Annotated in this window: 93 protein-coding genes (2 of these 93 running past the window's edge); 49 read left to right on the top strand and 44 right to left on the bottom strand. The window is 45.8% G+C overall.

What is annotated here, in order from left to right; all coding sequences use genetic code 11:
• From GVN20_RS11145 to GVN20_RS11045, 21 genes are all read left to right on the top strand, one after another.
• A protein-coding gene (locus GVN20_RS11145) for an ABC transporter permease (protein WP_166558398.1) crosses the window boundary here: on the top strand, positions 1-480 show its 3' end. 1,950 nt of this gene lie to the left of the window's left edge; only the last 480 of its 2,430 coding nucleotides appear in the window; the start codon falls outside the window, past its left edge; its stop codon occupies positions 478-480.
• Between the two features lie 101 nt (positions 481-581).
• Positions 582-2,999 carry an ABC transporter permease gene (locus tag GVN20_RS11140; RefSeq protein WP_166558397.1) on the top strand — a complete coding sequence of 806 codons (2,418 nt, stop codon included), beginning with the start codon at positions 582-584 and terminating at the stop codon, positions 2,997-2,999.
• Positions 3,000-3,042: 43 nt separating this feature from the next.
• A complete protein-coding gene (locus GVN20_RS11135; RefSeq protein ID WP_166558396.1) occupies positions 3,043-5,433 on the top strand; it encodes an ABC transporter permease in 2,391 nt (796 codons plus the stop codon).
• Between the two features lie 54 nt (positions 5,434-5,487).
• On the top strand, positions 5,488-7,923 hold the full coding sequence (locus tag GVN20_RS11130; protein WP_166558395.1) for an ABC transporter permease: 2,436 nt from the start codon (positions 5,488-5,490) through the stop codon (positions 7,921-7,923).
• A 49-nt stretch (positions 7,924-7,972) separates the two neighbouring features.
• A complete protein-coding gene (locus GVN20_RS11125; protein WP_166558394.1) occupies positions 7,973-10,414 on the top strand; it encodes an ABC transporter permease in 2,442 nt (813 codons plus the stop codon).
• A gap of 129 nt (positions 10,415-10,543) precedes the next feature.
• Positions 10,544-11,044: a hypothetical protein gene (locus GVN20_RS11120; protein WP_206023250.1), complete on the top strand. Its 501-nt coding sequence runs from the start codon at positions 10,544-10,546 to the stop codon at positions 11,042-11,044.
• A gap of 9 nt (positions 11,045-11,053) precedes the next feature.
• A complete protein-coding gene (locus GVN20_RS11115) occupies positions 11,054-12,256 on the top strand; it encodes a PQQ-binding-like beta-propeller repeat protein (protein WP_166558393.1) in 1,203 nt (400 codons plus the stop codon).
• A gap of 117 nt (positions 12,257-12,373) precedes the next feature.
• The gene (locus GVN20_RS11110; RefSeq protein ID WP_166558392.1) at positions 12,374-13,399 is read left to right on the top strand and encodes a PA14 domain-containing protein; all 1,026 of its coding nucleotides are present in this window, start codon (positions 12,374-12,376) and stop codon (positions 13,397-13,399) included.
• A gap of 173 nt (positions 13,400-13,572) precedes the next feature.
• Positions 13,573-15,924, top strand: a complete 2,352-nt coding sequence (locus GVN20_RS11105) for an ABC transporter permease (protein WP_166558391.1) — start codon at positions 13,573-13,575, stop codon at positions 15,922-15,924.
• 202 nt (positions 15,925-16,126) lie between these two features.
• Positions 16,127-16,429, top strand: coding sequence for a hypothetical protein (locus tag GVN20_RS11100; RefSeq protein WP_166558390.1), 303 nt, complete (start codon positions 16,127-16,129; stop codon positions 16,427-16,429).
• Between the two features lie 4 nt (positions 16,430-16,433).
• A complete protein-coding gene (locus GVN20_RS11095) occupies positions 16,434-16,730 on the top strand; it encodes a hypothetical protein (protein WP_114068368.1) in 297 nt (98 codons plus the stop codon).
• A 102-nt stretch (positions 16,731-16,832) separates the two neighbouring features.
• Positions 16,833-19,247: an ABC transporter permease gene (locus tag GVN20_RS11090; protein ID WP_166558389.1), complete on the top strand. Its 2,415-nt coding sequence runs from the start codon at positions 16,833-16,835 to the stop codon at positions 19,245-19,247.
• Positions 19,248-19,397: 150 nt separating this feature from the next.
• Complete coding sequence (locus tag GVN20_RS11085; RefSeq protein ID WP_166558388.1) at positions 19,398-19,763, top strand: hypothetical protein; 366 nt, start codon at positions 19,398-19,400, stop codon at positions 19,761-19,763.
• A gap of 30 nt (positions 19,764-19,793) precedes the next feature.
• The gene (locus GVN20_RS11080; RefSeq protein WP_166558387.1) at positions 19,794-20,009 is read left to right on the top strand and encodes a protease inhibitor Kazal-type; all 216 of its coding nucleotides are present in this window, start codon (positions 19,794-19,796) and stop codon (positions 20,007-20,009) included.
• 201 nt (positions 20,010-20,210) lie between these two features.
• A complete protein-coding gene (locus GVN20_RS11075) occupies positions 20,211-22,622 on the top strand; it encodes an ABC transporter permease (RefSeq protein ID WP_166558386.1) in 2,412 nt (803 codons plus the stop codon).
• A gap of 108 nt (positions 22,623-22,730) precedes the next feature.
• A complete protein-coding gene (locus GVN20_RS11070) occupies positions 22,731-23,132 on the top strand; it encodes a hypothetical protein (protein WP_166558385.1) in 402 nt (133 codons plus the stop codon).
• A gap of 20 nt (positions 23,133-23,152) precedes the next feature.
• Positions 23,153-23,617: a hypothetical protein gene (locus tag GVN20_RS11065; RefSeq protein WP_166558384.1), complete on the top strand. Its 465-nt coding sequence runs from the start codon at positions 23,153-23,155 to the stop codon at positions 23,615-23,617.
• Between the two features lie 35 nt (positions 23,618-23,652).
• A complete protein-coding gene (locus GVN20_RS11060; protein WP_206023249.1) occupies positions 23,653-24,246 on the top strand; it encodes a hypothetical protein in 594 nt (197 codons plus the stop codon).
• 11 nt (positions 24,247-24,257) lie between these two features.
• Entirely contained in the window at positions 24,258-25,274 is a 1,017-nt protein-coding gene (locus GVN20_RS11055; protein WP_166558383.1) for a two-component regulator propeller domain-containing protein, read from the top strand.
• 42 nt (positions 25,275-25,316) lie between these two features.
• Positions 25,317-26,423, top strand: coding sequence for a two-component regulator propeller domain-containing protein (locus GVN20_RS11050; RefSeq protein ID WP_166558382.1), 1,107 nt, complete (start codon positions 25,317-25,319; stop codon positions 26,421-26,423).
• A 47-nt stretch (positions 26,424-26,470) separates the two neighbouring features.
• A complete protein-coding gene (locus GVN20_RS11045; protein ID WP_229599038.1) occupies positions 26,471-27,403 on the top strand; it encodes a winged helix-turn-helix domain-containing protein in 933 nt (310 codons plus the stop codon).
• A gap of 78 nt (positions 27,404-27,481) precedes the next feature.
• Here GVN20_RS11045 and GVN20_RS11040 read toward each other — a convergent pair whose 3' ends face one another.
• The gene (locus GVN20_RS11040; protein ID WP_114461747.1) at positions 27,482-28,579 is read right to left on the bottom strand and encodes a chorismate mutase; all 1,098 of its coding nucleotides are present in this window, start codon (positions 28,577-28,579) and stop codon (positions 27,482-27,484) included.
• Between the two features lie 125 nt (positions 28,580-28,704).
• Between GVN20_RS11040 and GVN20_RS11035 the strand changes: the two genes are divergently transcribed.
• Complete coding sequence (locus GVN20_RS11035) at positions 28,705-29,913, top strand: proline dehydrogenase family protein (RefSeq protein ID WP_166558381.1); 1,209 nt, start codon at positions 28,705-28,707, stop codon at positions 29,911-29,913.
• 10 nt (positions 29,914-29,923) lie between these two features.
• Complete coding sequence (locus tag GVN20_RS11030) at positions 29,924-30,745, top strand: lipoprotein signal peptidase (protein WP_166558380.1); 822 nt, start codon at positions 29,924-29,926, stop codon at positions 30,743-30,745.
• A gap of 79 nt (positions 30,746-30,824) precedes the next feature.
• On the opposite strand, the gene GVN20_RS11025 is transcribed toward GVN20_RS11030, so the two are convergent.
• From GVN20_RS11025 to GVN20_RS11015, 3 genes are all read right to left on the bottom strand, one after another.
• Entirely contained in the window at positions 30,825-31,502 is a 678-nt protein-coding gene (locus tag GVN20_RS11025; protein ID WP_114461750.1) for a superoxide dismutase, read from the bottom strand.
• Between the two features lie 241 nt (positions 31,503-31,743).
• Positions 31,744-33,123, bottom strand: coding sequence for a glutamine synthetase family protein (locus GVN20_RS11020; RefSeq protein WP_206023248.1), 1,380 nt, complete (start codon positions 33,121-33,123; stop codon positions 31,744-31,746).
• Positions 33,124-33,335: 212 nt separating this feature from the next.
• Positions 33,336-35,015, bottom strand: coding sequence for an AMP-binding protein (locus tag GVN20_RS11015; protein WP_166558379.1), 1,680 nt, complete (start codon positions 35,013-35,015; stop codon positions 33,336-33,338).
• 235 nt (positions 35,016-35,250) lie between these two features.
• Between GVN20_RS11015 and GVN20_RS11010 the strand changes: the two genes are divergently transcribed.
• The 6 genes from GVN20_RS11010 (at position 35,251) to GVN20_RS10985 (ending at position 46,821) form a co-directional block, all read left to right on the top strand.
• Positions 35,251-36,234, top strand: a complete 984-nt coding sequence (locus tag GVN20_RS11010; RefSeq protein ID WP_166558378.1) for a bile acid:sodium symporter family protein — start codon at positions 35,251-35,253, stop codon at positions 36,232-36,234.
• A 161-nt stretch (positions 36,235-36,395) separates the two neighbouring features.
• Positions 36,396-39,614: an amidohydrolase family protein gene (locus tag GVN20_RS11005; RefSeq protein WP_229599061.1), complete on the top strand. Its 3,219-nt coding sequence runs from the start codon at positions 36,396-36,398 to the stop codon at positions 39,612-39,614.
• A gap of 141 nt (positions 39,615-39,755) precedes the next feature.
• The gene (locus GVN20_RS11000) at positions 39,756-40,484 is read left to right on the top strand and encodes a hypothetical protein (protein ID WP_166558376.1); all 729 of its coding nucleotides are present in this window, start codon (positions 39,756-39,758) and stop codon (positions 40,482-40,484) included.
• Complete coding sequence (locus tag GVN20_RS10995) at positions 40,481-43,252, top strand: TonB-dependent receptor (protein ID WP_166558375.1); 2,772 nt, start codon at positions 40,481-40,483, stop codon at positions 43,250-43,252. The genes GVN20_RS11000 and GVN20_RS10995 overlap by 4 nt, the downstream gene beginning before the upstream one ends.
• Positions 43,253-43,280: 28 nt before the next feature.
• On the top strand, positions 43,281-44,399 hold the full coding sequence (locus GVN20_RS10990; protein WP_166558374.1) for a DUF4249 domain-containing protein: 1,119 nt from the start codon (positions 43,281-43,283) through the stop codon (positions 44,397-44,399).
• A 28-nt stretch (positions 44,400-44,427) separates the two neighbouring features.
• On the top strand, positions 44,428-46,821 hold the full coding sequence (locus GVN20_RS10985; RefSeq protein WP_229599037.1) for a hypothetical protein: 2,394 nt from the start codon (positions 44,428-44,430) through the stop codon (positions 46,819-46,821).
• A 184-nt stretch (positions 46,822-47,005) separates the two neighbouring features.
• On the opposite strand, the gene GVN20_RS10980 is transcribed toward GVN20_RS10985, so the two are convergent.
• The 18 genes from GVN20_RS10980 to GVN20_RS10900 all read right to left on the bottom strand — a co-directional run bounded on the left by GVN20_RS10980 (position 47,006) and on the right by GVN20_RS10900 (position 71,553).
• Entirely contained in the window at positions 47,006-48,265 is a 1,260-nt protein-coding gene (locus GVN20_RS10980; RefSeq protein ID WP_166558372.1) for a dipeptidase, read from the bottom strand.
• Positions 48,266-48,370: 105 nt separating this feature from the next.
• Entirely contained in the window at positions 48,371-49,831 is a 1,461-nt protein-coding gene (locus tag GVN20_RS10975) for a SusD/RagB family nutrient-binding outer membrane lipoprotein (RefSeq protein ID WP_166558371.1), read from the bottom strand.
• A gap of 83 nt (positions 49,832-49,914) precedes the next feature.
• Positions 49,915-53,016, bottom strand: a complete 3,102-nt coding sequence (locus GVN20_RS10970) for a SusC/RagA family TonB-linked outer membrane protein (protein WP_166558370.1) — start codon at positions 53,014-53,016, stop codon at positions 49,915-49,917.
• Between the two features lie 488 nt (positions 53,017-53,504).
• On the bottom strand, positions 53,505-54,239 hold the full coding sequence (locus GVN20_RS10965) for a Bax inhibitor-1/YccA family protein (protein WP_166558369.1): 735 nt from the start codon (positions 54,237-54,239) through the stop codon (positions 53,505-53,507).
• A 107-nt stretch (positions 54,240-54,346) separates the two neighbouring features.
• A complete protein-coding gene (locus GVN20_RS10960) occupies positions 54,347-55,768 on the bottom strand; it encodes a Gfo/Idh/MocA family protein (RefSeq protein WP_166558368.1) in 1,422 nt (473 codons plus the stop codon).
• 12 nt (positions 55,769-55,780) lie between these two features.
• Positions 55,781-56,014 (bottom strand): hypothetical protein, encoded by a 234-nt coding sequence (locus GVN20_RS29565; protein ID WP_206023247.1) that lies wholly within the window; start codon positions 56,012-56,014, stop codon positions 55,781-55,783.
• 2 nt (positions 56,015-56,016) lie between these two features.
• Positions 56,017-57,090 carry a hypothetical protein gene (locus GVN20_RS10955; protein ID WP_166558367.1) on the bottom strand — a complete coding sequence of 358 codons (1,074 nt, stop codon included), beginning with the start codon at positions 57,088-57,090 and terminating at the stop codon, positions 56,017-56,019.
• 65 nt (positions 57,091-57,155) lie between these two features.
• Entirely contained in the window at positions 57,156-59,225 is a 2,070-nt protein-coding gene (locus GVN20_RS10950; protein WP_166558366.1) for a beta-N-acetylhexosaminidase, read from the bottom strand.
• A gap of 105 nt (positions 59,226-59,330) precedes the next feature.
• Positions 59,331-60,074, bottom strand: a complete 744-nt coding sequence (locus GVN20_RS10945; protein ID WP_166558365.1) for an SDR family NAD(P)-dependent oxidoreductase — start codon at positions 60,072-60,074, stop codon at positions 59,331-59,333.
• 99 nt (positions 60,075-60,173) lie between these two features.
• Positions 60,174-61,127 (bottom strand): dihydrodipicolinate synthase family protein, encoded by a 954-nt coding sequence (locus tag GVN20_RS10940; protein ID WP_166558364.1) that lies wholly within the window; start codon positions 61,125-61,127, stop codon positions 60,174-60,176.
• A gap of 11 nt (positions 61,128-61,138) precedes the next feature.
• A complete protein-coding gene (locus tag GVN20_RS10935) occupies positions 61,139-62,065 on the bottom strand; it encodes a DMT family transporter (RefSeq protein ID WP_166558363.1) in 927 nt (308 codons plus the stop codon).
• A gap of 11 nt (positions 62,066-62,076) precedes the next feature.
• On the bottom strand, positions 62,077-63,204 hold the full coding sequence (locus GVN20_RS10930; protein WP_166558362.1) for a mandelate racemase/muconate lactonizing enzyme family protein: 1,128 nt from the start codon (positions 63,202-63,204) through the stop codon (positions 62,077-62,079).
• Positions 63,201-64,202 carry a 3-hydroxyacyl-CoA dehydrogenase family protein gene (locus tag GVN20_RS10925; RefSeq protein WP_166558361.1) on the bottom strand — a complete coding sequence of 334 codons (1,002 nt, stop codon included), beginning with the start codon at positions 64,200-64,202 and terminating at the stop codon, positions 63,201-63,203. Before GVN20_RS10925 ends, GVN20_RS10930 begins: the two co-directional genes overlap by 4 nt.
• Before the next feature lies 1 nt (position 64,203).
• Positions 64,204-64,590 carry a RidA family protein gene (locus GVN20_RS10920; protein WP_166558360.1) on the bottom strand — a complete coding sequence of 129 codons (387 nt, stop codon included), beginning with the start codon at positions 64,588-64,590 and terminating at the stop codon, positions 64,204-64,206.
• Positions 64,591-64,679: 89 nt separating this feature from the next.
• On the bottom strand, positions 64,680-65,471 hold the full coding sequence (locus tag GVN20_RS10915) for a creatininase family protein (RefSeq protein WP_166558359.1): 792 nt from the start codon (positions 65,469-65,471) through the stop codon (positions 64,680-64,682).
• 141 nt (positions 65,472-65,612) lie between these two features.
• Positions 65,613-67,400, bottom strand: coding sequence for a RagB/SusD family nutrient uptake outer membrane protein (locus GVN20_RS10910; RefSeq protein ID WP_166558358.1), 1,788 nt, complete (start codon positions 67,398-67,400; stop codon positions 65,613-65,615).
• Positions 67,401-67,414: 14 nt separating this feature from the next.
• On the bottom strand, positions 67,415-70,579 hold the full coding sequence (locus GVN20_RS10905; RefSeq protein ID WP_166558357.1) for a TonB-dependent receptor: 3,165 nt from the start codon (positions 70,577-70,579) through the stop codon (positions 67,415-67,417).
• A 335-nt stretch (positions 70,580-70,914) separates the two neighbouring features.
• Positions 70,915-71,553 (bottom strand): GntR family transcriptional regulator, encoded by a 639-nt coding sequence (locus GVN20_RS10900; protein WP_166558356.1) that lies wholly within the window; start codon positions 71,551-71,553, stop codon positions 70,915-70,917.
• Positions 71,554-71,710: 157 nt separating this feature from the next.
• On the opposite strand from GVN20_RS10900, the gene GVN20_RS10895 reads away from it, so the two are divergent.
• The 9 genes from GVN20_RS10895 to GVN20_RS10855 all read left to right on the top strand — a co-directional run bounded on the left by GVN20_RS10895 (position 71,711) and on the right by GVN20_RS10855 (position 83,555).
• Positions 71,711-72,721, top strand: coding sequence for a Gfo/Idh/MocA family protein (locus tag GVN20_RS10895; protein WP_166558355.1), 1,011 nt, complete (start codon positions 71,711-71,713; stop codon positions 72,719-72,721).
• A gap of 63 nt (positions 72,722-72,784) precedes the next feature.
• Entirely contained in the window at positions 72,785-74,188 is a 1,404-nt protein-coding gene (locus tag GVN20_RS10890) for a DegT/DnrJ/EryC1/StrS aminotransferase family protein (protein WP_166558803.1), read from the top strand.
• Positions 74,185-75,537, top strand: coding sequence for a neutral/alkaline non-lysosomal ceramidase N-terminal domain-containing protein (locus GVN20_RS10885; protein ID WP_166558354.1), 1,353 nt, complete (start codon positions 74,185-74,187; stop codon positions 75,535-75,537). Before GVN20_RS10890 ends, GVN20_RS10885 begins: the two co-directional genes overlap by 4 nt.
• Positions 75,538-75,657: 120 nt before the next feature.
• The gene (locus GVN20_RS10880; protein WP_166558353.1) at positions 75,658-76,926 is read left to right on the top strand and encodes a hypothetical protein; all 1,269 of its coding nucleotides are present in this window, start codon (positions 75,658-75,660) and stop codon (positions 76,924-76,926) included.
• Positions 76,927-77,165: 239 nt separating this feature from the next.
• On the top strand, positions 77,166-78,533 hold the full coding sequence (locus GVN20_RS10875) for a Gfo/Idh/MocA family protein (protein WP_166558352.1): 1,368 nt from the start codon (positions 77,166-77,168) through the stop codon (positions 78,531-78,533).
• 131 nt (positions 78,534-78,664) lie between these two features.
• The gene (locus GVN20_RS10870; RefSeq protein WP_166558351.1) at positions 78,665-79,987 is read left to right on the top strand and encodes a sugar MFS transporter; all 1,323 of its coding nucleotides are present in this window, start codon (positions 78,665-78,667) and stop codon (positions 79,985-79,987) included.
• Positions 79,987-81,162, top strand: coding sequence for an N-acetylglucosamine-6-phosphate deacetylase (gene nagA / locus GVN20_RS10865; RefSeq protein WP_166558350.1), 1,176 nt, complete (start codon positions 79,987-79,989; stop codon positions 81,160-81,162). Before GVN20_RS10870 ends, nagA begins: the two co-directional genes overlap by 1 nt.
• Positions 81,163-81,345: 183 nt before the next feature.
• A complete protein-coding gene (locus tag GVN20_RS10860; protein ID WP_166558349.1) occupies positions 81,346-82,140 on the top strand; it encodes a glucosamine-6-phosphate deaminase in 795 nt (264 codons plus the stop codon).
• A 50-nt stretch (positions 82,141-82,190) separates the two neighbouring features.
• Positions 82,191-83,555: a putative oxidoreductase C-terminal domain-containing protein gene (locus GVN20_RS10855; protein ID WP_166558348.1), complete on the top strand. Its 1,365-nt coding sequence runs from the start codon at positions 82,191-82,193 to the stop codon at positions 83,553-83,555.
• Between the two features lie 113 nt (positions 83,556-83,668).
• On the opposite strand, the gene rimO is transcribed toward GVN20_RS10855, so the two are convergent.
• From rimO to GVN20_RS10815, 8 genes are all read right to left on the bottom strand, one after another.
• Entirely contained in the window at positions 83,669-84,976 is a 1,308-nt protein-coding gene (gene rimO / locus GVN20_RS10850) for a 30S ribosomal protein S12 methylthiotransferase RimO (RefSeq protein WP_166558347.1), read from the bottom strand.
• A gap of 149 nt (positions 84,977-85,125) precedes the next feature.
• On the bottom strand, positions 85,126-86,100 hold the full coding sequence (locus GVN20_RS10845; protein ID WP_166558346.1) for a VCBS repeat-containing protein: 975 nt from the start codon (positions 86,098-86,100) through the stop codon (positions 85,126-85,128).
• A 155-nt stretch (positions 86,101-86,255) separates the two neighbouring features.
• Positions 86,256-87,725, bottom strand: coding sequence for an alpha-amylase family glycosyl hydrolase (locus tag GVN20_RS10840; RefSeq protein ID WP_166558345.1), 1,470 nt, complete (start codon positions 87,723-87,725; stop codon positions 86,256-86,258).
• A gap of 24 nt (positions 87,726-87,749) precedes the next feature.
• The gene (locus GVN20_RS10835; RefSeq protein ID WP_166558344.1) at positions 87,750-88,340 is read right to left on the bottom strand and encodes a riboflavin synthase; all 591 of its coding nucleotides are present in this window, start codon (positions 88,338-88,340) and stop codon (positions 87,750-87,752) included.
• A gap of 76 nt (positions 88,341-88,416) precedes the next feature.
• Positions 88,417-89,277, bottom strand: coding sequence for a glucose-1-phosphate thymidylyltransferase RfbA (gene rfbA / locus GVN20_RS10830; protein WP_166558343.1), 861 nt, complete (start codon positions 89,275-89,277; stop codon positions 88,417-88,419).
• A 222-nt stretch (positions 89,278-89,499) separates the two neighbouring features.
• Positions 89,500-90,540 carry a DUF4097 domain-containing protein gene (locus GVN20_RS10825; RefSeq protein WP_166558342.1) on the bottom strand — a complete coding sequence of 347 codons (1,041 nt, stop codon included), beginning with the start codon at positions 90,538-90,540 and terminating at the stop codon, positions 89,500-89,502.
• Between the two features lie 108 nt (positions 90,541-90,648).
• A complete protein-coding gene (nhaD, locus tag GVN20_RS10820) occupies positions 90,649-91,962 on the bottom strand; it encodes a sodium:proton antiporter NhaD (RefSeq protein WP_166558341.1) in 1,314 nt (437 codons plus the stop codon).
• A gap of 46 nt (positions 91,963-92,008) precedes the next feature.
• Positions 92,009-92,443: a CBS domain-containing protein gene (locus GVN20_RS10815; protein WP_114462827.1), complete on the bottom strand. Its 435-nt coding sequence runs from the start codon at positions 92,441-92,443 to the stop codon at positions 92,009-92,011.
• Between the two features lie 146 nt (positions 92,444-92,589).
• On the opposite strand from GVN20_RS10815, the gene GVN20_RS10810 reads away from it, so the two are divergent.
• Entirely contained in the window at positions 92,590-92,784 is a 195-nt protein-coding gene (locus GVN20_RS10810; RefSeq protein ID WP_166558340.1) for a membrane or secreted protein, read from the top strand.
• Here GVN20_RS10810 and GVN20_RS10805 read toward each other — a convergent pair.
• From GVN20_RS10805 to GVN20_RS10775, 7 genes are all read right to left on the bottom strand, one after another.
• Positions 92,781-93,776, bottom strand: a complete 996-nt coding sequence (locus GVN20_RS10805; protein ID WP_166558339.1) for an FAD:protein FMN transferase — start codon at positions 93,774-93,776, stop codon at positions 92,781-92,783. The genes GVN20_RS10810 and GVN20_RS10805 overlap by 4 nt on opposite strands.
• A 3-nt stretch (positions 93,777-93,779) precedes the next feature.
• A complete protein-coding gene (nqrF, locus tag GVN20_RS10800; protein ID WP_166558338.1) occupies positions 93,780-95,030 on the bottom strand; it encodes an NADH:ubiquinone reductase (Na(+)-transporting) subunit F in 1,251 nt (416 codons plus the stop codon).
• A 6-nt stretch (positions 95,031-95,036) separates the two neighbouring features.
• Positions 95,037-95,651 (bottom strand): NADH:ubiquinone reductase (Na(+)-transporting) subunit E, encoded by a 615-nt coding sequence (nqrE, locus tag GVN20_RS10795; protein WP_166558337.1) that lies wholly within the window; start codon positions 95,649-95,651, stop codon positions 95,037-95,039.
• Positions 95,652-95,712: 61 nt separating this feature from the next.
• Positions 95,713-96,393 (bottom strand): NADH:ubiquinone reductase (Na(+)-transporting) subunit D, encoded by a 681-nt coding sequence (locus GVN20_RS10790; protein WP_166558336.1) that lies wholly within the window; start codon positions 96,391-96,393, stop codon positions 95,713-95,715.
• Positions 96,394-96,422: 29 nt separating this feature from the next.
• Positions 96,423-97,127, bottom strand: coding sequence for an NADH:ubiquinone reductase (Na(+)-transporting) subunit C (gene nqrC / locus GVN20_RS10785; protein ID WP_166558335.1), 705 nt, complete (start codon positions 97,125-97,127; stop codon positions 96,423-96,425).
• Positions 97,120-98,277, bottom strand: coding sequence for an NADH:ubiquinone reductase (Na(+)-transporting) subunit B (locus GVN20_RS10780; protein WP_166558334.1), 1,158 nt, complete (start codon positions 98,275-98,277; stop codon positions 97,120-97,122). Before GVN20_RS10780 ends, nqrC begins: the two co-directional genes overlap by 8 nt.
• 43 nt (positions 98,278-98,320) lie before the next feature.
• Positions 98,321-99,679, bottom strand: a complete 1,359-nt coding sequence (locus GVN20_RS10775; RefSeq protein ID WP_166558333.1) for a Na(+)-translocating NADH-quinone reductase subunit A — start codon at positions 99,677-99,679, stop codon at positions 98,321-98,323.
• Between the two features lie 262 nt (positions 99,680-99,941).
• On the opposite strand from GVN20_RS10775, the gene GVN20_RS10770 reads away from it, so the two are divergent.
• Entirely contained in the window at positions 99,942-102,344 is a 2,403-nt protein-coding gene (locus GVN20_RS10770; RefSeq protein ID WP_166558332.1) for a M1 family metallopeptidase, read from the top strand.
• Between the two features lie 250 nt (positions 102,345-102,594).
• Here the strand turns inward: GVN20_RS10770 and GVN20_RS10765 are convergent, their stop codons facing one another.
• Positions 102,595-103,113: a hypothetical protein gene (locus GVN20_RS10765; protein WP_166558331.1), complete on the bottom strand. Its 519-nt coding sequence runs from the start codon at positions 103,111-103,113 to the stop codon at positions 102,595-102,597.
• A gap of 242 nt (positions 103,114-103,355) precedes the next feature.
• On the opposite strand from GVN20_RS10765, the gene GVN20_RS10760 reads away from it, so the two are divergent.
• Both GVN20_RS10760 and argH read left to right on the top strand, forming a co-directional pair.
• Complete coding sequence (locus GVN20_RS10760) at positions 103,356-103,940, top strand: hypothetical protein (protein ID WP_166558330.1); 585 nt, start codon at positions 103,356-103,358, stop codon at positions 103,938-103,940.
• A gap of 145 nt (positions 103,941-104,085) precedes the next feature.
• Positions 104,086-105,420 (top strand): argininosuccinate lyase, encoded by a 1,335-nt coding sequence (gene argH, locus GVN20_RS10755; RefSeq protein ID WP_166558802.1) that lies wholly within the window; start codon positions 104,086-104,088, stop codon positions 105,418-105,420.
• Positions 105,421-105,489: 69 nt separating this feature from the next.
• Here argH and GVN20_RS10750 read toward each other — a convergent pair whose 3' ends face one another.
• Both GVN20_RS10750 and GVN20_RS10745 read right to left on the bottom strand, forming a co-directional pair.
• Positions 105,490-106,404, bottom strand: a complete 915-nt coding sequence (locus tag GVN20_RS10750) for a hypothetical protein (protein ID WP_166558329.1) — start codon at positions 106,402-106,404, stop codon at positions 105,490-105,492.
• A gap of 11 nt (positions 106,405-106,415) precedes the next feature.
• A complete protein-coding gene (locus tag GVN20_RS10745) occupies positions 106,416-106,892 on the bottom strand; it encodes a regulatory protein RecX (RefSeq protein ID WP_166558328.1) in 477 nt (158 codons plus the stop codon).
• A 118-nt stretch (positions 106,893-107,010) separates the two neighbouring features.
• On the opposite strand from GVN20_RS10745, the gene GVN20_RS10740 reads away from it, so the two are divergent.
• From GVN20_RS10740 to GVN20_RS10720, 5 genes are all read left to right on the top strand, one after another.
• Entirely contained in the window at positions 107,011-108,318 is a 1,308-nt protein-coding gene (locus GVN20_RS10740) for an MFS transporter (RefSeq protein WP_166558327.1), read from the top strand.
• Between the two features lie 103 nt (positions 108,319-108,421).
• Entirely contained in the window at positions 108,422-108,763 is a 342-nt protein-coding gene (locus tag GVN20_RS10735; RefSeq protein WP_166558326.1) for a c-type cytochrome, read from the top strand.
• A gap of 142 nt (positions 108,764-108,905) precedes the next feature.
• A complete protein-coding gene (locus GVN20_RS10730) occupies positions 108,906-109,637 on the top strand; it encodes a DUF4129 domain-containing protein (RefSeq protein WP_166558325.1) in 732 nt (243 codons plus the stop codon).
• Positions 109,638-109,667: 30 nt separating this feature from the next.
• Positions 109,668-110,858 (top strand): DUF4350 domain-containing protein, encoded by a 1,191-nt coding sequence (locus GVN20_RS10725; RefSeq protein ID WP_166558324.1) that lies wholly within the window; start codon positions 109,668-109,670, stop codon positions 110,856-110,858.
• A 17-nt stretch (positions 110,859-110,875) separates the two neighbouring features.
• The gene (locus GVN20_RS10720; protein ID WP_114462845.1) at positions 110,876-111,847 is read left to right on the top strand and encodes a MoxR family ATPase; all 972 of its coding nucleotides are present in this window, start codon (positions 110,876-110,878) and stop codon (positions 111,845-111,847) included.
• Between the two features lie 87 nt (positions 111,848-111,934).
• On the opposite strand, the gene GVN20_RS10715 is transcribed toward GVN20_RS10720, so the two are convergent.
• Together GVN20_RS10715 and GVN20_RS10710 are read right to left on the bottom strand one after the other, a co-directional pair.
• On the bottom strand, positions 111,935-112,411 hold the full coding sequence (locus GVN20_RS10715) for a hypothetical protein (protein ID WP_166558323.1): 477 nt from the start codon (positions 112,409-112,411) through the stop codon (positions 111,935-111,937).
• Between the two features lie 18 nt (positions 112,412-112,429).
• Positions 112,430-112,975, bottom strand: a complete 546-nt coding sequence (locus GVN20_RS10710) for a heavy-metal-associated domain-containing protein (protein WP_166558322.1) — start codon at positions 112,973-112,975, stop codon at positions 112,430-112,432.
• 109 nt (positions 112,976-113,084) lie between these two features.
• On the opposite strand from GVN20_RS10710, the gene GVN20_RS10705 reads away from it, so the two are divergent.
• Positions 113,085-114,275 (top strand): Gfo/Idh/MocA family protein, encoded by a 1,191-nt coding sequence (locus GVN20_RS10705; RefSeq protein WP_166558321.1) that lies wholly within the window; start codon positions 113,085-113,087, stop codon positions 114,273-114,275.
• Between the two features lie 59 nt (positions 114,276-114,334).
• Here GVN20_RS10705 and GVN20_RS10700 read toward each other — a convergent pair whose 3' ends face one another.
• A complete protein-coding gene (locus tag GVN20_RS10700) occupies positions 114,335-114,529 on the bottom strand; it encodes a cold-shock protein (protein ID WP_013927601.1) in 195 nt (64 codons plus the stop codon).
• A 300-nt stretch (positions 114,530-114,829) separates the two neighbouring features.
• On the opposite strand from GVN20_RS10700, the gene GVN20_RS10695 reads away from it, so the two are divergent.
• Positions 114,830-115,051: a PspC domain-containing protein gene (locus tag GVN20_RS10695; protein WP_166558320.1), complete on the top strand. Its 222-nt coding sequence runs from the start codon at positions 114,830-114,832 to the stop codon at positions 115,049-115,051.
• A gap of 27 nt (positions 115,052-115,078) precedes the next feature.
• Here the strand turns inward: GVN20_RS10695 and udk are convergent, their stop codons facing one another.
• A protein-coding gene (gene udk, locus GVN20_RS10690) for a uridine kinase (RefSeq protein WP_166558319.1) crosses the window boundary here: on the bottom strand, positions 115,079-115,343 show its end. Its footprint extends 356 nt past the window's final position; the window shows 265 of its 621 coding nt (coding positions 357-621); its start codon lies off the right edge, out of view — the gene reads right to left on this strand; it ends in the stop codon at positions 115,079-115,081.

Raw genomic sequence — 115,343 nt, 5'->3', positions numbered from 1 at the left:
TTGAATAAACTCTATAAAACGTACTTTACAGGCAACCCGTTTGACTACTTTTTTGTCGATGAGAATTTCAACAAACTCTACGTTTCGGAGCAGCAATACAGCCATATTTTCACCACAGCTTCTTTGTGGGCCATATTCATTGCCTGCTTGGGCCTCTTTGGCTTGGCTACGTTTACGGTAGAGTCGCGCACCAAAGAAATTGGTATCCGCAAAGTACTGGGCGCTTCGGTGGCAAGCATTACGGCGTTACTATCCAAAGACTTTCTGTTGTTGGTACTGTTGGCCATTTTCATTGCCTCGCCCATCGCGTATTATTTCATGGACAAATGGTTGCAAGATTTTGCGTACCGCATTTCCATTTCGTGGTGGGTATTTGCTGCTGCGGGCGGCCTGGCCGTACTGATTGCATTTTTAACGGTTGGTTTTCAAAGCATTAAAGCGGCTTTGATGAATCCAGTGAAGGCATTGAAATCGGAGTAAAATTGGAACAAGGAGAAATGGGAACACGGAGAACGTACGTTTTCCGTGTTCCGCTACTCCAGATTCTTTTTCTGTATTTCCTCTTTTCCTACATAAAAATTATGCTACGAAATTACCTTAAAATCGCCTATCGTAACCTTGTCAAAAATAAGGTCTATTCGTTTATTAACATCTTCGGCCTAGCCATCGGGATAGCTACGTGCTTGGTCATCAGCCTATTTGTGCAAGACGAGCTGAGTTACGACCGTTTCAACGAAAATGCTGACCGAATTGTACGGGTTGTTTTTAAGGCCAACATCAACGGCGGAAAAATCAACGAATCGTGTGTGATGCCTCCCACGGCGCAAGCGTTAAAAAATGATTATTCGGAGGTACAAGAGTCCACTCGACTGCGTAATTTCGGCACACCGAGGGTAATAATAGGCGAAAAACTATACAACGACGCCCCCATGGCCTACGTTGACGCCAATTTTTTTGACATATTTACCATCCCTTTCTTGCAAGGAGACCCCAAAACGGCCTTGATTCAACCCAATTGCGTAGTGCTTTCCAAGGCTGCGGCTCAAAGGTATTTTGGCAACGAAAACCCCATTGGCAAAGTCATTCATTTTAGAAAAGGCGCCGATGCGCCAGCATTTAGAGTAACGGGGCTGTTTGATAAAATTCCATCTAACTCTCATTTTCATTTCGATTTATTGGGTTCAATGGCCTCCGATGATGAGGCAAAATCAACCTCTTGGCTGACTTCCAATTACTTTACCTATCTGCTGTTGGCCGAAGGGACCGACTACAAAAAACTGGAAGCTAAACTACCCTCTACCGTCGAAAAATACATGGGACCGCAAATTTTTCAGGCCATGGGCATGAGCCTGTCGCAGTTTCGCACGAAAGGCAATGAACTTGGTTTGCACTTGCAGAAATTGACCGATATTCATTTCTATTCAGAGGGCACCAATGAGTTGGAGGCAAGTGGGGATATAAAATACGTCTATATTTTTGGGGCCATTGCCCTGTTTATGCTCCTTATTGCCTGCATCAACTTCATGAATTTGGCCACGGCGGGGGCTTCCAAACGCGCTCGCGAAGTGGGGGTTCGGAAGGTACTAGGCTCCGTTAAACTTGAATTAGTACGCCAATTCTTGCTCGAATCTATTCTGCTTACGTCGTTTGCGGTGGTACTCTCAATGCTTTTGGTTCAAGTGGCGTTGCCTGTTTTCAACGATTTGTCTGGTAAAAACCTGCACCTTGACTTCATGGCTAATCCGCTCACGTTGGCAGGACTGCTGGCCTTTGGTCTGGTGGTCGGCGTTTTGGCGGGGAGCTATCCAGCCTTTTTTCTTTCTTCTTTTAAGCCCGTTGCGGTGTTAAAAGGCCAGTTTACAGGTAGCAAAAAAACCATTGGCCTACGGAGCAGCTTGGTGGTGTTTCAGTTCTGCATTTCGATTTGCCTTATTGTGGGCACAACGGTGGTTTATCAACAGCTTTCGTACATTCAAAACAAAAAACTCGGTTATGACAAAGACCAATTGTTGGTGTTGCAAAACTCGTGGGCGTTGGGTAAAAACGAAGCCATTTTCCGAGAAGAACTCTTAAAAGATTCGCGGGTGGTAAACGTAACAGCTTCGCCATATCGGCCCGCTGGCCCCACTAACTCCAACAATTCGCTGGCGTATCCCGAAAACAACGAAGCGCAAATCATGCGTACGTTGCAATACGGCATCGACGACCAGTACATTCCCACATTGGGCATGAAAATCGTTGAAGGTCGTAACTTCTCGAAAGCGTTTGCTTCCGACTCAGCGGGAATCATCATCAATGAAGCCGCCGCAAAAGCCTTTGGTTGGGGCAACAACGCCGTAGGGCACCATATCACACGTAACAACAGCTTCAAGAAAGTATATAAAGTGATTGGTGTCGTGCAAGACTTTCACTTTAAATCGCTCCACGAGTCCATTTCACCACTGTTGATGGTCTATGAAAACAACTGGGGGCTTATCGTAAAAGTGAAAACCCGCGACGTGTCTGGATTGCTGACCTCTATGAAAACCCGTTGGGCAGCGTTTGGGGTGGATGAGCCGTTTGAGTACGCGTTTATGGATGAGCTTTTCTCGAAAACCTACGTCGCCGAACAAAAAACAGGTACTATCCTGAGTCTTTTTTCGGGGCTAACCATTTTCATTGCTTGTTTGGGATTGTTTGGCTTAGCCACTTTTACCGCCGAACAACGCACGAAAGAAATCGGCGTGCGCAAGGTATTGGGGGCCAACGTGGGACAAATCATCGGTTTATTGTCCAAAGATTTTCTGAGACTAATTTTCATTGCTTGCGTCGTGGCATTTCCATTGGGCTACTGGGGCATGAATCAATGGTTGCAGGATTTTGCCTACCGCATCGAAATCAGCGCATGGGTATTTGTATGGGCTGGAATCGCGGCAATTGCCATTGCCTTGTTGACAGTAAGTTTTCAAAGTATCAAAGCCGCATTGATGAATCCCGTGAAATCATTAAAATCGGAATAACCCTAGGGGCGGGGCCGCCCCTATCAATTAATAACCCAAAGCCATGTTAAAGAATTACTTTAAAATTGCCGTACGAAGCCTATTGAAGGACAAAGGCTACACCGCGCTCAACATCTTGGGCCTCACCATTGGGCTGACCTTCAGCCTATTTTTGGTTTTTTACATTACCGACGAGCTCAGCTACGACCGTTATCACGAAAAAGCCGACCGTATTTATCGCGTGGGAGCTGCCATCAAAGAACCAGAGCGGGCAGATAAAGTCGCCGTTACACAATTTCCGTTAGGGCCGACCCTCAAAAAAGAATTTCCTGAGGTAGAGCATGCGGTCCGTTTTGTGAGAAATGGCGATAAAACGTTATTTAAAAAAGGCGATACGCAATTTTTTGAAGAGAAGGTTTTCTATGCCGACAGCAATGTTTTCGATGTATTCACATACAAATTCATTGCGGGCGATGCCAAAAGAGCGCTTATTGCTCCCAATTCGCTCGTACTCACAAGATCAGCGGCTGAAAAGTACTTCCAAACAACCGACAATGTGGTAGGGAAATCATTACAAGGGAAAAAGGACACATACAACATCACCGCCATTATCGAAGATGTACCAAAAAATTCGCATCTACGATTTAACGCGCTGATTTCGGCATCAAGTTTAGGAAAAGATTTTGGAAATAACTGGGGCAATTTTGGGTTTTACACTTACGCTTTACTTACCAAAAACAGTGATTATAAGTCATTTGAGAAAAAATTAATCCCGATGTACCAAAAATACATGGCCTCTATTTTCTCTCCTTATAATGTCAAAATAAACTACGTTGTTCAGCCCATTGTTGATATTCACCTGCGCTCAGACCTCAACAATGAGCCAGAAGAGCTGGGCAGTATGTCGTATATTTATACCTTTTCGGCGGTGGCGCTGTTCATGATTTTGATTGCCTGTATCAATTACATGAACCTCACCACGGCTCGCTCCGCACGAAGGGCCAAGGAAATCGGCATTCGAAAAGTATCGGGGTCATTGCAGCGGCACTTGATTGCGCAGTTTTTGACCGAATCGACCGTGATTACGCTGGCCTCACTTGTTTTGAGCCTTCTTTTGATTGCGATATTACTGCCTGTTTTCAATGATATTTCGGGCAAAACGTTCACGTTTGGTACCATTTTTCAGCCCATTACGCTCATCAGTATCTTGACGATTGTGGTGGTGGTTGGCTTAGTGGGAGGCAGTTATCCAGCGTTTTATTTGGCCAAATTCAATCCGTTGGTGGTGTTGAAAGGAAATCTAGCCAAAGCGTCCAGCAATGCGCCTTTGCGGCAGACCTTGGTGGTACTCCAGTTTACGATCTCAATGGTAATGCTCATCAGCACGTGGGTGGTATATGACCAACTCAACTTTATGAAAAATAAAGACTTGGGCTACAGTAAAGACCAAGTATTGGTGATAAACATGCCGCCCATCAACCGCGATGGTCGCAACGAAATCAAGTTGATGAAATCAGAGTTTCTAAAAAATCCGAAGGTACTTTCGGCGAGCTCGTCGTGGTATACCCCCAACAGCAACGGCCAGAGTTTCAATTTGATGGAAATCGAAGGAAAAACAGGCTTTGTCAACTTAGGCGTTGAAGTATATGGTGTTGACCCTCATTATTTGCAAACATTAGGTATTCAACTCTCCAAAGGACGCAATTTCACTGAATTGGACCGGGCCGATTCGCTGCGTCGTATGATTGTCAACGAAGCTCTCATCAAAAAAATGGGTTGGACCGATGCGTTGGGCAAGAAAATTCGCTTCGCTGGTGATACTGCCAACTTAGCAGAAGTGGTGGGCGTATTCAAAGATTTTCACCAAAAATCACTTTATAATCCCATTGAACCGCTGATTTTGGTGTACCGTGAAAATAATGGCTCTGTACAGGCAAAAATCAGTCCCAACGATATTCCCAGCACTTTGGCTCATTTGGAAAAGTCTTACAAAAAGGTATTCCCGCAGCATTCGTTTCAGTATAATTTTCTGGACCAAGATTTTCAATCGCAATTTGCAGCCGACCAAAAACGCGGCACCATTTTCACCGCCTTTTCATCGCTGACGGTGCTGATTGCTTGCCTAGGGCTACTGGGCTTGGTAGCTTTCACAACTGAGCAGCGCCGCAAAGAAATCAGCGTTCGTAAAGTGATGGGTGCCGAAACGGGCCACATCGTTACGCTGATTTCCAAAGGCTTCCTTTATTTGGTGGGGGTTTCGTGCCTGATTGCATTTCCGATTGCGTGGTATTTTATGAATCAATGGCTCGAACCATTCCCGTACAAAACCAACATCAGTCCCATTACCTTCCTACTTTCGGCGGGCTTGGTATTACTGATTACTTTATTGACGGTCAGTTTTCATACCGTCAAAGCCGCGCTAATGAATCCAGTAAAATCATTGAAAGCAGAATAATGTAAGTGTAACCCTTAAGGCAGGTAGTTCATCATATATTGAAAACCTAAAATCATGCTGACAAACTATTTCAAGATCGCTTGGCGAAATCTGTTAAAAAACAAGATTTTCTCCTTCATTAACGTGGCAGGTTTGGCCATTGGGCTATGCTGCTTTATCATGATCGCTCTGTACGTGACCGATGAATTGAGCTATGACCGTTTTCACGAAAAGGCTGATCGCATTTACCGTGTTCATGCCGATATTCGCTTTGGCGGCACCGATTTGAAACTTGCCGTGAGTTCTGACCCAATGGGCGCTACACTCAAAAAAGACTACCCTCAAGTGGAGCAGTTCGTACGTTTATATACATCCGACGGTTCCAAATCCATCAAAAAGGGTAAAGAATACATTGTTGAAAATCGGGTAGGATATGCCGATTCAACGTTGTTTGACGTGTTTACCCTGCCGGCCATTGCGGGAGATACTAAGACAGCTTTGGATGACCCCAATACGGTGGTAATCAGTGAAAGCGCCGCCCGTAAGTATTTTGGTACGACCGACGCGGTGGGCAAAACGCTGGAGGTGGGCGTAAGCGACAAAACCCTGTATAAGGTAACGGCTGTCATAAAAGACATTCCGACCAATTCGCACTTCAACTTTGATTTTATCTTTTCGATGGATAACGTTCGGTATGACTTTGGAAATTACCTCAGCAACAATTTCTACACGTACATCCTTCTCCGTGAAGGAACTGATTACAAAGTGTTTGAGAAAAAAATGGACGAGGTTTTGGTACGCTATGTTCTCCCACAGGCCAAACAGTACATGCAGATCAACTCCATGGATGAGTTCAAAAAAGCGGGTAATAAACTCGAATACAGCCTGATGCCGCTGACCGATATTCACCTGCGATCGGATCGTTATCCTGAAATAGGCGTCAATGGCAGTATCCAGTATGTCTATATTTTTTCGGCGGTGGCGTTGTTTTTGTTGCTGATTGCCTGCATTAATTTCATGAATCTAAGTACGGCGCGGTCGTCCAATCGCGCCAAAGAAGTGGGAATTAGGAAGGTAATGGGTACCGAGCGCCAAACATTGATTGCGCAGTTCATTGCCGAATCGACCCTGACGAGCTACATGGCTTTCCTGTTTGCGCTGTTATTGACCATCATTTTGATTCCTTATTTCAATGATATTTCGGCGAAGACCTTCTCGATCTCGTCGCTTTTTCAACCTCAGCTTTTGATTTTCCTGTTGATTTTACCCTTTGTCGTAGGGATTTTGGCTGGTTATTATCCCGCCTTTTTCCTTTCTTCGTTTCGGCCCATTGAGGTCTTGAAAGGGAAATTTAACGCCGGGTTTAAGCGCAGCAATCTCCGCAACATGCTGGTTACGTTTCAGTTTGTTACTTCGTTGGTATTGGTTATAGGGACGATTATAGTATACCAACAACTCAACTATATCCAAACCAAAAAACTGGGTTTCGACAAAGACCAAGTACTGATCATCAATGGTACCGGTGCTCTGACTGCCAACAGAGACGCCTTCAAGAATGAGGTGGGTCAAATGGCGGGTGTAAAAAGTGCGTCATATGCGGGATATTTGCCCGTTGCCAATTCTTCCCGCAGTGACAATACTTTTTCCAAGGAAGCTGTCATGGACATGAAAAACGGCTTCAATATGCAGGTTTGGAATGTTGATTATGACTACGTTCCGACGCTAGGCATGGAAGTCATTAAAGGGCGAAACTTCTCAAAATCGTACGGTTCGGATTCTTCGGCGGTACTTATCAACGAAACCACTGCCAAAGTGTTGGGCTACGATAATCCGATCGGCAAAAAAATCTATACGTCTACCGGTTCTACGGCGGGCATTAACACCGCCTATGAAATCGTGGGAGTCGTTAAAAACTTCCACTACGAATCACTACGCCAGCAGGTAGGACCTTTGTGTATGCGGTTGGGAAACAACAGTTGGACCGCCGCCTTCAAGATCAACACCAAGGATGTGCCAGGGTTGGTGAGTCAAATAGAAGCGAAATGGAAATCAATGGCTCCCGAAATGCCCTTTAGCTACCAATTTTTGGATGAATCGTTTGACCAAATGTACCGCGCCGAGCAGCGTGTCGGAAAAGTGGCATTGACCTTTGCCATTCTCACCATTTTGATCGCCTGTTTGGGGCTATTCGGTTTGGTGACCTACATGGCGGAACAACGCACCAAAGAAATCGGTATTCGAAAAGTATTGGGAGCGAGTGTTCCTAATATCGTGAGTTTACTCTCCGGTGAATTTCTTGTTCTGGTAGTTATTTCGGTATTAATCGCCTCTCCTATTGCCTATTACGCTATGAGTCAATGGCTCACGGAATTTGCGTACCGCATCGAAATCTCGTGGTGGATGTTTTTGACAGCGGGCATTTTAGCGATATGCATCGCCTTACTGACCGTCAGTTTTCAGGCCATCCGAGCGGCGTTGATGAATCCGGTCAATTCGCTGAAATCTGAATAACCGTAGGGGCGGGGCTTGCCTCCGCCTCTACCTTTTAAAACCAAAACCCATGCTGCAAAACTATTTCAAGATCGCCCTTCGTAATTTGTTAAAAAACAAGACGAATACGTTCATTAACGTTACGGGCCTTTCCATCGGCATGACCTGCTGTATGCTGATTGTGCTGTACGTGGCCGACGAACTGAATTTTGACCGTTTTTGGCCGCAGGGCGAGCGCATTTATCGCATGGCGTTGGAACGCAAATACCCCGACCGCAGTACCAAATACGCCATCATACCCGCGTCTTATGCGCAGTCGGTTCGCAAGGAAATCCCCGAAATAGAGCAATCGATTCGAGTCTTCAATTTTAACGGAGAAGGCGCCACGCTCCTACGTCATAACAACAAAACCCTCGAAGAGCGCGCTTTTCTTTTTGCTGATTCGGCCTTTTTTCAAGTATTTCAGATTCCCCTCCTCGAAGGCGCACCGACCAAAGTTCTATCTCGGCCCAATACGGTCGTGTTAACCCAACGCACCGCACGGCGTTTATTCGGTACAGTGAGTCCCATCGGAAAATTCGTCGAACTCGTTCAGGGACCGAAACTGGAAATATCTGGGGTTTGCCAAGATGTACCCACCAATGCGCATTTTACCTTTGATTTTCTGGCTTCTACAGTCAACTTACGACCGGCCGACCAAATTAACCACATTGGTTTTTCAGCCTATACGTATCTGTTATTGAAACCGCATACCCAGGCCGCCGCCGTGGAAGCGAAGTTTCCGAAGGTGGTCGAAAAATACGCTGCCGGGGAAGTTGAGCGCAATTTCGGGGTTTCTTACAAAGATTACGTAAAAGCAGGAAACGGCTATTTCTATTTCTTACAACCCATCCGCAACATTCATCTTGACTCCAACATAGAAGCAGAACTACAACCCAACGGTAGCCGCACGCTGGTTTATTTATTTTCGGTCATAGCGCTGTTTATTTTGCTGATAGCGTGCATCAATTTTATGAATTTGGCCACGGCGCGGTCGTCTGAGCGCGCCCGCGAAGTAGGCATTCGCAAAGCCCTGGGCTCGACAAAAGGGCAATTGGCGGCGCAGTTTTTGACCGAATCGGTTTTGCTAAGCCTGTTCAGTTTTTTGGTTTCCGTTGGTTTGGTAGCGTTGTTTCTTCCTTCTTTCAACAATCTGGCAGGTAAGCAATTGGCTCTCGGCTATTTTCTCAATTGGTCTTTACTGCCGTTCTTACCAGCATTGGCCGTTTTTGTGGGGTTGCTGGCGGGAAGTTATCCAGCGGGGGTGCTGTCGGCGTTTGAGCCGATTAAGGTTCTAAAGGGCAAATTTTTATCCACTCGTCAAGGCTATTGGCTGCGCAATGGTCTGGTGGTTTTTCAATTTTCCATCTCCATCATTCTCATTATCGGCACCATCATCGTGTACAGTCAGTTGAACTATTTGCAGGAAAAAGAACTCGGTTTTACCAAAGAATCCATCATCAAACTACAAGGCGTTGGTTTTCTAGGGAACAAAACCGAGACCTTTAAGCGGGAAGTGGAGCAAATTTCGGGGGTGGAAAGCGTAGGAGGAACCTCGTCAACGCCTGGCGAAAAACAAGGCTTTTTTGGAATCACCTTCCGCAAAAATGGCGATAACGAAAGTGTGACAGGACGAGGTACGCTCGTGGATGAACAATATCTACAAACCATGCGCATGACCATGCTGGCTGGCAGAGCGTTTGAGCGTACATTCAACGACTCCGTATCGGTCATTCTCAACGAAGAAGCCGTCACCAAACTAGGCCTAACCGACCCCATAGGCAAGCAAATCATCAGCCCCGACAATTTTGAGCAACAGGACGGCCCACCCGTTTTTTATACGATAGTGGGAGTGGTTAAAAACTTCCATTTCAGTTCATTGCACGAAAAAATCGTCCCTTTGTTTATCCTTAACGACCGCTTAATCAGGCGATTTAACAATGAAATTGTGGTGCGGGTCAAGTCGCAAGACCCCAAGCCGTTGGTCAGTCAAATGGAAAGCATTTGGAAACGCTACCAACCCGAGCAGCCGTTTCATTATTCCTTTTTAGATTCCGATTGGAATGCCCTGTACCAATCGGAGCAGGTATCGCAACGTATTTTTGGAGTATTTTCTTTATTGGCCATTTTCATTGCCTGCATGGGTTTGCTGGGCTTGGCTATCTACGTGATTCAGCAGCGCACCAAAGAAATCGGTATTCGAAAAGTGCTGGGGGCTTCGGTGTTGAGTATCACAACGCTGCTCTCCAAAGATTTCATCAAGTTGGTACTGATTGCGATAGTCATCGCATCTCCCATTGCGTGGTATGCCGTGGATAGATGGCTCCAAAACTTTGCCTACCGCATCGACATCGAATGGTGGGTATTTCTGACGGCGGGTGTGTTGTCGATGGGAATCGCTGTTTTGACCGTGAGTTTTCAGAGTATCAAAGCCGCGTTGATGAATCCCGTGAAGTCATTAAAATCAGAATAGCCGCCTAAAACCTCCCCCAAATCGTGGGATTTTAGCGCAACATAAACACGCTGATTCGCTAGGTGTGAGGGTTTATGATTAAATTGCCTTTAGCAGATACCCTTTAATCGTATAACCTTTTTGCACTTCATGAAAAGAATTGATTTTTTACAGAAAATAGCCTTCGGAACGGGCCTTGCCGCCGCTCCACAACTGATTTTTGCCCAACAAGAAAAGCCTGCTGCCTACGCCCCAGACTTGGTGCGCGATTTTGTGGGAGCCGGACACAAAGATTTGGCAAAAATTCAGACCATGCACAAGGAGCACCCCAATTTACTCTTTGCGGCATGGGATTGGGGCGGCGGTGATTTTGAAACAGCACTCGAAGCGGCTGGGCACGTGGGCAACAAAGAAATTGCGAATTATCTGCTCGCCCAAGGCGCACGTCCCAATATTTTCGTCTTGACCATGCTGGGCAAAACTGCTTTGGTCAAGCCGCAACTGGAAGCTATGCCTCAACTTATTACCTCCAAAGGAGCGCACGGATTTTCGTTGCTTCATCACGCCCAACGCGGCGGCGAAGATGCGAAAGAATTACTCGATTATCTGCAATCAAAAGGATTAAAAGAGGTCAGATTTAAACTTTGGTAAGTGAGTCCAATGCATAAAATCTTCTTTTTTCTTCTTCTGGCGTGTGGCGGGAATACCTTTTCGCAATCCCCTGATTTTGACAAGCTTCCTACTCTGGCTTGGCAATTCAAAGCTGGCCCCATTGTTTCTTCGCCCGTCATGGATGGAGATTTGGTCTACTTTGGCAGCCTCGACCGCAGCCTGTACGCTCTTGAAACAAAGACGGGTATCCTAAAATGGAAATACCCAACCTCGGGCGTGATTCGCTCCACCGTTTGCCTCGAAAATGACAATCTATTTTTATACAGCGGCAACGGCGTTTTGTATTGTTTAAACAAAAAGTCGGGCAAGCAAAACTGGAAGTTTCAAACGGCAACGGGCTACTTGGGTGACCGCCACAACGACTTTGCCGATTATTACCATTCCTCGCCCATCGTTCAAAATGGAATCGTCTATTTTGGTTCGGGCGATGGCTATGTCTACGCCGTCAAAAGCAGCAATGGTGAATTGGTTTGGAATTACAAAACCGATGACGTTGTGCATACCAAACCATTCCTGCACCATAACCGACTTTTTATTGGCTCTTTTGATGGCTATTTATACGCTCTAAATGCTCAAACTGGGGCACTGCACTGGAAGTTTAAATCAACAGGGCAACGTTATTTTCCTAAGGGGGAAATCATGGGAAATCCTGTGGTGGCGAAGGGCTTGGTATTGGTCGGCGCGCGCGATTTTAACTTTTATGCCATTGACGAAAACAGCGGGTATTGTCATTGGATAAAAACCTTCCCGCGTGGCTGGGCACTGCCAGTTACGCCCAATGATTCAGTGATATACCTCGGCACTTCCGATGACCGACAACTGTTTTCCGTTGACATTGCTTCGGGTAAAGTTCATTGGAAAGCCGATGCAAGTTTTAATATTTTCGGGGGAACGGCTTTAGGGAAAGCAATGGGTTATTTCGGCACACTGAAAGGCCAATTGGTTGGGATAGAGCTAAAAACGGGGGCGGTTAAATGGCAATTTACCAACGACGCCTCGCGCACCCACCAAGCCAAGTATTTCAAAGAAAACGGCGATTACCGCGACGATATCGGGCAACTGTTGCCCTTTCCCGAAGACCAATTAACAATGTACCAACAACTAGGCGCGATTTTTTCCACTCCTGCACTGTCCAACGATTTATTGGTCATTACCTGCTTTGACGGGACCGTTTATGCGCTAAAAAAATAGCGCTACCCTCATTTCCCAAAACTCACAGCCACCGCTCATCATTTCTCGTTTCGTCATTTCTGAAAGTTGTGTTATTTTCGTTTAGTCAGAACGACACGCAGCCTTTAAGAAAACAGCATGAAAACGATATTATTTTTAAGCATTGCCTTGCTGGCAATGCAAATACGAGCGCAGCATGGCTTGCAAGGAGAGTACTTCAATGGCCAAAATTTTGAACGCAAGGTATTTACCCGCGTCGATCCTCAAATCAATTTTTCGTGGCGTGGCCGCAATCCAGGCCCCAACATGGACAACAGTTATTATTCCGTACGGTGGACGGGCAAATTACATCCTCCCACTACGGGCGTGTACCAGTTTTCAGCCAAAGTAGACGATGGCGTTCGAATATGGGTCGGCGGGAAGCTAATCATGGACGCGTGGGGCTTGCACGATTCGGGCAATTTTCGGGGAAATGTAAAACTTGAAGGAGGGAAATTCTATGATTTAAAAATCGAGTACTTCAATGCAATGCTTGAAGGCGAAGTGCAAGTTTATTGGCAAATGCCCAATGCGTCGGAACCTCAACCTATCCAAACCAATTTTCTGTACAAAGCCGGAGCATCCATTCCAAAACCCGTTGTCGTCCCCGATAAACCAGAAACAGATTTGCCCCCTATTGTGGTTAAATCAACCCTGAAACCAGGCCCCAAAACCTCTAAATCACCCACTTCTTTGCCCATAAAAAGAGAGGTCAATACGCCCCCCATCAAAACCCCTGAGCTACCCAAAGCCGCTGTTGAGAAAGTTGGTTTCCCACCCGAAAAAGGGCAGCCGATGGTTCTGAACCACGTTACGTTTGAGCAAAGTAGCTATAACTTACTTCCAAGTTCTTATCCAGAATTGGATAAATTGGCTGATTATTTGAGAAAGAATCCTAGCCTGACGGTAGAAATTGTCGGCCACACCGACAACGTCGGCGACCCACGCCTCAACCTAGCGCTGTCTGAAAATCGCGCCAAAGTAGTTCGTCATTATATTATTGAAAAAGGAATTGCAGAAGGCCGAATTATGGCTCAAGGTTACGGTGGCACGCGGCCGCTCACGTCCAATGCCAACGAAACGGAACGTGCCCAAAACCGCCGCGTCGAATTGATTCTTCGATAGCTTTACAACTTCAAGTTACCACTGTCCGTAACCGCACAAGCATGTCCAAAATCGGACAAACAAACGTTTTTTCTATTCAATAAACCACTAATAATCAACACATTAATTTCTTGGTATGGGGTTTGAGCAAATAAAAGATGTAATCAGAAAAATTCATTTAGCAGTTACCCGATATGCTCTACAACTACTTCAAAATCGCCTTTCGTAATCTTCGAAAATACAAGCTGTTTTCTTTTATCAACATCTTTGGGCTGGCGTCGGGAATGATGATTTGCCTATTGGCGCTGATTGACATCAAAGGCTCCTTTGATTACGACAATTTCCATCCTCATCCCGAGCGCACGTATCGGCTATTGACAGATGTAATCAGCAAAAACAACGACCGCATGGCTTTTGCCACAGCACCGCTGCCGCTAGCCGATGTACTAAAAAAAGACTATGACTTCGTGGAAGGTGCCACGCATTTTATTCGGGCTTATGGCGAGTTTGACGACGGCCGCAAACGCCTCCAACCCATGACCTTTTGGGTAGATGCAGATTTTTTTAGGGTATTTGGTTACCCGATTATTTCAGGAACCGCGGCGACTGCGCCTCAAACGGCGGTTCTTACCAAGAGTATGGCCGAGAAGTTTTTCGGAAAAGCCAACCCAATCGGAAAAGTGATTCAATATGATGGAGCTGGGGCATTTACCGTGACTGGCATCATTGACAATACCACGCTGGGAAGGTCACACCAAAAGTTTGACATGCTGCTATCGGCCCAAAGCCTGAAAAGCGAAGCCCTAATCGACTGGAAAAATCATCAGGAAGGCTACACTTACATTCTGCTCAAGCCAGGTATAACGCAGGAGACATTCGAGAAAAGTCTAGCATCAGTGGCGGCCCGTACAACCAAAATTATTCAAAATACTAAAATTAATTCCTACCACTTCCGCGCTCAGGCGCTATCGGCCATTGCGCCCGCGCATGAAGAGTTGATACGCGGCACCTACGAACCGACCTACGGCAAATTGGCCACGGAAATGGGCGTCGGTTTACTGACCCTTTTACTGGCTGTTTTCAATTACATCAACCTTACACTGGCCCGTTCGCTGAGCCGAGCGCGGGAGGTGGGCATTCGCAAAGTAGTCGGCGGGCTGCGCTGGCAAGTGATGGCACAGTTTATGGCTGAGTCGGTGATTTTGTCTTTACTAGGATTAGCGTTGGCTTTTGTAGGGCTGAAAATGGTAGAACCCATGGTATTTGTGCAGCGTTGGCTCATCGGCGGCGTGAAATGGGGCTGGGAAACGGGTCTGTTGTTTGTGGTTTTCAGCATTGTAGCGGGCCTGTTGGCAGGATGGGTTCCTGCCCGTATTCTTTCCAATTTTGAACCCGCTCAAGTACTCCGCAGCCACACTGGCCTGAAGGTTATTCGGGGGATTTCGTTGCGAAAATCGCTGATTGTGGTGCAATTTGCGGTGTCTTTGTTAGCCATGATTACGCTGTATGTACTAGATCGTCAGCAAACCTACATGGCAGAAGGAGATTATGGTTTTGTGCGCCAACAAGTTTTGACGATTCCGCTCCTGCCCGACCAACCCTACGAAAAACTCGCCAGCGCCATCGACCAACAGGCAGGCGTAGCACACGTGGCGGCCACTTCTGCTCTTTTTGGCTCCCATCCCGATAACCAATGGGCGTATCGCCAACGCGACAAAAACGATTCAACCCTGATTGATTATTTCTCTATCAACCATGAGTTGATACCTGCTTTGGGGTTAAAGCTGTTGGCAGGAGAGAATTTAAAGCCTACCGACGCCTCTAAAAACCAGGTCATTATCAACGAAGAAGCGCTCAAAGGCTTCGGTTTGGGAACGGCCAAAGAGGCCATTGGAAAAACAATTTTACTGACCGATAACCGCGAAGTCAGTGTTGCGGGGGTGGTGAAAAATTTCAATTATGCCAGTTTTGTGTGGGCCCTAAAACCATTGATGCTTCAGTATCAACCCGCGCAATTTCGATTTTTGAATGTAACCATAACGGCAGGCTCTACTACTACCATTGCCGCCATTGAGAAAGTCTGGAAACAACTGTATCCTTACGAACCGTTTGCTGGGCAGTGGTACAACGACTACCTTCTGGATCGTCATTCTCACGACGATGATAATAATTTTCTGGGTGTTTTGACGGCCATTGCTTTTTCCATTGCCTGCATGGGTTTACTGGGGATGGTGACCTATAACACCGAAACCCGCACCAAAGAAGTGGGTATCCGGAAAGTAATGGGGGCCGCTGTTCACCAAATTATTTGGAGCCTATCCTGGGATTTTGTGCGTTTGCTGCTCATTGCGTCGGCCATTGCGATTCCGTTGGGATACCTCGCGGGCATGGCTATTTTACTCAATTTTTCGTACCATGTTTCTATCGGCATTGAAACCTTTGGCCCTTGCCTTGCGCTATTGTTTTTTATCGGTGGCCTGACCATCGGCCTTCAAACGTACCGCTCGGCCATTGCCAATCCCGTCAAAGCACTCCGTTCAGAATAATAAAACGATTATATTCTCCGCTCTATTGAATTTACACCCTTTGTCCGCTGTCCATCAACGAACAAAGGGTGTCCATATTCGGACAATTATTCATTTTTTGTCCACACACAAAACACTGTTAATCAGCCACATTTAGGGTTTGGTACAAGGTTTGAGCTATTGTAAAAACAGCCATTTTAAAATCATTATTATATTCAAACGTATGGCACACATTGCGATTCCAATTCCTTCTCAACTCGGAAAACAGGACATTGAAGTGGAGGTTTCCATCAATGGTCAACGGCAGGCGCTGCACTACCGCGTTGAGTTATTTTATTGGAATGAGTGCGGTATGCCAACCGTCGACCGCGCGGAATGCTTGCGACATATCCTTTCTAAGTATGACAAAGACTGGACGCTTTATTATATGGGTTCGCCCACAGAGCAGTTCATTCCGATTACGTTTGTTCGAAAAAAAGAGACTTTGCTGTTATCTCCTTTTTTATACTCCTTATTAAACCTTTAAACACATGGCACATATTGCAATTCCAATTCCGACCCAATTGGGGAAGCAGGACATCGAAATCGAAGTCACCATCAATGGCCAAAAACAGGCTCTGCACTATCGTGTAGAGCTTTTCTACTGGGAGGATTGCGGTATTCCGACCGTTGACAGAGCCGACTGCCTTCGTCATATTCTTTCCAAGTACGACCAAGACTGGACGCTCTATTACATCGGCGCACCGACGGATGAATTCGTACCTATTACATTCGTAAAAAAAGAAGATTTAATCAAACAACGACAAATTTTGACGGGCGCAAATTAACCCCCGTAGGGGTATATACGTCTGCCCCAAACGCCAACACACATATCAAATGGGCAGGTTTTACTTCTGCCCCCTACATTTTTTTTGTTTTAACTAACAACCATGATACGCAATTACCTCAAAATCGCTTTCCGCAACTTGTGGAAAAACAAGACCTACCTTTTTATCAATTTGATAGGCCTTTCGGTCGCTTTCGGCATCAGCACCTTATTGCTTTTGACGGCATTTGGATTATTGACTTTTGACCAATTTCACGAAGAACAAGGCGCTGTATACCGCGTTTACCAAAAAGTAATTGAGCCGCAGGGTGAACAATACGGCAACAACATGCCTCTACCCATGCGCGCCGCCCTGAAAGCAGAATACCCAGAAGTGAAACTAGCGGCACGTATTCTGACCGGAAATGCGCAATTGTTGAAAAGCGACAAGCTCATCAACGAAGTGATTATCTTCACCGACCCCGAATACTTTCAGGTTTTTGGGTATAAACTGCTGAAAGGCGACCCCAATAACGCACTGAAGGATTTAAGCAATGTAGTGTTGCGCGAAGACATTGCCAAGAATATTTTTGGAGACCAAGACCCAATGGGCAAAACCCTCACTATCAATCATGACAACAAAGAGCAATCTTTTTTGGTGACGGGCATTCTAGAAAAAGGCCCAGAAAACACCAGCATTGACAATGAAATTCTGGTTCGTATCGAAAACGTCAGTGATTATAACCTAAATAAAGACCGGTGGGACAATGTTCAACACGCGCTTTATCTTAAACTTGACGAAAAGACATCGTTGGCCGCTTTTGAAAATCGTCTGAAACCTTTCACGGCCAAATATTATAAAGGCAACATCGAGCAACTGAAAAAAGAAGGAGCCAAACCCGATGCCCGAGGCGAAATCATTAGCACCAGAATTATGGGATTGGCCGACAGCCATTTTGACACCAAAGTAGGCGGGCGCGGGCAGGCCATCAACAAAATATACCCCTATACGTTGCTCATTGTCGGTATCGTGATATTGCTGATTGCGGCCATCAACTTCATCAATTTGTCAATCGCTAAATCGTTTACCCGCGCCAAAGAAGTAGGAATGCGCAAAGCACTCGGGGCCTTTAAGTCTCAGATTGTAGGTCAGTTTTGGGGAGAAGCTTTTCTGATTTGCGTGGCCGCTTTTGGAGCAGGAATCGTCTTGGCCTATCTGTTTATCCCCCAATATAATGCCATTTTCCGCACAACCCTCTCGCTTGAAATGCTCAAAACTCCCGCCTTGATTGGCATTATTTTGTTGTGCTTTGTCCTCATTACGCTGATTGCGGGTGGTTATCCCGCTTGGGCCGTAACACGGTTTAATACGGTGGAGGTATTGAAAGGAAAAATTAAAGTAAGCGGCAGCTCAGGGGGGATTCGTAACATGCTCATTATCTTCCAGTTTACGATGTCAGTCTTGTTGATTGCGTGTACTATGATTGTCTGGACTCAAATCAAGTACCTGCGTTCCAAACCGTTAGGATTTAACACTACCCAAGTATACAGCATTCCGATTGGCCACGAAATCTCGGGCAAGCGTCTTTTGCAACATTTCCGCACTCGATTAGCTAATCAGCCGCGCATCTTGAGCATGACGGGCTCCGATGTCAATCTGGGACGCGGACAAGACGGCTCTTTTTCTAAGTCGGTCTTGAGTTTTGAACAAAATGGCAAAAGCATTAAAACCAACATGCGGACGGCAGATTATGAATACGTAAAAACCCTCGATCTGAAGCTGATTGATGGACGGGATTTTTCGGAAGCATTCGCTACCGATACCGCAGGCGCCGCCGTCATCAATGAAACAATGGCCAAACAATTGGGCGTAAAAAATCCGATTGGGGTGACGCTCAATACCGAAGAAAAACACAAAGTCATCGGCGTGGTCAAAGACTTTCATTTTGAATCGCTACACCGAGAAATTGAAGCCGTTTCCTTCTTTATGAATGGTTTTCCCATCAATTATATTTTCGTCAAAATTGCCCCCGACCACGTCGATGAGACGATTGGCTTATTGCGAAAAACCTACAACGAAGTAGCCCCCAAATCTGAATTTTTAGGTTCATTCTTGGATGAAAACACCAATAAACAATACCAAAAGGAAGAGCGCATTTCCCAGATATTTTTTAGCGCCGCTACCTTGGCCATTATTTTATCCTGCTTGGGGCTGTTTGCTATTGCCATCATGGTCATATCGCAACGCACCAAAGAAATCGGCGTGCGCAAAGTGTTGGGGGCGTCGGTCATAAGCATTATGACGCTGTTGTCGTTCGATTTTCTCAAAATGGTGGGCGTCGCCATTCTCATTGCATCGCCGGCGGCCTGGTGGCTTATGAATCAGTGGTTGTCCGATTTTGCTTACCGCACCCCAATTCAGTGGTGGGTATTTGCCCTCACGGCGCTTATCGCCATTGCGATTGCCTTTTTAACCGTTAGCTTTCAAGCCATTCGCGCGGCGCTGACCAATCCGACCACTTCTTTGCGCTCCGAATAAGGCTCAAAGAGAAATTCTACCATTCCAAGTCTTGATTTCTCAGAAGTCAGGCTTGGATTTTTTTTTATAGAAATTACCCATCGATTGGCTTTCTTTTTTCGGATTACAACTTTTTATTCACCAATTTCGTCTTAGCTAAAAACGACTAAGATGAAACCGATTACATTTCTCAACCTATTGCTGTTGGCGGTTACTTTTGGCTGTTCCTCCAAAGTTCAGCCTCAGGAAACGACGATTGCCAAGGCTAAACTGGTCAATGCACTAGCCGTTGATGGCTGCGATTGGCACTTTACCGTTGACTTGAAGGATGAAATGGTCTCTTACTTACCGAGCGACTCGTCGAAGGAAAAAGTAAATTCTATCATTCAGGCCGCCACTGCCCAGTACGGAGTGTATTCGGTAGAGGTAGAAATGAAATACACGCTTACGGGCAAAAAACAAACCGTCAAATGCGGCTGGGGAAAAACCAATGAAATGGACGAAATTGAGATTTCAGAAATACGCATAACACGCTGATGACATAGATTCAAATAATTCCAAAATCCCATGAAAAAAGTATTTGCTACCGTTTTGATTGCGGCCTTGGCAGGTTGTCAGAAAGAAGAAGTAGCCAACGAATGTGTGGAAAAACCAGACAACGGAATGGCATGTTATACCCTGTATGACCCAGTTTGTGGGTGCAACGGCAAAACTTACGGAAACTCCTGCGAAGCAGGCCGGGTAGGTATTGCCATTGTTTCAAAGGGCGAGTGTAAAAAATAATTACCACCCCCGTCAATGTAGGGGCGGCGGACCGCTTACGGCTGCCCAATTTTAAATCTGCCCCGCTTACGTCTACATGATTTTACGCAGGAAGCGGGCAGAGGCAAGCACCCCCGCCCCTATATCCTCTTTAAGGTTTTTTAACAAACCCCAAAAACGTTTTGTACGTACCTTGCAAGGCCATTTTAAACGTACAAAACCATGCTTCAAAACTACTTCAAGATCGGTTGGCGCAATCTGCGTAAAAACGGGATATTTACATTTATCAATATTTTCGGCCTTTCGGTCGGGCTGACCTTTACGCTACTGATTGGCAGTTACGTATGGAACGAATGGCAGGTCAATGCCGACTTACGGAATATTGAGAACCAGTATATTATTCAAAGCAAGTGGAAGCAGCCCAACATGGGCATAGAGATTACGTCTTTGGCGCCGTTGGCCAAAACGCTGAAAGAGCAATATCCCAATCTGATTGAAAATTATTACCGCTTTGACGGGGTTTCCACCACGGTTTCCAAAGGCGACAAACATTTCAGGGAAGATATTCAAATCGGGGATTCTACACTGCTGACCATGTACGGGATTCCGCTCATGCACGGAGATGCCCGCACGGCGCTAAATCAGCCCAACTCAGTCGTTCTGTCAGAAAAAATGGCCCTCAAATACTTTGGAAAAACAGATATTGTTGGACAAACCATTCAAATAGAGTCGTTTACAAGAGAGCGAAAAAATTTTATGGTTACGGCGGTACTTGCCCCGATTTCCTTCAACTCCATCACCCATTATGTTAGTACAGAAATTCCAGTGTTGCTGCCGATGAGCAGTCTGGCATTTTTTGGCCGCGATGCCGCCATGACGGTTTGGGACAACGCCTACGTCGTCAATTATATCGAACTAAAAAAAGGCATACGCCCCGTTGATTTACAAAAGCCCATTAGGCAACTCATCTCAACCCATGCTTCGGCCCAAATCAGAGACAACCTTGAAGTGATGCTCAAACCTTTGAGTACGCTGCACCGTGAAAACAATAATGGCTTAATCAACAAAACACTTCTTACACTCAGCTTAGTGGCTCTATTCATTGTGTTTATGGCAGTGGTTAACTTTGTCAACATTTCCATCGGCAGTTCTTCAGGACGTTTAAAAGAAATCGGCATCCGGAAAGTATTGGGCAGCAAAAAGGGGCAAATGATTGGGCAATTTTTGACCGAATCAATCCTGATTGCGTCTTTTAGCACGCTTTTTTCATTGGTTTTATACGAAGTTTCGCGAACTTATTTTGCCGAAATTCTTGGCAAAGAACTACGCTCTATCTTTAGCGCTCTTCCGTTTTTTGTGGTCAGCGCGGCATTTTTGGGCGTTTTGGTTGGGCTGGTGGCTGGAGCCTATCCAGCATTTGTGCTGTCGGCGTTGCCTTCCATTGATTCCATGAAGGGGAAATTAAAAACCGTCAACCAAAAAAGCAGTTTGCGCTATTCGTTAATGACGGGGCAGTTTGCCATCGCGCTGTTTGTGTTTGGGGCGGCTGTGGTCATTGCCCGCCAAGTCAACTATTTCTTCGAAAAAGACTTAGGTTATTCCAAAGAATCCATCGTTTGGGCACCCGTTCCGCGCGACTGGTCGGTGAAGGGCGTTGAAAAAATGGAAACCATTCGCAAAGAAATGACGCGCCTGCCCGACGTGCGCGAAGTCAGCCTTTCGTTTGAAATTCCAAACGGAAAAACGGGATTTCAAACGGGCCTTTTCCGTGCGGGGCAGGACTCCACACAAGCGATCTTTGTCCCGGTTTTACAAACGGATGAACATTACGCACGTACTTACCAAATCCCCGTACGCAATGGCGTATTTTTTCAGAAAGCCCCACAGGCTGTAGCCCCCAACCTCATTGTGCTAAACGCTAAAGCGGCCAAGATGCTCAACTTTGCCACAGCGGCGGCGGCAATCGGACAGCAAGTGAGGTTGCAGAGTTTCCCACAAACTTTTACCGTAGCGGGAGTAACCGATGATTTCCATTTTGACTCCATGCGTCAAAGCATTGGTCCTCTGGCGTTTATCCACCTAAACACGCTCAACAACTACCGTTTTCTTTCCTTTAAAATTCAATCAACATCCTTAAATAAATCGGTTGCAGCACTCGAAAAAAAGTGGAATGAGCTCCTACCAGGAGCGCCGTTTGAGTTTACTTTTTTGGATGAAATGCTTCAGAATTTGTACCAATCAGAAGTACGACTCAAAAAAGCGGCACAATTGGCCACCGTTTTGGCAATGATCATTGTCTTATTGGGGGTTATCGGGATGGTGTCGTTGAGCGTAGCGCGGCGTACCAAAGAATTGGGTATTCGCAAGGTATTGGGAGCTTCGGGCGCGGGGTTGGTGCTGCTGTTTTTGAAGGAATTTTTGATTGTCATCGGCATTGCTGCTTTCATTTCTTTTCCATTGCTACAAATGGCCATGAACCAATGGCTTCAAAACTACGCTTACCGCATTGAGGTGAGTTGGCTTTCGTTTGCCGCTGTTGTTCTAAGTTTTGGAATTATGATCGTTTGTTTGGTTGGTTTTCAGACGTTTAAAGCCGCTTTAATGAACCCAACCCAGTCGTTACGCTCCGAATAACAAACTTTTACATTTCGTTTACATTCTTTTACGGGCGTTTTTCTTTTTGTTGGTTTTGGTCTCCTACTTTTGCTTACATCATAGTAGAGCCAAAAACAACCAAAAACAATGAAAACAGTTAAAACACTAATGGGAGGTCTCTTGTTTTGTGGCCTCGCACTCGTAAGCCACGGTCAGCAAGTTTGTTCCGCCGCTTTTTTAGACAATAAAATGGTCGTGGATGAATACACCCCTAAGGGCAAATGCAGTTTACCCTTAACTGCCAGAGGCGAGCTGACGGTAGCAACAGCCGAGCTATCTTCTAATGAAAGTAAAGCCGTTGATAGCGTCCCCTTCAAAATTGCCATCCGTGACGAAAACACGCGAACGCTGACGATGTATTCTGGCGACGATTTCCGAAAAATTGAAATTCAAAAGGTATTGGCAAAATGCAAAAAGGGGGATTCTATCGTGCTGCTTACTTTAGAAAAACAATATGCGTTGCCGCACAATGAGATTCTAATCAAGTAATTATTTAAACTACCAAAACCATGAGATACACTAACACCTACCGACTAACCATTGTCCTGATTTTATTCATGGTTGGCACTACTACCTTCTCCAAAGGCGGAGAAAACTACTTTTATGGTAACCCTTTGGTACTGAACGGCAAACCATTAGATTATCAAACTTTTTGGAAAGGAAGTAAAGGCCTATTGGCATTGGTCAAAGGAAATCCCAATTCGGCAGACGCTACCAGAGTTCCATTTAAAATTTATCTCAAACACGAAGGCCAGGTGGTCAACAAGGGTTTATCTTCTGATTCACGAGAATTGTACGAAGTAGAGGTCGCCCACGTTTTGGCATTGGCGCGTTTTGGCGATGAGCTGGTCATCGAGCCCGCTCTAAAAAGTGATATAAAGGCCAAACGGGTTATTAAACTGGCAAAAATCGACCTAATGTACATGATTTTGGGCCCGTTGTTGGCAAAACAAAAAGGCGGAGACGGGTGCTAAATTCTCTTTTATCATTTTGGAAGAAATGAACAGCCATGAAATTTAAACCTGTAAAAAACATAAAAAAAATCATTTATGCGCTGCTATTACCGCTGGTTGTGGTAAGCGGAGCGGTATTTGCTAATCGCGAAATCAAAAATGAAACTTCTAAAAAATCAATCCCAAAGCCGTCGGGCGGCGTTCCGTCGGGCGGCGTTCCTCTCTCTACTGCTGAAAGGAACGCCGCATTGAAAAAATGGGAGGCTACCCCTGATGGTGTAATGTTCAAAAAATGGGAAGCGTCTCCCGCAGGTAAAAAAGTGTATGCAGGTGAAGCTAAAATAAGAAAGCATATAAGTGCTTTTACCAATATGGAGGCTGTTGTAACCTCTCTTTCTCTCCCACTGGGCTCAAGATTAGGTTTCGGAGTGATGGTAAGGATTAATGGTGACGATTATATTGTAAAATTTGAGCCAGAAAAGTCTCAACTTGAGCAATTGCAGAGCCTGAAAGTTAACGACAAAATAATTATAAGAAGCCATAGCGTATCGCACGCGCCCAAGTATGCCTATCCAATAGTATCGGGCGAATATGTAGAGCGAGATGGTAAAATAATTTTTAAACGTGCACCTCGCAAAGGCGGTTGCTAAGTAACTAAATTATGAAATACGCACACGTGTATGCTTTGTTCTTGATGTTTGTCTTTCACACATCCTATGGACAAGACCAAACAAACACATCAAAAGATAATATCAAGTCTGAAATCACAGACACACTCACTTCTAACATTTGGGATATCGAGCAAGATAGAAATGGGAATATTTGGTTTGCAGCGAGCGATGGTGTTTTTCGATACGATCCCAGACGGGCAGATGGAAAATCGTTTACCAAAATCACAGGCCAACTGGTCTCAGAGCCTTTTTTTTCTGTTTTTGAAGATAGTAAGGGAAATTTTTGGTTCGGCACGTATGGCTCAGGTGTTTTTTATTACGATCCCAGACGGACAGATGGAAAATCCTTTCAACATTTTACAACAACAGACGGACTTGCCGATAACTCTGTTATGCCTATTTATGAAGATAAAGCCGGCATTATTTGGCTTGGCACTGCAGGTGGTGTAAGCCGCTATGATCCCAGACGGGCAGATGGTAAATCGTTTCGAAATTTTACAACTGCGGATGGACTGTCAAATAATGATGTTCACGCTATTGTTGAAGACAAAACAGGCAAAATTTGGTTTGGATCACGGGGTGATATTTCCATTTATGATGGAAAATCATTTACCACTCTCACCGATAAAAACGGCAAAACTTTCAGTAACGTATGGTCTATGATTAAAGACAAAAAAGACAATATCTGGTTCGGCGCCGATGGTCTTTGGCGCTATGACGGCAGCTCCTTTAGCCAAATCGATGAGGTTGGTGCGGGTGTTATAATCGAAGATAAAAAGGGAAACGTTTTGACTAGTATAGGTGGGCCTATTTTCCGTTATGATGAACAGTCATTGTCTGATAAAAAGCCACATGTAACAGTAATAAAGACAAAATATGAAGGGCCTAGGAATCTACCTTTTGGGATGTTATGGGCTAATGATGGAAGTATTTGGATTGGAGCTGACCGTTATCGTTATGATGGAAAGACCCTAACGGACTTTAAAAGTGCAGCCGGTCAGAAATAAGTACTTTTTACGAACATTTTTACAGCCGAAAAACAGAGAAAAATGACAAAATATAAGTTTCACCATCCAATTTACCTCTGGCTTTTAGTGGGGTTGATTATAAATTCCTGCAATGGTCAGCCAAAGGAGACGACTAAGGAATCAAAACCAAGCCCAACAGTTATCAAAAACTTTAAGGCAGTTGGCTTGGCTCCCGATTTTGACACTACCTTAGTCAGTCAATACTTCCGAAGTATTTTTCAGGATTCGAAAGGAAATTTATGGTTTGGTACCATCGCAGAAGGCGTTGTGAGGTATGACGAAAAAACGTTGACCTACTTTTCCAACCCTGATGGTTTTATCAACAACACTGTTTATGCTATCAATGAAGATAAAGATGGTAATATGTGGTTTGGTACCGACCAAGGCGTGTACAGGTATAACGGAAAAACCTTTAAAAATTATAGTCAAAAGGATGGGCTAAACCATCTGGATATAAGTCGTAAAAGCATCCTTGTTGACAAATCGGGCAATATTTGGGTAGGCACACATGGCGGCGTTTACCGATATGACCCAGCGGCTGATAGCAAGGGCGATAAATGTTTTTCTCTGGTTAAGCAACTGCCCATAATGAACGTGGCAGGCATCATGGAAGACAAAAGTGGAAACATTTGGTTTGCGTCTTCGGACAAAGGCGTCTTTCGTTATGACCCCACACAGGCAGAAGGTAAAGCCGTTACTAATTTGGCTGAAAAGGAAGGATTGGGCGAAAACTACGCAGGAGGCATAGCGCAGGATAAAGCCGGCAATATGTGGTTTACCATGAAAAACGGCATTTGCAAGTATGATCCCAGACGGGCAGTTGGAAAAACGTTCACTGACTACACCGCCAAAGACGGCTTAGGCGGAACGGAGTTTTGGGGACTCATTATAGAACAATCAGGCATTATTTGGATTACCGCCCGAGGTGCCACTACGAGATTTGACCCTTCCGTTCCTTTACCCAATCCAAAAGCATTTACAGTATTTACACCTGCCGACGGCTTAAACTGTTGTGTTCAAAGTATGTATCAGGACAAGTCAGGAAATATATGGTGGGGTACGGGGCAAGGACTCTATCGATTTGATGGCAAGCGCTTTTATCAGGTTAAAAAGAAAGGGCCTTGGTAGTATAGACGGAATTATAAGCTATTTCTGCTAAATTTGATAAAGAACTTATGGAAATCATGGTAGGGAAATTGGCAATCGTGGCTTCGTTTTTAGCAATCAGCTTACTGTTTGGGCAGTTTGCCTGGATATCTCCTGACACTGATGCCACAAACTCGCAACGATTTGAAGAAAAGACGAACCTCGCGCTTCGCCGCACAGGCCACCGCCTGTTGTTGGCAAGCGGCGATTCCACTTCCCGCATCCCAGCGGTTAGGAAATTAGATGATGACACGTATGTACTTCAATTGAGCAAATCGTTCGATTACAATCAGTTACCTTCTTTATTGCAGGAATCATTCGACCTTCATGGCATCAAAAACAATTACGATGTAGCAGTCATGGACTGCAAAACCAACGAATTGCAATTGGGCTACAATTTTCTGGATTATTCCAAAAGTAAGGAAGTTGCCTGCATCGGGCGCGACCAAGTCATAGATTGTTATAATGTGAAAATAACTTTCTTGGCTACCGCAAACAACCCTAAATCCAACCCTGTTTGGTGGACGTTGGGGTTGGGAATTGCCTTTATTGGCGTTTCGTATGTTGTACTTTCTCGAAGAAAAACGCCCCTCGCTCCGCTTATTGAGACACCTGATGAAAAGCCCATTGAAAATTCTAACCGAATTCGTTTCGGTGAATCAAGCATGGACTTGGACAATCAAATGTTGTATACTTCCCATACAAAACACAATCTTACTTTCCGAGAAGCCAAATTGCTGCACTTGTTCATCAAGCACCAGAATCAAGTCTTAGAACGAGATTTCATTCTTAAATCCGTTTGGGAAGATGAAGGCGTTACGGTAGGACGCAGCATTGATGTCTTTGTTTCCCGTCTGCGCAAGTTGCTTCAGGAAGATACTTCGCTAAAAATCGCGGCGGTGCATGGAGTTGGGTACCGACTGGAAGTCAACAACGGCAACCCCGCCCTCAAAAAAACGTAATTCTAATTTTTCTATAAAATAAAAAAGGCCGCCCAATTGGAGCGGCCTCGTGGTATGGCAATCATGCCTAAGCTGAAGTTAAGCAGCTGGCGTAGTGTTCATTACTTCTGTTTGCTTACGGATGGAAGCCATGTGAATCAGTTCAAACAGCTCTTCCACAAAATCGGGGTACAAATTCATTTGTTTACCCAAATCGGCGCGGTTTTTACGAAGTTGTCTCCAACGATCCATTTGTAAAACGGCCACGTTGTTATCACGTTTGTATTCACCCAATTGCTCCACCAACGACATACGCGTGCCCAAAATCTCTAACAATTCACGGTCAAGATTATCGAGTTTACTGCGCAGTTGTTCCAACTGATTGATATAATCTGTGCCGTACTCAGGCTTACGCACGTGCAGTTCATGCAGCATTTCGCCCAAGGCAGCTGGCGTCAATTGCTGAGCCGCATCCGACCACGCTTTGTCTGGGTTGCAGTGTGACTCAATGATGAGACCATCGTAGTTTAAATCTAACGCCCGTTGAGCGATTTCGAACAAATACGCACGTTTTCCAGCCATGTGGCTAGGGTCGCCAATCATCGGCAACTCTGGAAACATCGTTTTGAGTTCGATGGCAATATTCCACATGGGAGAGTTGCGGTATTTTGTTTCCTGTGCATTGGAGAAACCACGGTGAATGGCCCCGAGTTTTTTGATGCCCGCACGGTTAATACGCTCAAATGCTCCAATCCACAATGCCAAATCTGGATTGACCGGGTTTTTGATCAACACTGGCACATCTACCCCTTGCAACGCATCCGCCAAATCTTGCACATTGAACGGGTTAACGGTGGTACGGGCTCCAATCCATAAAATATCGATTCCGTATTTAAGGGCCAGTTCAACGTGCTGAGGAGTAGCTACTTCAACGGCAATCGGCAAACCAGTTTCTTTTTTTACGGCAGCAAGCCAAGGCAATGCAGCCTCGCCCATTCCTTCAAAGCTTCCTGGACGGGTACGCGGTTTCCACACGCCCGCGCGCAGTACGTTAGCATATCCTAACGCTTTAATCTGGGTCGCGGTTTCCCAAACCTGCTCTTCTGTTTCGGCACTGCATGGGCCTGCAATGACGAGTGGTTTCCCTCCCGTATCAACCCACGAACTCATCGGTAAAATTTCTAAGGTGGCACTCATAATCGAGAAAAATTAAAAAAATTAATTAAGTACAACAATCTGATATTAACAATTTGATAGCTAAGGACAACTTTTGTAATTTTGCATTTGTTTTATTGTTATAACAACAAACGCACGTTAAAATTATGTCTATAAGTGTTGCTTCCCCCCAAGTAGGGGTTTCGTTTGATGACACTTCGGTTGCATTCTCATCAAAGTCAAATTTCCAGTTAAAGAAAACTTACTGGCTATTTGCATTAATGAATCAACCTTGGCTTGTAAAATTAGGAACTTTTTTTATAAAACTCGCGCTTTTGTTACGACTTCCTGTCAAAAACCTCATAAAAGCAACTTTGTTTGGCCAATTTTGTGGAGGTGAAGACATCAAAGAGTGCAACAAAACCATAAATAATTTGGCAAAATCTAAAATTGGGACAATTTTAGATTATTCTGTTGAGGGAGAAGACAATGAGCAGAGTTTTGATAAAACTGCTAGCGAAATTCTGCTAACTATCGAAAAAGCGAGCCATACCGAAGGGATTCCGTTTTCAGTTTTTAAGGTAACGGGGATTGGTTCAACCCCTCTGATGGAGAAAATTCAGGCGGGAGAGCCCCTCACTTCCAACGAGCAGGCTGCTTTTGAACGCCTCAAAGAACGCGTGGACCAATTATGCCAAAAAGCCCATGACCTAGATGTTAAAATTTTTGTCGATGCAGAAGAAAGCTGGATTCAGGACGTAATCGACCAACTGGCTTACAAGGCAATGCAAAAATACAACACCAAAAAGCCCATCGTCTACAATACATTCCAGATGTACCGCCGCGATATGCTGGAAAATCTAAAAAAAGCCACTCACGAAGCAAAAGTAGAAGGGTATTTTTTAGGAGCTAAATTGGTAAGAGGTGCCTACTTCGAAAAAGAACGCCAACGCGCTTACGAAAGCGAATACCAAGACCCCATCCACGCTACCAAAGAAGAGACCGACTGCGACTACAACAAATCTATTTTGTTTGCCCTCGAAAACCGTGACGTGATTTCTATTTGTTTGGGAACCCATAACGAAAGCAGTTGTTTTTACTGTATCGAATTAATGCAAAAACTCAACATTCCGCACAACGACCCGCACGTATGGTTTGCGCAGTTGCTCGGAATGAGTGACAATATTTCCTACAACTTGGCCAATGCAGGCTATAATGTAGCCAAATACGTACCTTATGGCCCCGTTGAGACGGTTATGCCGTATTTGTTCCGTCGTGCCGAAGAAAATAAATCCATTGCGGGACAAAGTAGCCGCGAGTTTTTGCTTATCAAACGTGAAGTGGGTCGTCGCCACACCATGAAAGTTGTTCATTAATTCCCATTCCATGACTCAATCCCCCAAAGGCCCTCTCAAATTCTTTTTGTTCGCCCTGTTGCTTATCGGTGTAGATCAAGCTTCAAAATTGCTCGTACACCAGTATATGTCTCCGGGATTTGCTGGGCAAATCAGACTCATCGGAGATTGGTTCAAGCTGTATTATGTAACCAACCCGGGCATGGCGTTTGGGATGCAAATTGACCACGAATACGGCAAGTTGTTTCTGACGGTATTCAGGCTAGGAGCCATGATTTTTATTGCTGGCTATATGTTGCGCCTTGCCCAAAAAGGAGCCTCCAACGGACTCCTCTGGGCTATGGCCATGATTTTGGCGGGAGCCATCGGCAACTTGATTGACAGTATTTTTTACGGAGTACTCATTGATAATGCCCCTTACGGCTCTCCTACTCCGTGGTTTCACGGACAGGTCATTGACATGGTGTTCATTGATTTTTGGGAAGGGTTTGTACCAGATTGGGTTCCTGTTTGGGGTGGTCAATACTACACAACGCCTATTTTCAACTTTGCCGACGCCTGTATTTTCATCGGTGTTTGTATCATTTTGATGTTTCAGGGCACTTTTTTCCCGCGTTTGGATGAACACGAAGAGATTGAAGAGGCTCCGAAAACGGATGAAATAGCCGACGTTCCATCAATCGTTTCATCTGAAGAGGAAACCGAAATACCCGCTTCAGAAATGGAAGTAATCTCCGCACAAGAGGTCAGCGAGCCTACGTCAGCGTTGGAAGAAGAAACACCCGAATCTGCCTTGGAGGCCCTGCCCCCAACAAATGACAACACTAGCACTCAAGTGCCTACTAAAGAATAGATTACTTAACCAACTCTATAAAAAAAGAGAGGGCCGCAGGGCCTTCTCTTTTTTTTATATTAAGGACAAAATCAAGTCTTTACTTCATTGCTGCCGCATACAATTCAGCTACTTTATCCCAATTTACTACATTCCAAAAAGCGTCTAGATAATCAGGACGTTTGTTTTGGTACTTTAGGTAATATGCGTGCTCCCATACATCAACGCCCAAAATCGGCGCACCTTGTACATCCGCTACGGGCATCAATGGATTGTCTTGGTTTGGCGTAGAGGTGACCACCAATTTTTTATCTTTCACAATCAACCACGCCCATCCCGAACCAAAACGGGTAGTACCTGCTTCTTTAAACTTCTTTTTGAACTCGTCCAATGAACCAAAATCTTTGGTAATGGCATCTGCCAATGCTCCTTTGGGCGCACCGCCTTTGCCGGGCCCCATGATGCTCCAAAAGAAGGTGTGATTCCAATGTCCCCCACCGTTGTTACGCACTGCGGGAGCAGTTTCTTTCGTAATTCCCTTAACGAGGGCATCAGGAGTCAATTTTTCTTCTGGTTTACCCGCCACGGCCTTGTTCAAATTGTCGATATAGGCTTTATGGTGACGTCCATAATGGATTTCCATGGTAGTCTTATCAATATTGGGCTCAAGAGCATCCGATGCGTATGGAAGCGGAGCCTGCGTAAATTGTGCCATAGCCTGCAACGAACCTGCGGCCAATGCTATTGCAAATGCATTGCGGAGAAATTTAGTTGTCATTTTGCTAAAAAGAGTTGATTAATGAATGATGTGCAATATTACGTAGAATACAACGCAAGAAAAGCAGCGAAAGTTATTTTCTGCGTAAAAATAAAAAAACCTTCTGCGCGAAACAGAAGGCTTTTTAAGTATTTGTAGTAGAGGTTTAGAAATAATCGTTGCAAAAGTAGTAGATAAATTGATTAAATGAATTATTTCAAGAAAAAATTTAAAAATTCACTTAGCAACTATTTCTAACCCCTTAAATCTGTTCAAAATACCGTTTCCGCTCCCAGTCCGTCACGGATGCATTGTAGGCCGCCTGCTCTGTTTTATAAAAATGCGTGTAATGCTCCACTACTTCAGGCCCAAAACTCCGCTTGGCAAACTCACTATTGGAGAAAATCGCAATGGACTCGGCCAAGGTGTACGGAACTCTCGGCAAATGCGCCGCGGCATAGATATCACCCTCAAAAATGGCTGGTGGTTCAATCTGCTTTTCAATTCCTTCCAATCCACACGCCAGCAATCCCGCAAAAGCGAGATAAGGATTACAGTCTGCCCCCGGAATCCGGCACTCAATTCGTAGGCTTTTACCTTGACCTACTACCCGAAAACCAGCGGTGCGATTGTCATAACTCCACGCCAAACGCGTAGGGGCCCACGAACCATCTACATAACGCTTGTAGGAGTTGATAGTTGGGGCATAAAATACCATAACATCAGGAGCGTGGGCAATACAACCACCTAAAAACCAACGGAATGTATCTGAGCATTGCACGGGTCCCAGCGTATTGTTGCCTGCAAAGGCGGTTTCGCCATCTTTCCACAAACTGATGTGAATGTGGCAACTAGAACCTGCACGGTCGGCGGCAAATTTAGCCATAAACGTAATGCTCCAACCCATGGCATCGGCTACTTCTTTTAGGCATTGTTTGTACACTACGTGGCGATCGGCCATGTCCAGTATTTCAGCATAGCGTACATTGAGCTCATGTTGGCCCAAGCCCCACTCTCCTTTGGAGTTTTCAACGGGCACGCCCGATTGCTTCAAATAACGCCGCGCCGCCGCGTTGAACGGCTCAGTACGGGTACCTTGCAAAATATGATAATCTTCAATGTACCAGCCTACGGGGCGCAGCTGAGCAAAACCCGTTTCGTGCGCTTCGCGAAAACTGTTTTCAAACAAATAATATTCCAACTCAGAAGCAGCCAGCACGTCAAACCCGTGTTGAGCGGCTTTATCAAGCTGTTTTCTCAGGATAGAACGGGGCGCTATATCAACGTATTGGTGCGATTTTTCGTTTTTAACATCGCAGATAATCATCGCGGTGCGGTCAAGCCACGCCGCTACCCGCAGCGTAGAAAGATCGGGCACAAGATGAAAATCACCGTAGCCGAGTTCCCAATTGGCAAACGAAAACCCTGGTACGGGGTCCATGGCCATATCGGTGGTGAGGAGGTAATTGCAGCCGTGGGTGCCATGTTTATAAATATCATCGACAAAAAAATCAGCGTCGAAACGTTTTCCGACGAGCCGCCCGTAATGGTCAGTAAAGGCTACAATAATGGTTTCAATGGTTTGTTGGTCTACAGCTTCGCGTAGTTGATCAATAGTAAGGAGTCCTTGGGGTTTAGACATGGTGTCGTTTTTTTGCCTTAAAAATAGCAAAAAGGCAACATCCTTGCTTGAGATAATTCGACATACTACAAAAAAGTCCTTTTCTCCTCACCCTTTCTGGTTTCTTTCTACCTGCAACTCAATACATTTGAGAACGATAACCAATTATAAAAAATAGGTTCAGGACTACGCCTTTAAAGGGCAAAATCACGCCATTCACACCCGTACACCAATTATTCCCAAATAACATTCTCTTTTCCTTCGTACCAAGGCTCCATCATTTGCCCATAGGTTTTTTCAATCACATTGCGTTTGGTTTTCATGGTGGGCGTCAGCATATTGTTATCGACCGTCCAAGCTTCTTTCATTACGACAATTTTTTGTACGCGCTCGTAAGACTTAAGTTTGGGATTCACATCTGAAAGCGTAGCAGCTAGACTTTGGGCGACGGCGTCGCGTTCAACGGACCGGGCTATTTCCGACAAAACCACCAGCGCAATTGGCTGCGGTAAACTTTGGCCCACTACGCAAATTTGTTCAATCAGCTTATTGTCTGCAAATCCAAATTCTATCTGCGACGGTGCCACGTATTCACCTTTGGAAGTTTTGTACATTTCTTTTACCCGGCCCGTAATTTTGATATAACCTTCACTGTCAATTTCACCCACATCACCCGTATGAATCCACCCTTCTTCGTCGATGGTTTCCGAAGTCATTTGGGGTTCCTTATAATAGCCTAACATGTTCCATTCAGCGCGCGTCAGGATTTCACCCGTATCGGGCATTATTTTTACTTCTACCCCTGGATACAGCTTTCCTACCGTTCCATCCTTGGGCGCATCTGCGGGGGCCATACATACCGCTCCCATGTTTTCGGTCATTCCGTAGGCTTCCTGAATTTTTATTCCTAGGCGACGAAACCACGTAATCAATGACACTGGCATCGGAGCCGCCGCCGTCAAAATAAATTTCGCGTCATTGAGGCCCAACCCCTTACGGATTTTTTTCTTGACAATACCACTCAGAATAGGGATTTTGAGCAACATATCGAGCTTTTTCTGGGGCATTTTTGCCAAAATTCCCAATTGGAATTTAGTCCAGATGCGTGGAACCGCAAAAAAGTGTGTGGGCTGTGCTGCGGCCAGATTGGCGGCAAAAGTATCCAATGATTCTGCAAAGTACACGGTTCCGCCCGTGCCTACGGCCGTTACTGCCACCACATTCCGCTCGGCAATATGACATAGCGGTAAATACGAAAAAAAACGGGTCTCGGGCAAATGATAGAGCATCATATCTTGGGTGACGTGCATGACCTTGGCCATCGCTTTATACGTAAGCATTACTCCTTTGGGGTTACCTGTGGTTCCAGAGGTATATACAATGGAAAATAAATCATCTAGCTTCGGTCGGGGCGACTCAGTCATCGGTTTGCTGTAAGCAAGAATATCATCCCACTGTATATGTACAGGGTCAGGATTGTACGTAGGGAAAGAAATACAGCTGACGCCTGCGGGAACACCCTTTTTCATTCCCTGCCAATTATCGAGTTTTCCAACAAAAAGTACCTGACAGCCGCTATGGGTTAATACTTGGTTTAACTGATCGCTCGTGAGGGTGGGATAAAACGGCACCGAAACATGTCCAGCCATCATGATGGCGAGGTCGGCAATAATCCATTCTGCACAGTTTTTTGAAACCAGCCCGATGTTGCTTTGTGGCTCTAACCCCAACGAAACAAGGTATCCAGCCAATCGCCTCACCTGCTCTCCCGTTTCAGCCCACGTAAAGTCTTTGAATTTTTTACCAAAAGGCTGGCGCAAAAAAACCTTATTGGGTTGTGTCTTTTCCCATTGATAAAAATAATCTATGACCGTTTTCAGCTCCGAACCGTTAGAAGTTGCCGTTGTTTTCATCGTTTATAAAGATTTAGGGTTTACAACAAAAATATAATTTTTTCGCTAAAAAATTGTTTTTGTTCGATATATTTATTGGGACAAAAAAGTTGGTTTTTGAGCACTAATCCGCTAAAAGTGACCTATTCTTACGTAATCTCCGATTGTTTTCACTGATTCTTCCCATTCTAAAGGATCATTCTTACTTATTTGCGTTATCGGATTAACTTTGTACCGATTGATAAATAGAATACGAATGATTCAGTTATTGGCAAAAGTCGGCATCAACGGATTTTTCTTCGCTTTGCTTGGAATGATAGTATTAGCCTATTTTTTTCCCTCTTTCGGCACCGAACAAAGCCCTTTACACTTACCCGACATCGCCGAATATGGCGTCTCTATTATCTTCTTTTTTTACGGTCTGAAACTCAATCCCGAAAAACTGAAAAGTGGCTTGAGCAATTGGAAACTTCATTTGGTGATTCAATTGACCACTTTTGTGTTGTTTCCATTCATTATTCTTGGCATTGGAAAAGCCTTCAACCTTGATACTTCTTCGTTGAAGTGGTTGGGTATCTTTTATTTAGCTACGCTCCCATCCACGGTTTCTTCTTCGGTGGTGATGGTGGCGATTGCAGGCGGCAACATCCCCGCTGCTATTTTTAACGCCAGTATTTCCAGCATCATTGGCATTTTTATTACACCACTGTGGATGAGTCGATTACTAGAAAAACAGGACGCCGATTTTGACATCTCGTCCATCATCCTTCGCCTATGTTTAGAAGTTTTATTACCCGTTATCCTCGGTTTTTTCCTGCACAAAAAATGGGGCAAATGGACCGAGCGCTACAACGGTACACTAAGGATATTTGACCAAGTCATTATTTTGTTGATTGTCTACACTTCTTTTTGCGAATCGTTTGCCAACAATATGTTCAGCGACCAATCCTTGGGTGAAATCGTGGCGCTGGGCTTTTGGATGCTGCTGTTCTTTGCGGTCATGTTCGGAATCATGTTTTTGGTCAGTCGTTGGTTTGGTTTCAACCGTCCAGATACCATCACGGTGTTGTTTTGTGGTTCCAAGAAATCGCTAGTTCAGGGTGCTGTAATGGGCAAAGTGCTGTTTCCTAATGCTGTAACACTGGGGGTGGTGTTGCTGCCACTGATGATTTATCATGCGCTACAATTACTGGTGGGCAGTATGATTGCGCAACAAATGGGTAAAAAAGAGGTAGTTTAAGCCATTACGTCGTCTCACTTGCCATTACGATACATTAACGTTATTTTTGGGAAACTTTGGTTAGCCCATCTTTAGCATACATTTCATCATTCCAAGCCCCTTTTCCCTTGAAAAAAAACGCTACCCTCGCCCTTGCGGCAGCTTTGGCCGTTTGCCAGGCCATGGCCCAAAAACCCAAAGAAACCTGGGACGTATCCAAACCCCAAGGCCCTTCTAAAGAAGTAAAATTCACCACCAATGAAGGCACATGGATGAACCTCGACGTCAGTCCCGACGGCAAGGAAATCGTCTTTGACCTACTCGGTGATCTCTATACGCTGCCCATCGGCGGCGGCGAGGCTAAACTACTCTCGGGCGGATTGCCGCTAGAAATCCAGCCACGCTACAGCCCAGATGGCAAACGCATCTCTTTTACGAGCGACCGGGGCGGCGGCGATAATATCTGGACCATGAAACGCGATGGCTCAGACCTGAAACAAATTTCCAACGAAGATTTTCGATTGCTCAACAATGCGGTCTGGACACCCGACGGGCAATACCTAATTGCGCGTAAGCACTTTACGGCGTCGCGCTCATTAGGTGCGGGCGAAATGTGGATGTATCACGCCAGCGGCGGTACGGCGGGATTGCAGTTGACCAAACGCAAAAATGACCAACAAGACGCGGGCGAACCCTGTGTTTCACCCGATGGTCGCTACGTGTATTTCAGCGAAGATATGAGCCCGGGTCCTTTCTTTCAGTACAACAAAGACCCCAACGGACAGATTTACGTCGTTCGTCGTTTTGACCGCCAAACGGGCGCGCTAAAAAATATCGTGACGGGCCCCGGCGGTGCGGTGCGGCCGCAGATTTCGCCCGACGGCAAGCAATTGGCGTTTGTGCGCCGTGTGCGCACCAAGTCGGTGCTGTATATACATGACTTAAAAACGGGCGAAGAATTTCCCGTTTTTGACCAACTGAACAAAGACCAACAGGAAGCCTGGGCCATCATGGGTCTTTATCCCAACTACGACTGGACACCCGATAGCAAAGACATTGTCATTTGGGCCAAAGGTAAATTATTTCGGGTAAACGTTGCCAGCGCCAAAGCCACCGAAATTCCGTTTACGGTCAATGCCAGCCTGACGGTACAAGAAGCGGTTCGTTTTCCGCAAACCGTTTTTACACCGACGTTCCAATCTAAAATGATTCGCCACGCCCGAACCTCCCCCGACCAAAAAACCTTGATGTTTCATGCGGCGGGCTATCTCTACAAAAAAACATTACCCAACGGCACGCCCGAGCGCCTCACTGCCGCCACCGATGTATTTGAATATGAGCCGACATTCAGCCCCGACGGGAAGTTTTTACTTTACACCACTTGGAATGACTCGTTGACGGGCAGCATCCGAAAGTTGAATCTGACCAACAATTCCGTTGAAACCCTGACGACCGAAAAAGGCTTTTACCAAACACCTGCGTTCTCGCCCGACGGCACCAAAATCGTTTATCGAAAAGGAACGGGCAACGGCTACATGGGCTACGCCTTCGGCAAAGAACCCGGATTATACCTCATGCCCGCCACTGGCGGCGAAGGAACCTTGCTCCGCGACAGCGGCGAAGAGCCACTCTTCAACGCCACTAGCGACCGCATTTTCTTTCTGGAAGACGGACAAACCAAATCCTTTAAAAGCGTAAACCTCAGCAATACCGACGAGCAAACCCATTTTAGCTCCCAATACGCTACCAAGTTTGTTCCCAGCCCCGATAACAAGTGGATTGCCTTTCAGGAATTATTTCATTTGTACATCGCCGCCTTCCCCGCCACGGGCAAAGCCGTTGATTTGTCAGGAAACACCAAAGCCTTTCCCGTTTATAAAGTCACGCGCGACGCTGGCGATTATTTGCATTGGTCCAACGATAGCCAAAAACTGCACTGGACCATCGGTCCCGATTATTTCACACGCTCTGTACAACAAAGCTTTTTGTTTGTAGAGGGTGCGCCCGAAAAACTGCCCGCTATTGATTCCACGGGCATTCCGATTGGGCTCATGCTGCCGACCGATGTACCCAAAGGCATCGTCGCATTTAGGGGCGGTACCATTCTAACCATGAAAGAAAACGCCCAAGGGCAGTTGGAAGTAATTAAAAACGGAACACTGGTTGTTGAAGGCAACAAAATTGTGGCCGTTGGCGCAGTGGGAAAGGTTAAAATTCCCGCAGAAGCAAAAGTCATTGATGCCACTGGAAAAACACTGATGCCTGGAATCATTGATGCCCACGCGCACATCGGCACGGGCAGCGAAAAATCGGCGCAACAGCAGTGGTCGTACTTCGCCAATTTGGCCTACGGTGTCACTACCGTTCACGACCCATCATCCAACACCGAAATGGTGTTCAGTCAAGCGGAGATGGTGAAATCGGGGCGGATGATTGGGCCACGTATATACTCCACAGGAACTATTTTGTACGGAGCAGACGGCGATTTTAAAGCCGTGGTGAATAGCCTCGACGACGCCCGTTCGCATTTACGTCGGATGAAAGCGGTGGGGGCTTTTTCGGTCAAAAGCTATAACCAACCGCGTCGCAATCAGCGCCAGCAAATCATTCAAGCCGCCCGCGAACTGGGCATGTTGGTCGTTCCAGAAGGTGGGTCATTCTTCAACCACAACATGACCATGATTATGGACGGTCACACCACCATTGAGCACAATATCCCCGTTGACCCCCTTTATAAAGATGTGGTATCTTTGTGGAGTAACAGCAAAACGGGCTACACGCCCACGCTGATTGTGAGTTTCGGCAGTGTTTCGGGGGAATATTATTGGTACCAAAAAACCAACGTATGGGAGCAATCACGTTTGTTGCGCTTCACTCCTCGCTCAATTATCGACAGCCGTTCGCGCCGCCGCGAAATGCTACCCGACGACGATTTTGGTCACTTTGGCAATTCACAAACGGCCAAAAAACTAACCGATGCGGGTGTCAGCGTTCATTTGGGGGCACACGGTCAGCTGCAAGGCTTAGGTGCGCACTGGGAACTCTGGATGCTGGGTCAGGGCGGCATATCTAATCTGCAAGCGCTCAAACAAGCCACCATGGGCCCTGCTAAAACCTTGGGCTTGGACAAGGAGATTGGCTCGCTAGAAGTTGGTAAATTAGCTGATTTGCTGGTGCTTGATAAAAATCCGTTGGAAAATCTTCGCAACAGTGAAAGCATAAAATACGTAATGGTAAACGGACGCTTATACGATGCCGAAACCATGACTGAAACGGGCAATTATAACCGCCCTCGACAGAAGTTTTTTTGGGAAAACAATCGCTATAATGCCGCATTTGAATGGCACGCCGAAACCCGCAGTTTCGGGGCTATTCGCTGTATTTGCCAAGGGCGTCAGTGATAAGTTAAAAAGGCAAAAGGATTCTTTACAGGAGTGTTTACAACACTCCTGTAAAGCCCTTTAAATCACTGAAAATCAAAGGAGTAAAATACAACACTAAACTACTTTCTATTTATTCTAAAACTTCGTTATTCACACCATATGCAAAAATCTTTATTCCTTCTTACCGCATCTCTTTGGATGAGTTTATTGGGTCGAGGTCAAGGCGCAGATATAAGCACCGTTGCTAAAAATGCGGCAAACTCACCGTTGGCCCTTTATCAGACGGCAACGATTTATTCGCCCCATTTGTACAACGGCCCCCGCTATCATATTTATGACAGCCGCTCAAAAGAGCACCAGTTTTTTCAGGTCGAAGATTGGCAAAAAGGCTCCGTGCACTACGACGGGCAGTTGTTTGAGAATGTTTCCCTGCTTTATGACATTGTAAAAGGCTACGTAGTGGCCCGGCATCCAGAACGCTCGGGACTGGTGCAATTGCAAAGCGAACGAATCCGTCATTTTTCAATCGCTGAAAATCATTTTATCAGAATAGAGAAAAATGAAGAAAAAGGGATAGAAGTACCTACGGGGTTTTATCAGCTTTTGTACGACGGAGAAACGCAAGTACTTGCCCGGCGCCTAAAAGAACGACAAGAGCAGATTGAGAACAATAAAGTCACGGTTTATTTTCCTCCAAAAAACTTTTTTTACATCAAAAAAGACGGAGTATATCACCTCATTCGCTCCAAAAAAGCCGCCCTCAATCTCTACAACGACCGTAAAATTGCGCTCCGAAAAGCGCTCCGTGAAGACCGGATCAATTTCCGAAAAGCCCGTGAACAGGCGCTGGTACAGATGGCCACTCAGTATGATAAGCTACGCCCATGAAACACTCTTTACTCTTTACAACCCTCCTTGTCACCTTGACATTTTCCGCTTTGTTAGCACAAACGAAGGCAGAAAAACGTCTAACCGTGGATTTAAACGAGGCGCGGTTTGGCCAATTTGTCAAAGAAGCCGAAGCACAAACTGGACACTTTTTTTACTACGATGCTTCGCAGCTCGACAGCCTCAAAATCACCCTGCAAGTCAAAGATCAAACGTTGGTATCGGTGTTGGTTCAGGTATTTAAAGACACTGAGTTTAAGTTTTCAATTGATGACCAACAACGGGTGTTTGTGACGTCGGGGCAACCAATCATTACGCAACTATCCGACGACTTGTTTAACTTGAATACGCCCAATAAAGAATCGGAGCAAAACCAATACGTAGCGCCCACTACAGAAGAACAAGACAAACTGCTATCGACCGCCGAGAGCAAACTGTATAATATCGGCGCCCAACGACAACGCATCACTGAAGGCAAATCGACGGTTTCGGGCTACATCCGGAATGCCGTGACGGGCGAGCCTGTCATCGGCGCGGCGGTCTATATTGAATCGCCTTCTGTTGGGGTTTCTACCGACGCACTAGGGTTATTTTCGCTGACCATTCCGCGCGGAAAGCAAACGCTGAAAATCAAAAGCATCGGAATGCGTGATACCTACCGGCGCATTGTTCTGTATGGCGACGGCAAACTTGACATCGAAATGCAAGAAAGCGTGACGGCCTTGAAAGAAGTATCTATCACCGCAGGCCGCGACGTTAACATCGCTGGAACTCAGATGGGGCAGGTGAAGCTCAATATCAAAACCATGAAACAGGTACCGACGGCGTTTGGCGAAACCGATTTGCTACGCACCGTGCTTACCTTGCCAGGCGTAAAAGCGGTCAGCGAAAGTAGCGTAGGGCTCAACGTTCGCGGGGGCTCTACCGACCAAAACCTCATTCTTTTCAACGATGCCGTGGTCTACAATCCTTCGCATTTGTTTGGGTTCTTCTCCGCCTTCAACCCCGACGTGATTAAGGAAGTAGAACTCTACAAAAGTACCATCCCGTCCAAATACGGTGGGCGGCTTTCGTCGGTATTGGAAATCAATAGCCGCGATGGCAACAAGAAAAAATTCGTCGGCTCGGGCGGTATCGGCCTCTTGACGGGGCGTTTTGCCATCGAGGGGCCGATTATAAAGGAGAAAAGTTCGTTCATTCTGGCCGGACGCTCTACGTATTCTAATTGGGTACTCAAAAAACTGGAGAATGCTTCGTTTAGTCAAAGTACGGCCTCTTTTTATGACCTAAATCTCCACGTTAACCACGAAATAAACGAAAAAAACAGCCTTTCGCTGATGGGTTATTTAAGTAAAGATAAGTTCCGTTTTTTTGGCGATACGGCTTATTCGTACCAAAATCAATTGGCTTCATTGAAATGGAAACATACGTTTAATCCCAAGTTTTACAGCGTTTTTACGACTGCCTACAGCCGCTATCAATACGACATCGGCAGCCAACGTGTACCCACTGCCGCGTTTGATTTAAAATTTGACATCAGCCAATCCACCGCTAAAGCCGACTTTACGTATTTCTTGCATCGTCAGCATACTTTGGATTTTGGGGTCAATACGGTTTATTACAAACTATACCCTGGCTCGTTGCGGCCATCACATCCCGAGTCGCTGCTGATTCCAGACGTAATGGAGTCCGAGCAGGCCATCGAAAGTGCCGTGTACCTAGAAGACCGATTTGACGTAAATGCCAGACTTTCGTTGAGCGGTGGGATTCGTTTTTCATTATTCAATTACCTTGGCCCCAAAACCGTCTACACCTATACGCCGGGCCTCCCGATTGAAAAGATTTACAGCGACGGCAACCAAACCTTCACCGCCGGCCAAAACATTAAAACCTACCAAGGACCCGAATACCGGGTTTCGGCGCGGTATTTGGTTAACAACAGTACTTCGGTCAAAGTCAGTTACAATACCACGCGTCAGTATATTCATTTACTGACAAACACAATGGTGATGTCACCAACCGACATCTGGAAATTGAGTGATTCGTACATTAAGCCGCAACTGGGCAGTCAATTGGCCGCAGGCGTGTACCGCAATTTGCGGGGCAACAAATTGGAACTTTCGGTCGAAGCCTATTATAAAAACATTCAGAATTTTCTGGACTACAAAGGCGGAGACTCGCTTATTCTTAACCATCGTGTTGAAACCGCCGTGATTTCAACCACGGGAAAAGCCTACGGAATTGAAGTGATGCTGAAAAAACTGACGGGCAAGCTCAACGGTTGGGTAAGCTACACGTACGCCCGCTCACTGTTGCGCGCCAACGACCGCACCTCTTCCGACGCGCCCAACAAAGGCAATTATTATCCGAGCAATTACGACAAACCGCACGATTTTACGCTGGTTAGCAATTATAAGTTTTCGCACCGGTTCAGTCTTTCGTTCAATTTTACTTACAGCAGCGGCCGACCGTATACCCCGCCCATTGGTAAGTACATTTTGGAAGGCGTGCCGCGTATTTACTACGCCGACCGCAACCAATTCAGAATTCCTGATTACTACCGCGTTGATTTCTCGATGAACATTGAAGGAAATCACAAAATCAAAAAGCTAGCGCACAGCTCTTGGACATTTGCCATCTTCAACGTATTGGGCCGTAAGAATCCCTCTTCCGTTTATTTTAGAAGTCAAAACGGCGTCGTAAAAGGCTACATGCTGTCCATTTTCGGGCAACCGATTCCGACCGTTACGTACAATTTTAGATTTTAGCCAACATCGTTATTCGTTATTGATTCTTATGAAAACCCTCTTATCTCTTATCGCAGTGGTTGTCAGTCTGGTGGTGTTGGATGGCTGCGTTCTGCCATTTACCCCACCTGAAGTTACGGCGGCCGACCGTTTTTTGGTTATCGATGGATTTCTGAACACGGGCGGCAAAGACAGCAGCCGCATTACGTTGACCTACACCCAATTGGTCTCCAACAAAAATTCGTTTACACCCGAGCTACGCGCCCAAGTGATTGTGGAGGGCGATAAAGGCAGCACTTTTCTCTTTACAGAAATCGGCAAAGGGCTTTATCGATTGGCTCCCAGAACTTTTAACCTCAATGAAAATTTTCGAATCAGAGTTAAAACTACGGGTAAAAAAGAATTCCTTTCTGACTATACAACGCCTAAACAAACGCCGCCGATTGATAGCATTACGTACAAAATTGCGGCCGACCGAAGCTCACTCCAAATCAATATCAACACCCACGACCCGCTCAATAAAACGCGTTTTTATCGCTGGAAATTTGAAGAAACCTGGGAGTACAACATGCCGCTTTATTCGCTCTATGAAATAAAGAACAATGCCATCATTGACCGCGTTCAAAACATTAACACCTGCTGGCGTACCGAAACTCCTTCCACTATTTTGCTTGGCTCTACCATCAAACTCACCCAAGATGTGATTCGGGATGCGCCCATCACTTACATTCCCGCCTCTTCTGGCAAGTTGCTCGTCAAATATAGCATCATCGTTAAGCAATTCGGATTGACGCAGGAAGGCTATGAATATTGGAACGCACTCGCCAAAACCACCGAAACAACGGGCGGGTTATTTGACTCGCAGCCTTCGCAAATCACTGGAAACATTAAATGCACCACCAACTCACAGGAGCTTGTTTTCGGTTTTTTTAGCGCAGGCGTACCGCAAGAAAAACGCATTTTCTTGTCGCCCGCTCTGGGGACACCTCAGTCGTGCCAACCACTTGATACCCTGAGCATTGCTGATGCTATCAAAGCCCAAAGTTTTCTACTTACGGAATATTGGGCCGACGGTGCACGGATTCCTGAATACATTACCGGTGACCCTGGCTGCGGAGATTGTCGCACCAAGGGCGGAAATACCACCCGTCCAAGTTTTTGGCCATAATGCTGTCATGATAAATTTCCTCGCCTCCATGAACCCATTTTCATTCTTAAAAAAAACAGCACTTTGGATGAGTCTTTTGACCCCCACCTTTGGCGTTGGACAAAGCAAATCACTATCTCAACGGCTTGTTCAACATAACCAACAGGCAGTGCAGGAAAAAGTGTTTGTCCACCTCGACCGACCGCTGTATTTGGTAGGTGAAACGATGTGGTTCAAGACTTTTTGTCTGGATGCTTCCTTACATACACCCTTGGATATGAGCAAAGTAGCCTATCTGGAAGTACTAGACCGCGACCACAACCCTGTGTTACAAACAAAAATTGCATTGGACGGTGGCAAAGGTTTCGGCTCGGTTTTTATTCCGCCTTTTATCCCAAGTGGGCAGTATTCGGTGCGTAGTTATACCCACTGGATGAAAAATTTTAGTCCCGATTTCTATTTCGAAACCACCATCAGCATCGTTAATCCGTTCAGCAAACCTAGCCTTTCGTCCCCTCCGAAACCCACGCTGGCTTACGATTTGCAGTTGTTTCCCGAAGGTGGAAATCTGGTACAGGGGCTGGAAAGCAATGTAGCCTTTCGGGCCGTGGGTCAATATGGCAAAGGCATAAAATTCAAGGGAAGTATCGTCAATCAACAAAATGATACGGTTGCCCATTTTGAACCTTTGAAGTTCGGAATCGGCACTTTTTCCTTTACGCCCAAAGAAGGAGAAGCCTACCGAGTACTGCTCCAGGATGCAAAAAGACAATGGTTTACGTATACTCTACCGACCGTCAAAACGCAGGGCTATGTGATGCAGGTCAAAGAATCGACGTTGGCGTTGGAAGTCACGGTTTCGGCGCATACTCAAACCAGCGGTTCGGAAGTTTACCTCTTGTCGCATACCAAATCTGTTCCTAAAGTGACAGTAAAGAAGGCTTTTACCAGTGGGAAAGCCTCCTTTACGCTTCCTAAAAGCGCCTTGGGAGATGGTGTTACGGCCATTACGATTTTTGACGCAAACCAAAAACCCGTTTGCGAGCGGCTTTATTTTAAACGACCCACGCAATCGCTCATGCTCACTGCCCAATATGATAAAAAGCAGTACAATACCCGCGAAAAAATCAATCTTGAACTCACGTCTTCCCTCAAGTCAAACACGCCCACCGTGGCCGATTTGTCGGTTTCGGTGTTTTTGGTAGACTCCCTCCCCACCGAAGACCCGCTCCTGATTGATACATATCTGGCCCTGACCTCCGACCTGAAAGGAACCGTTGAGTCGCCTTCCTATTATTTTATAAATTCAGGACAGGAAGTTGACCAAGCTCTTGATAACCTGATGCTTACCCACGGATGGCGTCGGTTCAATTGGGAAGATATTGATAAGAAAGTAATCTATAACTACCTCCCTGAACAGGGTGGGCATTTTGTTTCGGGCAAGGTTGTACATGCACAAACGGGCTTGCCCGCCCCGTACGTTGCGACGTATCTTGCCGCTCCAAGCAATCGACCTCATCTGTTTGTATCGCGCAGCGACACCGCTGGTCGGATTTCTTACGAGGTGAAGCATTTTTTCGGACCAAAAGAAATCATTGTCCAAACCAACACCCAGTACGACAGCACCTACCGTATCGAAATCAATAGTCCTTTTTCCGACAAAATCTCGTCGTATTCACTTCCTCCGTTTGCTTTTGATGCTAGCTGGAAAAACCACTTGCTAACAAGAAGCATCAATATGCAGGCTCAAAACGCGTTTTTGCCCAAATCTGCTCTGCAAACCACAACGGGAGAAACCGACACGCTGGCTTTTTACGGCGTCCCCGACGAGAAGTATTTCCTAGATGCGTTTACCCGTTTTCCGACGGTAGAAGAGGTTTTGCGGGAATATGTACCAGGTGTGGGCGTTCGCAAACGTCGCGGCAAATTCTACTTTTTAGTCTTTGATAAACTGCAACCAAGCGTCTTTTTTGAAGAAGACCCACTCATGCTGGTTGACGGCGTACCCGTATTTGATACCGACAAAATCATGGCGTTTGACCCGCTAAAAATCAAAAAACTGGAAGTAATTAGTGGTCTTTATTACTTAGGCCCAATGGCGTTTTCGGGTATTGTGAGCTTTTCTACCTATAAAGGAGATTTGGCGGGCTTTCCGCTCGACCCACGGGCGTTGGTGCAGTCGTACGAAGGCGTTCAGGGAAAAAAAACATTTTATGCGCCCGTCTATGACACCCCCGACCAACTGAAAAGCCGTACACCTGATTTCAGGAACCTATTGTTTTGGGCACCGCAGGTCATCACAGATGCTCAGGGTAAGCAATCGCTCAGTTTCTATTCATCCGACCAACCAGGCACGTACAAAGCAGTCATTCAGGGTATAACTGAAAATGGTTTAGCAGGCAGTAAAACGTTTACATTTGAGATAAAAAAATCGTCATTGTAAGACTTGCCAAGTTTTAAAAACGGGGACGCCCAGTCGGGGACGCCTAGTCGGGGACGCCTAGTCGGGGAAAGTCTTGAACCAAATTTCATAAAAAAGAGTCGGGCAAGTGCTCGACTCTTTTCGTTTCAGATTGTTGTGAGTGTAAATTAACGGTTAAAGGTATCAGATTTTAATCAGTTTATGCTTATTTGAGACTTAATTCGCGCGTTTTTCCTTTTTCAACGGCCTTCATCACGCGAAAGAAATTACCACTCCAGATTTTTTCAATGTCTTTTTTAGAATAACCTCGGCGCACCAATTCGATGGTCATGTTTTCGTATTGGCTAACATCAAAGCAATCTGCCAACGCGCCGCCGCCGTCAAAATCAGCCCCCATACCCACGTGGTCTATCCCGATTAGCTTCACAATGTGATCAATGTGATCGATGGCGTCTTTGACAGTAGCCAACTGAATCGGGTATTTTTTATTCAATTCCATAAAATCAGCCCGCGCTTTTTGTTGCTCCGCCTCTGGCAGCGTCATCATTCCCCGACGGTCTTTGATGCTATATTTTGCGTACAATTCTTTCAGCGCACCTTCTCTTTCGGGGCTTGGCGGAATGGTCTTGATATAATCGCTCAGCAAGTTTAATTGAATCACCCCGCCATTTTTAGCCAACGCTTTGAGCATATCGTCGGTGAGGTTACGTGGGTGATTGCAGATGGCCTTTGCCCCGGAATGCGTTGCCACAACAGGCACTTTTGACTGCCGAATCACGTCATAAAACGTAGAGTCTGACACATGCGACACGTCGATAATCATGCCCAAACGGTTCATTTCTTTGACCACTTGCTCTCCCAATGGGCTTAAACCTTGGTATTCGGCGCCTTTGGGGTCTGTGGAAGAATCGCAAATATCGTTGTTGCTTGAGTGGCAAAGCGTCATGTAGCGGGCACCCAAATCGTAAAATTTCTGCAACATTGGTAAATCATGGCCCATGGCATAGCCATTTTCTACCCCGATAAAAATCACCCGTTTGCCTGTTTTTCCAATGCGGTAGGCATCTTCGGGCGTGGTGGCGAGTTCGGCCAATTCGCTCGTTTGTTTCAATGTGGTATTGACCGCATCAAAAATACTCAAAGCGCGTTTTTTTGCCGCTTCGTGCGCTTCGGGCGTACGTGGTCCTTGTCCTAAATAGACGGCAAAGAAAATAGCATCCAATCCGCCGCGTTTCATGCGCGGATAGTCTACTTTGCTGTTGGTGGTGCGGGCGTCGTTGTCTTTAGTAATGTCAAACCCACCGCGAGAGAGCAACATAGGCGTGTCGGCGTGGGTATCTACGGTAAAAGCTTTCTCGTGAATTTTCTTCGCTTTTTTCAGCAAGGCGGCATCGTCTTGCGCTGCCACCGACAACGCCGTGAGCGCAAAACAGGAAATGAGTGTAGACCGAAGCGTGGTTTTCATTAGCATGATTGGTATAGTATAACGATTTATTACAAAAACCTAAACAACAAGGCTTTACCCATGAAACTCCACAGCTAAAGTCTTGTTGTTGAATAAGGAGTTAAGTTATTTTGCAATCCAGAGCTTCAACTTCATGTCGTTTGCTCCTCCTTGCTGCTTAAGCGCAGCAGTAAAGTTAGCGTAGTTAAGCGATTCTTCTGAACCTGGGTACGGCAAACGCGTTGGAATCACACCTCCGTTTACGTTAATAACCGCAGGCTTCAAAGCAGGAACTCCCGTACGACGAAACTCCGTCCAAGATTCAATTCCTTGTCCAAACAAAGCAATCCATTTTTGTTCCATGATCTGCGTGTACCCGTCTGCGCCCGTTTTCAATGCATTGGCCGCCAAATAATCAGCCCCAACCGTCAGTTTATACTGCGTATGTGAAGCCGTAATGGCATTGGTATAATTGGCCGCAACATCGCCTGCCGCCGTAATTCCTTTGTAAGCCATTTCGGCTTTGATAAACAGTAATTCTGAGTAACTCAAGATAACACCAGGAGCCGTGGCACTCACAAAATAAGCGCCTACTTTGGAGGTTTTAGAAAGGCCTAACGCGTTGGCATCGGCATTGGAAAGGCCGTTCGGAACACCTTTATAATCACCACCATCGGCGGGCCTGTCGGCATACACACCCAAACGTGCATCTTTCATGGCCGCCAATTTATTCACAATTGTAGCACTCACGCGGTGGTCGTCGCGGGTTTTTCGGTTTTGATTGATGGGGTTGTTATTGTTGGTGGCATCCAAATAATTAAGTTGAATGTTGTCGGCATTAGATTCAATGACGGGGTATTTGGCGGGGTCACCCAAAATACGGGCGATTTCGGTTTTTACGTCCATTGCAGCATCGGCTTTACTTAGCATCCGGTTAAGCAGACGCAAACTCAACGAATTAGCAAATTTCTTCCAACGGGTCAGGTTATTGGCAAAAAGAATATCGCCCGCAATGGCTTTGGATTTGTCAACGGCATCAATCATGTCATTGGCCACTTTCAACTCCTTGATGATACCTGCGTATACTTCCTTTTGGGTATCGTATTTGGGCTGTAAAACACCTTCTAATCCTTGAAGTGACTGCGTATAAGGAATATCTCCGTAAATATCGGTCAACAACGAATAAACCCAAGAGCGCATAATCATGGCTACTGCCTGATAGTTAGGATTTTTTGTATCAACGCCTAGTTTATAAATCCGCTGATAATCGGGCAACGCCTCCACGTGGAAGGTTTGCCAAGCGTTACTGTACACATCGCTGGAAATCGAATACTGATCGATGTCGGTGTATTGGATACGCGCCCAGTATTGGGGAATCAAATTGCCAATATCCATCCCCAACGACCCGCCCCAATAGGCATCAACGGCACTTTGAATACCGTGTGGCAAAAACAAGTCGGCTGTGGCCACCGAAGGCGCATTGGGGTTGGTATTGATTTCATCAAATTTATCCGTACACGCCATAACGCTGAGCATCAGTGCGGCCGTTAGGGCTTTATAGCGAAAAGAGTGAAATATATTTTTCATGTGAATGTTCATTTTGAAATTTATTAGAACGGAATTAACAAGACTTGGGAAGTTTGTAGACTTCCCAAGTCTGAAACAACTCGTTACAGATTAAAACTAATATTGAAGCCAACGCTGCGGGTGGTTGGAACCTGTCCGTTCTCAATTCCCTGAAGGTTCCCATCGTTATAAAAACTGGTTTCAGGGTCGATATGCGGCACATTGCTATGCAACAAAAGCAAGTTTCTACCCACCACCGAGAGTGAAATATCACGGAATGGAAGTTTTTTAAACACCTGACCACTAATCACATAAGTCAGCTTTACTTCTCTCAGTTTCACAAAACTTCCGTCAAAAATGGTTCCTTCGTTGTTGGTCAGCGCGTAGTATTTGTGGTGCCATTCTTCCGAAGAAATCCGCGTGGTATTGGGTACGAATACTGGCTCCGTAGCAGTTCCCGTGTTTACAACTCCCTCTCCAACAATACCTCCTTCGCGGCCCAGTACCGTTTCGGCCAATACACCCGTATAGCGGCCGATGTTTACCGATTGCGAGAAAATATCTCCGCCCTGTTTGACATCAATCAGGGTACTCAAAGAAACATTTTTGTAGGTAAAAGTATTCTGGAAACCACCAATCCACTTAGGTGTAAAATTCCCTAAAATTCGACGAGTAGGATTTAAGGTAGGATAACCGCTCTTATCGTAAATGATATTGCCGCTTGGATCACGGGCAAAACCTTGCCCAAAGAAAGTTCCGTATGGCTGTCCTACCCGCGCTTCGATGCTCATTCCTCGCACTGTTCCTAAAGTATAAGTAGTTAAGCCTTCGGCCAATTCAATGACTTTATTCTGATTACGCGCCCAGTTGACCGCAATGTCCCACTGAAATGGTCCCGCTTTTACAGGAGTGGCGCTCAGTTGAATCTCAATACCTTTGTTTTGCAATTTACCCGCGTTCAAAAGTTTAGAATTGAAGCCCGTCGATTGCGAAATATTTACGTCAAGAATCTGGTTGAAAGATTGTTTGTCATAGTACGTTACGTCCAATCCAACGCGATTACGCCACAGTTTTACCTCTGCGCCAATCTCATACGAATTGGTCAACTCTGGCTTTAAATTGGCGTTCAACATGGCGTTGTTTTCTGACAAAGAAGGTGTGCTACCCCACGGGTTTTCATACTTGTATGCTTGAATCAAACGGTAAGCATCGGTGTCGTTTCCTACGCGGGCTATCCCCGCCCGTACTTTGGCAAATGATAATACCGTAGACTTGATATTAAACATATCGGTCAATACCGCACTCAACGACCCCGAAGGATAGAAGTACGAACGGTTGTCGGAAGGCAAGGCACTCGACCAGTCGTTACGAGCCGTTAAATCCAAAAAGAGATAATTTCTAAAACCGATGTTGGCGGCCGCATATACGCTGTTTACTTGCTTTTCGGTAAACGAGTTTTCGGCAACTTTGGCTTGGCGCGAGTTACCCAAGTTCCATACGCGAGGAATTGCCAACTCCGTAGCACCCATGTAGTTGCGTTGATAATAATTGCTACGGTGGTTGGCACCAAAGTTGGCGGCCACGTCAAACTCACCGAATTTATGCGTAGCGGTCAACAGAATGTCAGAGTTAGATTCACGAATAAAAATCTGCTCTTCGTTGTAGCTATCGTACTGTTTAGAGCCGTTAAGGTTATCAATCCGCGCCGCATTTTTGGTTTTACGACGGTCAATGTATACGTCAGTTCCTGAGCGGGCAGTCAGCGTCAGCCAATCGTTAAATTTATAGGTAGCGGCTAAGTTGCCATACACGCGGTCACGCTTATTGTATTTGGTGCTCAGGTTTAGTACATAATACGGATTCGTCCAATAGTTGTAGTTCCAGTTGTATTGATAAATGCTGCCCGGTGCCTGATAATTTTGCAATTTTTCCATATCCACCTGACGGCCAAACCAAATAAAATAAAGGCCCCAGTTGGTCCGGTTATCGCTACCGTCTACCACGTAGTTACCCGTTGCCCGGATGCTCAATTTTTTGGTCAGGTTCCAACCTGCGTTCAGCGATACTGTACGGCGCTTGTAGTCGGTATTGGGCAAAATCCCCGTTTGGTTCAAGTCAGTATAAGAAAGACGAAAATCCCCTTTTTCGTTTCCACCCGTGATAGCAATGTTGTTAGTGAAAGTCTTACCAGTCTGGAAAAATTGATTGACGTTGTCAGGGTGCGGAATAAACGGCGTCGGAGTACGAGTACCATCGGCGGCGATTGGCGAGTCAAATTGCGGCAAAAGTCGGCCGTCCATTTTTGGGCCCCAGCTTTCGTCCACACCGTCGTTTACTCCTTTTCCCGTTCCATCCACAAATGAGAACAGGCCTTTGTTACCTTGTCCGTATTCATTTTGCCACTCAGGCAAACGAAACGGGCTGTCAAATGCGGTGTTTGAATTGACCGAAACACCGATGCCTTTCGAGCCTTTTCCGCTTTTTGTCGTAATCAAAATAACGCCATTCGCCCCGCGTGAGCCGTACAAAGCCGCCGCGCTTGGCCCTTTGAGTACGCTTACATTCTCAATGTCGTCGGGGTTAATAGATGCCGCGCCATTGCCGTAGTCTACGCCCGTTCCTGAGCCATAGTTGCCGTTATCAATAGGAATCCCGTCAACCACAAACAAAGGCTGGTTATTGCTTCCGATGGAACTTGCGCCCCGAATCAGAATACGCGAAGAAGCACCCGGCGCGCCGTTGGAACCAGTGACCTGCACCCCAGCGATTTTTCCAGAAAGCGCATTCACGAAGTTGGTAGTACGCGCCTGCGTCATTTGTTTGCCGCTCACTTCTTGAACAGAATAGCCCAAGGCTTTTTTCTCGCGGGTAATTCCCAAAGCCGTCACGACAACTTCACTCAGAATAGAGGCATCTTCATCCAACGAAATATCAAAAGTTGTTTGATTGCCAGTAGCAATTTCTTGCGGCTTGTAGCCAATGAACGAAACGACTAAAACGGCGTTAGGAGGGCCAGAAATGGAGAAATCTCCCGTTGAATTTGCGCTCGTTCCGCGGTCGGAACCTTTGATGACAATACTGGCGCCTGGTAGACTTGAACCGTCTTTGGAAACGACACGGCCTTTCAACAGTCGATCTTGGGCATAGCTCGCTAAAGAGACAAGCATAGAGGCCACTAAACAGGTTGTGGTAAAAAACTTCCTCATGGTTAATGGATATTAAGTTATTGGGCAATATTTGTATTTTTCCAATTTAAACAGCACATTTCTTTTACAGATTTATGCCATTGAATATTCTTAATAGTTTGCGGCCATTTTGAATAAAACTTAATTTTAAAGAGCGAGGAGCTTTTCTTACTTGGCAGTAATAAAGATGCAATTTTAGATTTATTGCACCTTTATTCCAAATATTATTTTAAATAAATTTATTTATACAAAATAATAAACTTTTTATTTTCAAAAATACCTAATTAAACTACTTAAATATTTTAGCTTAAATACTTATTATTCTGTTTAAAACTTATTTACTTTTTATTAACTAACAAAAAATGTAATTATTCCTATAATTTCTTACAAATACACGTATATACCTTAAAGTAGTAGCTACTTTAAAAAAATAAGGTTCAGCCACAAAAAAAAGACGCCAGACAGTTACGTCCGACGTCTTTGAAAAAAGGGAACTAAAATATGTTTCTTTAATCGCGGCTAGAAAGCTTCGCTAATAATCTCAGTACTTCGATGTACAGCCATACAATGGTCACAATCATGCCGAAAGCACAATACCATTCCATGTATTTGGGAGCACCGTGTTCGGCTCCTTGCTCAATCATATCGAGGTCCAATACCAAATTAAAAGCGGCCAAACCCACTACAAAAAGCGAAAAGCCAATACCAAACCACCCATTGTCGTAGATAAGGGGCATTTCAATACTAAACATCCGCAATACCATTGCAATCAAATAAAAGATGGCAACTCCTGCCGTAGCCGCCAAGATAGTCCGCTTAAATGTAGGCGTGGCACGAATCACACCCGCTTTGTACAAACCAACTATCCCTGCCAAAATCGCAAAAGTGAGCAACACCGCTGATAGGCCGATGCCCGGATACATACTTTCAAAAACGAGCGTAGTAGCACCCACAAAAACCCCTTCCACTACTGCATACAAGGGGGCAAGCGTTGGGGCTAGGTGTTGTTTAAAAGCCAGAATTAACGCTATCACAAAGCCCGCAATGGCTCCGCCAATGGCCAAAGGCATAATCAATGCTGGATTAGAAGCAAACAAAAACCAGCTACCCAACGCGGAGGCGAGTACAAGCGCCCCCATCAGGATGATTTTATTGACGGTACCCTGTACGGTCATTGGGCCCTGCCCAACACCTTCCCGCGCGGCCTTTATAAATGATTTTTCCGATAAGGTTGGATTTGCCATGTGATGTAGGAGATTTTAGGTTTTTCAACTGATTTTACAGAATAATAAACGCAAAATGCCATATAAAATTCAAAAAGTCAAGGCAAAATCCTTTTCGGGGTCATTCCTCAAACTTTCGCTTTTGTAGTACCTCCTTTGGTCATCGAAATATCAACAGGCGCGTTATTTTCCCACGAGCCGCCCGTAAAGTCGGGTACATCAATGGAATTGGAACGGTGGGCTACCGACCATCCACTCAAAGGCGCAATACAACTCCACAAAGCCGCGTCGTAGACGTCCTGGTCGAGTGGGAGGCCATTGCGAAGGCAGTCAATCGTGCGCCAGTCCATCAGAAAATCCATGCCACCGTGCCCTCCGACGTTTTTGGCGATTTCGCCCATTTTTTTCACAATGGGTGGCAGGTATTTTTGCTCCAAGGCTTTGTATTCTTCGGCGCTCATCCATTCATGTCCGGTTGAATACCGGGCAGGTTCGGGGTATTTCAAGCCCACGGCCTTGGTACCACTTACCAATTGAATCCGTGAATAAGGTCGTGGCGACGACACATCGTACTGCACCATAATGGTTTTACCTTTATGGGTCTTGATGGTCGTCGTACTCATGTTTCCGTTGAATTGCTTGTCCACGTAAGGTTTGTAAAAATCATCCTTAGCGGCAAGTTCTTTGGCTAAATTGCCCAATACAAAATCACTGCTCGACATCGACGTCAGATACTCCATTTTATCGCCGCGATTGATATTCATCACCTGACAAATCGGCCCCAAACCGTGGGTTGGGTACAGATTTCCTTTGCGCTGATACATTTCATGGAGTTCCCACAACTGATAGAAATGCGTTTTTGAGAATATATACTCCTGCAAATTGTGGATATAGGCGGCCTCACCGTGGACAATTTCTCCAAAGAAACCGTTACGGGCCAAATTGAGCGTGAGCAATTCCGAAAAATCGTAGCAGCAGTTTTCCACCATCATGCAATGCTTTTTGGTCCGTTCTGAAGTCTCTACCAGTTGCCAAGCTTCTTCGATGGTTTTGGCGGCGGGAACCTCCACGCATACGTGCTTGCCGTGCTCCATCGAAAACACCGCCATTGGGGTATGAAACGCCCAAGGCGTGAGGATATAAATCAGGTCAAGGTCGGTGCGCTCAGCCAATTTTTTCCAGATTTCAGGACTGCCTATATAGGTTTCGGGACGATGTCCAGAGGCTTCCACCAATTTTGTAGCGGTATTTACTTTTTCTACGCGAAGATCGCACAGGGCTTTGATTTCTACGCCTTCGATTTTGTTCATCCGCTCCACGGCCCCCATGCCGCGATTGCCCAACCCGATGAATCCGATGCGCACTTTGTCGAGCTTGGGAGCGGCATAGCCACTCATGTTGAATTTTTGGACGCGGGTACGATTGGCTTGTTCGTAAACTTGCGCCATTTCTTCGGGGGTATTGGCGTAAGCGGCAAAAGGATTGGAAGCAAGAAGCCCAAAACCTGTTGCGCTTGCTGTTTTTAAGAAATTTCTGCGGTTGTTTTCCATGTTTTTAGCGGTTTATCCTTCTTCTGTGTATGCCCTAATGCCATTGAGTTTGAAACTTTGCAGGTCGCTCCCAGCCTGGGCGGCCCCGCCGCTGGGCCTCGCCTTCTCCTTCAACGCTCTGTAATTTCGGGCGCGTTGCGCTTTATCCGAAATTACAAGGCGTTTTACGAGAAAGCTGGAAATTAAAAAAATCAAAGATTTGATTAGCTTTATTTTATCTATTTCCTCAATCGACCAAGCTTCCATTTTCAAAAAATACAATCTCCTAAAAATGCAGGTTGGTAGCCTTTTTGGGTGGCCCATTGAACGCAGGTTAGGATGCGGTCACGAAAATCGGGTTGATAGGCTTCATAAAACGGATAGAAATATTGCTCATGTACCAAAAAATCAACGTACGGCGGCAAGCCTGAAGGCAGATTGGCGTAATTGTCGAGGTGCGGTACAATTTCGGGCAGCTCTTTTTTATCAATGACAATGCTGCTGCGAATAAACGTAATTCCTTCCTGCGTATCGTGCCATACAAAGCGTTTTTTCAATTGGCGGCGCTGCTCCACGGTCAGATAATACGACACCGCGAACAGACCATCATCTACGTTAAAATAACCCAATTGCCCCACATAACCCGCATCACGTAAAGCCCGTGAACCTTCGACGGTGGCTTCGCCCCAATGCAGCGTAGTGACAGGCCCCATTACGGCCTCGCCCGCAAAGCGCCGAATTTCGTTTTTGACCAATTCGCAATCTTCGGCCACTTGTTCATACCCTGCCGTGCGGTAGGGCATATCGGGAAACTCACCGCGTGCGTGAAAGCTCAAACGAAGCCAATCAGCATTGGAGGTCCATTCAGATTTATATTTATCAGTTAGTTGCGACAGGTTAAAACCGTCTGTTTCGTAAAAAAGATTCAGGTGGATTTTGGTACCGTAGGCATCGTGAACCTGCTTCAAAAAACCTAAATACTCGTTATCAAAAATAGAATTGTAACGAGCTGAGTTTTGGTGAATATCGCGCAAAAACCAAATATTATCGTCAATCGAAAGGCGGTAGTGACCTGCGAAATTGGGTAACCAAAAAACCGTTATTTGTTGGCTTTCGCCCGTGGTTCTGTTTTGAACTTCCACCAAATTCCTGTATTCAGTAAGGACGATTTGTGCTTCAAAAACACCTTCCTGTTCTCTTGCTTCTACGCCGTTAATCACAATCAAATGCTGCAATGGCGCTTTGACCTTTACAATGGTTTGCAAGGCTCCCTTTTTCACCAAACCATCATACGAATGGAGCATATCACCGTTGATGGGGCTAATAAATTCTATGTTGTTCATTTCCTAAAAAGCCCCCCACCCCCGACGGGGGAGTTTTGTTTCTACTTTTTTGAGGGTTTTATATGTTAAAAATCAGGACTAAACAGTTCGGTAAACGATTTAACAGGCTCTTCTTTTTTTCGTTGAATCTGAAAATCAACGACTTTGAGATGCAGTTTTCGCCAAAGACTATATTCCACATCAAACCGCCCCAAAATAGAGTTCAGTCGATAGGGCATATATTCCGAAAGCCACGTTTGAGCGTAAATTTGTTTTAGTTCTCCCGTTTCGTCCATCGCATCCACCAATAAACTGTGACATGGATACGTCAAATCATAAATTACGTAATCTTCCTTCTTTTTGACGAGCATGGCATAATTCCAACGGTCAACGATGGCTTTGGCCCAAATAAATCGCGTGGCCGAATAATTGATGAGCCGCGCCGACACCAGCAATGAACTGATAAAAGCGCTGTCAGATTTGGAGGCTTTTTTTAGAGCAGCTATCAAATTGGCCTGCGCCTCTTCACTATATTTTCTAACTTCCCTAAACTCTGCCGCGTGTGCTTCGGTATTGGCCAAATAGTACGCAGAAAAAGGATTTGACCAAGCTTCTACCAACGTGCCGCGCGGCATACTTTGGGTGTTTTTGCCTAGGCATTTCTTCAAATATTCGACCGAGGTAGCGATATTATCAAAGGCATCACCCATTTCTTTGCCAGCATTGGGATACATCACCGACGCGTAATGCCGGGCAAACGCCTTTTTATCAGGGGATTTGCCCTGCCAAGCGGAAATGCAGCCGTAGGCCATAAACATCCAGGACGAGCGTACAAACGGCTCAACCGAATCAGTCCAAACCGACGTGATAAATCCCAATGTTTTATGGCGCAAGCCAGCTCGTAAACACAAATCAATGTTGTCGTAAGTATAATCGGCTTCGGGATAAATATGTCCCCAACCCGAAACGGCCGGTTGAATAAAAAAAGGCTTCTTTTCTTTCAGGACGGGATTCAAATAATGGTACGTAGCCACCGAATCGGGCGAATATTGCCAAATGACGGGAATGACCTCGGTAGGAAATTTCTTCATAATTTCGGGATAAAACGAGTTCATGTCCGTCCACGCCATGAGCGTTTTACCGTATTGCTTGAGTTCGTCGCTTACAAACGTCAGTTGCTGAATAAACAGCGCTTCGGGATTCAAAGACATTTCGCCAGTGCTGTTTAAACGTTTGGTTTCCCAAGTTTCATCAAAACCCACATGAATAAATGGGCTTTTGAACAGCGCGGTATATTGTTTTATCCAATTTTTGAGCAACGTCTGTACACCGGCATTGCGCGGGTCAAGCTCGTGCCCGTAGCGCCCAATAGCCAGAGAGGCGTATTTCTCATTCCGAATCAGTTCGTGCAAATGCCCGTAAAAATTCACAAACGGAATCACATCAATGTGCCGCTCACGGGCATAGGCAATGATGCTTTTGATTTGGTCCTGGGTGTAGCTTGCCTTGTAATTGAGCGTAGCATAGCCGTCAAGCTCAATACTTACTTCGTTATAGAAATAATATTGGTTGGTTTTCCAACGCGCCAAAAAGTCAATCTGTTTTTTGATTTCTTCTACGGTCAACAAACCACCGTGCGCAAAATCCATCATCACACCCCGAAAAGCCAACTGAGGTTGGTCTTGAATCGTCACAAAAGGTAAAGCCGCTTTGGCCCCCGAACCCTCAATCAACTGACGAATCGTCTGAACGGCGTAATACAGACCCGTTGAGGTTTGGGCGATGATCTCTACCCCGTTGGCATTCACGGAAATTGAATACTGTTCCCGCGTACTTCCTGCCTGCGCTTCGTTGGTTTCGGGCAATTCCCGTCCCAGTGTTTTGACCGTAAAACGAATGTTCGCCGTATTGGCCGCATGGGTCATTTTGAGCGCTTTTCCGCTCCGCTCCCTAATCGTTTGTTTGAGTTCGTCCAGGGCGAAAACAAGGTCTTTCGGGGCGGTTGGGGCTATATAAAGCGACAGATTTTGCAACAACAGCTCCCCTTGCCCGTATTGAATTGAAGTCGGTTCAGGGTATAAAACAGGGCGATTTTGGGCAAAAATCCCTGCAAATGCCCAAAAACAGGTACAAAAAAGGGTCAAAAGGGATTTCATGAATAAAAAATTAAGGGTTTAGCGCAGTCGCCGCACGGGCGGCCTCGTCGCGTCTCGCGAGTGACTGCGTGGGAAACCGCCTGCACTTTGGCGACTTCACTTTGGCTAATAAGTGGCTCTTCCTCCCGACAAATCAAATGTAAAACCAGTAGTAAAGCTATTTTTAGACGATACGATGTAGGCGACCAAGTTGGCGGCTTCGTCGAGCGTGCCGCAGCGCTTCATCGGAATTTTGTCGGTCATGTATTTTACTTGCACTTCGGGCATGGCATCGACCAACGGCGTTTGAATCACGGCCGGGGCTAAGGCATTGACCGTAATACCGTACTCGGCGTATTCTTTGCCCTGTACTTTGGTGAGCCCGATGACAGCCGCTTTGGAAGACGAATAGGCCAACATGCCCGCATTCCCTTCCTTGCCCGCAATCGACGCAATGTGCAGAATACGTCCGTATTTCTGCGCCATCATGGAAGGCAAAACGGCTTTTGAAGTATAAAAGCAACTCATAAAGTTGACTTCAAACACTTTATGCAAATTCTCACTGCTTACTTCGTGACTTTTGAGATTGGTTATACCCGTGATTCCCACGCAGTTGACGAGAATATCAATTTTGCCAAAATGTGCTAACGCCTGACCAATCACCTCCTGCACCCGTGCTTCGTCGGTGATGTCAATGCCAATGACTAGTACTCGGTCGCCGTAGCTTTCAAATTCCTGTTGTAATCCTTTTTCGTTAAAATCAAGTAAGGCCACTTGGGCACCTTCGTCAAGAAGTTTATGGGCAACCACCAATCCGATGCCCGAGGCTGCCCCCGTCACCAATGCTACTTGTCCGCTAAATTCATTCATGTTTATCATCTGATTAAAATTGGGATCACTGAGTTCTACTCAGTGCTAACCCTTGTGTACCTCTGTGCATAACTCAGCGATACTTTGTGACCAATTTATTTATACTACCGCTGCCACCGCAGGACGAATTGCATACGTTTCGTCATTTAGTACGTCAATAACGCGTTGATTCAACTCGCGAATGTAACTGATACTCGACGCATCAGGAATGTAAGCTGCTTTCCGAGCAATACTGTTGCTCAATACGCCCCGGGCAATGAGTAATTCTTTTTCGGCATAATGGAACAGTTCCATGTTTTGTAACGAAAAGAAAATTTGAGGCATTACTTTCTCAAACAAATCAAACGCTTTGCCATCTTCGCCGCTACGACGCAAATCAAACACACGTTGAAGAATATCCGACACCGCCAGCCCTGGCATCACCCCTCTGATACCGATAGGAATCAATTCCAGCATGTACAAACCACCCCAACCTTCAAACAGGCCAACTTTGCCTTGGGTAGCGTTGATGATGCTTTCAAATTTAGGTGCGCAAAGCGGCTCTTCGAGTTTCAGGTATTTGAAATTAGGATTTTCGTCCATCAATTCTTTGATAAACTCCACGCTGATAGACGAACCGCCAGGGTTGAAATCCTGAATCAGAACGGGGGTATCGGGAATGGATTGCAGGAATTCCGATAGGTATTGTTTCAACGAAATTTCTGGCAAACTGAAAATGCGAGGCACGGCCAACGACACCACATCAGCGCCCGCTTTTACGTTGGCCTGCGCCAGTTTTATGGCCACTTTCAAGGAAGGATGATTTGACTGCGCCACAATTTTGAGGCGTCCCGCGGCGTGCTCAACCGCTACACGTACGACTTGCAGTTTTTCGTCGTCGGTCAATTTGTAAAACTCGCTTGCGTAAGCGGGAAGGCAAACGGCTTTGATACCGCCCGCAATGGCGAAATCAATCAAACTGCGGAGGGCATCTTCGTCGATTTCCTCGTTTTCGGTAAATGGAGTGGGAATAATCGGAACAACGCCGAAAAGTTCGTTTGTTAGCTCTGACATAATTTTACTGATTATGGATTGTTATTAACCAATTTTTTTTGTTGTACTCTACTATCAACAATGGAGAGAATAAGGGTAGAAACCAAAACCAATATCCCTCCGATAATGGCCTGTGTGTTGAGCTTCTCACCCAACCAAAGGGCGGCAATGGGTAAGCCCATGAATGTAATCAGGTAATTTGACAAGGCGACCTGAGTAGCATCCAAATACTTCAAAGCCCTGAAAAACAGCACCATGGAAAGAAAATTATGGAATACCGTCAGCGAAATCATGCCTATCCAAGTGTTGGTGGTGAATTCGGGAATTTTACTAAACATTTCGGGCTCGTAATACAGCACCAACGGCGTCAGCAAAATACACATGACCAAATAGGTGTAAAAAACCATTTCGATTTCGGTGTATTTGTCGGCAATTTTCTTGCAGCCCACGTTGTAATACGCATTACCCAAAATGGCCAGAAAAATCAGGATATTTCCCAAGGCGTAGCGCGAACTTAAATCCGCCCGTTTGATGTCGTCGGTGGAGCACAAAGCCACCCCGATGATGGCAATGGCAAAACTTACCCAACGGGCGGCATTCATTTTTTCTTTCAAAATGAGGAACGCAAACACGGCAGTAATGACGGGCAGGGTCAGAACCAAAATAGCGGCGTTGCTGGCCAAAGAATACTGCGTACCCCAAGTCATCAATACCTGCGAAGGAAACGCGCCCAGTGCTGCCAACTGAACAAAAATCAAAATATCTTTCAGCTTTTTGCCACCTTTTTTAAAGTCTCGGGCTACAAACGGAGCCAGTAAAATCGTGGCCAACAGCATAGGTGCCCACACCGTAAAATACGGCCCGACCTGATCCTGCGTCAGCTTGATACTCGTAAAATGAAAAGCCCACATGAAATTACAGGCAAACAAAATGGACCAGGACACAACCGATTTTTTCATAGTTTGAGGGTTTAATGAGCGTTCATTTCACTTATTTTATACTTCTCCAACGCCTCTCTGTCCAACACCACCCCAAGTCCAGCGCCTTGCGGAACAAGGGCCGCGCCGTTTTCAAATCGAATGGGCTGAACGAGCAAATCATCTTCCCGCACCAGCTCGCCGAAAATATCGGAAGGAACGGTACAATTGATACTCGCTGCCGCAATGTGAAGACCCATTGTTTCCGAAATTCCTAAATCCACTTCCGACCCACGCCAACAGGATTTACCCTCCAAATGGGCGATTTCCGCCAATAAAACGCAGTTGTATGCAGAGCCGTTGAAATTATAACCGTCTACGGCATCGGCGCGTACGAAAGCGATTATGTCGCGAATGTCTTGGGTATAAGGCAACGAAATGTGGCGATACATCGGAATCCCCAACGTTTCGCGGAGATACTTAAAACCCGCTACATCGGCGTGCAAAATCGGGTCTTCCAAGCCGAGCATGATGTCTTTCTCCACGCCTTCCATCAGTTTTAGGGTTGTGTCCACGTCGGTCCAGCGTTGGTTGGGGTCGAGCAGTATTTTGATGCCATCGCCGCACTTTTTCTTAATTTCTTCGGTCCACAGTCGTACAGGGTCTTCGTCGGAGCATTTGAATTTGAAGGCTTTATGCCCTTTTTGCATGGCCTCAAACGCCTTTTGGGCCGCATCTTCCGGCGTACGGCGGCCCGTCCAACCAAAGCAATCGATGCGGTCGCGGTAAGCGCCGCCCAGCAATTGAGCAATTGGCACATTCAGGATTTTACCCACCAAGTCCAGCACGGCCGTCTCAAAAGCTTCATAAATTCGTTGGTCATTGACGGGCAACCGCCGCCAGTTTAATTTCAGGACATCCTGCCCGACAAAGGTTTGCATGGCCTCATAGAGCAACTCTTTTGACGCGCTTCGGTAGGTTTCGCCAATGCCAGTTAGGCCGTTTTTAAGCGTAATTTCAAGAATCCATTTGGGTTGGTTGGCAAATTCTGTCCAACGCTCACCCGTCAAAAATTTCTGCGCAAAGGCCGCATCTTTGTCAATCACCTCTTCAGAATTCAAACTACCTGGCTTGGCCGGCACTACAACTTCAGTGGCTTTTATGGAGTGGATAATCGTCATTTCTCGTTTTCTGAGGTGTTTTGTGAATACTTTTTCGCCAATTTTCGGATATCATAGCTAAACTCAATGAATTGTTCTTCCCAATGCTCAGCGCTTTGGGGAGTATAGGGATAAAAGCCTTGGGCATTGCTAACACCCTTGGCTCCAGAGGCAACCAACTCTTCCATGTATTTCGGAGCTTGAGTGGCATTACTAAGTTCGGGAAAGAGGTCTTTCATCACGGTGAGATACGCCGGAATCCCCGTCAAATCCATGAAGCGAAACGGCCCCGCAAACGTAATCCAATAACCCAAATCATTGCGCAGGGAGCGGTCCACGTCTTCCATGGTAGCGTAGCCGTTTTCGACCAAATAAAATGCTTCGCGCAGCATGGCGTACATGATACGATTGGTGATAAAACCACGAATGTCTTTTTTCAGCAACGATGGTTCTTTGCCCCAACTTTCGGCCAAAGCCACGATTTGGTAGGCGTACTGTACGTCTGACTCATTGCCGCAAATCACTTCCATAAACCGCGTAATGTGGGCCGGCTCGGCCCAATGGATTCCCAAAACGCGTTCAGGATGTTGTAGCCCGCTTTGCAGAACGGTAACGGGAATCGCCGAAGTATTGCTGCCGATAATGGCCGTAGTGGAGAGTACCGTTTCGAGTTTGTGATAGACGCTTTTTTTCTCGTCAATGTTTTCGGTAATGGATTCAATCACCACTTCATGGCCGCGCAATAGGGCCACGTTATCTGTAATGATGTGACGTGCCAAAACATCTTCTGGTGTTTCCGATAAAATCCCTTCGTCGTAGAGTTGTTTCAAAAAACCATGAATTCGATTTCGCGCTTCATCAGCAATGGCAATATCCTTGACCAAAGACGTTACCTCATGGCCTGCGGCCAAAATACAGGTGGCAATGCTGCTGCCCATCAGTCCCAAACCTACCGTACCGATGCATAGTTTAGCTTTGTCGCCCTGTAAAGGTCTGTTTTTTATCGTTTCTGTACCCATATTAAGCCCTAATAATCGCAATTGCGTCAATTTCAATCTTTATTCCATCCGACAACACCGATTGCACCGTGGTACGGGCAGGCTTAACGCCCTTGAAAAAGGAGGCATAAGCGGCATCATAGCGGTCAAAATCGTTGATATTTTCCAAATGTGTTGTGCACTTGACAATGTCTTCAATCGTACCTCCCGCAGCTTCTACCACTTTTTGGATATGCGACAGCGTCAGCAAGGTTTCTTCCTCGATTGTACCGTGAATGACCTCGCCCGTAGCCAAATCCAACGGGCCCTGTCCACTGATAAACAGCCACTCACCTACCAATACGCCCGCCGAATACGCCCCTGTATTGGCTGCTTTGTCAGGATGTTTTATTTCGATTTTCTTTGACATAATTATATGGTTTTTATTCACGCAAAGTCGCTAAGGAGCAAAGACGCAGTGTGCTTTAAGCAGACTTTTTCCACCTATGTGTCCATCTTTTATACTTGCAAACGCTCCGACAAAGGCCAATTTTTGAACGATTCGATAAAGGTCACCAAGGCTTTTACGGCATGGTCAACTAAGTGCTTGCCTTTTTCGGCCGTGCCGAGCTGCGGCTCACCGCTGCTGCCATTGCTCGAAATGAATTCAGTTTGCTTAAAAACCGTTACCCCTCGATACGGCTCGTCGTCTTCCCACGGAATGTAGCCGTTGCTTTCAGGGCGTTGAGCACGCTCTACGCGGTCCATCCATACTTTATCCGCAAAAAGGTGCAGCATCATACTCGTCTCGTACTCACAGGCATGGCTGAGCGCTGGGCTTTGCATCGGAGGCTCTCCCGCAAATGCTTTTCCTCCTACTTCCCAATACGTTGCCAAGGCAATCGTTGGCTGATGACTCGCATCAAAACGTTTGCTCAATACCGCCAAAGCCTGCTTGGCTGGCGTGATATTCCCTCCGTGACCGTTAAGTAAGATAATTTTCTGAAATCCGCTGATTACCAATGAATTTACTAAATCAATCAACACTTGTGTGTACAATTCAGGGGCAATACTGATGGTGCCTCCAAAGGACAAATGATGATGGCTCGACCCAAACGGCAAGGTCGGGCAAAGCAACACCGAATCGGGCATTTTTTTTTCTATCTGCTGAGCAACTTGCGTCACTATATCGGTATCGGTCGACACCGACAAATGCGGTCCGTGCTGTTCTATGGCCCCCAGAGGTAAGATTATTATTTTGTCTTTTGCTGCCTGATTGAGGTCAGCATAGGTGGAGGCATAAAAGAGCATACTTTGTAAGTTTAGGAACGCACTAAATATAGTTTTTTTTGATAATTTCTTTGCCATCCCGAAAAAGGATTTCTTCCAAATCCGGAATGACAAAGAATCCTAATAACTGGTGTGAATACTAACTGTTCATTTATCTATAACCTAATAATTTGGATTCTGCTTCAGGACCGAATTACCGTCTACCACGCTCAAATCAATTTGTGCCTGAGGAATTGGGTACAGTTCGCTTTTTCCTTTCTTGAAAGTCGCCCCTTTCATGTACGTAAAGTCGTAGCCGGGTATAGATGTTTCGTGCTTTACGTACGCATTCAGGATGTTGGCCATGTAGCCCGTTCCATTGTCCCAACGGCGCAGGTCAAAGAAGCGGTGGCCTTCCATTCCAAACTCGATTTTACGCTCAAAACGAACGGCTTCGCGGGCAAACTCTTTGCCTTTGGCCACAAATTCTGTAGTATATAAACCTACTTTATAATTGGCCGCTGGCTCATTGGTGAAGCCTTTCAGCGGAGCAGTATTGTCCACGTATTTTTTCACCCAACCCGCAGGATTGGCCGCCCGGGCACGCACTCGGTTTACGTATTCCTGCGCTTTTGCCAAACTTCCGATTTCCACCTCCACTTCGGCCGCCCAAAGCAACACATCCGCAAAACGAATCATGTTGTAATTGTTGGAAGTCCAACGCGAAGAAAACGAAGTGGTTGCCGCGGCTGCCTGATAATAAATATTTTTGATAGGGCTGTACGGTCCTGCCACTGCCTGAACGCGAATCCACGCCTTGCCTGGGTGCAAGCCCCAATCTAAATACGGTATTCCACGACGGCCAACTGTCCAGTCAAGACGCGCATCCAACGTACCCGTATAAGGTGCAAACGGCGTGCTACTTTCAATGCCTTGGTCATTTTTAACGTCTGAATCATTGAAGGTATCAATCAACGGCAGGCCCGTTTCAGCGTCGGTTTTGAAAGAATTCACTAAGCTGAAAGAAGGTTGGTACGCACCGCAGCAAGTAGCGGGGCCGCCCATCGGAAAGTTGAGCGCATCGCCGTAGTTTCCGTTTTGGAAAGATTCGGCAATCGACATCTGCACCGCAAAAACCGACTCAGGACCGTTCTTTTTGGAAGGATTGAAGTTGTCGGCATAATTAACCAACGCATATTTTGCGCCCGAAGCCGTCACCCCATTGGCAATGATGTCTTCCAATATCGGTTTGGCGTCGGTGTATTTGTCTTGAAATAAATAGGTTTTTGCCAAAAATGCTTTCGCGGCCCAGCTATTAGCGCGGCCTACTTCCGTCTTGGTGGCACTCAGGTTTTCGGCGGCAAATTTGAAATCCGCTTCGATTTTCGGCCACACGGGCGTTGTGTTGCTGACGTTGTAGTTTCCGTTGGAATAACTAACGTTTTCATCCAAATAGGGCACATTCTCCCACATTTTGGCTGCTTCCAAATGATACACTGCACGCAAAAATATCGCTTCAGCTTTGAATTGTTTGGCTTCTTCGGCCGACATTGATACGTCGGTGGTTTTGGCTAACACACGCAACACGTCGTTGGCACGCTGAACTCCCGCGTATAACACCATCCATTTATTGTTGAACGGCAACATCGATGCATCGTAGTTGTAACTTTCAACTGATTCCATCGGTGGCAAAGCCGAAGCTTGCGTGCCAGTGTGGGCATCGTCGGAGGTTACTCCACCAAAAATCCAGTTGCTGACCCCCACAAAATAGTAGGTAGTATTGGGCACACCCCAGCCGTCGAGCAGCGAATACGCACCCGTCAGGAGACCTTTCACCCCTGCTTTGTTGGTCAATGTGGCTTCACTCGTAGAGCCCAACGCTCCGATTTCGAGGTAATCTTCTTTGCAGGAGTTGGTGGTCGTTACCAACGCCAAACAGGCTATGAATAAAAAATAATTAAATCGTTTCATGTGAGTCAAAGTTTTTAGAAGGAGAGATTAAGTCCAAGGATGAAGTTCTTCTGATTGTTGGGATAGTTGGCGTAATCAATCCCAAACGCCGAACTGTTTCCGCTCAATTCGGGGTCTAAGCCAGTGTATTTGGTCAGCGTAAACAAGTTGGCTCCCTGGGCGTATACCCGCAGCTTGTTCAATCCGAATTTTTTCAGAATGGCCGGTTGTACCGTGTAGCCAATCATCAACGAACGCATTTTGAGGAACGAGCCGTTTTCTACGTAAAAAGAATTAGAAACCCCCGAAGAACTGAACGAACCCGTTGACTCAATTTTAGGAATCGAACTGTTCGGATTTTCGGGCGTCCAAGCATTAAGCAGGTCATTGCTTTTTGCGCCTACGTAGGTACTGAAAAAGTGCGTAAACGACCGAATGGTGTTATAGATTTCGTTGCCCTGCGAGCCGTACAAAATCGTGGAGAAATCAAAATTGCGATAGGTTACACCCAAATTGATACCATACGTAAAGTCAGGATTAGGACTGCCCAGAAATGTACGATCGGTCGCGTCGATTTTATTGTCACCGTTGATGTCAGCATATTTAAAGCGCCCGGGAGCCGCGCCGCTTTGGGTAGGAGACGCCGTTACTTCAGCATCATTTTTGAAAATACCCAGCACCTGATACCCAAAATAAGAGCTGACAGGCTGACCCACCTGATTTCTGACCACATTTCCCATATTTTGGGTGTTGGCTCCGTCAAAATAGCCCGGTCCGGGGATGTGGACCACTTCATTTTTGTAGGTGGTAATGTTGGCACCGATATTGAATTTGAGACTCGGGTTGATGGTTTGACGATAGTTGAGCGCCAAATCCACCCCTTTGTTACGAATGTCACCGATGTTGACCGTTGGAGCCGTGGCTCCGCCCGCCGTAGCTGGCAAAGGTTGGGTAAACAACAATCCGTTGATAGATTTTTGGTAGTATTCAAACGAAACGTCCAGTTTGTTGTTCAAAATCGTCGCGTCCAAGCCAGCGTTGGTCACGATGTTTTCTTCCCATCCTGTATTTGGATTTCCAATGCTGGTTTGGGCAAAACCCTGCGCCAACGAACCATTCCCGCCAATGTCATAATAAGAATTGGCAAATGTTCCGCCAAAGAGCGTGTAGGCATTTTGCGGACTTACGTTGTTTTGAGAACCCAATACCCCGTAGCTGGCTCTCAGTTTCAATTCATTCAACCAAGTCACATCCTTCAAAAATTCCTCGCCAGTCAAACGCCAGCCTACCGATACCGACGGGAAGGTTCCGTAACGGCGATTTGACCCAAAGCGCGACGAGCCATCGCGACGCACCGTGACGCCCACTAAGTATTTGTCGTTGTAAGCATAATCCAAACGACTGAAAATAGAAAACAGCGTGTTGTTGTATGCGCTACTGGCGTTGGTGATATTAGTGGTTCCGTTAGAAAGGCTCAGGTAGTCAAAATTGGTGGAAAACAATCGGCTGGCTGAGCCAATCATGTAGCGTCCGTAGTTGCGAATAGCTTCCGAACCGACGATTACTTTCAGGTTATGTTTGCCAAATGCGTTGGTATACGAAAGCGTATTGGTCCACATAGTATTGCTGTTGTAAAGCGCAATTTCCGAGAAAGAATTGGGGTTGGTATTTCCTTCAGAATTGTTGTATGGCGTAAACGTAAAGTTGGTAGCATACTGATTATCAATACTTCCGCCAAAACTGGTGCGGGCCGTAAAGTGCTTCAGAAAATCTACTTCTGCGTACACATTTCCTACGGCATTCCACGCGTTGGTTTTGTTATTGACGGTATTCATCTGCACCGCCACGGGATTGGAAGAGCTTCCCAACTCGGGTCCGGCGAAGGTTCCGGCAAAGTTGCCTTTGATGTCATAGACGGGAATCGTCGGCATGGCGCGGTAGGTCCATGCGATGGGGTTTCCAGTACTTAGGTTATCAAAACCGGGGTTTTTCTTGTAGAAAATATAAAGATTTTCGCCAATCCGAACGTTGTTCTTAACCTTAAACTGCGTATTTATTCTTGCCGAATAACGCTCTAGGTAGCTTTTCAGCATTGTACCCTGTTGGTTGAAATACCCCAACGAAACCATGTAGTTAGACTTGTCGGTCCCGCCGCTTGCCGTTAGGTTGTGGCTGGTCATGGGTGCATTTTTAAACAATTCATGAAACCAATCGGTCCCTGTTTTGTTGACAGATTGAATCAGGTAATTGGCCCCAGGATTAGCGGCGTCAAAATTATACTTGGAAGGGTCTACGGCAGGGCTACCAGCATTGCCCACGCCCGTGGCACCCGGACCTCTATACGTAAAGTCAGGAAGACCATTTTGAAACAGGCCCGTGCTTGGATAAGCGACTTTGGTTAAACGGGCGAAATCCTGTGAATTGAGCAAATTGAAGACATTTCCCTGCAACGGCTGTTGATTACCGTAGTAAGCATCGTACGAAATGGTCGGCTGTCCTGACTTACCTTTTTTGGTAGTTACTACGATTACGCCGTTAGAACCGCGCACCCCATAAATGGCTGCCGCCCCCGCATCTTTCAGGACTTGAATAGACTCAACGTCGTCGGCACTTACGTCGTTGAGTTCGGCCTGCACACCATCTACCAATACTAAGGGCTGGGTATTTCCGAAAGACGTGATGCCCCGCACAAAAATATTGCTCGGGCTTCCCGGTGCTCCCGAACTCAGCACCGTTACACCTGCCGCTTGGCCCTGAAGGGCTTGCACCGCCGAACCCGCAGGAATTGACTTCAGTGCTTTCACATCAACGACCGATACAGAGCCTGTAATGTCCTTTTTTCGTTCCGACGAATAACCCGTCACCACCACTTCGCCAAGCGTAGTGCTCGATGGCATCAAGGAGATGTTAAAGGTTGTTTGATTTCCTACGGGGATTTCCTGAAGTTGGTAGCCAATGTACGAAACAACCAATACCGCATTCGGACCCGCCGATAATTTAAACGTACCGTCGGCGGCCGTGATGGCTCCGTTGGTCGTATTTCCTTTGATTAAAACAGTAGCGCCCGCGATGGGTTGCGAGTCATCAGAACCCACCACTTTCCCCGTTATGGAGGTTTGAGCGTACACCGCAATGGACGTAAGCAAGCAAAGCAATAGCATACTTACCCCTTTTTTTCGGAGTAGGAAAAAGTTGTTCATGTGTAGAATGTTGTTTAAGGAAAAAGTTACTACTGAATAGGGTTTGTGCGAATGTAATTTTAGTGAGTTGATTATTCTTGGCAAATCCACCAGAGCGCATTAAGTAATCCGATCACGACACCCAATGAATAGTTGGCGAATTTGTTTACAAAGAAACTATATTTTTGTAAACAAAAAAAGTTGTTATTATTTTTTTTGTGAATACCAACATTTCAGCGATTTCCAGCAATTCTGCATTACACCCTGAAGATTTAGATGATCAAAGAAAAACCCGCGACGCTGAAATAGCTTCAGCATCGCGGGCGAGTCAATCCAACGTTGAAATAAGAGAGAAATTAATCCAACTCCAGGGCCTCTACTTCGCCGCGAAGGAGGTGCTTGGTAAGCGTTTCTTCAGCAAGTTTAACGTCCTTTTCTTTGATTGCTTTCAGCAACTGTCGATGCTCTTGGTCCGTCAATTCATAATCGTCCATGTGCGTTTGCGACTTCCCGAGCTTCTGGTGAAAGAGCGGAATGTTGCTTATTTCGTAAATATCCTTCAATTTATCATTCTGTGCCGAATCAATGATAGTTTCATGAAACTTAACATCTGCCTCACAGGCGCCTCCAAAATATCCGCGCTCCACCATTGAGGTAAAATCATTGCATATTTCTTCCAATTTTTGAATTCCTTTTTCGTCAATTTTCTGAATCGCTAACCGAATAGCTCCCAATTCAAGAATCTCTCGCAGTTCACGTATTTGCCGTACATCTTCTACACTCATTGATTTCACAAAATAGCCGCCTTTTTCGCCCGTTTCAATCAACTGCTCCCCCAAAAGCCTCGTCAACGCCTCGCGTACCGCCATTCGGTTTACATCCAGTCGTTTGGCCCATATATCTTCTTTAAGCCTCGTGCCCGACACCAGTTGATTCGACAGGATTTTTTTTCTAAGTTCACTGTATACTTTGTTGGCAAGCGAGTCTATCTTCATTTTTTGTAATCTAATTTTGGACAAAAATGTAAACAAATTTTAACTAACTTTGTAAAGTTAAAAAATTTCTCTCTTAAAATTTCGTTGCGATAGTACGAAATGACTTACTAAATATAGATATATTGATTGTCTATTTCTTAAACCTCAATCGTTTATCATGCAAAATTCAATACAAGGCCGAAGAAAATTTGTCAAAAATGCGGCACTTGGCAGTTTAGCGCTCGGTATCCTTCGCCCCGAATGGGCAAACGCTCAACCAGCGGCCGCTGGAAAACGTGTCGGCATCATCGGCTTGGATACTTCCCATAGCACAGCTTTTGTGAAAGCCCTCAATGCACCCGATGCAAGCGCTGATTTTTTAGGGTATAAAGTAGTGGCGGCCTACCCACAAGGCAGCAAAGACATCGAAAGCAGCACCAAACGTGTTCCTGCCTATACCGAAGAAGTCAAAAAGCAGAATGTAGAAATCGTCGACTCTATCGCTGATTTACTCAAAAAAGTGGATGTAGTTTTGCTGGAAACCAATGATGGCCGCCTTCACCTCGAACAGGCCGTTCAGGTACTCAAAGCAGGTAAGCGCGTTTTTATTGACAAACCTATTGCGGCTTCGCTTTCGGATACCATCGCTATTTTTGAGGCTTCCAAAAAATACAACATCCCCCTATTTTCGGCCTCATCACTTCGGCACATCAAAGGCGTGGAAAAAGTGGATAAAAGTATCGTGGTAGGAGCCGACACATTTAGCCCAGCGGTACTCGAAAAAACGCACCCAGATTTGTTTTGGTACGGCATCCACGGCGTCGAAACACTATACACCGTCATGGGGACGGGTTGCAAGCAAGTTAGCCGCGTGCACAATGAAGGCACCGACATTGTGATTGGCACTTGGGCCGACGGGCGCGTGGGCACGTTTCGCGGCACGCGCACGGGCAAACACGACTACGGCGGCACAGTTTACACCAAAAACGGCAACATTGTACTGGGCCCCTACGGTGGCTACGAACCTCTGTTGAAAGACATTGTCAACTATTTTGAAACAGGCAACCTTCCCGTATCACCCGAAGAAACCATCGAAATCTTTGCCTTTATGGAAGCCGCCGACGAAAGTAAACGACAAGGTGGTGCCGTCGTTATGCTCGAAAGCGTAATGAAAAAAGCTCGTAAATAGTCATTGAATCTATAAACAACCTTTCCAAGGTTTTGAACCTTGGAAAAGCTAAAATTAAGCGATATGCCTTCCAACCATTTTTCAAGACGTGAATTCCTGAAACGAAATTCATTGACGGGCTTAGGGGCAGTACTGACGCCTTCTGTTCTCTCCAGAACTGTTGCAAATCAGCCTACCAAACCTTCTATTACGCCCTCCTTTTCGTTGGCCGAGCCACCAGCCTTATTGGGTGGAAAGCCTGTACGAACCCAAGGTTGGCCCATTTGGCCGATATGGAAACCTGAAACCGACGAAAAACAACTTCTCGAAGTCATAAGAAGTGGTGTTTGGTCAAGGGCAAATGTGGTCAACGAATTTGAAGCCAAATGGGCCCAAACCGTCGGAACAAAACGAGCACTGGCGGTCGTAAACGGCACCAATGCACTCATAACGGCCTTGATGCAGTTGGATATTCGCGGCGGCGACGAGGTATTGATTCCTCCTTATACTTTTATCGGCACAGTAGCACCCGTCATTGCGACTGGAGCCATGCCCGTTTTTGTGGACGTTGACCCCGAAACATTTCAGATTGACCCCGCCAAAATTGAAGCCAAAATTACCCCTCGCACCAAAGCCATCATCCCAGTGCATATTTTGGGTTTACCCGCCAATATGCCTGCGATTTTAGCCATTGCCAAAAAGCATAATCTGGCGGTGATTGAAGATGCTTGCCAGGCGCACTTGGCCGAAATTGACCATAAGCAAGTAGGCACGTTTGGGGATGCGGGCTGCTTTAGTTTCCAGAATTCCAAGAACTTAGCCATCGGTGAAGGCGGCGCCATTGTCAGCAACAATGATTTGTTTATGGACCGCTGTTTTTCGTACCATAACTACGGCAACCCCTTCGGCATGGCCTCAGGGGTGATTGGTGCGGGAACAATCATTCAGGGAAATAAACAGCGACTTACCGAATACCAGGCGGCCATCGGATTGGCCCAACTCAAACGATTGGACGCCGAAACCACGCTCCGCAACGAAAATGCAGCGTACCTGAAAGCCAAAATTCAGAAGATTCCGGGCATCGTTCCCTATAAATTATATGACAATGTGACGCGCGCGGCGTTTCACCTTTTTCCTTTTCGTTACAAAAAAGAAGGATTCAAAGGGTTATCACGTGATACATTCTTGAAAGCACTGTCGGCGGAGGGGATTCCCTGCTCGAAAGGCTACGCTACACTTAATAATATGCCGTATCTGAACGACGCGTTTCAGTCAAAAAACTTCCAAAAAATGTACCCGAAAACGCAGCTTGATTTCAAAAGCTACGTAGAGCGCAACCATTGCCCCCAAAACGACCGCCTTTGCAACGAAGAGGCCGTGTGGTTTACGCAAAACATGTTGTTAGGCTCGAAGGCAGACATGGACGAAATCGCCAACGCCATCGAAAAAATCTACACCCACGCCGATAAACTCTTGAGTGTCAAATGAGAAAACACCTGTGGCTAATTGGATTTTTAATCATTTCAACAACGTGGGCAAAAGGCTGGAAGGCAGGCGTTGCCAAAGTAATTATCACGCCCCAAGAATCTGTTTGGCAGGCAGGCTACGCGTCCCGCACCCACGCTTCTGAGGGAAAATTGCACGATTTGTGGGCAAAAGCGTTGGCGTTAGAAGATGAAACTGGTAAAAAATGCGTGCTCGTCACGACTGATATGCTGGGATTTCCCAAAGCCATGTCTGACCGCATTCGAACCCAACTCAATCGGCAGTTTGGACTGACCCACGCGCAAATCATTCTCAACAGCTCTCACACCCACTCTGGGCCAGTATTGGACGACGCCTTGCTTGACATTTATCCATTGGATGCCAACGAGCAAGCCAAGATTAACCGCTATTCGCGCCAATTAGAAGCGCAGGTCATTGCACTGGTAGGGCAGGCGCTAAAAGATTTAGAAGCTGTCGAGCTGTTTGCTCAAAACGGCGTGACACGGTTTCAGGTGAATCGTCGAAACAATAAAGAAGGTGCTTTGCGTGAGCAAACCGAGCTGAAAGGCCCCAACGATTATGCCGTGCCCGTCATCAAAGCACTCACACCCAAAGGAGTGCTCAAAGCCATTGTCTTTGGGTACGCCTGCCACCCAACCGTACTTGACCTCTATCAATTTTCGGGCGACTTCCCGGGTTTTGCCCAACTGGAATTAGAAAAAGCCCATCCTGAAGTAACGGCGCTGTTTTTTCAGGGAGCGGCAGGCGACCAAAACCCCTTGCCTCGACGCACCGTATCTCTGGCGCGCCAATACGGACGGGAATTGGCGGCAGCCGTGGACCGGGTGCTTGAAGAGCCCATGCGGCCTTTGGCGGCCGCGTTGAAAACGGCCTATTCGGAAATACAACTGCCGCTTTCGGCTCCGCCTACGGAAGCGGAGTTACTCAAAACTCAAAACGAAAACATTCCCTATCTCAAACGTTGGGCCACCCGGGTTTTGTCAGAAATGAAGCAAGGAAAACCCTTCATCACTTCGTATTCGTACCCGCTGCAAGCGTGGAAATTGGGCGAGCAATCGATGTTTATTTTTGGCGGAGAACTCGTCATTGAATACGCCATTGAATGTAAAAAACGATTCGGACAAGACACATTCGTGATGGCCTACTCCAACGATGTCATGGGCTACATTCCGTCGGCTACGATTTTGAAAGAAGGTGGCTACGAAGGCGCGTCCTCGCAAATGGTCTATGGGCTTCCGAGCGTTTGGGATGCTTCGGTGCCAGACTTGATTTATGCTGAAGTCAACCGATTGGCGGAACAACTTGGCATTCCAAAAGTAAAAAATAATTAACCGCACGGCCGGCACCGCGCAAAGGGCACAAAAAAAAGCATCACAAAGAGCGCAAAGAACAGCTTAGTGCCCTCTGCGCTCTCATTTGAGTTCTTTGCGTTTCAAAAAAATCTATAAAACATGAATTCTTCACTAACCGCCAAAGCTTATTTCTCTGGCTTTGAACTAGCGCACGACACCTACAATGCCATTACAGCCGCAAGCAACGGCAAAATATACTACGTACTTTGTTCGGAATCTTATGAAGTCGGCGGGCAAATGTACGCTTACGACCCTTCCACCGACCAAACGCAATTTATAGCCGACCTGACCGAAATCTGCGGTGAAAAAAGCGCCAACGCCATTCCGCAAGGCAAAAGCCATGTTCGTTTTTACGAAAATAATGGCAAGCTGTACTTTGCCACGCACATCGGCGTATATGAAATGATTGAAGGCATGGAACGTCTGCCAACTACCACTCCCAATGGCAAAAACCTCTATCCGGGCGGGCATTTTTTAGCGTACGATTTAGCAACTGGAGAGTTTGAAGACCTCGCCATCGCGCCCGAAGGCGAAGGCATATTGACCATGACCATTGACCGCGAACGAGGTCATTTATACGGCATTACGTGGCCGTTGGGTTATTTTATTCATTACGATATTTCTGCTAAAACCCTCAAAAAAGTCGGTTTGGTTTCGGCCAACGGCGAAGCTGGAATTCCGGGTGAAGATTACCGCGTATTGTGCCGTTCGATGGTGGTTGACCCACGCGACGGAGCGGTTTATTTTTCTACTTCCGAAGGCGATATTTTTACGTATCATCCTGATAAAGAAGGCTTACAAAAAGTAGAAGGGATTGATTTACGGATTGACTATTTCGGAAAATATGACCCCAAACACCCCGGCAGCATGGGCTACAACTGGCGCAAGATTTTCTGGTACGCGCCTGAGCAAGTCGCTTATGGCATTCATGGAAATTCGGGCTATTTGTTTCGTTTTGACCCCCAAACCCCTAAAATTGAAATCGTAGAACGGCTTACGTCGGAGCCTTCGCGCAAAAGTGGCATGTTCGACCAGTTTAGTTACGGCTATTTAGGCTTTCAACCTGACCCTGATGGCGAAACGATTCATTACCTAACGGGTGGCCCGATATACATCGACGGCAAGCGCTTAAAAGGAGCCGACCAAATTGCCAAAGGCGCGGCCAAAGGATTGGAAAATCTGCATTTAATCACATTCCATATTCCGACCCAAACCTACAAAGACCACGGTCCTGTTTTTTACGCTGACGGCAGCCGTCCAACCTACGTAAATTCAATCGCTATTGGAGCCGACGGTGCGGTTTATACTTTGGCCCGATTTGACCATAACGGGCGCGAAATTCAGGATTTAGTCAAAATTGATTTATAAACGAAAGAATACTATTTATAGAGGTGCCCGAGACGGTAGCTTACGCCAAATGCTGGGTTTGAGAACCCAGCATCACACACCCCAAAATTGAATTGCATAACATTGCAGCATTATGAGTAGGTAAAAATCAAAAAAGTCTTCTCCAAAAAGAACTGTTTCGGTAGCCTACTTATCTTCAAATAGTGTAGTAAATTGGCTCCTCAACAGACCCATTTATTTTTTTATACAAAACACCTTTCATGAACACTCCAGAAACTTCTACAAACAGCGAATCTCGGCGCAATTTTATCAAAAAAACACTGACAGGCACCGCTCTATTGACCGTCGGTGGTATCTTACCGGGCTTTAGTGCCAAAAGTTACGGTCGTATTTTGGGCGCTAACGAAAAAGTCCGACTCGGCGTGATGGGCGTCAATAGTCGCGGGTATGCACTGGCGAGTAATTTTGCCCTGCAACCCAACTGTGAAGTCGTTTCGATTTCAGACGTAGATTCACGTGCGGCTGAAAAGTGTATCAAAGCCGTTGAAAAAATTCAAAACTCCAAGCCCAAAGACGTCCCTGACTTTCGTAATGCACTTGAAGATAAAGGCGTAGATGCGCTCATCATCGCCGCACCCGACCATTGGCACGCACCAGCGGCCATCTTGGCGTCGAAAGCAGGCAAACACGTCTATTTGGAAAAACCATGCAGTCATAATCCGTATGAAGGAGAACTGCTTGTGGCGGTGGCCGCCAAGTACAAAAATGTGATTCAAATGGGCAATCAGCGTCGGTCGTGGCCGAATGTAAAACAAGCCCTGAAGGATATTCAGGATGGTGTTATCGGTCGGCCATATTTTGCCAAAGGTTGGTACACCAACAACCGTGCTTCCATCGGCATTGGGAAAGAACAGGCCGTTCCGTCGTGGCTTAATTACGACTTGTGGCAAGGGCCTGCGCCGCGCCGCGCCTATAAAGACAACGTTATTCACTACAATTGGCACTGGTTTTGGCATTGGGGTACGGGCGAAGCCCTCAACAACGGCACCCACATGCTCGACCTCATGCGTTGGGGATTGGGCGTGGAATTTCCAACCAAAGTCTCTTCTTCGGGTGGGCGCTATCGCTACCAAGACGACTGGGAAGCTCCCGATACTCAGGTGATTAACTTAGAGTTTGGCAAAGACAAATTTATGACGTGGGAAGGCCGCAGTTGCAATAGCCGTAATATCGAAGGCAGTAGCGTGGGTGTTTCTTTTTACGGAGAAAAAGGCACATTGGAGTACGGCGGCGGCAATGCTTATAAGATTTACGATTTGGACAATAAGATTGTCAAAGACGTAAAAAATGATTTGGTGATTGACCCTCGTAATAAAATGGACCCTTCACAAGCCTTGGATGCCTTCCACTTCCAAAACTTTGTCTCGGCCATCAAAGAAGGAACGCCGTTGGCCTCAGGAATCGTCGGCGGACATCAAAGTACGCTGCTTTGTCAATTAGGAAATATCGCCTTGCGCTCCAATAGCATTTTGGAGATTGACCCTACCAACGGGCACATCAAAAATAACAAAGCGGCCAAAAAACTTTGGAAACGCGAGTACGAAAAAGGCTGGGAGCCAACTTTGTAGTTTTTTCAACATCGAACGAACGTCGGCGAGGTTTTGAACGGGGACACGGTACGCCGTTGCGGCCCAGTCCTCGCCGACGTTGAATCTACCACCGTACTATTATTCCGGCTACTCTCGCCATCAACAATAATATGAAAGCCAATACCACCGCCGTTGACGTAAGTAGCCTTACCAAACGGGAAACTAATATTTCTATTTTTTTAGTGGGAGTCATGTTTTTTATGTTTGGCTTCATCTCATGGGTCAACGCTATTCTGATTCCCTATTTCAAAATTGCCTGCGAACTCACCAGTTTTCAGGCCTATCTGGTGGCATTCGCCTTTTACATTGCCTATTTCATCATGTCGGTACCTGCATCTTATTTGCTCAAAACGCAGGGGTTCAAAAAAGGAATGATGATTGGTTTTTGGTTCATGGCCCTGGGCGCGTTCATTTTCGTGCCTGCCGCCATGACCCGCACTTACGGCATTTTTCTGATGGGCTTGTTTACGATTGGCATTGGGTTGTCCATCCTCCAAACCGCCGCTAATCCCTACATCACAATTTTGGGCCCGAAAGAGCGCGGGGCGCAACGCATCAGTATCATGGGGATTTGCAACAAAGCCGCGGGGATTTTGTCTCCTTTGGTCTTTGCCGCCGTCATTTTGCGCCCGACGGATACTGATTTATTCGCCCAACTCAGCACCATGAACGACCTGCAACGCAGTGCCGCTTTGGATGAATTGGTACGGAGGGTGATTACACCTTATACCGTACTGGGGGTATTTCTGTTTGTATTGGGTTATCTGGTTTACCGTTCGCCGTTGCCTGAAATCAATACCGAACACGAAAGTCCCGAAGTAGCTACGGCTAATGCAGGAAAAACGAGCATTTTTCAATTCCCGCACTTGATTTTGGGGGCAGTTGCTATCTTTCTGCACGTAGGCACGCAAGTGATTGCGATTGATACTATCATCGGCTACGCCAACTCCATGGGAATTGATTTATTGAAAGCCAAAACATTTCCTTCCTATACCTTGGCTTGCACTATTTGCGGTTACATTATCGGCATCATTACGATTCCAAAATTTGTGAGCCAGGTGAATGCCTTACGGTTCTGCACGCTGTTGGGGACAGCTTTTACCCTGCTCATCATTTTTGCCAAAGGCTCCGTTTATTTCCTCGGACAAACCGCTGACCTTTCCATTTGGTTTGTGGTGTTATTGGGTTTAGCCAATTCATTGGTTTGGGCAGGTATTTGGCCCTTGGCGTTAGATGGATTGGGGCGTTATACCAAACTCGGTGCTTCTATTCTGATTATGGGTCTTTGCGGAAATGCCCTCATGCCGTTACTCTACGGCTATGTTGCTGATTTGTACGATGTTCGCACGGCCTATTGGGTGTTATTACCCTGCTATTTGTACTTAGTTTATTACGCTTCGTATGGTCATAAAGTAAAACGCTGGGGATTGTAATGCGACAAAAACTCACAAACGGCACCATTCTTACACCCTTCCGCGCCATCAAAAACGGAACCATAGTCATAGAAAATGGCCAGATTATAGGCGTCCATGAAGGAAATGAAGAGGTGCCAGATGCTATCGAAATTGATGCAAAAGGCCAATATATAGCGCCAGGCTTTATTGACATCCACGTACACGGCGGTGGTGGTTTTGACTTCATGGACGGAACTGAAGAGGCTTTTCTGAAAATCGCCGAACTCCACGCGCAATACGGCACCACTTCGTTGGTTCCAACCACACTCACGGCTGAGAAAGAAGATTTACTGCAAACCTTAGATGTTTACGAAAATGCAAATCGTCAAAACACAAAAGGCGCAAATTTTCTCGGAATCCACTTGGAAGGCCCTTATTTCGCTCTGAGTCAGCGGGGGGCGCAAGACCCTCGGTACATTCGTAATCCTGACCCTGCTGAGTACGAAGAAATTCTCAGTCATTCGTCGTCCATTGTGCGGTGGAGTGCCGCTCCCGAATTGGAAGGCGCGATTGCGTTCGGACAGCGATTGCGTCAAAAAGGCATTTTGGCGGCCATCGCCCACACCGATGCGTTTTACGATGATGTGTTGTCAGCGTATGAAAACGGCTATTCGCTCGTAACACACTTGTATTCAGCCATGTCTGGGGTAACGCGCAAAAATGCGTTTCGGTATGCCGGCGTGATTGAAAGTGCGTTTTTGTTGGATTTAGACGTTGAAATCATTGGTGACGGCATTCATTTACCCGCGCCGCTGCTCAAACTCATTTATAAAATCAAAGGTGCCGACCGCACCGCCCTCATCACCGACGCCATGCGCGGAGCTGGAATGCCCGAAGGCGAAAGCACGTTGGGTTCGTTGAAAAACGGCCTCAAAGTCATCATCGAAGATGGCGTAGCCAAAATGCCCGACCGTACCTCCTTTGCCGGCAGCGTCGCCACCTTCGACCGATTGGTCCGAAACATGGTCTCCCTAGCCGATGTATCGCTCTTAGAAGCCGTGCGCATGGCAAGCACCACGCCTGCCCGCATCATGGGCGTTGACCATCGAAAAGGTGTTCTTGCCAAAGGCAAAGATGCTGATATTGTCATTTTTGATAAAGATATTAATGTCAGTAGGACGATGGTTGGGGGGACAGTGGTGTTTAAGAAATAGATTTTTATCATGCCAGTTGTTTGTCATGCCAGACGGGGCTGCCCGAGCGGGCATCTAAAAAACTTTCAAAGCTCACAATGTTAAAAGTAAGATCGATAATTCTATAAAAGCCAAAACCCATTCATGGCTTTTAGATTCTTTTAGCATGACAAATTCGTTTAAACTAAGAACATAACACTTGAAATGACTCCTTTACACGAAACAACAATAGACAATCTACAAGTAAAATTATTCAAAACCCGTCAAGAATTAGGCCAAAACGCGGCTCAAATGGCCGCAGCCAAAATCAGAGAATTGCTGCAAGGCCAAGACGTTGTCAATATCATCTTCGCCGCAGCACCATCGCAGAATGAATTTTTGGATGCTTTGGCCCAACAGCCAGAGATTGACTGGCAACGCGTCAACGCTTTTCACATGGACGAATACATCGGCTTGTCGGATGATGCCCCACAACGGTTTGGCAATTTCTTGAAAGACCGTTTTTTCGATAAGGTACCGCTTCGAGCCGTATTTTATATCAATGGCAACGTCAACGACCCCGACGCTGAATGTTTGCGCTACGAAGCGTTGCTGAATGAACACCCAACCGACATTGTCTGCATGGGCATTGGCGAAAATTGCCACATTGCCTTCAACGACCCGCATATTGCGTTTTTCAACGACCCCGTATTGGTTAAAAAAGTGGATTTGGATTTAACGAGCCGCCATCAACAGGTACATGACGGTTGTTTTGCCTCGATAGAGCTCGTTCCTGAATATGCCCTTACGCTCACCATTCCGGCATTGGTCAAAGCACCGACGGTGTTTTGCATGGTTCCTGCAGCCCACAAAGCAGAGGCAATTTACCACACGTTGGTGGATGAAATTAGCGAAATTTATCCATCCACTATTCTGCGAAAACACCCCAACGCGACGTTGTTTATTGATCAAGGCAGCGCCCGCCAATGGACGAAAGAAGCGTCATTTGTAAGTAAATAAAACCTAACGGGTGCTTATTTATCAAAAATATACCCACAATTACGTCATTTATGAAAGCACGCGTTTTAGGCTGTCTGCTGGCAGCCGGCAGTTTAACCCTCCCCGCCATGGGCCAAGAGAAGAACAAATCAGTCAGTTTGATTGTATTGGAGCCTGGGCATTTCCATGCGGCATTGGTACAAAATACCCGTTACGACAATGTAAACCCTGTCGTACACGTGTATGCATCCAAAGGCCCAGATGTAGACTCTTATCTTGACAAAATCAAAAAATATAATTCTCGCCCCGAAGACCCGACTCAATGGGACGAAAAAGTCTATACGGGACCCGACTTTTTCCAAAAAATGCTTTCAGAAAAAGCAGGTAATTTGGTTGTATTGGCGGGAAATAACCAGAAAAAGACTGATTACATCAAAAAATCAGTAGATGCTGGTTTGAACGTATTGGCTGATAAACCCATGGCCATTGATGCCGCTGGGTTTACGTTACTAAAAGATGCGTTTGCGCAGGCGAAAAAGAAGAACGTGCTACTCTACGACATCATGACCGAGCGCTACGAAATCTCCAACGCGCTCCAACGTGAATTGGCGTTGTTACCAGAATTGTTTGGAACCCTACAAAAAGGTACGCCCCAAGACCCCGCCGTGACCAAAGAAAGTGTTCACCACTTTTTCAAATACGTTTCGGGTGAGCCGCTCATTCGTCCAAGCTGGTTTTTTGACGTCAACCAACAGGGAGAGGGCATCGTAGACGTGACTACGCACTTAGTGGATTTGATTCAGTGGAGCTGTTTTCCCAATCAAACTATTGATTATCAGAAAGATATAAAACTTTTGTCGGCCACGCACAATGCCACAACGCTGACTCCCGAACAGTTTAAACTGGTAACCAAAAGCGATACCTATCCTGAGTATCTAAAAAAAGATGTGAAAGGAAAGAATCTGGAAGTATACGCCAACGGACAGATTGATTACACTTTGAAAGGAGTTCACGCTCGTGCGTCGGTAATCTGGAATTTTCAGGCACCGCAGGGAACAGGCGACACGCATTATTCAATCATGAAAGGCAGCAAGGCCAATCTGATTATTCGTCAGGGCAAAGAGCAAAACTTTAAACCAGTGTTGTACATTGAGCCAGTAAATGCCTCCCCTACCTACGAAAAAGCCGTTGCCGAAGCCTTCAAAAAAGCACAGGCTGCGTATCCAGGCATTGAATTGAAGAAAAACGCCCAAGGCTGGGAAGTGATTGTACCCAAGAAATATGACATTGGCCACGAAGCGCACTTTTCGCAGGTAGCAAAAAAATACATGGAGTTTTTGAAAGCAGGTAAACTCCCTGCGTGGGAAGTTCCTAATATGATTGCCAAATATTATACAACAACCGAAGCATTGAAATTGGCGAAAGCGAAGAAGTAGGTACTTTTTTAACTGCAACAGTCTCAAAGAATAGCACAAAGGGCCACGAAGAAAAATCTTTGTGGCCCTTTGTGTAAAACTTAGTGTTCTTTGTGGTTTCAATAAGTGTTGATTTACACCAACTCCCCATACAAATCAAACTCCTCGGCATTGGTAATCTTTACGTTGGCAAAATCACCCTGACGCACAAACTGACTTGCGGGCAATAACACTTCATTATCAACTTCAGGGGAGTCAAATTCAGTTCTTCCAATAAAATATCCACCCTCTTTCCGGTCAAAAAGCACTTTATAAGTGTTGCCGATTTTGGCTTGATTCAACGACCACGAAATATCCTGCTGCACGGCCATGATGTCGTCGGCGCGTTGTTGTTTTACTTCGGCAGGAATATCGTCGGGCATGGTGTGCGAGAAAGTTTGCTCTTCGTGAGAATACGTAAATACACCCAAGCGATCAAAACGCGTGCGCTCTACAAACTCCAATGTTTCTTCAAAAATTTCTTCAGTCTCTCCCGGGTGACCCGCAATCAGTGTGGTACGCAAAGCAATATTTGGTACTTTATCACGAATAGTTTTGATCAAATCCTCCGTTTTTTCGCGCGTGATACCGCGACGCATCAACTTCAATAACTCCGTACTGCCACTTTGAAGCGGCATATCTAAGTATTTACAAATATTGGAACGCTCACGCATTACGTCCAAAATATCCATCGGAAAACCCGACGGGTAGGCATATTGCAAACGAATCCATTCAATGCCTTCCACGTCGGAAAGGTGATTTAATAATTCAGACAGATTGCGTTTTTTATAAATATCCAACCCGTAGTAGGTCAAATCTTGGGCAATCAAAATCAGTTCTTTTGTGCCGCGACGCGCCAATGATTTTGCCTCAATCACCAAATCATCAATCGTCCGCGAAACGTGCCCGCCACGCATGAGCGGAATCGCACAAAAACTACAGGGACGGTCGCAGCCCTCCGCAATTTTAAGATACGCGTAATGAGCAGGCGTAGTCAATAAACGTTCGCCCACGAGTTCCTGTTTGTAATCTGCTTTAAGGGTTTTGAGCAAACGAGGCAGTTCATTGGTGCCAAACCAAGCGTCTACGGTTGGGATTTCAACCGCCAACTCATCTTTATAGCGATGTGACAAACAGCCAGTTACGTACACTTTGTCTACCAAACCAGCATCCTTGGCATCGGCATAGCGTAAAATGGTATCGATGGATTCCTGCTTGGCGTTGTCGATAAATCCGCACGTATTTACGATCACAATGCTGGCGTCGTCTTTTTTAGATTCGTGCGAAACGTTGTAGCCGTTGCCTTTGAGTTGGGTGAAGATATTCTCGCTGTCGACCAGGTTTTTACTGCAACCCAGCGTCACGATGTTGACTTTATTTTTCTTGGTTCCTTTGGTTTTCATTTCTCCTAAGTATTGGGTACTGAGTAATGGGAATTGAGTGAAATAATGATACTCAATACTTTATACCCACTACTTACTACTGTTTTTTGAAGCACAAAGTTCGGCAACGTAATCGGAAGCACCAAAATTGATTTATAAGCAGGAACGCTTTATTTCCTCAAATTCAACAAATAAGCGCCCATTAGTCCGTTGCGGGCCCATGTACCACGCATCCGTCCGGGTGTGAGACCCAGCGGGTGGCTTCCCAAGGCAAAATCAATATCTCCATCACCGTCGATGTCGCCAGTATCTAAGGTGAGCCAGCGGCCCATGCGGCCAATCGGGATAGACCATGGTTTGAATTTTCCTTTCTGATTTTCAAAATATAGAACGTTGGTTTGGGGATTGGTGTCAATATCATCGTAAAACGCAATACTGACCAAATCCAAATCCCCGTCGGCATCTACATCGGCTGGGGCCACTTTGTAGGCACCGTCGATGGGATAAAAATAGCTTTGTTTAAACTCTCCTTTCCCCTGATTTTCAAAGAGGTACAATCCATGATAGGGTTTAAAAATGACCGAAAGGTCGGCATTATCCCCACAGGTATAGAGAATATCCAACCGTCCGTCGTTATTCATATCCACCAAATCAAAATAACTAGAGCCAAACACTGGCGGGAAGCGCAACAGCGTTTTTTCTTCAAATTTCAGGTTACCTTTGTTGAGGTACAGCACAATACGCTCGTCACCTTGGGCAAAGAGGGTCATTAAATCTGACATACCATCTTTGTTCCAATCCACGACCACCGTACGCAGCGCCCCTGGGGTAGCACTTAGCACGTTGGCCTCATAAGTACCCGCCGCATTTTTCTTCCAAACGGAGAGTTTTCCTTCAATGACCCCAAACTCACAGGTGATAAGTTCGGACTGACCGTCATTGTCTAAATCCTGCTGAATGGTTTGCGTAGGACGAAGCAACTTGGTGAGCAGCAACGAGGCATTATTCGCGCTTTTTTGGCCCATGTTGACCGTTTGTGCGTAGCCGTTAGCGTTGTAGGTAACCTTGACGGTTTCACCAATATAGGTCACCAAAAGATTTTGATGGGAAGCATCCACCGCAATACTGTCGTGCCAACGGTTCATGTTGGGCAGGGTCTTTTTGACAACCTATAAATAAACAAAGCAATACCAATAACGAAAGGGCAAACGCAGAACGAAGCATCATTGGTTTGGGAAATAAAAGCCAAACTTATCAGCAATGAGGCTATTCGCCAAGTTTTAAAGCACTTACCTCCTTTCTATCCCATCACCACGCAACTGTAAGGCTCCAACAAAAGTGTTTCTGGTTTCAACAACTTAGTCTCAGGATGAGTACTGAAAATAAACTGAGCAGGCAGATTAGCGGCCGAGAATTTCACGCTTTTGGCCGAAACATTGTGAATCACCCAAACCGCTTGGCCATTGGACTTTCGGATGAAAGCCACCAGGCGAGGGTCTTCATTGGGGAGCGGCTCAATGTCTCCGTGAATATCGGCCAACGTAGGCTGTGATTTTCGTAATTGAATCAACCGTTTATAATGGTTGTATAATGAGTTTGAGTCGATGATTTGCCCCGCCAACGGAACGACGGTGTTGCTTTTGTTGTATTTGGGCTGCATCCACCGAGCGCGGTGAGGGTCTTTTTCGCGATAATCCCATAAAAACGGCTCTCGGATATACTCATCGGGCTTTTTACCCAACATTCCGAGTTCTTCCCCATAGTATAAATATGGTTGACCGGGCAGCGTCAGTAGTAAATTTGCCGCTACTTTGAGGCGGTTGAGATTGCCGCCCATCACACTTCCGATGCGCACTTGGTCATGGTTGGTGAGCATGATGGCGTCGATAAATTGCGGGCTTGTTTGAAAAAAGACGGCCCGTGTACCCGCCAAAGTGGCCGCCAACTGCCCCATATCACGTTCTTTGGCAACTATTTTTTGAATGGCCAAACTCAAGTCGAAGTTAAAATTGGCGGTCAGCCCTTTGAAGTACGGGGCGATGTTTTCGGCGGCGGTCCATACTTCCCCTACCAAATACACATCAGGATTCGCCTTTTGCATTTCCGTCCGAAATTCTACCCAAAAATCGTAGTTTTTGTATTCCTCCCATTCGGGATAAATATGCCGGGCGGCATCCAGACGAAAGCCGTCCACACCCAGGTTGAGCCAATAACGGCCTATTTCGTAAATTGCCTGGCGCACAGGCTGATGGTCGCAATTAAGGTCTGGCATTCCTTTCCAGAAAAGACCATAGTATTTTTCGGTATTTTGCCGCCACTTATGCCACGGGTTCCGATCCCAGGTATCAGGTGTCACCTCGCGGGTGGCAATGCCCAGTCGCTCAATATCCTCGGGACTTTTCCAAGTATAAAATGACCGGTAGGGGCTATCCTTTCCCTTCACCGACTCCTGAAACCACGGGTGATTGGCGCTGGTATGGTTAATGACCAAATCCATAATAATCCTGATTCCCCGCGCATGGGCTTCGGAAAGCAGGCGCTTAAAATCATCTAACGTGCCATACTCTGGGTCAATGGCATAATAGTCAACGACATCGTATTTATGATAGCTGGGCGAAAGCAAAATGGGCGAAAGCCATAGCGCTTCGACCCCCAAATCTTGTAGATAGTCTAGTTTTGAGGTGATACCGTTGAGGTCACCAATGTTGTCGCCGTTTGAATCACAAAACGAGCGAACGAAGATTTCGTAGCAGATGCGTGGGTGTGCCAATGTTTTAGAATATTTTAATCGCTACTAATTCTTCTTCGCCAGAATCTTCTGCATATACTTGCCTAGTATATCAAATTCCAGATTGACCACATCGCCCGCCCGAAGCTGGTGAAAATTGGTATGCTCGTAGGTATATGGAATGATGGTTACTCGAAAACCATCATCCTGCGAATTGAAGACCGTCAAACTCACGCCATTGATACAAATTGAGCCTTTTTCGACGGTAATATTTCCCACCGACGCATCATATTTAAAATCATACAGCCAGCTCCCGCCGACCTCTTCTACATACGTGCAGATGCCCGTTTGGTCGACGTGCCCCTGCACAATATGTCCGTCGAAGCGGCCATTGGCGGGCATACAACGTTCAACGTTGACTTTTGTACCCACTTTCCAATAACCGAGATTGGTTTTTTTGAGGGTTTCGTCCACCGCTGTTACGGTGTAGGTATCTTGCTCAAGGCTCGTTACGGTCAGGCATACCCCGTTATGGCTCACACTTTGGTCGATTTTGAGCTCGGAGGCCAAGTGAGAATGAAGCTTAAAAGTGATATTTGTCCCCTCAAAGATAATTTCAACTACTTCGGCGGTCGTCTCTACAATTCCTGTAAACATTATTCTAGGTTTTTAGATTTTAGACGACAAACGTCGGAGAAAGCGCTTCTTTTTCTAACGTCTGTCGTCGGCTATCTTATTTCAATATTCCTAATAAATACTGGCCATAACCGCTTTTCAGAAGCGGTTGGGCAATTTCCCGCAATTGTTCGGCATCGATAAAGCCCATCCGGTACGCTACTTCTTCAATACAACCGATTTTCAGTCCCTGACGTTCTTCAATCACTTCCACAAATTGACCTGCCTGCATCAAGGATGCAAACGTACCTGTATCGAGCCACGCGGTTCCGCGCGTGAGTACGCCTACTTTCAATTTTCCACGTTCCAGATACACGCGATTAATGTCCGTAATTTCTAATTCTCCACGCGGGCTAGGTTTAATATTTTTGGCAATTTCAACAACCTCATTATCATAAAAATACAACCCTGGCACGGCATAGTTTGACTTGGGATGTTCGGGCTTTTCTTCAATAGAAACGACGTTAAAATCCTGATCAAACTCAACAACGCCGTAGCGTTCGGGGTCCTGTACTTGGTACGCATATACTACCCCGCCGTCTGGGTCATTGTTGGCCTGTAACAATTTACTGAGGCCACTTCCGTAAAATATATTATCGCCCAACACCAGCGCTACTTTATCTTTTCCTATAAAATCGGCCCCGATAATAAAGGCCTGCGCCAATCCATCTGGGCTGGGTTGCTCGGCATAGCTAAACGCACACCCGATGCGGCTGCCATCGCCAAGCAATTTCTGAAAATGCGGCAAATCGTGCGGGGTTGAAATAATAAGAATTTCGCGAATACCCGCCAACATCAGGATTGACAATGGATAATAAATCATCGGCTTGTCGTAAACCGGCATCAATTGTTTGCTTACAGCCAGCGTCAGAGGGTGCAAACGAGTACCGGAACCTCCGGCAAGAATAATTCCTTTCATGATGATTTGATTCAAATTATGTTGAGTGAGTGAAATAATACTTTCAAAACACATTTAGTGCCATAAAAATAGAGAATCTCCGCGGGAAAGCCATAGTATACCCCAAAAGCCCTTCAATCTAAGAGTCTTAAAATTATTTTAGGGGAGAATATGCACAAAAAAGCCTGACACCGAAGCATCAGGCTTTTACACTTGGAAACCTTTATAAACTAAATTATTTTTTTAATCATTCAGCGAAATAGAACCTGAACTAGCACGCATGGTCACCAGCGTACCGCCGCCATTGAGTTTGCCATTGACCCGGTCTTTTTCCAAAATACCGTTGAAATTATTTAAGGTGCCAACGTTGACCCGATTGGCGCGCAAATCCAAATCAAGTCCTTTATTCATCGGCATCTGCACATGAATCCCCCCCGCTGAAGTGGAAAGGTCAAGGTACTTACCCAAGGAAACGATTTCGGCATTGATGCCGCCCGCGCTGGTGGAAGCTTTGAGTGCGGCGGCTACGCCAGTCAAGCGAATAGACCCGCCCGAGGTTACTGCCGTCAATTCTCCTTTAATGTCACCACCTTTGATACTACCGCCGCTAGTAGTGGCCCGAATATTGCCACTAAGTCCATCCAATTGAATACTACCACCCGAGGTTACCAATTTGATGTCGCCATTGCAGCCTTCTGCTTTGATGCTACCGCCGCTAGTGGCGAGGTCTAACTGCTCTTGTGAATTAGTTAAATGAATACTACCGCCCGAGGTACGTCCTTTCACATTCCCACTCAATTGCTCTAATCGTAAACTACCTCCACTCGTAGCAAAGTTTTGATTTCCCGACAGTTTCGCCAGTTTTATACTACCGCCGCTGGTAGCCAAATCGGTCGTTGTTTTTTCAGGAACTGTAATTTTAAACGAAATACTCAGTCCTTGTTTCCAATCCCATTTGTCGTTTTCGCTTTTACGTTTTGATTTGCAAATAAGGGTCTCCCCGTCCATTGCTACGGTCAACTCATAGTCTTTGAGGCGCTCGGTGATTTCTTCTTTGTTCAATTCTGAGCTGCCATTCCAATTGTTGCCCCGGACGTATATTTCTACTTTGGCGTCGCCGCTTTGGCCAGTTACGGTAATACTCCCCCCCGAAGTACGCACATTAAGTGCTTTGACCGAACCCGCGTTGAATGTTTTTGTAAAATAAGGTTTTTCGTCTTCTTTCTGGGCAAAAACGAGCGTGGCAACGAAAAGGAAAGCTAAAAGGAGGCTGTATGTTTTCATAGTCTGTAAATGTTTTAGGACGGATTATGATTTTCCGCGGTGTTTTTTTACAAGAGATGAAAAACAAAAAAGAAACGTTGCACCGTGCACAAAATATTTATCAAAAAATCAGTGCATCAAATAATAAACCCCGATTCCTGCCAAATATCCCAAGAGTGCATAGCCTGAAATATGCTTGAGATACCAAAGAAAATCAATTTTAAGAATACTCATAGACGCCACCCCTGCCGCCGAACCAATGATGAGTATGCTTCCCCCCGTACCCGCGCAGTACGCCAATAAATTCCAAAAATCGGCATCAGGTGGAAACTCCGTCAATGGATACATTCCCATTGCCGCCGCCACTAGTGGAACGTTGTCGACAATCGCTGACAGAAGTCCGACTAACGTGTTGATTATGTAAATATTGCCGAAAGTCTGATTAAGAAAAGTCGCCATTAACCGCAAATGTCCCGATGTATCCAAAGCGCCAACGGCCAGCAAAATTCCTAAAAAAAACAAAATACTAGGCGTGTCAATCCGGTGTAACATCGCCGCCACCGAAAAGCCCTGTTTGGTTTCCAGAGCTTTGTCTCGGTGCAAAAATTCGGTAAAATACCACAAAAGGCCCACGGCCAGCAAAACACCCATATACGGTGGATAGTGCGTAACAGCCTTAAATACAGGCACCGATAAAAGGGCAGCACCTCCCAATACAAACATTATATTTTGCTCCAAAGGCGTTGTTTGCGTATGTTCGTTCGACTCTTTTACGGGCATTTTGGTCAACGCCCCCCCACCGCGCAAAAAATACGTTGCCGCTAAAAGCGGAACCAACAAACTCACAAACGAAGAGATAAACAACGATTGCATAATCGCAACCGTCGTCACTTGTCCTCCAATCCAGAGCATAATGGTGGTCACATCCCCAATGGGCGACCACGCACCGCCAGCATTTGCGGCCATCACCACAAATCCGCCAAACAGCCAAATATTTTCTTTTTCTTTGATAATCCGCCGCAACAGAGCACACATGATGATGGCCGTCGTCATGTTGTCCAGACCCGCCGATAAGAAAAACGAAATCCAAGAAATAACCCACAGAAGCTTTACCCGATTGGTGGTTGAAATCCGGTCGGTAATGGCCCGAAACCCTTCGTGAACATCCACTAACTCCACAATTGTCATGGCTCCCAACAGGAAAAACAGAATCCCTGCTATCTCGCCTAAATGTTCAAAAAGCGCTTCATCCAGTACTTTATGAACGGCGGGTTGGGAGGATACACCTTCAAAAGCGGGCATATTTTCGAAGCCAAACAATAAGATGATCCAACAAAAAACCCCCGTTAATAACGCGGAGGCGGCTTTGTCAATTTTCAGCGGATGCTCAAAGGCAATCAGCACGTATCCTAAAATGAATACGGCAGCGAGTAGAATAGCCATAACTGACCAAGATTAACGGGTAAAAAGAAAAGGATTAGGGGAAAAACTACGCATTTGTAATGTAACTCTCCAAAAATTGGATGTGATCGACCTGTTCTTTCATGATAGAATTTACAATGTCTCCGATACTTAATACGCCTATCACTCGCTCCTCTTCCATCACTGGCAAATGGCGAAATTTTTTCTCACTAAACAACTTCATACATTCCCTAATATCCATTTCGGGAGTAACAGTAAACACTTTGGGGGTCATCACTTCGGAGATAGGGGTACTCTTTGCTTTTCGTCCCTGCACGATTCCTTTTCGGGCATAATCACGCTCTGAAAATATTCCTACCAATTGTTCTCCGTCAAGCACAACGACCGCCCCAATATTTTTTTCCGCCATTAAAAAGAGTGCTTCAATCACGGTAGTATCGGGCGAAACACTCCAAATATAAGATTGAGGCTTATCGGCAAGCAATTTTTTTACAGATTTCATAAGCTTTTCATTTTTAGTGGATTAGCAATCTCTATCTCTAAACGAATTTATAAAATCAATGACTTATATCCAAATAAATCGCCGAAAAATATCATTTATTCTTTGGTGGATTTAACACATTCAATTACCTTTAATAAAAAACAACAATGGGCACAATTATCGCCGCTTCCATTTTACTAGTCCTGATGAGTGTTGCACTTTTGAGCGTTCGTTTGTTGCTGGTCAAAGGGGGCGAATTTAAAGGCAGTTGTGCCAGCAACAACCCTTTTATGCAAAAAGAAGGAGCCGTTTGCGGGGTTTGCGGCCGAAAACCAGGCGAGCCCTGTGCCGAAAAAGCCTAGTTTATGGGTGAGGTAGAAAAGAAATGGGCCGAGGCAAAAGTCTGCAATTTTCCTTCGGGAGTAGCATAAATACCGTACAGCTCTAAACGTTGCTGCTTTGCAATGATTTTTGCTTTCTCCAGCCCCATCACCAAAAACGCCGTCGCAAAGGCATCAGCCGTCATGCAATCGTCGGCAATCACCGAAATACTCAGCAAATTGTGCGTAATTGGGCTTCCCGTCGTGGGGTCGATGGCATGGCTATATTTTTTTCCTTCACGCACGACAAACTTCCGATAACTCCCCGACGTTGCGAGAGATTTCCCGTTCAACGAAACCACGGTTTGCAAGGGGCGCTCCGTCTCTTCTTTTTCGGTGGGTTTATCAATCCCGATTTGCCATATTTGCCCTTTTTCGTTGTGTCCATTGGCCCGCACTTCTCCGCCTATTTCTACCAAGTAATCGTTGATTCCATGGGCTTTCAGAAACTCGGCCATTACATCTACCGTATATCCCTGCGCAATGGCGTTGAAGTCTATTTCTATCGCCGGATTTCTTTTAAGCAAAACACCATTTTCAATACTGACGTTTTGGTAACCAACCCATTGCAAAAGAGAATCTACTTGCGGCGGAGTGGGCAAAGGCAGTCCCTTTTTATAGCTAAATCCCCAAGCTTTTACCAAAGGACCCACCGTAATATCAAACGCGCCTTGGGTCAGTTTGGCTACTTCCTGAGATTTATTAAACACTTTTTCAAAATGCGCATCTGCTATTGTTCCAGAGCTATTTCTATTGAATCTACTGATGATTGAGGTACTGTCCCAGAGAGACATGCTATGGTCAATAGCTCGAAAAAGGCTGTCAATGGCCTTGGAAAAATCACGGCTATCAGCGTATACGATTCTAAATGTTGTTCCCTGCGCTTGACCTTCCAAATACGTAAACGCTGGCTTACTTTTACAACCTACCAAGGCATACGCCAACCCCAATAATCCCCAAAACAGTTTTCTCATTGTTTAGCTCCCAAAATCATCAAAGGCAATATTTTCTTTAGAAACGCCGAGATTATCCAACATGGTTTGAACGGCCGATAGCATCATGGGAGGTCCACAAAGGTAATATTCAATGTCTTCAGGGGCAGGATGGTCGTCCAAATACTCATTTTTTACCACTTCGTGAATAAACCCAACATAACCAGTCCAATTATCTTCGGGCAGCGGAATGGAAAGCGCAATCTCGAAGCGAAAATTAGGGAATTCACGTTCGATGGCCCGAAAATCTTCTTCATAAAAAATCTCTTTTTTACTCCGCGCCCCGTACCAATATGACACTTTACGACCCGTTTTCAACGTATGGAATAAGTGAAAAATATGCGAACGAAGCGGTGCCATACCTGCCCCGCCGCCAATATAAATCATTTCTTTTTCGGTTTTTTTAACGTGAAATTCGCCGTAAGGCCCACTAATGGTTACTTTATCACCAGGTTTGCGCGAAAAAACGTACGATGAACACGCCCCTGGATTCACATCCATAAAAGCATTGCGGGCCCTGTCCCACGGCGGGGTAGCTAAGCGAATATTGAGCATAATAATATTGCCTTCGGCGGGGTGATTGGCCATCGAATACGCCCTAAAAAGTGGCTCATCAATTTTTGCTTTTATATCCCATATTTTAAACTTATCATATTCATCTTTGAAACGCTCGGGTATGTTGTAAAGTTGGGTTTTAAAATCAATGTTCAATTCAGGAACATCCACCTGAATATAATCCCCTGATTTGAATTTTAAGTTTTCGCCTTCGGGCAGTTTTACCACAAATTCTTTAATATAGGTAGAAACGTTTTCGTTGGAAATCACCGTACACTCCCATTTTTTGATGCCAAATACTTCATCGGGTACCCGAATCTCCATGTCATCTTTCACTTTTACCTGACAAGCCAAGCGTATTTTATCCTGCACCTGTCGCCGATTGAGGTGATTGGTTTCGGTTGGCAGCACTTCCCCTCCTCCTTCAAACACTTGGCATTTACACATGGCGCAGGTTCCTCCACCGCCGCAGGCTGATGCCAAAAATAAGTTCTGCGCCGCCAAGGTTGATAAAAGAGAGGACCCTGGTTTAACGACAAACGGGTGTTCTTGGTCACCGTTGATAATGATGGACACGTCTTTTTGGGGTAATAAACGGTCTTTGGCTTTTAGAATAAGAAACGCAAAGAGCAAAACAACCAAAATGAAGACGGCAATACTGGCAGTAAGTACGGGTAGCATAGCGTTTTACAGTTGGATTCCAGAAAAACTCAAAAAAGCCAAACCCATCAGGGCCGTTACAATCATCGCGATTCCCAAGCCTTGCAGAGGTTCGGGGATATTGGAGTATCGAAGGCGCTCACGGATAGCCGCCAACAAAACAATAGCCAAGAAAAAGCCAATACCTGCCCCCAACGAAAAAGCGGTGGTTTCGGCAAAATTGTATTCACGCTCCTGCATAAACAGCGACGCCCCCAAAATGGAACAGTTGACGGTAATAAGCGGTAGAAAAATGCCCAAAGAAGTGTACAAGGCGGTCAGGAATTTCTCCACCACCATTTCTACCAATTGTACTGCACCAGCAATGGTAGAAATAAAAAGGATAAATGACAAAAAGGTTAAATCAACCGAAGCAAGTGAAGGGTGTATCCATCCTAATGCACCTTCAAAAAGCAAATAACGCAAAATGAGGTAGTTGAGTGGCGTGGTAAGCACCATCACAAAAATCACCGCTAACCCCAGTCCAAAAGCGGTTTTGATTTTTTTGGACACCGCCAAAAACGAGCACATGCCCAAAAAGAAGGCAAAGATTACATTTTCAACAAAAATAGTCTTTATGAGGATATTGATGAGATGCTGCATAACAAGTGCAAAGGTTAAAGGTCAATATAAAAACCTGGCAACTAAATACATAACTACCTACTTAGGAAGCATTGATGAGCTTACGATTGCGACTTCGCTGCCACCAAATAAATATTCCAATCAGAAACAGCGCCGCGGGCGGTAACATCATCAATCCATTGTTGACATATCCCATGTCATATAGCCATTGCGGCACTACTTTGAAGCCAAGCACCGAGCCCGAGCCCAACACCTCTCTGATGACCGCCACAATCACCAAAATAATTCCGTATCCCAAACCGTTGCCGATTCCATCCAAAAAAGAAGGCCACGGTCTTTGCGCCAACGCAAAGGCTTCTAGGCGACCCATGACGATGCAGTTGGTAATAATCAGGCCCACAAAAACGGATAGTTTTTTGCTCACATCAAACATGTAAGCCTTCAGCAATTGATCAACAATGGTGACTAGCATCGCCGCCACAATCAACTGCACAATGATGCGAATACGGTTGGGGATGGTATTGCGAATGAGCGAGATAATGAGATTGGAAAAAGCCGTAACGACCGTTACGCCCAAAGCCATGATGATGGCGGGCTTTACCTGAACCGTAACCGCCAGAGCCGAGCAAACGCCCAATATCTGTACCGTCACGGGGTTGGTATCATCCAAAGGGTCGCGGAGTACGCGCAGGTTCTTTTTGGAGAACAATCCTTCTTTCTTTTTCTCCTCTACAACCGCAACAGGGGTGGTTTCTGTACTCATCGTTGATGTGCGTTTATAAGTTGTCTATCTCACTTTTTAATTTTTTCAAAATACGCCAAATACGGAGCCGTACAGTTTTTGAGCATGGCATCGGTGCCGCGGGAGGTAATCGTCCCGCCCGAAATGGCATCTACGCGGTGTTCATTCCCGAAACTTACTTTATCGGTTTTTTTGACCACATTGACCGACACAAACTGCCCTTCGTTCGACATGATTTTCTTGCCCTGAAACTGTTGCTGAAATGGCAACTCCGCTATTTCAGCACCCAATCCAGGAGTTTCTCCTTTGTGGTCAAAAAAAGCGCCGTAAACCGTGTCAAAATCATCCTGCAACGATATATACCCCCATATTGGCCCCCAAAGCCCTGTGCCTCGCAGAGGCACGATATAGTATTTTTTCCCTTCTTTTTCGGTATAAATATACAGCGGAAGGCGGCGATTTTCGGGGGTTTTAGCCACCTCTTCTTTTAAATCTATGTCGGTAGTTTTAACGCCGCTCACTGGCTCACCCGCGGCGTTTATGACCATTTCCTGCACCCGTTCGGCATAGGTATTTTCGATTTGGGTACGTTCGTCGTACGCCAATCTGACCGCCCGCAGAATATTGGACTTTTTGTCCAAAGCAATGTTGGCTTCCTGTGCTGGTTTAAGCCCTTCGGCAGCCACGGCCAGCACGATTGCGGTAATGACCGACAAAACGGCGGCATAAATCAGGGTGTATTGGTTGCTATGCACGTTTTTTGCGGTTTTTGATGTGTTGTTCTACGACAAGATGGTCAATCAAAGGAGCAAAGACATTCATCAACAATATACTCAGCATCACTCCCTCTGGATAGGCGGGATTAAATACCCGAAGGATGACGGTAAACATCCCAATCAAGAGGCCATAAATCCATTTACCCGTTTCTGTTTGAGCGGCACTTACGGGGTCAGTGGCCATATAAACCGCCCCAAACGCAAAGCCGCCCATCAACAAATGATAATACGCGGGTGTATGCATGGCGTGTGTGGGCATATCGGCTGGCGCTAAGGCGTTCAGAAACAACCCCATCACCAACACCCCAACCACGCAGGAAACGATGATTTGCCAACTGCCAATCCCCGTACCAATGAGAATCAAAGCCCCAATCAGACATGCAAAAGCGCTGGTTTCACCAATAGAGCCCTGCTCAAACCCCCAAAACATATCAGCTGCTGAAGGGAGTTTTGTGAAATTGGCATCAAAAGTCACTAAATTCGTTGCCCCCGAATACGCATCGACCAACACATGACCTGCTTCGGGCGACAAGTCGGTCCAAATATCTCCCGACATATAGGCGGGAAAAGCAAAAAACATGAATGCCCGCGCCAACAAGGCTGGATTCATGAAGTTCATACCCGTACCGCCAAAAATCTCTTTGCCCAACACCGTACAAAAAATAGCCCCTAAAGCCACCATCCATAAAGGTATAGTGACAGGCATAGTGAGCGGAATCAACAGGCCCGTCACCAGATACCCTTCACTGACTTGGTGGTTTCTGACAATGGCAAAAATAAATTCCACCCCCAACCCAACGGCATATGATACAATAATGATGGGCAGTACTTTCCAAAAACCAAACAGAAAACTATCTACCAACGAAGCCTCCATTCCGTAGGCCAGATGATGTTGATAGCCTACGTTCCACATCCCAAAAAACAGCGTCGGGACCAACGCCACAATGACCGTAAACATGGTTCGTTTTAAATCAATGGCGTCGCGCACATGCACACCCTGAGAAGTAGTATGCCCTGGCACAAACAGAAATGTCTCCAAGGCATCAAATGCTGGATGTAATTTCTCAAATCGTCCCCCTTCTTTAAAGTGGGGCCTTACAGAATTCAGGAGTTTTTGCGCTATTTTCACGGTAAAAGGGTTGAGGAAAGGTTCAACAATTCTTAACTACCCATTAGCCTTCCTGACGAACATACGCCAGGCCATCGGCAATAATGCGCTGTACGTCAATTTTGGAAGTGCAAACAAACTCACACAGGGCAAAATCTTCTTCGGAAACCTCATAAATGCCCAACTCTTCCATGCGCTCAAGGTCTTTGGCCAAAATAGCTTTCAGTAAATGCACGGGGTAAATATTCATTGGTAGCACTTTGTCGTATTGGCCAGTCATGACAAATGCCCGCTCTTCACCGTTATTGTTCGTATTGAGATTGTAGGAGCGATTGGGAGTCAACCACGAGAAGAAAGTACGCGAAAGGCTCAATTTATGAAATCCTGGCAGTAGCCACCCCAAAAACTCGGGTTGGTCGCCTTCAGGAATCGCGGTCAACTGGTTTTCGTAAAACGAAAGAAAATCATCTTCAGCAGTCTTTTTCCCCGTCAGAATAGTACCCTGAATCAGTCGGAAGTTGGTAGAATCCAGTTTATTCCCCGTAATACTTTTTATTTTTTGGCCCGTAATGACCTTAAAATACTGAGGTTGTTTTACACAGCTACCCGCCAGGGCTACAATGCGCTCGGCCCGATACCTATATTCTGTAAACAACCTGCCAATAATAATCACATCTTGGGGATGCACGTACCAAACTACTTCTCCTTTTTGGATAGGGTCAATATGGTGGATTTGAATACCCACATTACCAGCTGGATGCGGCCCGCTGAAATGATGAAATTTATGGTTGGCAATTCCCCGGAAGTCGCTCTCTGAGAGGCGCTCTCCCACTTCCGTGTGTAGAGATATGTGAAGGTGGCCATTGGCCAGTTTGTCCAGAACTTCCAGTCCTGTTTGAAAATGTGCCCGTTCTTGTTCGATAATAAAACCCAAATCAGGTGCTAAAGGAGAAGTGTCAAAGCAAGAGACAAAGATAGCTTTGGGAATATCGTCGGGATTGGCAATCAGTGAATAAGGGCGTTGACGAATATAACTCCAGCAGCCGCTTTCGAGCAAATACTCAATCACTGCATCGCGGTCTGCATTAGGCAGATTGATTTCGGGAAAATATGCGTATTTGGTAATTTTATCGGGAATAATCCGAACTTCGAGAATTCGTCGCTTGTCGCCGCGAACGATTTCAATTACCTCACCGCTTACGGGCGAAGGCAGCCGGATTTTGGGATTGTTTTTATCGTGGAAAAGCCATTGACCCGCGACCACCTCTTGGCCCACTTCGACCGATAATCTCGGAACAACAGATGGGAAATCGTGGGGTTTAAGGGCTACTACATCCGAAAGTGCAAGGTGAGTAATGGTTTTTGGGGCCACTCCATCCATCTTAATGGTATAACCCTTCTTAATAGTAATTACCTTTCCCATATTACTATTTATTCTTTTAATAATACAAAACAAAGGATTATTTCTAAATATTCTAATAATTCTTCAAAACATTTTTTGGAATATATTTTTCTGATGATGAGGCTATTAATCCCGAATAGACTTCTGTACGTATAAAATTATCCAAATTCGTTTTTCGGTTGTTTAACTATCGGGAATTCATCTCAAAATCCGTTCTTTTGGTAGCATTCTTTCGGCTTAAAATGGGTTTTCCTGTATCTTTGAATAACCAAATTTTTAACCCATGCGAAAATTATCCTTCATCAACTCATTGCCGATGATTGTCTGCATCCTACTTCAAGGTCTATACGCAGCCAAAGCTCAGGCTCCCACCCCTCAAAACTACCACGCCAACGACCGGTTTGAACAACTCGGAACTGGACTACCCACGCCCAACACTTATCGCACTGCCTCTGGTGCGCCTGGAAAAGACTATTGGCAACAACGCGCTGATTATGACATCAAAGTAGAATTGGACGAGGCCAACAACAAAATTATTGGCACCGAAACCATCACGTACTTCAACCAATCGCCCGACGCGCTGCCGTATGTATGGATTCAATTAGACCAAAATCTTTTTGCCAAAAATTCTCCCGGCCCCGTCTCCCGCACGGGCGATTTGGGCAGCCAAACCAGCATGGCGAGTTTGGCGACCATTTCCGACATGAACTATTCAAATGCAGATTATGGCTACAACATTACGTCGGTACGAGATGCCAAAACTGGTAAGCCCCTCAAATACACCATCAACCAAACCATGATGCGCATTGACCTGCCGCAACCCGTGCAGTCTAAGCAGTCGTATGCATTTGCGATAGATTGGAATTACCGGATTGTGGAGTTTTCTAAAGGTGGTCGTCGTACGGGCTTTGAAGCCTTCAAAGATGGCAACAACGTCTACGAAATTGCCCAGTTCTATCCCCGTTTGTGTGTGTATGATGACGTAACGGGCTGGCAAAATAAACAGTATTACAGTCAGGGAGAATTTGCGCTATCGTTTGGAAATTTCAAATTGGCCATCACCGTACCCGACGACCATGTATTGGGCGCTACTGGCGAGCTTCAAAACGCCGCCCAAGTGTTGACACCTAACCAATTGAAAAAATTTGAACAAGCCAAATCGTCCGATAAAGTGGTCGTAATCGCCTCGCAGGAAGAGCGCGAAAAAGCCGAAAAAGGCAAGCCAAGCGGCAAAAAAACCTGGATTTTCAAAGCCGATAATGTACGCGATGTGGCCTTTGCCACTTCCCGTAAATACATCTGGGACGGCAAAATGCAGGAAGTCGCGGGCAAAAAAGTGCTTTGCATGTCGTTTTATCCCAAAGAAGGAAATCCACTTTGGGGCAAATATTCAACCGAAGTCATTGCTCATACCATCAAAACCTATTCGAAATTTTCGGTAGATTACCCCTACCCCGTCGCCATTTCTTGCCACGGCCCCGTGGGCGGTATGGAATACCCAATGATTTCGTTCAACGGCGGCCGCCCAGAAGCCGACGGAACCTATTCAGAAGCGACCAAATACGGCATGATTGGCGTAATTATCCACGAAGTAGGCCACAACTTCTTTCCGATGATTGTCAACAACGACGAGCGCCAATGGATGTGGATGGACGAAGGGCTGAACACGTTTGTGCAATACCTGACCGAAAAAGAATGGGACAAAGATTATCCTACGCGCCGTGGTGAGCCGCAGGCCATCGTCGATTACATGAAGCAGGACCCCAAGAATCTGGTGCCCATCATGACCATGTCCGACAACCTCATCAATGCCGGCGCAAGTGCGTATGCCAAACCGGCTACTGCGTTGAATATCTTACGCGAAACCGTCATGGGCCGCGAGCTGTTTGATTATGCTTTTAAGGAATACAGCCGCCGTTGGGCGTTCAAATCACCTACCCCTGCCGATTTCTTCCGGACCATGGAAGATGCCTCAGGCGTGGATTTAGATTGGTTTTGGAAAGGGTGGTTTTATGGCGTTGAGCCCGTCAATCAAGATTTGGTGGAAGTAGAATGGTTCGCGTTGGACACGCAAAACCCCGAAATCTCCAAAGCAGAAGCGAAAAAGCAAGCAGAAGCCAAACGCAACACCGTGGCCCGGCAGCGCGATAAAGACTATATCAAAGAGTCAGTAGTTGATAAGAACCCTGACATGAAGGATTTCTACAATACCTACGACCCCTACAAAGTCACCGAAAACGACAAGAAGAAATACGAAACCTATCTGGCAAGCTTAACGCCCGACGAGCGTAAGTTGGTGGAATCAGGGTTGAATTTTTACACGCTAAAAGTAAAAAACAAAGGCGGTCTGCCCATGCCCGTAATCGTGAAGATGCAATACGAAGACGGCACCGACTCATTGGTGCGCTTCCCCGCCGAGATTTGGCGTTTGAACGACCAACAAATTTCTAAGGTAATCACGTCAAAGAAAAAAGTGGTACAGTGGACCTTAGACCCGTATCGCGAAATCGCCGATATTGACGAAGAAGACAACAGTTTCCCGCGCCAACCTACCGCGCCTACGCGCTTCCAACTGTTTAAGAACCCAGCAGGCGGTCGCCGAGGCGGCGGAGGCATGAACCCGATGCAAGAGGCGCAGCAAAGTCAGCCGCCGAAAGCCGGTCAGCAGGGCGGGGCTAAAAATTAATACTGGATGGGCGGATTTATTTCCGCCCTTTTTTTGTGTTCTAAGCACTGCTTCAAGGTTTTATTAGGAAACACTTTTTGAAATGGAATGAGGTAATTTTTTACGTTCTATTTCCACGCCCAAAATACCTGTTTCCTAAAATGTTTAGGGTATTTGCAAAATCCTCTTTTGTCAGGTGAAGTTATGATTGACACACTTAATAACTTGCTGTTTTGACCTAATAAAGCAGCGGGAGTATAGTCAACTTTCTTTACTTTATTTTAGGAATTCTGGTGCTGACGAAAGTCCCCATATCTTCCAAATAGCTCGATTGTAAACCAAAATCAATTGAACGATCATTCAATTTTATTTCTGAATAGATCTGATTTCCGTTAAAATCCGGCGAATTTGGTATCAAATTATCAAAATTCCCCCGAAACATAAGTGCAGGGCTACCGTCGATATTATAACCCTTTACCTGTTTTAGCTCAGCAGTCAGGCCAAAATGTATATCAGGTTCTTTATCTCTTTTGGCGATACCGAAAAGAGTAACCGCAAGATTGTACTCGCCTGTCGCGGTTTGCGTGACTACCACAGTAACAGTCTGTTGAAAGATTTTCCTCTCCGGAATTACAAATCTAAAAACCTCGTATTCTTCCAATGTATAGGTTTTGGAGTAAGTACCTACCAAGCCCGCAGGTACAGGGTCCGGAGTGATAGCTATATCTTGGGATTTGTCTTTACAACCGAATAGAACGATAGTAAGCATTAAGACAAATAGCGTTTTCATAAGTAGCTGATTTTTATGGCAATGCAAGGTAGATAATACTTGCTTTTTGAAAAAGTCCACTCAATAAAACAGGCCTGTAAATTAGACTAATATCATGTTAAGGTTATAATGGTAAGCCTCATAGCGTTTATCAATCGCTGTGTCAATCACAACTTTACCCGGCACATAAAAGGCTGTATTGACCTTAATAAATACTAACGATAAAAGATTATTTTTACCGAACCTTGCTTCATCCTTTAAAAATGCCTTCCAAAATCGCGTACCGTTTTTATCCTTCATTGCTCAATACCTATTCACGGTTTTTGCAGGGTAAACTCAGCGAGCAGGAGCTGTTGGACCGTATCAATCGCGTGCCGATTCCTTCCACAGAAGCCCAAATGCGCGGTGTATCGTTTGAAGATGCCGTTCTAAAAGGAATCGGTGAAGACCAGTTTGATTTCAACATTATCCAAACTGTTCGCCTACGGCTACCCAAGCCCATAGTCAAAACGCAAGTGTATTGCCAATACCAAATCGACGATGCGCTGATTTACGGATTTGTGGACGTTTTAGGGCGCAAAGAGGCCGTTGACATCAAAACCACTTCTCACTACGAACCCGATCGTTTTCTACAAGACCACCAACATTTTTATTTGCCCGCCCTGTACAATTGGGGCATTCGTCAAATGCGCTATTTGATTACTGATTTTGAGCAGGTTTACGAAGAAATATACGACGGCGAAAGCGATTTCTCAGGGCAGTTGGAAGAAGTCTATTCATTTAAAATGTTCTTAGATGAACATCGAGAATTGATTACCAATGCAAAAATCTTCCCTAAAAAGCCTTAATTTGTCCTCTCAAAGGCCGCATTACCTTTAAATTCATTTAATTGAGATGAAAACATTCTGTACATTCTGCATTGGAATGGCGTATGCGGTAGCCATTTTTGCACAAAATAAACCTTCCAAAGACACGATTACCCGAGCGGTTCCTATGAAACTCTGGCAAAAAGAAACGACTTCTATCTCCGAAAAAATTGAGAAATTCACCGTCGGGCGCGACCGTGAAATGGATTTATATTTAGCCCCTTATGATGTGTTGGGCAATATCGCCCACGCCAAAATGCTCGAAAGCGTAGGTTTGCTAAAAAAAGACGAACTGACCGCATTGGAAGCCGAATTGAAGAATATTTATCAGGAAATTCGGCAAGGGAGATTTGAAATAGAAGACGGTGTTGAAGACGTTCACTCGCAGGTAGAACTGATGCTGACCCGCAAACTCGGGGACATCGGCAAGAAAATCCACAGCGGCCGCTCACGCAATGACCAAGTGTTGGTCGATATGAAACTGTTCACCCGAAGTCGTTTGGAAGAAGTTGCTTTGGCTTCGCGAAAACTGTTTGACTTACTCATTAAACGTTCCAATCAACACAAAAACGACTTGTTGCCAGGCTATACGCACTTACAAATTGCGATGCCTTCGTCGTTTGGCTTGTGGTTTGGAGCCTACGGTGAAGCCTTGATCGACGACATGGCCATGATTCAAACGGCCTATAAACTTGCCAATAAAAACCCACTCGGCTCAGGCGCAGGCTATGGTTCTTCATTTCCATTAAACCGCACTATGACCACAGAATTGTTGGGTTTTGAAGCGTTGCATTACAACGTCGTGTACGCCCAAATGTCACGCGGGAAAACCGAACAAACGGCACTGACGGCGATTGCCGCCCTTTCGTCCACCCTTTCACGCATGGCAATGGATGTTTGTTTGTACAACAGCCAAAACTTTGCCTTCGTCACTTTACCCGACGACCTCACCACGGGCAGTAGCATCATGCCGCACAAAAAAAACCCCGACGTAGCCGAGCTTTTGCGGGCAAAGACCAATCGTATGAAAGCCCTTCCGACCGAAATTACGATGGTTATGAGCAATTTACCCTCGGGCTATCACCGCGATATGCAGTTGCTGAAAGAACTGCTGATGCCCGCGTTCGACGAAATACTAGATTGTCTAGACATCGCTCACTTTATGCTTGAACACCTTGAGGTAAAACCCGATTTATTGGTTGATAAAAAATACGATTTACTGTTCAGCGTGGAGCGCGTCAATGAACTGGTGGTGCAGGGAGTACCATTCCGCGATGCGTACCGCCAAGTAGGGAAAGAAATCAACGAAGGCACTTATCGGGCTTCACGCACCCTCAATCACACACACGAAGGCAGTATCGGTAACCTTTGCAACGACCAAATAACGGAGTTGATGAACGCAGAAATGGCGAGATTTAAGTTTGAGAAGGTACATACTGCGGTTGAAAATTTACTGAAATAGAAAATCACCTAATTGAATCAACCACAGAGACACAGAGGAAAACTCGATGTCTCTGTGGTTAACTATTTTTTAAAACCCTAATAGTTTAAACAATAACTCAATTCCGATACCGCTGGTCAGCATACGTTCTTTACGGTTATTGGCTAATTTTTGCGACCAATCTACCAACCCACCATCGGCGATATCGAATTCTTTCTGGCCAATGGTCACAAAAATTTTGAACTGAATAACCTGATAATAAGGCTGTTCTACCTCTTCTACCTCAAAGACGACATCCTTCGTTTCAGTCATAATGGTATCACACAAAGGTAAAAAATCAGGATTTGGTTTACTTGTAGACTTCAATACGACCTTTACTGATTCAATACCTGAAAAGCTTTTTAGGTAATCAGTCGTAAAACGGATATGCTCTATCAAATGTCGTTTTTCAAAAAGTAAATTCCCTTTATCTTTCCCCGCCGTTAGAAGGCAGAAAATCTTAAAATGAGGAAGAAAAGGAGGTGGCATATAAGGCGTGCGGAGGTGTCTGTGCACCGTGCAAAGCTGAATATCGGTTGACTCAAATTGTATTTTTTTCCGACGGCTTACGGCTTCCAGCGCAAGCAGGTTTGTGGCATCGGCTACGACTTCCGTACTTCTTAAAGCCGATAAAATTTTGTTCTGATTGACCGTTGCTACCGCAGCGCATGACCCAAGCGGACTCACAGGAGACAGTTCGAGAGGGGTAAATCCAAAAGCCTGAGCTTTTTGCAGAAGATGCAACTCAAAAGTTAAAAATGAGATGAAATCAACATCAGAGGGTTTGACAAATCGGTTGTCAGCATAATTTCTGAGCAAATCGCCCGCAGTCATTCGCTCGGTTTTTCGGCGCATTACTTCCATCAACAACGAATTGAGGTCTGAAGAAGGCAACGCCGTAAGCAAGTGCAACAAATCAGCCGTATCTGTCTCTTTATGAATCCGTTCAATGATTTTTTTGCTCATTATTCATCCGATTATTCTTCTTGCTCCCATTCCACGCCCATGGTTTTCAGCAATTCCCACACAATATCACTTTCAAAACCCCGACTCAGGGCAAAACGAACCAATTTTTGCTTCACGGCCAAAGGTTCTCCTTTTAAGCCCTTCGCTTTTTTTTCCAGCAAATCTCGCAGTACCACCTCATAATCATCGCCGTCTATTTCGCTTAAACCCTTTTGAATCAAATCATTCGATAAGCCTTTTAGCTTCATCTCCTGCCTGATTTTAAGGCGTCCCCATCGCTTTACCCGAAACTTACCTCCCGCAAACGCTCGCGCAAAACGCTCCTCATTTAGGTAATTTTGGGCTTTTAGCTCCTCCAGCACCCACGCGGTTTCTTCCTCCGAAAGCTCCCAATCGTTTAAACGTTGTCGGGTTTCTTTCACGGTTCGTTCCTGATAAGCACAAAAGGAAGCCGCTTTTAATAACGCGAATTTTTGACGGTCAGTCATTTATGGATTTTTTCAACAAAAATAAGCATATAACATTTACAACATACCCCGTATATTGCAGAAGTTTTGCTGCAAAAAAGTACGCTTCGGCGTTTCGACCTTTAACCCCTGAGATACAATGCTTCCCAACAACTTCCGCTGGCGGATAGTGCTGTTGCTTTTTTTGGTTACTACCATCAACTACATTGATCGTAATGTACTCTCATTTGCGATGCTTGACGATACATTCAGAAAAGAAATGCTGGGGTTTCCGCTTACCTATACACTCACCCAAGCCGACCTCAATGCGTTCAAAATCCAATATGGCTGGGTAGATACCGCTTTTAAAGTCGCCTACGCCGTTGGTTTTATGATGATTGGGTGGCTTATCGACCGAGTAGGCACCAAACGTGGATTGGCGGTAGCAATTGGGCTTTGGAGCATGGCGGGCATCGCCAATGCCTTTGTGAGTTCGTTTCGGGGATTAGTGGCAACACGTTTTGTCTTGGGAATCGGTGAAGCTGGCAACTTCCCGTCAAGCATTAAGTCGATTGCTGAATGGTTTCCCAAAAAAGAACGCTCCTTTGCCACGGGAATTTTTAACGCAGGAGCCAATGTCGGCATCATCATTACCGCCGCCGTCATTCCTTGGATGACCCTGCATTATGGCTGGCGAATTTCATTTATGACTACGGGGGTATTGGGTCTGGGTGTGCTAGTAGCATGGTGGATGACCTACCAACGCCCCGAACAACACCCCAAAGTCTCCCCCGTTGAGCTGCGGTATATTCAGCAAGACCATCAGCAAGAAGTGATTGAAGGACGCCTGACGTGGTGGCGGCTGTTGCGTTATCGTCAAACTTGGGCGCTGATTGTTGGAAAATTCATGGCCGACCCCATCTGGTGGTTTTATCTGACATGGCTACCCGATTTTTTCAACTCCAGCGAATCTCTTGACCAAACCCTTGACTTGCAAAATATTGGCCTGCCATTTATGGTTATTTACATTATTTCAGACGGCGGTAGTGTGTTTTTTGGCTGGCTTTCGTCACAATTCATGAAAATAGGTTGGGAACTCAACCGCGCCCGCAAAACAACGATGCTGATTTGTGCGCTTTGTGTTGTTCCCATTTTCTTTGCCGCCCAAACCCAAAATATCTACATCGCCGTAGTGCTCATCGCCATTGCGGCAGCAGGGCACCTAGGGTGGTCGGCCAACGTGTACACCTTCGCCTCCGATTTATTCCCCAAAAGTGCCGTTGCGATGGTGACAGGTATCGGCGGGTTTGCGGGCGCCGTGGGTGGAGCCATTCTGGCCGCCATAGCGGGTCCCATACGCGTTCAGTTTGGTTATTTACCCTTGTTTTTGATTGCTGGCTCTACTTATTTATTGGCACTTTTCATCATCAATCTGCTTATTCCTAAAATGAAACCCGTTGAAATGTAAAAATAAACTTTTAGCATTTTAACACAATTTCTTTCTGAAAACGTTATAGCTTTGCATTGAAATCAAGTTCTTACTTTTCATTACAATAATTCCAATCCTTGGCATGAAACGATTCACCAAAATGTTATTAGCCGCGGGCTTTTTGTGTGCCGGCACGACTATCGCAAACGCACAAACCCAAATTCCCGCTGATATTGAGGCACTACTAAGCAAAAATACCTGTTTAGCCTGTCACCGTGTTGATCAGCGATTGGTTGGTCCAGGCTACAAGGAAGTAATGGCTAAGAAAAAATACAAACCCGAGCAAATCGTAGAATTAATCTATGCTCCAAAACCTGCCAACTGGCCTGGTTATCCTCCAATGGCTGCCCTTGCAAACGTCCCTAAAGACGAGGCACTTAAAATTGCCAAATGGATTGTGACGCTTGCTCCAAAAAAGAAATAACCCGTCTTTTTTATTTTCCTCATTGTAAAGCCGACGCAAAACGTCGGCTTTTTTGTAGCTTTAAGGGCAATTTATTGTTTTAATTTTTTCTTCATTAATGTAAATAAGCCCAAAACAGATAGTAACTTTTTGATTTAATGCCATGATTTCATCTGTTTTAAAAAGAATCACTCTTACTATTCTGTTTGCCAGCATTGGCATCTGCCTTCAGGCGCAAAAAAACGAAAAGGCAGATACCACCACCGTAAAAGCGCCTTTTGACCAGTCAAGCATCGTACAACGCCTGCCTTCGACAGAGCGTCTTGATGATTTGCGTAACGACCGGGAGTATCGTTATCACAACGACGCGCCGCCCCCCGAAAACCCACTGACCAAATTTTGGTACTGGCTGATGCGCAAATTGTCAGCATTTTTTCAAAGCAGTTCCTACGAAAACTTCTGGCAATATGTCATTTTAGCCGCCATCGGCGGTTTCGCCCTCTGGCTTCTTTACAAATCGGAGTTTTTGGGCGGCATCTTTGGCCGTAAAGCCCAAGACGACCCACTCTCTTATAATCGCATTACCGAAAATATCCACGAACTGGATTTTAATAAGCTCATTGACGAAGCCGTTGAGAACCACAATTACCGCTTGGCCATAAGACTGTTTTATTTAAAAACTCTTAAACAACTGACTGACAAACAATTGATTCATTGGCAACCCACCAAAACCAACCGTATTTACGTAGATGAATTAGGCAACCTTCGTTTAAAAGCTGATTTTGAGCGACTGACGTCCCAATTTGAGTACGTTTGGTATGGCGATTTTACGGTATCAGAGGCCGAATTTGGAGATATAAAAGAAGCCTTTTCTAATTTCTCGGCAAGAATCTAAAAAATTGACGACGCAACGACTGACATTCTTTTGAAAAATTTACGAAGCAAATATTTTTGGTTTTTAACGCTGACCATCCTCGGTTATGGGCTATTTGAATACTACCGCCCCAAACCGATTGACTGGACACCGTCTTACTCCGACAAGGATAAAATACCTTTTGGCACCAAAGCACTGGTTGAATTATTGCCCGATGTCTTTGGTGGTCAAGCAGTAGAGTCGTTGCGGCTGCCAATTTATAATCACCTGACTGAAAGCAAATTGCCTGCCAAAAGCAATTATATTTTTGTCTGCCAAAATTTTGATATTGATAAAAATGACCGCACTCAACTCCTCAATTACGTAAAAAAGGGGAATAACGTCTTTATTTCGGCATACGATTTTTCGGATACATTGCTCAAAACCCTCGACGTGCGAGCCACGCTCAAAGCGCCTTCGCTCCGTGATACAGCATTGGTCATGAACTTTGTCAATCCAACCTTCAGAAAACCCAAAGGTTACGTTTTTCCACAAGACGACGGTCGGAATTATTTTTTGGTAAAAAAATCTAAAAATGTAACGGTTTTGGCCCAAAATGCGCGTAATGAGCCCATTTTTCTGAAGGTAGGTTACGGAAAAGGTCATTTTTATCTGCATAATTTGCCTTTGGCTTTGACCAATTATTACGCGTTGGATTCTGCTACGTCAGACTTTGCTTTTAAGAGCCTTTCGTATTTACCCGTTCAACCCACGTACTGGGATGAATACCTGAAACAAGGTCGATTTGGCGAAAATGAGCAGTCTATTTTTCGATTTGTGATGACGCAGCCACCGCTAAAATGGGCCTATTATATGGTTCTTTTCGGGCTATTTGTGTTTGCCATTTTTGCGGGGAAACGCACCCAACGCATCATTCCCGTGATGGAAGTGCCTAAAAATACCTCCCTCGAATTTGTGCAAACCATCGGAAAAATGTATTTCCAACAGGCTGACCACGCCAACATTGCTCAAAAGAAAATACAGCACTTATTGCTCTATATTCGGGAGCGCTTTGGGCTGCGTACCAATGAATTGGACGAAGAATTTAAAGAAGCCTTATCCCAAAAAACAGGCTTTGCACGCTTAGAAATTGATTTATTATTTGGCGAAATAGCCCACGCAGAGCGCAGTGGCCGCCTTACTGAATATGCCTTACTGAGCTTAAACCGAAGAATTGAAGATTTTTATCAAAAAACCAGATAACATCTACCCTCTCATTCATGAATTTCGAATCACGCATTGACCTTCAGGACCTTAACGACGCCATTTCGGCCATAAAATCGGAAATCGGCAAAATCATTGTGGGCCAACACCACACCATCGAACTACTCCTAACCGCCATTTTGGCCGATGGGCACGTCTTGGTAGAGGGAGTACCGGGAGTAGCCAAAACACTCACGGCGAAGCTATTGGCAAAAACGATCAACACCGATTTCAGCCGCATTCAGTTTACTCCCGATTTAATGCCGTCAGATGTTTTGGGAACGTCGATATTCAACCCCAAGCTCGCCAATTTTGAGTTCATGAAAGGACCGATTTTTTCCAACATCATTTTGGTCGATGAAATCAACCGCGCCCCCGCCAAAACCCAATCGGCCCTCTTTGAAGTGATGGAAGAACGGCAGGCCACCATCGACGGCAGTACTTACCCAATGAGTACACCGTTTATTGTGATTGCAACCCAAAACCCCGTTGAACACGAAGGCACCTACCGCTTGCCAGAAGCCCAACTAGACCGTTTTCTGTTTAAAATAGTTGTGGGTTACCCCACCGCCGAACAGGAAGTAGAAGTGTTGCGCGGACATCATCAACGGAAGAGCATGGCCGAAGCCATTGGAGAAATTACTGCTATTTTACAGCCTCAACAATTAACAGAATTACGGGCAAAAACGCACCTAGTACACGTAGAAGATAAGTTGTTGGAATACATTGCCCAAATTATTCTGCAAACACGCAACAACAAATCGTTGTTTTTGGGGGCATCACCACGGGCTTCGGTGGCATTATTGAACAGCTCTAAAGCATTGGCCGCGATTAGAGGACGTGATTTTGTGACGCCCGAAGACATTCAGGCACTTGCTCCCGCCGTACTTCGTCACCGCATTATTTTGATGCCTGAGCGCGAAATGGAAGGTGCCACCCCCGACGACGCCGTAGCTCAATTATTGCAAAAAGTAGAAGTACCGCGTTAGTCCATTTCCCATATAATACCAATCGCCTGCCTTCCTGAATGTTTAATTCGGAAATCAGGCGATTGGTATTTTTTTCTTATAAACTCGCTAGAGTACTTTTTTAACCATTTCCTCAGCCTTAGCTAAATCAGCTTTGATTTTCTCGATATTGGTTTTTGATTCTTTTTGCACCTCAAGCATTTGCTCCGCCGTCAAATCTGGCGCTGGCTTGTGCTCATGCTCTTCTCCGTCGTGGTGCTCGTGAGGCAATCCTGGCACTTCTACCACGCTTTCTTCCCAAGCGGCAAATGAGCCCGCTACCGCATCCAACGCCGCTACGGTAGAATCTAAACTTGCAATAGCTGCAGCATCGGTCAGCGTTTTTTTCTTTTCACTTAACACTATCTTCAACGAATCTATGCCTTCGATTTGTTGATGAATAGATTCTTCAATTTCCATTGCTTCCAGATGGACCTTGCCCGCTTCTTCCATTTTAGGGTCTTTTTTGTCACCGCAAGCAGAAAATAAATACACACCGAAAAGCATACCGCCAACGGTAAGTAAAGAATAAACGTGTTTTGTCATGGTAAAAAGTAGCGTTGGTTAGTCAATCATTGAAACTTGATATCCCTGCTTTCTGAGAGTCGCCAAAATAGCTTCATCGGACGTTTTTCCTGCATAATAACGTACCGAAACCACCTCGTCATTCAGCTTGATTTGCGAAGGTACGACGCCTTCTACGGATTGAAGCGTATTATTTAACTTTTCTACCGATTTTAGCGGCGTTTTAAGTTCAAATTGAGCAACCCTTGTTGAGCGAATCCGCTCAAACTGCGCTTGCGCCAATTGCCCTTCCTCGGCCTGAAAATACCGATGAGGAATCAGATTCAACACTACTGTAAGGCCTACCGCAACCCAAAACACTCTTTTTTCAAACAAACCAGCCTGATGAGAAGGGCGTAAGTATAAATCATAAAAAGACCACGCCAATGCTGCTAATTGCAACGCAATCAACGGAGTACGATACTCTGCCAACCAGCCGATAGATGCCCCGTTAAACAAAACGACCACCAACGGTACCCAGCAGCACAACAGGTGTACAAGCCCTGTTAAACCCACATTTAATGTTATCGAAATAATTCTTGCCATGACTATTTGCAACTATATTGCAAAAGTACGAACAAAAAACCATCATTAAAAAGTTTAGCTTAACTGCTTTTTTTATAAAAATAATTTTCACCGTCAACAATCAGATTTTATGCAAAGGATTGCCATGCTTGGTTCGGGCTTTATCGGACGTTTTTATGCAGAGTCTATCCACGGTCAGCGCGGCCGTGACCGCGTGGTGGCTATTTATGCGCGCCGCGAAGAAAGCGCCAAAAAATTTGCCGAGGATTACGGCTGTACGTTTTGGTCGACCGACATGGAAGAAGTAATCGCGCACCCCGACGTCACCATGGTTTGCGTAGCGCTCCCCAATAATCTCCACGAAGCGGCTGTCATGCTTTGCATAAAACATAAAAAGGCGGTGGTCAGTACCAAACCTTTGGGCAGAAACGGAGCCGAAGCCCTGCGCATGATGCAGGCCATTGAAGGCGCGGGCATATTCGGCGGCTACCTAGAAGATTTGTGTTACACTCCTAAATTCCTGAAATCCAAGCAGATGGTAGATAACGGTGCCTTGGGGCGGATTCTGTGGGCCAAGTCAAGAGAAACCCACCCTGGCCCTCACAGCAACTGGTTTTGGGACAAAGAACAGGCAGGCGGTGGCTGTATCCTTGATTTGGGCTGCCATTGCATCGAAATTGCCCGCAATTTTATCGGCAAAGACATCAAGCCCGTAGAAGTAATGTGCTGGGCCGCCACGCAGGTAAAACCCATTGAGGCCGAAGACCACGCCATTGCGTTGGTCAAATACGAAAACGGGGCCATCGGTCAATTTGAAGTAAGCTGGACGTTTCGCGGCGGCATGGACCTGCGCGACGAAGTCATGGGAACGGAGGGCACTATATGGATGAATAATTTTCTGCGTACTGGCTTTGAAGTATTCACGACGGGCAAAGGCGGCGACTACGTGGCCGAGAAAGCCGAAAGCAATACGGGCTGGCTTTTTCCAGTAGGCGATGAGGTCAATGAACTTGGCTACAACCACATGTTTACCGATATGTTTCGGTCGGTCGAGGAAGGCACCGAGCCTGCCGAGACCTTTTACGATGGCTACGTGGTCAACGCCATCATAGATGCCGCCTACAAATCGGCCAAAACCAAACTTTGGGAGCCTGTCGATTTACCAGTTTGGCGCGGTCAAGAAGGGTTGACGCCCGTTTCAACGCTGATTGACTATGATGCCGATTATTATTTAATTAAGGAAGAAGTCACTCACGACGGCCGTCACAAAGTAATTTTGAAAGACAAAAAGACCAACGAAATCATCGAACGGGATTTGTAGGAAATAAAAACGGGGAGCTCTTGGCAGAGTTCCCCGTACCGTTCTTGGGTAAAGAAAAATCAAATTTTCTTCACTTTAGTAGCGTTCAAGCCTTTTTTACCATCAACGATTTCGTACTCTACTCGGTCTTTTTCACGGATAACTACCCCGCCTAAGCCCGTTACATGTACAAAAATTTCTTTTTGAGATTCATCGTCCACAATAAAACCATACCCTCTGGCTTCATTGAAAAACTTTACTGTTCCTGTTTGCATTTTACTACAATAATTAAAATAATGAAAGAAATAATTAAACAAACAGCCGCCAATCGCCTCATTTTCAGCGAATTTACAAAGATATTGACAAAACTAATCATTGAGCAAAAGGCTTGAACGCTCAAAATTAGGCACTTGCCAAGACTTACTTTGTCTTGCGATGATAATGAAGTTTTTAAGCAGAGCTCAAACAAATTTATAAAATATTTGTTACAAGTCAAGTTCGGAGACATCTGTTATTCAGATGCTTGACTTTATAGAATAGATTTGTTACCTTCGTTTTCAAACATAAAAAACGCGATGAATCGTTTCCGGTATTTTGTTGAGAACCACGTTTTTGGCGTTTGTACTCGCTTGGGAGAAATCTTTAATATCTCGGCAAGCAGTATTCGGCTTTATTTTATTTACGCCAGTTTTTTAACCTTTGGTTCCCCCATCATTGTCTACTTGGTGATGGCATTTTGGATGGAGATTGGCAAGCACCTCCGTCGACACAATAACCCTACTATTTGGGAATTATAAGGCCTGCCAACTCCTTTTGAGCAGCCGCTAAAGCTCAATTTTACTTTTCAAAAATGCTTTTACTACTTCCAGACCGCGATGAAAGTGTCGGTTATTGGGAATAATTATGTCGGCGTCAGCCTTTGAGGGTTTGATAAACTGCTCGTAGGTTGGAAATACGTGATTTTCCCAACGGTACAGCACATCCGTCAAATCGTAGCCGCGCTCCACTTGGTCGCGGATGATGCGGCGTTTGAGTTTGATGTGCTCTTTGGCGTCAATGAAGATTTTTAAATCCAACAGCTCCGCGATT

The organism is Runella sp. CRIBMP (assembly GCF_009905605.1).
Lineage (GTDB): Bacteria > Bacteroidota > Bacteroidia > Cytophagales > Spirosomataceae > Runella.
The sequence above is the reverse complement of the archived record's forward strand: the minus strand, read 5'-3'. Positions and strand labels throughout refer to the sequence as shown.

Bases quoted from the DNA above. Each gene is read 5' to 3' on its own strand.
- GVN20_RS10815 (WP_114462827.1), bottom strand. From the start codon at position 92,443: ATGAAATCTGTAAAAAAATTGCTTGCCGATAAGCCTCAATCTTATATT.
- GVN20_RS10975 (WP_166558371.1), bottom strand. From the start codon at position 49,831: ATGAAAAATATATTTCACTCTTTTCGCTATAAAGCCCTAACGGCCGCA.
- GVN20_RS11075 (WP_166558386.1), top strand. From the start codon at position 20,211: ATGCTTCAAAACTACTTCAAGATCGGTTGGCGCAATCTGCGTAAAAAC.
- GVN20_RS10925 (WP_166558361.1), bottom strand. From the start codon at position 64,202: ATGGGTACAGAAACGATAAAAAACAGACCTTTACAGGGCGACAAAGCT.
- GVN20_RS11035 (WP_166558381.1), top strand. From the start codon at position 28,705: ATGTCTATAAGTGTTGCTTCCCCCCAAGTAGGGGTTTCGTTTGATGAC.
- GVN20_RS11015 (WP_166558379.1), bottom strand. From the start codon at position 35,015: ATGAAAACAACGGCAACTTCTAACGGTTCGGAGCTGAAAACGGTCATA.
- GVN20_RS10900 (WP_166558356.1), bottom strand. From the start codon at position 71,553: ATGAAGATAGACTCGCTTGCCAACAAAGTATACAGTGAACTTAGAAAA.
- GVN20_RS10970 (WP_166558370.1), bottom strand. From the start codon at position 53,016: ATGAGGAAGTTTTTTACCACAACCTGTTTAGTGGCCTCTATGCTTGTC.
- GVN20_RS10855 (WP_166558348.1), top strand. From the start codon at position 82,191: ATGAAAGCACGCGTTTTAGGCTGTCTGCTGGCAGCCGGCAGTTTAACC.
- GVN20_RS11135 (WP_166558396.1), top strand. From the start codon at position 3,043: ATGTTAAAGAATTACTTTAAAATTGCCGTACGAAGCCTATTGAAGGAC.
- rimO (WP_166558347.1), bottom strand. From the start codon at position 84,976: ATGAAAACCAAAGGAACCAAGAAAAATAAAGTCAACATCGTGACGCTG.
- GVN20_RS11125 (WP_166558394.1), top strand. From the start codon at position 7,973: ATGCTGCAAAACTATTTCAAGATCGCCCTTCGTAATTTGTTAAAAAAC.
- GVN20_RS10985 (WP_229599037.1), top strand. From the start codon at position 44,428: ATGAACCCATTTTCATTCTTAAAAAAAACAGCACTTTGGATGAGTCTT.
- GVN20_RS10880 (WP_166558353.1), top strand. From the start codon at position 75,658: ATGAATTCTTCACTAACCGCCAAAGCTTATTTCTCTGGCTTTGAACTA.
- GVN20_RS10905 (WP_166558357.1), bottom strand. From the start codon at position 70,579: ATGAACAACTTTTTCCTACTCCGAAAAAAAGGGGTAAGTATGCTATTG.
- GVN20_RS11030 (WP_166558380.1), top strand. From the start codon at position 29,924: ATGACTCAATCCCCCAAAGGCCCTCTCAAATTCTTTTTGTTCGCCCTG.
- GVN20_RS10950 (WP_166558366.1), bottom strand. From the start codon at position 59,225: ATGAAATCCCTTTTGACCCTTTTTTGTACCTGTTTTTGGGCATTTGCA.
- GVN20_RS10995 (WP_166558375.1), top strand. From the start codon at position 40,481: ATGAAACACTCTTTACTCTTTACAACCCTCCTTGTCACCTTGACATTT.
- argH (WP_166558802.1), top strand. From the start codon at position 104,086: ATGAAACTCTGGCAAAAAGAAACGACTTCTATCTCCGAAAAAATTGAG.
- GVN20_RS11080 (WP_166558387.1), top strand. From the start codon at position 19,794: ATGAAAAAAGTATTTGCTACCGTTTTGATTGCGGCCTTGGCAGGTTGT.
- GVN20_RS10845 (WP_166558346.1), bottom strand. From the start codon at position 86,100: ATGAACCGTTGGCACGACAGTATTGCGGTGGATGCTTCCCATCAAAAT.
- GVN20_RS11040 (WP_114461747.1), bottom strand. From the start codon at position 28,579: ATGAGTGCCACCTTAGAAATTTTACCGATGAGTTCGTGGGTTGATACG.
- nhaD (WP_166558341.1), bottom strand. From the start codon at position 91,962: ATGGCTATTCTACTCGCTGCCGTATTCATTTTAGGATACGTGCTGATT.
- GVN20_RS10890 (WP_166558803.1), top strand. From the start codon at position 72,785: ATGCCTTCCAACCATTTTTCAAGACGTGAATTCCTGAAACGAAATTCA.
- GVN20_RS10805 (WP_166558339.1), bottom strand. From the start codon at position 93,776: ATGAGAAAACTGTTTTGGGGATTATTGGGGTTGGCGTATGCCTTGGTA.
- GVN20_RS11130 (WP_166558395.1), top strand. From the start codon at position 5,488: ATGCTGACAAACTATTTCAAGATCGCTTGGCGAAATCTGTTAAAAAAC.
- GVN20_RS11140 (WP_166558397.1), top strand. From the start codon at position 582: ATGCTACGAAATTACCTTAAAATCGCCTATCGTAACCTTGTCAAAAAT.
- GVN20_RS10775 (WP_166558333.1), bottom strand. From the start codon at position 99,679: ATGGGAAAGGTAATTACTATTAAGAAGGGTTATACCATTAAGATGGAT.
- GVN20_RS11095 (WP_114068368.1), top strand. From the start codon at position 16,434: ATGGCACATATTGCAATTCCAATTCCGACCCAATTGGGGAAGCAGGAC.
- GVN20_RS11115 (WP_166558393.1), top strand. From the start codon at position 11,054: ATGCATAAAATCTTCTTTTTTCTTCTTCTGGCGTGTGGCGGGAATACC.
- GVN20_RS10730 (WP_166558325.1), top strand. From the start codon at position 108,906: ATGATTTCATCTGTTTTAAAAAGAATCACTCTTACTATTCTGTTTGCC.
- GVN20_RS10935 (WP_166558363.1), bottom strand. From the start codon at position 62,065: ATGAAAAAATCGGTTGTGTCCTGGTCCATTTTGTTTGCCTGTAATTTC.
- GVN20_RS10710 (WP_166558322.1), bottom strand. From the start codon at position 112,975: ATGGCAAGAATTATTTCGATAACATTAAATGTGGGTTTAACAGGGCTT.
- GVN20_RS10835 (WP_166558344.1), bottom strand. From the start codon at position 88,340: ATGTTTACAGGAATTGTAGAGACGACCGCCGAAGTAGTTGAAATTATC.
- GVN20_RS10740 (WP_166558327.1), top strand. From the start codon at position 107,011: ATGCTTCCCAACAACTTCCGCTGGCGGATAGTGCTGTTGCTTTTTTTG.
- GVN20_RS10750 (WP_166558329.1), bottom strand. From the start codon at position 106,404: ATGAGCAAAAAAATCATTGAACGGATTCATAAAGAGACAGATACGGCT.
- GVN20_RS11055 (WP_166558383.1), top strand. From the start codon at position 24,258: ATGAAATACGCACACGTGTATGCTTTGTTCTTGATGTTTGTCTTTCAC.
- GVN20_RS11050 (WP_166558382.1), top strand. From the start codon at position 25,317: ATGACAAAATATAAGTTTCACCATCCAATTTACCTCTGGCTTTTAGTG.
- GVN20_RS10940 (WP_166558364.1), bottom strand. From the start codon at position 61,127: ATGTCAGAGCTAACAAACGAACTTTTCGGCGTTGTTCCGATTATTCCC.
- GVN20_RS11120 (WP_206023250.1), top strand. From the start codon at position 10,544: ATGAAAAGAATTGATTTTTTACAGAAAATAGCCTTCGGAACGGGCCTT.
- GVN20_RS11070 (WP_166558385.1), top strand. From the start codon at position 22,731: ATGAAAACAGTTAAAACACTAATGGGAGGTCTCTTGTTTTGTGGCCTC.
- GVN20_RS11085 (WP_166558388.1), top strand. From the start codon at position 19,398: ATGAAACCGATTACATTTCTCAACCTATTGCTGTTGGCGGTTACTTTT.
- GVN20_RS11005 (WP_229599061.1), top strand. From the start codon at position 36,396: ATGGCCCAAAAACCCAAAGAAACCTGGGACGTATCCAAACCCCAAGGC.
- GVN20_RS10990 (WP_166558374.1), top strand. From the start codon at position 43,281: ATGAAAACCCTCTTATCTCTTATCGCAGTGGTTGTCAGTCTGGTGGTG.
- GVN20_RS10735 (WP_166558326.1), top strand. From the start codon at position 108,422: ATGAAACGATTCACCAAAATGTTATTAGCCGCGGGCTTTTTGTGTGCC.
- GVN20_RS10825 (WP_166558342.1), bottom strand. From the start codon at position 90,540: ATGAAAACATACAGCCTCCTTTTAGCTTTCCTTTTCGTTGCCACGCTC.
- GVN20_RS10715 (WP_166558323.1), bottom strand. From the start codon at position 112,411: ATGACAAAACACGTTTATTCTTTACTTACCGTTGGCGGTATGCTTTTC.
- GVN20_RS10695 (WP_166558320.1), top strand. From the start codon at position 114,830: ATGAATCGTTTCCGGTATTTTGTTGAGAACCACGTTTTTGGCGTTTGT.
- GVN20_RS10700 (WP_013927601.1), bottom strand. From the start codon at position 114,529: ATGCAAACAGGAACAGTAAAGTTTTTCAATGAAGCCAGAGGGTATGGT.
- GVN20_RS10760 (WP_166558330.1), top strand. From the start codon at position 103,356: ATGCCTTCCAAAATCGCGTACCGTTTTTATCCTTCATTGCTCAATACC.
- nqrE (WP_166558337.1), bottom strand. From the start codon at position 95,651: ATGCAGCATCTCATCAATATCCTCATAAAGACTATTTTTGTTGAAAAT.
- GVN20_RS11090 (WP_166558389.1), top strand. From the start codon at position 16,833: ATGATACGCAATTACCTCAAAATCGCTTTCCGCAACTTGTGGAAAAAC.
- GVN20_RS10790 (WP_166558336.1), bottom strand. From the start codon at position 96,393: ATGAGTACAGAAACCACCCCTGTTGCGGTTGTAGAGGAGAAAAAGAAA.
- GVN20_RS10770 (WP_166558332.1), top strand. From the start codon at position 99,942: ATGCGAAAATTATCCTTCATCAACTCATTGCCGATGATTGTCTGCATC.
- GVN20_RS11105 (WP_166558391.1), top strand. From the start codon at position 13,573: ATGCTCTACAACTACTTCAAAATCGCCTTTCGTAATCTTCGAAAATAC.
- GVN20_RS10945 (WP_166558365.1), bottom strand. From the start codon at position 60,074: ATGAATGAATTTAGCGGACAAGTAGCATTGGTGACGGGGGCAGCCTCG.
- GVN20_RS11045 (WP_229599038.1), top strand. From the start codon at position 26,471: ATGGAAATCATGGTAGGGAAATTGGCAATCGTGGCTTCGTTTTTAGCA.
- nqrF (WP_166558338.1), bottom strand. From the start codon at position 95,030: ATGCTACCCGTACTTACTGCCAGTATTGCCGTCTTCATTTTGGTTGTT.
- GVN20_RS10910 (WP_166558358.1), bottom strand. From the start codon at position 67,400: ATGAAACGATTTAATTATTTTTTATTCATAGCCTGTTTGGCGTTGGTA.
- GVN20_RS10720 (WP_114462845.1), top strand. From the start codon at position 110,876: ATGAATTTCGAATCACGCATTGACCTTCAGGACCTTAACGACGCCATT.
- GVN20_RS10860 (WP_166558349.1), top strand. From the start codon at position 81,346: ATGACTCCTTTACACGAAACAACAATAGACAATCTACAAGTAAAATTA.
- GVN20_RS10745 (WP_166558328.1), bottom strand. From the start codon at position 106,892: ATGACTGACCGTCAAAAATTCGCGTTATTAAAAGCGGCTTCCTTTTGT.
- GVN20_RS11010 (WP_166558378.1), top strand. From the start codon at position 35,251: ATGATTCAGTTATTGGCAAAAGTCGGCATCAACGGATTTTTCTTCGCT.
- GVN20_RS10965 (WP_166558369.1), bottom strand. From the start codon at position 54,239: ATGGCAAATCCAACCTTATCGGAAAAATCATTTATAAAGGCCGCGCGG.
- GVN20_RS10765 (WP_166558331.1), bottom strand. From the start codon at position 103,113: ATGAAAACGCTATTTGTCTTAATGCTTACTATCGTTCTATTCGGTTGT.
- GVN20_RS10870 (WP_166558351.1), top strand. From the start codon at position 78,665: ATGAAAGCCAATACCACCGCCGTTGACGTAAGTAGCCTTACCAAACGG.
- GVN20_RS10960 (WP_166558368.1), bottom strand. From the start codon at position 55,768: ATGGAAAACAACCGCAGAAATTTCTTAAAAACAGCAAGCGCAACAGGT.
- GVN20_RS11060 (WP_206023249.1), top strand. From the start codon at position 23,653: ATGAAATTTAAACCTGTAAAAAACATAAAAAAAATCATTTATGCGCTG.
- GVN20_RS10810 (WP_166558340.1), top strand. From the start codon at position 92,590: ATGGGCACAATTATCGCCGCTTCCATTTTACTAGTCCTGATGAGTGTT.
- GVN20_RS11100 (WP_166558390.1), top strand. From the start codon at position 16,127: ATGGCACACATTGCGATTCCAATTCCTTCTCAACTCGGAAAACAGGAC.
- GVN20_RS10895 (WP_166558355.1), top strand. From the start codon at position 71,711: ATGCAAAATTCAATACAAGGCCGAAGAAAATTTGTCAAAAATGCGGCA.
- GVN20_RS10980 (WP_166558372.1), bottom strand. From the start codon at position 48,265: ATGAAAACCACGCTTCGGTCTACACTCATTTCCTGTTTTGCGCTCACG.
- GVN20_RS10930 (WP_166558362.1), bottom strand. From the start codon at position 63,204: ATGACGATTATCCACTCCATAAAAGCCACTGAAGTTGTAGTGCCGGCC.
- GVN20_RS29565 (WP_206023247.1), bottom strand. From the start codon at position 56,014: ATGGAAGCTTGGTCGATTGAGGAAATAGATAAAATAAAGCTAATCAAA.
- GVN20_RS10915 (WP_166558359.1), bottom strand. From the start codon at position 65,471: ATGCTCTTTTATGCCTCCACCTATGCTGACCTCAATCAGGCAGCAAAA.
- rfbA (WP_166558343.1), bottom strand. From the start codon at position 89,277: ATGAAAGGAATTATTCTTGCCGGAGGTTCCGGTACTCGTTTGCACCCT.
- GVN20_RS11020 (WP_206023248.1), bottom strand. From the start codon at position 33,123: ATGTCTAAACCCCAAGGACTCCTTACTATTGATCAACTACGCGAAGCT.
- GVN20_RS11025 (WP_114461750.1), bottom strand. From the start codon at position 31,502: ATGACAACTAAATTTCTCCGCAATGCATTTGCAATAGCATTGGCCGCA.
- GVN20_RS10920 (WP_166558360.1), bottom strand. From the start codon at position 64,590: ATGTCAAAGAAAATCGAAATAAAACATCCTGACAAAGCAGCCAATACA.
- GVN20_RS11000 (WP_166558376.1), top strand. From the start codon at position 39,756: ATGCAAAAATCTTTATTCCTTCTTACCGCATCTCTTTGGATGAGTTTA.
- GVN20_RS10955 (WP_166558367.1), bottom strand. From the start codon at position 57,090: ATGAACAACATAGAATTTATTAGCCCCATCAACGGTGATATGCTCCAT.
- GVN20_RS10705 (WP_166558321.1), top strand. From the start codon at position 113,085: ATGCAAAGGATTGCCATGCTTGGTTCGGGCTTTATCGGACGTTTTTAT.
- GVN20_RS11065 (WP_166558384.1), top strand. From the start codon at position 23,153: ATGAGATACACTAACACCTACCGACTAACCATTGTCCTGATTTTATTC.
- GVN20_RS10885 (WP_166558354.1), top strand. From the start codon at position 74,185: ATGAGAAAACACCTGTGGCTAATTGGATTTTTAATCATTTCAACAACG.
- GVN20_RS11110 (WP_166558392.1), top strand. From the start codon at position 12,374: ATGAAAACGATATTATTTTTAAGCATTGCCTTGCTGGCAATGCAAATA.
- GVN20_RS10875 (WP_166558352.1), top strand. From the start codon at position 77,166: ATGAACACTCCAGAAACTTCTACAAACAGCGAATCTCGGCGCAATTTT.
- nagA (WP_166558350.1), top strand. From the start codon at position 79,987: ATGCGACAAAAACTCACAAACGGCACCATTCTTACACCCTTCCGCGCC.